At 71.3% G+C, this 112,760-nt stretch carries 106 protein-coding genes, 1 tRNA gene and 2 riboswitches (1 of these 109 running past the window's edge); of the genes, 45 read left to right on the top strand and 62 right to left on the bottom strand.

Annotated features, from left to right (window positions below):
* Positions 1–70: the start of a hypothetical protein gene (locus tag N1031_RS14690; RefSeq protein WP_259480450.1), read on the bottom strand. Its footprint begins 176 nt before the window's first position; only the first 70 of its 246 coding nucleotides appear in the window; the start codon lies at positions 68–70; its stop codon lies beyond the left edge, outside the window.
* A 98-nt stretch (positions 71–168) separates the two neighbouring features.
* Positions 169–699 carry a hypothetical protein gene (locus N1031_RS14685; RefSeq protein WP_259480449.1) on the bottom strand — a complete coding sequence of 177 codons (531 nt, stop codon included), beginning with the start codon at positions 697–699 and terminating at the stop codon, positions 169–171.
* 63 nt (positions 700–762) lie between these two features.
* On the opposite strand from N1031_RS14685, the gene N1031_RS14680 reads away from it, so the two are divergent.
* The 7 genes from N1031_RS14680 (at position 763) to N1031_RS14650 (ending at position 10,013) form a co-directional block, all read left to right on the top strand.
* Complete coding sequence (locus N1031_RS14680) at positions 763–3,345, top strand: glycosyltransferase (protein ID WP_259480448.1); 2,583 nt, start codon at positions 763–765, stop codon at positions 3,343–3,345.
* A gap of 93 nt (positions 3,346–3,438) precedes the next feature.
* Positions 3,439–4,353 carry an ABC transporter permease gene (locus N1031_RS14675; RefSeq protein WP_259480447.1) on the top strand — a complete coding sequence of 305 codons (915 nt, stop codon included), beginning with the start codon at positions 3,439–3,441 and terminating at the stop codon, positions 4,351–4,353.
* Between the two features lie 2 nt (positions 4,354–4,355).
* The gene (locus tag N1031_RS14670; protein ID WP_259480446.1) at positions 4,356–5,567 is read left to right on the top strand and encodes an ABC transporter ATP-binding protein; all 1,212 of its coding nucleotides are present in this window, start codon (positions 4,356–4,358) and stop codon (positions 5,565–5,567) included.
* Positions 5,567–6,625 (top strand): glycosyltransferase family 2 protein, encoded by a 1,059-nt coding sequence (locus tag N1031_RS14665; RefSeq protein ID WP_259480445.1) that lies wholly within the window; start codon positions 5,567–5,569, stop codon positions 6,623–6,625. The genes N1031_RS14670 and N1031_RS14665 overlap by 1 nt, the downstream gene beginning before the upstream one ends.
* Positions 6,626–6,683: 58 nt before the next feature.
* Complete coding sequence (locus N1031_RS14660; protein ID WP_259480444.1) at positions 6,684–7,811, top strand: glycosyltransferase family 4 protein; 1,128 nt, start codon at positions 6,684–6,686, stop codon at positions 7,809–7,811.
* Complete coding sequence (locus tag N1031_RS14655) at positions 7,808–8,686, top strand: glycosyltransferase (RefSeq protein WP_259480443.1); 879 nt, start codon at positions 7,808–7,810, stop codon at positions 8,684–8,686. The genes N1031_RS14660 and N1031_RS14655 overlap by 4 nt, the downstream gene beginning before the upstream one ends.
* On the top strand, positions 8,679–10,013 hold the full coding sequence (locus tag N1031_RS14650) for a glycosyltransferase family protein (RefSeq protein WP_259480441.1): 1,335 nt from the start codon (positions 8,679–8,681) through the stop codon (positions 10,011–10,013). The genes N1031_RS14655 and N1031_RS14650 overlap by 8 nt, the downstream gene beginning before the upstream one ends.
* On the opposite strand, the gene N1031_RS14645 is transcribed toward N1031_RS14650, so the two are convergent.
* On the bottom strand, positions 9,959–10,990 hold the full coding sequence (locus tag N1031_RS14645) for a glycosyltransferase family protein (RefSeq protein ID WP_259480439.1): 1,032 nt from the start codon (positions 10,988–10,990) through the stop codon (positions 9,959–9,961). The genes N1031_RS14650 and N1031_RS14645 overlap by 55 nt on opposite strands.
* A gap of 137 nt (positions 10,991–11,127) precedes the next feature.
* On the opposite strand from N1031_RS14645, the gene N1031_RS14640 reads away from it, so the two are divergent.
* Positions 11,128–11,949, top strand: coding sequence for a glycosyltransferase family 2 protein (locus tag N1031_RS14640; protein WP_259480438.1), 822 nt, complete (start codon positions 11,128–11,130; stop codon positions 11,947–11,949).
* On the opposite strand, the gene N1031_RS14635 is transcribed toward N1031_RS14640, so the two are convergent.
* From N1031_RS14635 to N1031_RS14620, 4 genes are all read right to left on the bottom strand, one after another.
* A complete protein-coding gene (locus N1031_RS14635; RefSeq protein ID WP_259480437.1) occupies positions 11,930–14,281 on the bottom strand; it encodes a cell wall-binding repeat-containing protein in 2,352 nt (783 codons plus the stop codon). The two genes, N1031_RS14640 and N1031_RS14635, sit on opposite strands and share 20 nt — an antisense overlap.
* A gap of 88 nt (positions 14,282–14,369) precedes the next feature.
* Complete coding sequence (gene rfbA, locus N1031_RS14630; RefSeq protein ID WP_259480436.1) at positions 14,370–15,242, bottom strand: glucose-1-phosphate thymidylyltransferase RfbA; 873 nt, start codon at positions 15,240–15,242, stop codon at positions 14,370–14,372.
* On the bottom strand, positions 15,242–15,853 hold the full coding sequence (locus N1031_RS14625; protein WP_259480435.1) for a dTDP-4-dehydrorhamnose 3,5-epimerase family protein: 612 nt from the start codon (positions 15,851–15,853) through the stop codon (positions 15,242–15,244). The genes rfbA and N1031_RS14625 overlap by 1 nt, the downstream gene beginning before the upstream one ends.
* 10 nt (positions 15,854–15,863) lie before the next feature.
* A complete protein-coding gene (locus N1031_RS14620; RefSeq protein WP_259480434.1) occupies positions 15,864–16,850 on the bottom strand; it encodes a polysaccharide biosynthesis protein in 987 nt (328 codons plus the stop codon).
* Between the two features lie 92 nt (positions 16,851–16,942).
* Between N1031_RS14620 and N1031_RS14615 the strand changes: the two genes are divergently transcribed.
* Complete coding sequence (locus tag N1031_RS14615; RefSeq protein WP_259480433.1) at positions 16,943–17,752, top strand: methyltransferase domain-containing protein; 810 nt, start codon at positions 16,943–16,945, stop codon at positions 17,750–17,752.
* Here N1031_RS14615 and rffA read toward each other — a convergent pair.
* Genes rffA through N1031_RS14585 form a run of 6 tightly spaced genes read right to left on the bottom strand, consistent with a single transcriptional unit; the run spans position 17,725 to position 22,954 of the window.
* A complete protein-coding gene (gene rffA / locus N1031_RS14610; RefSeq protein WP_259480432.1) occupies positions 17,725–18,930 on the bottom strand; it encodes a dTDP-4-amino-4,6-dideoxygalactose transaminase in 1,206 nt (401 codons plus the stop codon). The genes N1031_RS14615 and rffA overlap by 28 nt on opposite strands.
* Positions 18,927–19,391, bottom strand: a complete 465-nt coding sequence (locus N1031_RS14605) for a hypothetical protein (protein ID WP_259480431.1) — start codon at positions 19,389–19,391, stop codon at positions 18,927–18,929. The genes rffA and N1031_RS14605 overlap by 4 nt, the downstream gene beginning before the upstream one ends.
* Positions 19,392–19,411: 20 nt before the next feature.
* On the bottom strand, positions 19,412–19,918 hold the full coding sequence (locus N1031_RS14600; protein ID WP_259480430.1) for a glycosyltransferase: 507 nt from the start codon (positions 19,916–19,918) through the stop codon (positions 19,412–19,414).
* A 14-nt stretch (positions 19,919–19,932) separates the two neighbouring features.
* Positions 19,933–21,678 carry a hypothetical protein gene (locus N1031_RS14595; RefSeq protein WP_259480429.1) on the bottom strand — a complete coding sequence of 582 codons (1,746 nt, stop codon included), beginning with the start codon at positions 21,676–21,678 and terminating at the stop codon, positions 19,933–19,935.
* Entirely contained in the window at positions 21,675–22,514 is an 840-nt protein-coding gene (locus N1031_RS14590) for a glycosyltransferase family 2 protein (protein ID WP_259480428.1), read from the bottom strand. The genes N1031_RS14595 and N1031_RS14590 overlap by 4 nt, the downstream gene beginning before the upstream one ends.
* Entirely contained in the window at positions 22,514–22,954 is a 441-nt protein-coding gene (locus N1031_RS14585) for a GtrA family protein (protein ID WP_259480427.1), read from the bottom strand. The genes N1031_RS14590 and N1031_RS14585 overlap by 1 nt, the downstream gene beginning before the upstream one ends.
* Before the next feature lie 105 nt (positions 22,955–23,059).
* Between N1031_RS14585 and rfbB the strand changes: the two genes are divergently transcribed.
* The 3 genes from rfbB to N1031_RS14570 are packed head-to-tail and all read left to right on the top strand — an operon-like array spanning position 23,060 to position 26,054.
* Positions 23,060–24,046, top strand: coding sequence for a dTDP-glucose 4,6-dehydratase (gene rfbB, locus N1031_RS14580; RefSeq protein WP_259480425.1), 987 nt, complete (start codon positions 23,060–23,062; stop codon positions 24,044–24,046).
* A 17-nt stretch (positions 24,047–24,063) separates the two neighbouring features.
* A complete protein-coding gene (rfbD, locus tag N1031_RS14575; protein WP_259480424.1) occupies positions 24,064–24,915 on the top strand; it encodes a dTDP-4-dehydrorhamnose reductase in 852 nt (283 codons plus the stop codon).
* Positions 24,915–26,054, top strand: coding sequence for a glycosyltransferase family 4 protein (locus tag N1031_RS14570; protein WP_259480423.1), 1,140 nt, complete (start codon positions 24,915–24,917; stop codon positions 26,052–26,054). The genes rfbD and N1031_RS14570 overlap by 1 nt, the downstream gene beginning before the upstream one ends.
* Here the strand turns inward: N1031_RS14570 and N1031_RS14565 are convergent, their stop codons facing one another.
* From N1031_RS14565 to N1031_RS14540, 6 genes are read right to left on the bottom strand one after another with little or no spacing between them, the layout of a single operon-like run.
* Positions 26,055–26,378, bottom strand: a complete 324-nt coding sequence (locus tag N1031_RS14565) for a DUF2277 domain-containing protein (protein ID WP_259480422.1) — start codon at positions 26,376–26,378, stop codon at positions 26,055–26,057.
* A 33-nt stretch (positions 26,379–26,411) separates the two neighbouring features.
* Entirely contained in the window at positions 26,412–27,827 is a 1,416-nt protein-coding gene (locus N1031_RS14560; protein ID WP_259480421.1) for an LCP family protein, read from the bottom strand.
* Positions 27,824–28,354, bottom strand: a complete 531-nt coding sequence (gene purE / locus N1031_RS14555) for a 5-(carboxyamino)imidazole ribonucleotide mutase (RefSeq protein ID WP_259480420.1) — start codon at positions 28,352–28,354, stop codon at positions 27,824–27,826. The genes N1031_RS14560 and purE overlap by 4 nt, the downstream gene beginning before the upstream one ends.
* Before the next feature lie 16 nt (positions 28,355–28,370).
* Positions 28,371–29,507, bottom strand: coding sequence for a 5-(carboxyamino)imidazole ribonucleotide synthase (locus N1031_RS14550; RefSeq protein WP_259480419.1), 1,137 nt, complete (start codon positions 29,505–29,507; stop codon positions 28,371–28,373).
* A gap of 43 nt (positions 29,508–29,550) precedes the next feature.
* The gene (locus N1031_RS14545; RefSeq protein ID WP_259480417.1) at positions 29,551–30,021 is read right to left on the bottom strand and encodes a PH domain-containing protein; all 471 of its coding nucleotides are present in this window, start codon (positions 30,019–30,021) and stop codon (positions 29,551–29,553) included.
* Between the two features lie 5 nt (positions 30,022–30,026).
* Entirely contained in the window at positions 30,027–30,896 is an 870-nt protein-coding gene (locus tag N1031_RS14540) for a biotin--[acetyl-CoA-carboxylase] ligase (protein WP_259480416.1), read from the bottom strand.
* Between the two features lie 151 nt (positions 30,897–31,047).
* Between N1031_RS14540 and N1031_RS14535 the strand changes: the two genes are divergently transcribed.
* Positions 31,048–32,619, top strand: coding sequence for an acyl-CoA carboxylase subunit beta (locus N1031_RS14535; RefSeq protein ID WP_259480528.1), 1,572 nt, complete (start codon positions 31,048–31,050; stop codon positions 32,617–32,619).
* Positions 32,620–32,927: 308 nt separating this feature from the next.
* On the opposite strand, the gene galE is transcribed toward N1031_RS14535, so the two are convergent.
* Positions 32,928–33,893, bottom strand: a complete 966-nt coding sequence (galE, locus tag N1031_RS14530; protein ID WP_259480415.1) for a UDP-glucose 4-epimerase GalE — start codon at positions 33,891–33,893, stop codon at positions 32,928–32,930.
* Between the two features lie 19 nt (positions 33,894–33,912).
* Complete coding sequence (locus tag N1031_RS14525; protein WP_259480414.1) at positions 33,913–36,420, bottom strand: MprF family protein; 2,508 nt, start codon at positions 36,418–36,420, stop codon at positions 33,913–33,915.
* A 46-nt stretch (positions 36,421–36,466) separates the two neighbouring features.
* Between N1031_RS14525 and N1031_RS14520 the strand changes: the two genes are divergently transcribed.
* On the top strand, positions 36,467–36,703 hold the full coding sequence (locus tag N1031_RS14520; protein WP_259480413.1) for an acyl-CoA carboxylase epsilon subunit: 237 nt from the start codon (positions 36,467–36,469) through the stop codon (positions 36,701–36,703).
* Positions 36,704–36,974: 271 nt separating this feature from the next.
* Here the strand turns inward: N1031_RS14520 and N1031_RS14515 are convergent, their stop codons facing one another.
* Genes N1031_RS14515 through N1031_RS14500 form a run of 4 tightly spaced genes read right to left on the bottom strand, consistent with a single transcriptional unit; the run spans position 36,975 to position 41,182 of the window.
* The gene (locus N1031_RS14515) at positions 36,975–37,994 is read right to left on the bottom strand and encodes a DUF8320 family protein (protein ID WP_259480412.1); all 1,020 of its coding nucleotides are present in this window, start codon (positions 37,992–37,994) and stop codon (positions 36,975–36,977) included.
* Entirely contained in the window at positions 37,991–39,217 is a 1,227-nt protein-coding gene (locus tag N1031_RS14510; RefSeq protein WP_259480411.1) for a sensor histidine kinase, read from the bottom strand. Before N1031_RS14510 ends, N1031_RS14515 begins: the two co-directional genes overlap by 4 nt.
* Entirely contained in the window at positions 39,207–39,869 is a 663-nt protein-coding gene (locus N1031_RS14505; RefSeq protein ID WP_259480410.1) for a response regulator transcription factor, read from the bottom strand. The genes N1031_RS14510 and N1031_RS14505 overlap by 11 nt, the downstream gene beginning before the upstream one ends.
* A gap of 32 nt (positions 39,870–39,901) precedes the next feature.
* Positions 39,902–41,182 carry a class I SAM-dependent RNA methyltransferase gene (locus tag N1031_RS14500; RefSeq protein WP_259480409.1) on the bottom strand — a complete coding sequence of 427 codons (1,281 nt, stop codon included), beginning with the start codon at positions 41,180–41,182 and terminating at the stop codon, positions 39,902–39,904.
* 38 nt (positions 41,183–41,220) lie between these two features.
* Between N1031_RS14500 and N1031_RS14495 the strand changes: the two genes are divergently transcribed.
* Complete coding sequence (locus tag N1031_RS14495; RefSeq protein ID WP_259480408.1) at positions 41,221–41,901, top strand: Maf family protein; 681 nt, start codon at positions 41,221–41,223, stop codon at positions 41,899–41,901.
* A 79-nt stretch (positions 41,902–41,980) separates the two neighbouring features.
* Positions 41,981–43,771, top strand: coding sequence for an acetyl/propionyl/methylcrotonyl-CoA carboxylase subunit alpha (locus tag N1031_RS14490; protein ID WP_259480407.1), 1,791 nt, complete (start codon positions 41,981–41,983; stop codon positions 43,769–43,771).
* Positions 43,772–43,779: 8 nt separating this feature from the next.
* Here the strand turns inward: N1031_RS14490 and N1031_RS14485 are convergent, their stop codons facing one another.
* Positions 43,780–44,676, bottom strand: a complete 897-nt coding sequence (locus N1031_RS14485) for an SDR family oxidoreductase (protein WP_259480406.1) — start codon at positions 44,674–44,676, stop codon at positions 43,780–43,782.
* A gap of 119 nt (positions 44,677–44,795) precedes the next feature.
* Between N1031_RS14485 and N1031_RS14480 the strand changes: the two genes are divergently transcribed.
* On the top strand, positions 44,796–45,389 hold the full coding sequence (locus tag N1031_RS14480) for a TetR/AcrR family transcriptional regulator (protein ID WP_259480405.1): 594 nt from the start codon (positions 44,796–44,798) through the stop codon (positions 45,387–45,389).
* Here N1031_RS14480 and N1031_RS14475 read toward each other — a convergent pair.
* Positions 45,386–46,825, bottom strand: coding sequence for an NAD(P)H-quinone dehydrogenase (locus N1031_RS14475; protein ID WP_259480404.1), 1,440 nt, complete (start codon positions 46,823–46,825; stop codon positions 45,386–45,388). The genes N1031_RS14480 and N1031_RS14475 overlap by 4 nt on opposite strands.
* Positions 46,826–46,903: 78 nt before the next feature.
* Between N1031_RS14475 and N1031_RS14470 the strand changes: the two genes are divergently transcribed.
* From N1031_RS14470 to poxB, 3 genes are all read left to right on the top strand, one after another.
* Positions 46,904–47,737 (top strand): purine-nucleoside phosphorylase, encoded by an 834-nt coding sequence (locus N1031_RS14470; protein ID WP_259480403.1) that lies wholly within the window; start codon positions 46,904–46,906, stop codon positions 47,735–47,737.
* The gene (locus tag N1031_RS14465; protein WP_375163642.1) at positions 47,734–49,494 is read left to right on the top strand and encodes a phospho-sugar mutase; all 1,761 of its coding nucleotides are present in this window, start codon (positions 47,734–47,736) and stop codon (positions 49,492–49,494) included. The genes N1031_RS14470 and N1031_RS14465 overlap by 4 nt, the downstream gene beginning before the upstream one ends.
* Positions 49,495–49,602: 108 nt before the next feature.
* Positions 49,603–51,336: a ubiquinone-dependent pyruvate dehydrogenase gene (poxB, locus tag N1031_RS14460; protein ID WP_259480402.1), complete on the top strand. Its 1,734-nt coding sequence runs from the start codon at positions 49,603–49,605 to the stop codon at positions 51,334–51,336.
* A 105-nt stretch (positions 51,337–51,441) separates the two neighbouring features.
* On the opposite strand, the gene N1031_RS14455 is transcribed toward poxB, so the two are convergent.
* Entirely contained in the window at positions 51,442–51,714 is a 273-nt protein-coding gene (locus tag N1031_RS14455; RefSeq protein ID WP_259480401.1) for a PTS sugar transporter subunit IIB, read from the bottom strand.
* Positions 51,715–51,729: 15 nt separating this feature from the next.
* On the bottom strand, positions 51,730–52,212 hold the full coding sequence (locus N1031_RS14450; protein ID WP_259480400.1) for a PTS sugar transporter subunit IIA: 483 nt from the start codon (positions 52,210–52,212) through the stop codon (positions 51,730–51,732).
* A gap of 110 nt (positions 52,213–52,322) precedes the next feature.
* Here N1031_RS14450 and N1031_RS14445 point away from each other — a divergent pair, with 110 nt between their 5' ends.
* Both N1031_RS14445 and N1031_RS14440 read left to right on the top strand, forming a co-directional pair.
* Positions 52,323–52,700 carry a VOC family protein gene (locus tag N1031_RS14445; RefSeq protein WP_259480399.1) on the top strand — a complete coding sequence of 126 codons (378 nt, stop codon included), beginning with the start codon at positions 52,323–52,325 and terminating at the stop codon, positions 52,698–52,700.
* A gap of 40 nt (positions 52,701–52,740) precedes the next feature.
* Positions 52,741–54,087, top strand: coding sequence for an HNH endonuclease signature motif containing protein (locus N1031_RS14440; RefSeq protein WP_259480398.1), 1,347 nt, complete (start codon positions 52,741–52,743; stop codon positions 54,085–54,087).
* 40 nt (positions 54,088–54,127) lie between these two features.
* Here the strand turns inward: N1031_RS14440 and N1031_RS14435 are convergent, their stop codons facing one another.
* The 3 genes from N1031_RS14435 to N1031_RS14425 are packed head-to-tail and all read right to left on the bottom strand — an operon-like array spanning position 54,128 to position 57,200.
* Entirely contained in the window at positions 54,128–55,255 is a 1,128-nt protein-coding gene (locus N1031_RS14435; protein ID WP_259480397.1) for an adenosine deaminase, read from the bottom strand.
* 38 nt (positions 55,256–55,293) lie between these two features.
* On the bottom strand, positions 55,294–55,998 hold the full coding sequence (locus tag N1031_RS14430) for an IclR family transcriptional regulator (RefSeq protein WP_259480396.1): 705 nt from the start codon (positions 55,996–55,998) through the stop codon (positions 55,294–55,296).
* 17 nt (positions 55,999–56,015) lie between these two features.
* On the bottom strand, positions 56,016–57,200 hold the full coding sequence (locus N1031_RS14425; protein WP_259480395.1) for an adenosylhomocysteinase: 1,185 nt from the start codon (positions 57,198–57,200) through the stop codon (positions 56,016–56,018).
* Positions 57,201–57,248: 48 nt separating this feature from the next.
* Here N1031_RS14425 and uriH point away from each other — a divergent pair, with 48 nt between their 5' ends.
* A complete protein-coding gene (gene uriH / locus N1031_RS14420; protein WP_259480394.1) occupies positions 57,249–58,190 on the top strand; it encodes a uridine-preferring nucleoside hydrolase UriH in 942 nt (313 codons plus the stop codon).
* A 29-nt stretch (positions 58,191–58,219) separates the two neighbouring features.
* Here the strand turns inward: uriH and N1031_RS14415 are convergent, their stop codons facing one another.
* From N1031_RS14415 to N1031_RS14390, 6 genes are all read right to left on the bottom strand, one after another.
* Positions 58,220–58,753: a DinB family protein gene (locus N1031_RS14415; RefSeq protein WP_259480393.1), complete on the bottom strand. Its 534-nt coding sequence runs from the start codon at positions 58,751–58,753 to the stop codon at positions 58,220–58,222.
* Between the two features lie 88 nt (positions 58,754–58,841).
* The gene (gene ftsY, locus N1031_RS14410; RefSeq protein WP_259480392.1) at positions 58,842–59,717 is read right to left on the bottom strand and encodes a signal recognition particle-docking protein FtsY; all 876 of its coding nucleotides are present in this window, start codon (positions 59,715–59,717) and stop codon (positions 58,842–58,844) included.
* A complete protein-coding gene (locus N1031_RS14405) occupies positions 59,710–59,982 on the bottom strand; it encodes a mycoredoxin (protein WP_259480391.1) in 273 nt (90 codons plus the stop codon). Before N1031_RS14405 ends, ftsY begins: the two co-directional genes overlap by 8 nt.
* A gap of 27 nt (positions 59,983–60,009) precedes the next feature.
* Entirely contained in the window at positions 60,010–60,987 is a 978-nt protein-coding gene (locus N1031_RS14400; protein WP_259480390.1) for a ribose-phosphate diphosphokinase, read from the bottom strand.
* Complete coding sequence (gene glmU, locus N1031_RS14395; RefSeq protein ID WP_259480389.1) at positions 60,988–62,448, bottom strand: bifunctional UDP-N-acetylglucosamine diphosphorylase/glucosamine-1-phosphate N-acetyltransferase GlmU; 1,461 nt, start codon at positions 62,446–62,448, stop codon at positions 60,988–60,990.
* A gap of 19 nt (positions 62,449–62,467) precedes the next feature.
* Positions 62,468–62,539 (bottom strand) — tRNA-Gln (locus N1031_RS14390).
* A gap of 101 nt (positions 62,540–62,640) precedes the next feature.
* On the opposite strand from N1031_RS14390, the gene N1031_RS14385 reads away from it, so the two are divergent.
* Positions 62,641–63,141, top strand: coding sequence for a MarR family winged helix-turn-helix transcriptional regulator (locus N1031_RS14385; RefSeq protein WP_259480388.1), 501 nt, complete (start codon positions 62,641–62,643; stop codon positions 63,139–63,141).
* A 2-nt stretch (positions 63,142–63,143) separates the two neighbouring features.
* Here the strand turns inward: N1031_RS14385 and N1031_RS14380 are convergent, their stop codons facing one another.
* Complete coding sequence (locus N1031_RS14380; protein ID WP_259480387.1) at positions 63,144–64,946, bottom strand: ABC-F family ATP-binding cassette domain-containing protein; 1,803 nt, start codon at positions 64,944–64,946, stop codon at positions 63,144–63,146.
* An 81-nt stretch (positions 64,947–65,027) separates the two neighbouring features.
* On the opposite strand from N1031_RS14380, the gene N1031_RS14375 reads away from it, so the two are divergent.
* Entirely contained in the window at positions 65,028–65,870 is an 843-nt protein-coding gene (locus N1031_RS14375; RefSeq protein ID WP_259480386.1) for a spermidine synthase, read from the top strand.
* Positions 65,871–66,084: 214 nt separating this feature from the next.
* Here the strand turns inward: N1031_RS14375 and N1031_RS14370 are convergent, their stop codons facing one another.
* Positions 66,085–66,573 (bottom strand): YdeI/OmpD-associated family protein, encoded by a 489-nt coding sequence (locus N1031_RS14370; protein WP_259480385.1) that lies wholly within the window; start codon positions 66,571–66,573, stop codon positions 66,085–66,087.
* 85 nt (positions 66,574–66,658) lie between these two features.
* Between N1031_RS14370 and N1031_RS14365 the strand changes: the two genes are divergently transcribed.
* Positions 66,659–67,159: an adenine phosphoribosyltransferase gene (locus tag N1031_RS14365; protein ID WP_259480526.1), complete on the top strand. Its 501-nt coding sequence runs from the start codon at positions 66,659–66,661 to the stop codon at positions 67,157–67,159.
* A gap of 58 nt (positions 67,160–67,217) precedes the next feature.
* On the opposite strand, the gene N1031_RS14360 is transcribed toward N1031_RS14365, so the two are convergent.
* From N1031_RS14360 to rsmI, 8 genes are all read right to left on the bottom strand, one after another.
* On the bottom strand, positions 67,218–68,153 hold the full coding sequence (locus tag N1031_RS14360) for a 4-(cytidine 5'-diphospho)-2-C-methyl-D-erythritol kinase (RefSeq protein ID WP_259480384.1): 936 nt from the start codon (positions 68,151–68,153) through the stop codon (positions 67,218–67,220).
* 47 nt (positions 68,154–68,200) lie between these two features.
* A complete protein-coding gene (locus tag N1031_RS14355; RefSeq protein WP_259480383.1) occupies positions 68,201–69,004 on the bottom strand; it encodes an alpha/beta fold hydrolase in 804 nt (267 codons plus the stop codon).
* Positions 69,005–69,017: 13 nt separating this feature from the next.
* A complete protein-coding gene (locus N1031_RS14350) occupies positions 69,018–70,409 on the bottom strand; it encodes an NtaA/DmoA family FMN-dependent monooxygenase (RefSeq protein ID WP_259480382.1) in 1,392 nt (463 codons plus the stop codon).
* Between the two features lies 1 nt (position 70,410).
* A complete protein-coding gene (locus N1031_RS14345; RefSeq protein WP_259480381.1) occupies positions 70,411–71,694 on the bottom strand; it encodes an NAD(P)/FAD-dependent oxidoreductase in 1,284 nt (427 codons plus the stop codon).
* 98 nt (positions 71,695–71,792) lie between these two features.
* Positions 71,793–72,584: a 16S rRNA (adenine(1518)-N(6)/adenine(1519)-N(6))-dimethyltransferase RsmA gene (gene rsmA, locus N1031_RS14340; RefSeq protein WP_259480525.1), complete on the bottom strand. Its 792-nt coding sequence runs from the start codon at positions 72,582–72,584 to the stop codon at positions 71,793–71,795.
* A 68-nt stretch (positions 72,585–72,652) separates the two neighbouring features.
* Positions 72,653–73,537, bottom strand: coding sequence for a TatD family hydrolase (locus N1031_RS14335; RefSeq protein ID WP_375163643.1), 885 nt, complete (start codon positions 73,535–73,537; stop codon positions 72,653–72,655).
* 38 nt (positions 73,538–73,575) lie between these two features.
* On the bottom strand, positions 73,576–75,147 hold the full coding sequence (gene metG / locus N1031_RS14330; protein WP_259480379.1) for a methionine--tRNA ligase: 1,572 nt from the start codon (positions 75,145–75,147) through the stop codon (positions 73,576–73,578).
* Positions 75,148–75,213: 66 nt separating this feature from the next.
* The gene (rsmI, locus tag N1031_RS14325) at positions 75,214–76,032 is read right to left on the bottom strand and encodes a 16S rRNA (cytidine(1402)-2'-O)-methyltransferase (protein ID WP_259480378.1); all 819 of its coding nucleotides are present in this window, start codon (positions 76,030–76,032) and stop codon (positions 75,214–75,216) included.
* Between the two features lie 40 nt (positions 76,033–76,072).
* On the opposite strand from rsmI, the gene N1031_RS14320 reads away from it, so the two are divergent.
* Together N1031_RS14320 and N1031_RS14315 are read left to right on the top strand one after the other, a co-directional pair.
* A complete protein-coding gene (locus N1031_RS14320; RefSeq protein ID WP_259480377.1) occupies positions 76,073–77,731 on the top strand; it encodes a dolichyl-phosphate-mannose--protein mannosyltransferase in 1,659 nt (552 codons plus the stop codon).
* A 7-nt stretch (positions 77,732–77,738) separates the two neighbouring features.
* Positions 77,739–78,797 (top strand): YeiH family protein, encoded by a 1,059-nt coding sequence (locus N1031_RS14315; protein WP_259480376.1) that lies wholly within the window; start codon positions 77,739–77,741, stop codon positions 78,795–78,797.
* Between the two features lie 26 nt (positions 78,798–78,823).
* Here the strand turns inward: N1031_RS14315 and N1031_RS14310 are convergent, their stop codons facing one another.
* Positions 78,824–79,138, bottom strand: coding sequence for a DMT family transporter (locus N1031_RS14310; protein WP_259480524.1), 315 nt, complete (start codon positions 79,136–79,138; stop codon positions 78,824–78,826).
* A gap of 15 nt (positions 79,139–79,153) precedes the next feature.
* A riboswitch (guanidine-III (ykkC-III) riboswitch) is annotated at positions 79,154–79,216 on the bottom strand.
* Positions 79,217–79,297: 81 nt separating this feature from the next.
* On the opposite strand from N1031_RS14310, the gene N1031_RS14305 reads away from it, so the two are divergent.
* A complete protein-coding gene (locus N1031_RS14305) occupies positions 79,298–82,654 on the top strand; it encodes an ATP-binding protein (protein ID WP_259480375.1) in 3,357 nt (1,118 codons plus the stop codon).
* Positions 82,655–82,674: 20 nt separating this feature from the next.
* Here the strand turns inward: N1031_RS14305 and N1031_RS14300 are convergent, their stop codons facing one another.
* The 6 genes from N1031_RS14300 to N1031_RS14275 form a co-directional block, all read right to left on the bottom strand.
* A complete protein-coding gene (locus N1031_RS14300; RefSeq protein ID WP_259480374.1) occupies positions 82,675–83,490 on the bottom strand; it encodes an ABC transporter permease in 816 nt (271 codons plus the stop codon).
* Positions 83,487–84,536, bottom strand: a complete 1,050-nt coding sequence (locus N1031_RS14295; protein ID WP_259480373.1) for an ATP-binding cassette domain-containing protein — start codon at positions 84,534–84,536, stop codon at positions 83,487–83,489. The genes N1031_RS14300 and N1031_RS14295 overlap by 4 nt, the downstream gene beginning before the upstream one ends.
* Positions 84,537–84,666: 130 nt before the next feature.
* The gene (locus tag N1031_RS14290; protein WP_259480372.1) at positions 84,667–86,529 is read right to left on the bottom strand and encodes a thioredoxin domain-containing protein; all 1,863 of its coding nucleotides are present in this window, start codon (positions 86,527–86,529) and stop codon (positions 84,667–84,669) included.
* Positions 86,526–87,194, bottom strand: a complete 669-nt coding sequence (locus N1031_RS14285; protein WP_259480371.1) for a nucleotidyl transferase AbiEii/AbiGii toxin family protein — start codon at positions 87,192–87,194, stop codon at positions 86,526–86,528. Before N1031_RS14285 ends, N1031_RS14290 begins: the two co-directional genes overlap by 4 nt.
* Positions 87,191–87,526 (bottom strand): transcriptional regulator, encoded by a 336-nt coding sequence (locus N1031_RS14280; protein WP_259480370.1) that lies wholly within the window; start codon positions 87,524–87,526, stop codon positions 87,191–87,193. The genes N1031_RS14285 and N1031_RS14280 overlap by 4 nt, the downstream gene beginning before the upstream one ends.
* A 27-nt stretch (positions 87,527–87,553) precedes the next feature.
* Positions 87,554–88,282, bottom strand: coding sequence for a DUF1684 domain-containing protein (locus N1031_RS14275; RefSeq protein ID WP_259480369.1), 729 nt, complete (start codon positions 88,280–88,282; stop codon positions 87,554–87,556).
* Between the two features lie 103 nt (positions 88,283–88,385).
* Here N1031_RS14275 and N1031_RS14270 point away from each other — a divergent pair, with 103 nt between their 5' ends.
* From N1031_RS14270 to N1031_RS14255, 4 genes are all read left to right on the top strand, one after another.
* A complete protein-coding gene (locus N1031_RS14270) occupies positions 88,386–88,946 on the top strand; it encodes a hypothetical protein (RefSeq protein WP_259480368.1) in 561 nt (186 codons plus the stop codon).
* Between the two features lie 70 nt (positions 88,947–89,016).
* Positions 89,017–92,967 carry an ATP-dependent RNA helicase HrpA gene (hrpA, locus tag N1031_RS14265; RefSeq protein WP_259480367.1) on the top strand — a complete coding sequence of 1,317 codons (3,951 nt, stop codon included), beginning with the start codon at positions 89,017–89,019 and terminating at the stop codon, positions 92,965–92,967.
* A 17-nt stretch (positions 92,968–92,984) separates the two neighbouring features.
* Positions 92,985–94,193 carry an MFS transporter gene (locus tag N1031_RS14260; protein WP_259480366.1) on the top strand — a complete coding sequence of 403 codons (1,209 nt, stop codon included), beginning with the start codon at positions 92,985–92,987 and terminating at the stop codon, positions 94,191–94,193.
* Between the two features lie 11 nt (positions 94,194–94,204).
* Complete coding sequence (locus tag N1031_RS14255; RefSeq protein ID WP_259480365.1) at positions 94,205–95,047, top strand: aldo/keto reductase; 843 nt, start codon at positions 94,205–94,207, stop codon at positions 95,045–95,047.
* Positions 95,048–95,085: 38 nt separating this feature from the next.
* Here N1031_RS14255 and N1031_RS14250 read toward each other — a convergent pair whose 3' ends face one another.
* Complete coding sequence (locus tag N1031_RS14250) at positions 95,086–95,280, bottom strand: hypothetical protein (protein WP_259480364.1); 195 nt, start codon at positions 95,278–95,280, stop codon at positions 95,086–95,088.
* A gap of 180 nt (positions 95,281–95,460) precedes the next feature.
* Here N1031_RS14250 and N1031_RS14245 point away from each other — a divergent pair, with 180 nt between their 5' ends.
* Genes N1031_RS14245 through trpS form a run of 4 tightly spaced genes read left to right on the top strand, consistent with a single transcriptional unit; the run spans position 95,461 to position 99,420 of the window.
* Positions 95,461–96,375, top strand: a complete 915-nt coding sequence (locus tag N1031_RS14245; RefSeq protein ID WP_259480363.1) for a DUF4349 domain-containing protein — start codon at positions 95,461–95,463, stop codon at positions 96,373–96,375.
* Positions 96,376–96,400: 25 nt separating this feature from the next.
* Entirely contained in the window at positions 96,401–97,531 is a 1,131-nt protein-coding gene (locus N1031_RS14240; protein ID WP_259480362.1) for a YhjD/YihY/BrkB family envelope integrity protein, read from the top strand.
* 9 nt (positions 97,532–97,540) lie between these two features.
* Positions 97,541–98,377 (top strand): exodeoxyribonuclease III, encoded by an 837-nt coding sequence (locus N1031_RS14235; RefSeq protein WP_259480361.1) that lies wholly within the window; start codon positions 97,541–97,543, stop codon positions 98,375–98,377.
* Between the two features lie 26 nt (positions 98,378–98,403).
* On the top strand, positions 98,404–99,420 hold the full coding sequence (gene trpS / locus N1031_RS14230) for a tryptophan--tRNA ligase (protein WP_259480360.1): 1,017 nt from the start codon (positions 98,404–98,406) through the stop codon (positions 99,418–99,420).
* Here trpS and N1031_RS14225 read toward each other — a convergent pair.
* Both N1031_RS14225 and N1031_RS14220 read right to left on the bottom strand, forming a co-directional pair.
* Positions 99,384–100,550 (bottom strand): FUSC family protein, encoded by a 1,167-nt coding sequence (locus N1031_RS14225; protein WP_259480359.1) that lies wholly within the window; start codon positions 100,548–100,550, stop codon positions 99,384–99,386. The two genes, trpS and N1031_RS14225, sit on opposite strands and share 37 nt — an antisense overlap.
* On the bottom strand, positions 100,547–101,038 hold the full coding sequence (locus N1031_RS14220) for a GtrA family protein (RefSeq protein WP_259480358.1): 492 nt from the start codon (positions 101,036–101,038) through the stop codon (positions 100,547–100,549). Before N1031_RS14220 ends, N1031_RS14225 begins: the two co-directional genes overlap by 4 nt.
* Positions 101,039–101,193: 155 nt before the next feature.
* Here N1031_RS14220 and N1031_RS14215 point away from each other — a divergent pair, with 155 nt between their 5' ends.
* The 5 genes from N1031_RS14215 (at position 101,194) to ribH (ending at position 105,764) form a co-directional block, all read left to right on the top strand.
* Positions 101,194–101,955: a polyprenol monophosphomannose synthase gene (locus tag N1031_RS14215; protein ID WP_259480357.1), complete on the top strand. Its 762-nt coding sequence runs from the start codon at positions 101,194–101,196 to the stop codon at positions 101,953–101,955.
* 70 nt (positions 101,956–102,025) lie between these two features.
* A riboswitch (FMN riboswitch) is annotated at positions 102,026–102,181 on the top strand.
* Between the two features lie 78 nt (positions 102,182–102,259).
* On the top strand, positions 102,260–103,357 hold the full coding sequence (gene ribD, locus N1031_RS14210; RefSeq protein ID WP_259480356.1) for a bifunctional diaminohydroxyphosphoribosylaminopyrimidine deaminase/5-amino-6-(5-phosphoribosylamino)uracil reductase RibD: 1,098 nt from the start codon (positions 102,260–102,262) through the stop codon (positions 103,355–103,357).
* A gap of 2 nt (positions 103,358–103,359) precedes the next feature.
* Positions 103,360–103,998 (top strand): riboflavin synthase, encoded by a 639-nt coding sequence (locus tag N1031_RS14205; protein ID WP_259480355.1) that lies wholly within the window; start codon positions 103,360–103,362, stop codon positions 103,996–103,998.
* Positions 103,995–105,251 carry a GTP cyclohydrolase II gene (ribA, locus tag N1031_RS14200; protein WP_259480354.1) on the top strand — a complete coding sequence of 419 codons (1,257 nt, stop codon included), beginning with the start codon at positions 103,995–103,997 and terminating at the stop codon, positions 105,249–105,251. Before N1031_RS14205 ends, ribA begins: the two co-directional genes overlap by 4 nt.
* A 36-nt stretch (positions 105,252–105,287) precedes the next feature.
* The gene (ribH, locus tag N1031_RS14195; protein WP_259480353.1) at positions 105,288–105,764 is read left to right on the top strand and encodes a 6,7-dimethyl-8-ribityllumazine synthase; all 477 of its coding nucleotides are present in this window, start codon (positions 105,288–105,290) and stop codon (positions 105,762–105,764) included.
* Positions 105,765–105,779: 15 nt separating this feature from the next.
* Here the strand turns inward: ribH and N1031_RS14190 are convergent, their stop codons facing one another.
* Entirely contained in the window at positions 105,780–106,598 is an 819-nt protein-coding gene (locus tag N1031_RS14190) for a ribokinase (protein WP_259480352.1), read from the bottom strand.
* A gap of 173 nt (positions 106,599–106,771) precedes the next feature.
* Here N1031_RS14190 and N1031_RS14185 point away from each other — a divergent pair, with 173 nt between their 5' ends.
* The 3 genes from N1031_RS14185 (at position 106,772) to N1031_RS14175 (ending at position 110,447) form a co-directional block, all read left to right on the top strand.
* Positions 106,772–108,181, top strand: a complete 1,410-nt coding sequence (locus tag N1031_RS14185; RefSeq protein ID WP_259480351.1) for an MFS transporter — start codon at positions 106,772–106,774, stop codon at positions 108,179–108,181.
* Positions 108,182–108,252: 71 nt separating this feature from the next.
* The gene (locus N1031_RS14180; RefSeq protein ID WP_259480350.1) at positions 108,253–108,468 is read left to right on the top strand and encodes a hypothetical protein; all 216 of its coding nucleotides are present in this window, start codon (positions 108,253–108,255) and stop codon (positions 108,466–108,468) included.
* A 56-nt stretch (positions 108,469–108,524) separates the two neighbouring features.
* The gene (locus tag N1031_RS14175) at positions 108,525–110,447 is read left to right on the top strand and encodes an ABC transporter ATP-binding protein (RefSeq protein ID WP_259480349.1); all 1,923 of its coding nucleotides are present in this window, start codon (positions 108,525–108,527) and stop codon (positions 110,445–110,447) included.
* A gap of 35 nt (positions 110,448–110,482) precedes the next feature.
* On the opposite strand, the gene N1031_RS14170 is transcribed toward N1031_RS14175, so the two are convergent.
* From N1031_RS14170 to N1031_RS14160, 3 genes are read right to left on the bottom strand one after another with little or no spacing between them, the layout of a single operon-like run.
* Entirely contained in the window at positions 110,483–111,295 is an 813-nt protein-coding gene (locus N1031_RS14170) for a hypothetical protein (RefSeq protein ID WP_259480348.1), read from the bottom strand.
* On the bottom strand, positions 111,292–112,182 hold the full coding sequence (locus N1031_RS14165; RefSeq protein WP_259480347.1) for an ABC transporter ATP-binding protein: 891 nt from the start codon (positions 112,180–112,182) through the stop codon (positions 111,292–111,294). Before N1031_RS14165 ends, N1031_RS14170 begins: the two co-directional genes overlap by 4 nt.
* Positions 112,179–112,559 carry a GntR family transcriptional regulator gene (locus tag N1031_RS14160; RefSeq protein WP_259480346.1) on the bottom strand — a complete coding sequence of 127 codons (381 nt, stop codon included), beginning with the start codon at positions 112,557–112,559 and terminating at the stop codon, positions 112,179–112,181. The genes N1031_RS14165 and N1031_RS14160 overlap by 4 nt, the downstream gene beginning before the upstream one ends.
* Between the last annotated feature and the right edge of the window lie 201 nt (positions 112,560–112,760).

Below are 112,760 nucleotides of genomic sequence, written 5' to 3'. Positions count from 1 at the left end.
GGGTGCGGAGGGCCGCGACCTCGAGGCGCAGCTCCCTGAGCTCGTTGGGTTCGTCGGAACCGGTGGTCATCGTCCTGCTACCGCACTTTCACACTGAGGGGGAAACGCGACCCATAGTAGCCGGGCGACCACGCCGCCGCCTGCGAGCATCCCGAGCCCCGCCGCGGCTCAGCCGACCTGGACGGTCGTCTGGGTCTGGCCGGAGTGGGTCTCGTCGGCGAAGGAGAGCGAGACGGTCCAGCTCCCGGAGCTCCCGGCGGGCAGGCCCACGGTGAGCCCCGAGCAGTAGGTGACGGTCGCGTCGGCCATCCCCGCCGCCTGCGCGGTGAGCGTGGTGTCGGCCTGGGTGGCGGAGACCGTGCAGACGCCGGTCTGGCTCACCAGATCGGTGACCATGCCGGCGACCGAGATCGCCCCGGTGGACGGGTCGTAGCCGGAGTTGATGAGCTCGACGGTCACCGCCGAGACGGCCGGGGTCGACGCGGTGGGCGTCGGCGTGGGCTCGACCGGGGGCGTGGTCGGCTCGGGCGACGGGGTGGGCGTGGGGGTGGCGGTCGCGGTGCGGGTGGGGCTCGGGGTCGAGGTGGCGCTCGCGGTCGGCTCCGTGGCACCGCCGTCGACGCAGCCGGCCAGCAGGGGGACGGCGGCGAGGAGCGCCAGCGCGCCCGTGACGAGTCGGGAGGAGTGGGATCTGAGCATGCGGCGATCCTACGAACCCCTCGCGTCCCGGGCTCGCAGACCCTCCGGCGTTAGGCTGATCGGGTGAAGAAACTCCAGGCTCCCGCCCGGCCCGGTGTGGTCTCCGTCGTCGTGGTGAACTTCCGTGGCGCCGACGACACCATCGAGTGCGTCACCCGTCTCTCCGAGGTCGACTGGCCCGCCGACCGGCTCGACGTGGTCGTGGTGGAGAACGGGTCGGGCGACGACAGCCCCGCGCGCCTCGCCGCGGCGTTCGCCGGGCTCGCCTCGGTGCGCGTCATCGAGTCGGCCGAGAACCTCGGCTTCGCGGGGGGCAGCAACCTCGGCGCCTCGCACGCCGTGGGCGAGTTCGTGGCCTTCCTCAACAACGACGCCAAGCCCGCGCCGGGCTGGATCCGCGAGGCCCTCGGCCAGTTCGACGTGAGCCCCGCCGTGGCGGCGGTGGCGAGCAAGGTGCTCGACTGGGAGGGCCGCGCGGTCGACTTCGTCGGCGGCGGGCTCACCTGGTTCGGCATGGGCTACAAGGTCGACGAGAACCAGCCCGACGACGAGCGGTTCGCCGCGCCCCGCGACCTGCTCTACGGCACGGGCTCCGCCCTCTTCGTGCGCGCATCCGTGTTCGCCGAGCTCGGCGGCTTCGACGAGCGCTACTTCATGTTCTACGAGGACGTCGACCTCGGCTGGCGGCTCAACCTGCTCGGCCACCGGGTGCGCTTCGCCCCCGGGTCGGTGGTCTACCACCGACACCACGGCTCCATGCGCAGCTTCGGCCCCTACCGCGAGAGCTTCCTGCTCGAGCGCAACGCGCTGGCCACCCTCTACAAGAACCTCTCCGACGAGAACCTCGCCCGCTTCCTGCCCGGCGCGATGGCCCTGCTGGCCCGCCGCGCCGTGGTGAAGGGCGAGCTCGACTCCACCGCCTTCGACATCCGCCGCTTCGACGGCGCCGACGACGAGTTCGACCCCACGGTGCCGGTGTCGAAGGAGGCGCTCGCGGGCGTCTACGCCCTCGACCAGTTCGTCGAAGAACTGGAGTCGCTCCGCGCGAGCCGTGACGAGCTGCAGGCCGCGCGCCGCCGCACCGACGGCGAGCTGTTCCGGCTGTTCGGCGAGATGATCCACCCGCTGTTCGGCGGCCCCGGCTTCCTCACCGGGTTCCGCACCATCGTCGAGGCGTTCGAGATCGAGGCGGTCACCGAGCGCCGGCGCATCCTCGTCATCACCGGCGACGCCCTGGGCGAGAAGATGGCGGGCCCGGGCCTGCGGGCCTGGAAGATCAGCGAGGCACTCTCGGCCGAGCATGACGTGCGACTGGTCACCTGGAACGCCGCGAAGCGCCTGAGCGACCGCTTCGAGGTGGCGCACGTGCAGCTGCAGAACGAGCGCCAGATGGCCGTGCACGAGCGCTGGGCCGACGTGATCTTCTTCCAGGGGTACGCGCTGCACCACTTCACCACCCTGCAGAAGTCGCAGAAGATCGTGGTGGCCGACGTCTACGACCCGATGCACCTCGAGCAGCTCGAGCAGGGCCGCGAGTTCGGCACCGAGCGCTGGACCAACATCGTGCGCTCGGCGACCGAGGTGCTCAACCAGCAGCTCGCCCGCGCCGACTTCCTGCTCTGCGCCTCCGAGCGGCAGCGCCTGTTCTGGCTCGGCCAGCTCGCCGCGCTCGGCCGCATCAACCCGGCCAACTACGCTGCCGACGACTCGCTCGAGCAGCTCATCGCCATCGCGCCGTTCGGGCTCGACTCCACCCCTCCGCGACACACCCGCAAAGCGATCCGCGGCATCGTGCCCGGCATCGGCGAGAACGACAAGCTCGTCATCTGGGGCGGCGGCATCTACAACTGGTTCGACACCCTCACGCTGGTGCGCGCCATCGGGCGCCTGGCCGAGACCCATGACGACGTGCGCCTGTTCTTCATGGGCGTGGCGCATCCGAACCCGGATGTGCCCGAGATGGCGGTGGTGCAGCAGACCAGGCAGCTGGCGGCCGAGCTCGGCCTCACGGGTGAGAACGTGTTCTTCAACGACTCCTGGGTCGACCTCGACGACCGGCAGAACTACCTGCTCGAGGCCGACGCGGGCGTGAGCACCCACTATGACCACATCGAGACGACCTTCTCGTTCCGCACCCGCATCCTCGACTACCTCTGGGCGGGGCTCCCGATCGTGACGACCGGGGGCGACAGCTTCGGCGACCTGATCGAGAAGGAGGGGCTCGGCGTGGCCGTGCCCGAGCGCGACGTGCAGGCCCTCGCCGACGCGCTCGAGCGGATGCTCTACGACGCCCCCGAGGCGGCGGCGGCCCGCGAGGCGGTGGCGCGGGTGCGCGAGGACTTCACCTGGGAGCGCACACTCGCCCCGCTGGTGGAGTTCTGCCGCGACCCCCGGCCGGCGGCCGACCGGGCGACCGGAACGCTCGAGGCGCCGTCGGCGCTGCCCGGGCAGTCGGCGGCGGCCGCGGCCGCGAAGCGCGGACGGCCCGCCAGCGCCGAGGAGAAGTTCCAGGCCATCTCCACCCGGCGGCACGGCATCCGGCGCGACCTCGCCCTGGCCGGGCACTACCTCAAGCACGGCGGTCTCGGCTCGCTCGGCACGAAGGTGCGCTCACGCCTGGCCCACCGCAAGGCCGGTCAGGCCTGAGCGCGTTCGGCGGATCCCGGGGAACGGTCATGTATCCTCTATCGCGGCGGTTCCCCCCGAACCGCCGCATCACCGGGCTGGGAGGCCGAATCTTTGGCTGCAACTACTGTTGAGTCGCCCACCGAGAGATCTGCACGGCTCGCCGCCGAACCCTGGCAGCACGCCGGTTCGAGCGGATCGGGCGTCACGGGCACCATCGCGTCGTTCCGGGAGATCTGGGAGCAGCGACGGCTGCTGGGCCTGCTCACCCGCCGCGAGCTCAAGTCGCGCTACAAGGACAGCGCGGGCGGCTTCCTCTGGAGCCTCGCCCGGCCGCTGACCCAGCTGTTCATCTACTACCTGGTGATCGGCGAGTTCCTGAGCGCGGCGCGCAACATCGAGAACTTCGCCATCTACATCTTCGCCGGGCTCACCGTCTACACGCTGTTCAGCGAGATCGTGGGTGCGGGCACCGGCTCGATCATCGCGAACGCGGGTCTGGTGAAGAAGGTCTACCTGCCGCGGGAGATCTTCCCGCTGGCCGCCGTGGGCTCCGCGCTGTTCAACTTCGTCATCCAGCTCGCCATCCTCATCATCGCCTCGCTCGTGCTGGGCACGCTGAGCTTCGGGCCCCAGCTGCTGTTCGGGGTGGGGGCGCTCATGCTCATCCTGGTCTGGGCCACCGCCATCGGGCTGCTGCTGTCGGCCCTCAACGTCTATCTTCGCGACATCCAGTACCTGGTCGAGGTGGTGCTGCTGCTGCTCATGTGGGGCTCGCCCATCCTGTACTCCTGGCAGATGGTGGCCGACCGGGTGCCGGCGTGGCTGCTCGAGATCTACGTGAACAACCCCATCACCCTCGCCGTGCTGGGCTTCCAGGAGGCGTTCTGGTCGGAGGCCTCCAACGGGGTTCCGCTGCCCCACCTCGCCCTCCGCATGGGCATCGCCCTCGCCATCGGCATCGTCGCCTTCCTCGGTGCCCAACGAGTCTTCAGCCGCCTTCAGGGCGACTTCGCGCAGGAGCTGTGAACGTGCCGAACACCGTCCCCATCGTGCAGATCGACGACGTCTCCAAGCGCTTCGTCATCCGCAAGGAGAAGAGCCTCAAGGAGCGCCTGGTCAACGCCGGCCGCTCGAAGCAGTTCAAAGAGGACTTCTGGGCGCTCCGCAACGTCTCGCTCGAGATCGAGTCGGGCACCACGATCGGCCTCATCGGGCCCAACGGCTCGGGCAAGTCGACGCTGCTGAAGACCATCGGCGGCATCATCCAGCCGAGCTCGGGCTCCATCCAGCGGCGCGGCCGCATGGCGGCGCTGCTCGAGCTGGGCGCGGGCTTCCACCAAGACCTCACCGGCCGCGAGAACGTCTATCTCAACGCCTCCATCCTCGGTCTCTCGCGCAAGCAGACCGACCTCTACTTCGACGACATCGTCGAGTTCTCGGGCATCAAGGACTTCATCGACACCCAGGTGAAGTTCTACTCCTCGGGCATGTACGTGCGCCTGGCCTTCGCCGTGGCGGTGCACGTCGACCCCGACCTGCTGCTCGTCGACGAAGTGCTCGCCGTGGGCGACGAGGCGTTCCAGCGCAAGTGCCTCGACAAGATCCGCTCGTTCCAGGCCGAGGGCCGCACGATCATCCTGGTCACCCACGCGCTCGGCCAGGTGGTGGAGTTCTGCGACCGCGCCGTGCTGCTCAACCGCGGCGAGGTGGCCTTCGACGGGGTGCCCCACGAGGCGGTGCGCGACTTCCGCGACATCCTCGAGGAGCGCCGCGTCGACGAGGCGGCCGCCCACGCCGAGAAGGAGCACGAGGACGAGCCGGCGCCCGAGGGCCGCGTGGTCGACACCGTGGTGTTCGCCCGCGGCCGCGAGATCGGCGAGCCGATCGAGCCGGGCGACGACATCGTGGTGCGCGCCACCTTCGAGCACCCCACGGGCCTCGACGACTGGATCGCCGCCATCCAGATCGACAGCACCATGGGCACCGCGGTCTACGGCACCGCGTCGCCCCGGTTCGAGAACGTGCACCTGGGCAGGCTCACCTCGCCGCGCACGATCGAGTTCGTCATCAAGGACGCCCGCTTCGGCACCGGCCGGTACTTCATCAACACCTCGCTGATGGACAAGGAGAAGCGGCACCTGCACGACGCGGTGCAGATCGCCACCTTCGAGGTGCCCTACTACCCGATGTCGGTAGGCGTCGTGCACGCGGAGCCGGAGATGCGCGACCTCGGAGCCTGATGAGCATCCGCGTCTCGGCCGTCGTCGTCAACTGGCGCCAGCCCGACCTCACCTCGGCGGCCGTGGCCTCGCTCGAGGCCCAGACCGGTCTCGACGAGCTCGGCGCCGAGCTCGCGATCGTGATCGTGGACAACGGATCCGCAGACGGGTCGGCCGAGCTGCTGCGGCAGCGCCACCCGGATCACCTCGTGGTCGACACCGGCCGCAACGGCGGATTCGGGGCCGGTGTGAACGCCGGGATCGCGGCCCGGCCGGCCGACGCGGTCGTGCTGCTGAACAACGACGCCGTGGCAGAACCCGGCTTCGTGGCCGCGCTGCTCACCCGGTGGCAGGGCGATCGGCGGCTCGGGGCGGTGACCGCGCGCATCCTGCTCGCCGGCCGCTACCGCCGGGCCGACGGCGCCGCGGAGGCCGGCGCCCTCACCGGCCACGACGGCTCGCGGTGGGTGCGCGACGACCGCGGCCTCGAACTCGTCAACAGCACGGGCAACGAGATGACCCGCAGCGGCAACGGCCGCGACCGCGACTGGCTGATGCCCGCCGACGGCCCAGCTCGGGGTGACGACGAGGTGCTCGGCTTCTCGGGGGGCGCCGCCCTGCTCACCCGCGCGGCCCTCGACGCCGCCGGCCTCTTCGACGAGGCGCTGTTCATGTACTACGAGGACACCGAGCTGTCGTGGCGGATGCGCCGGGCCGGCTTCACGGTGGGCTACGCCTCGGGAGCGGTGGTGCGGCACGCGCACGCCGCCTCGAGCGGCACCTCGAGCGGGCTGTTCCGGTTCTGGAACGAGCGCAACCGCGTGCTCGTCGCCGCGAGGGTCGCTCCCGCCGGAGTGGTGGTCTCGGCCCTGGCCCGCACCGGCGCCGCCACGGCGCGCGCGGTGCTCGCCGCCGCCGCGCGACGCGAGGCGGGATCGCGGCGACGCGCCCGGGAGCGACTGGATTCCCTCGGCGCCGCGCTGCGCCTGCTGCCCGCCGCCCTCGCCCGCCGGCGGCGGCTCGACCGGGCGGCGACGGTGCCCCGGCGCGAGGTCGCCGCGCTGCTGGCCGACGGGTGAGGCACCGGCCCCTCGTTATGCTGGTAGCTGGCCGCTGGCAACCACGGAAAGGTGATCGGTGAGTTCCCGTAGACCGCTGCTGTTCGATGCGACGTCGTTGCCGCCGAACTGGGGCGGCGTGGCGCGCTACATCGAGGGCGTGCTGACGGGCCTGCAGGAGCTCGGCGAGCTCGTGCACGTGGTCGCCAAGCCCGCCGACGTCGAGCGGCTGCGCTCCGTCGCCCCCGAGCACGAGTACCACGCGAGCCCGGCCTCGGTCGCCCGGCGGCCGGTGCGCTTCGTGTGGGAGCAGGTGGGGCTGCCCCGCCTGGCCCGGCGACTCGGCGCGGCCGTCATCCACTCGCCGCACTACACGCATCCGCTGGTCACCCGGGCCGCCCGGGTCGTGACGGTGCACGATGCCACCTTCTTCACCGATCCCGGAGTGCACTCGAGACTCAAGCGGGTGTTCTTCCGGTTCTGGATCCGGCGCGCGGGAGCCGTTGCCGACGTGCTGATCGCACCGAGCCGAGCCACGGCGGAAGCCGTCGCATCGAGTGTGCGGGTGCGCCGCGCCAGGATGCTCGTGGCCTACCTCGGTGTCGACCACTCGGTCTTCCGCGCCCCCGGCGCCGGCGAGGTCGCCTCGTTCGCGGCGCATCACGGGCTCGACACCGCGACCGGCTGGATCGCCTTCCTCGGCACCATCGAGCCCCGCAAGAACGTGGGTGCGCTGGTGCGGGCCCACGCCGCGCTGCCCGCTGCGCCCCCGCTCGTGCTGTCAGGCGCGCGGGGGTGGGACGAGGACGCCCTCGCGGTGCTCGACGCGCTCCCGGACGACGGTCGGGTGATCGAGGCCGGTTACCTCCCCCTCGACGAGCTCGCCCCCTTCCTCGGCGGCGCGACCGTGGTGGCCTACCCCAGCCTCGGCGAGGGATTCGGGCTGCCCGTGCTGGAGGCCATGGCCTGCGGCGCCGCCGTGCTCACCACGCCCCGTCTGTCCATCCCCGAGGTCGGCGGCGGGGCCGTCGCCTACACCGAGCCCGACGAGGCGGCTCTCGCCGACTCGCTCGGGCGGCTGCTCGACGATCCCGATCGGCGCGCCTCGCTCGGCGTCGCGGCACGCCAGCGCGCCGCCGGGTTCAGCTGGGCGGCCTGCGCCACGGTGCACGCGCACGCCTACACCGAGGCGGAGGAGCGACGGTGATCGGCACGGTGCGCACGGCGGTCGTGACCGTGAGCTACGACTCGCGCGCGGTGATGTCCGCGTTCCTCGACTCCGTACCGCGTGCTGCGGCGGAGCCGGTGGCGGTGTACGTGGCCGACAACAAGCCGGGCTCCGCCGACCGCGAGCAGCTGGAGGCGCTGCTCGCCTCGCACGGCGCCCACTACCGGCCGATGGCCGACAACCTCGGCTACGGCCACGCCGTCAACACGGTCGTGGCCTCGCTGCCCCCGGAGATCGAGCTCGTGCTCGTGACCAACCCCGACGTGGTGCTCGGGGAGCGCTCGCTCGACACCCTCGTCGCAGCGCTGGACGCCCCGGGCATGGACGACGTGGCCTCGATCGGCCCACGGATCACCGAGCTCGACGGCACCACGTATCCCTCCGCCCGCTCCGTCCCGTCACTGCGCAACGGCATCGGCCACGCCCTGTTCGGCACGGTGTGGCCCACGAATCCGTGGAGCCGCGCCTATCGGCACCAGTCCAGCGCCCAGGTGGTGCGCCGTGACGCGGGCTGGCTCTCGGGCGCCTGCCTGCTCGTGCGGCGCGCGGCGTTCGACGCGCTCGAGGGTTTCGACACGGGTTACTTCATGTACTTCGAAGACGTCGACCTCGGCTACCGCTTCGGGCGCGCCGGCTGGCGCAACGTCTACGAGCCCGCCGCGGTGGTGGTGCACACGGGGGCGCACTCCACCACGGCCGAGTCGGCGAGGATGCTGGAGGCCCACCACGCCAGCGCCCGCCGGTTCCTGCACCGCAAGTACCGTGGCCCCCTTCTCGCACCCGTGCGCTGGGCCGTCTCGGCCGGTCTGGCCCTGCGCGCCCGCATCGCCACGAGGAGCCATCCGCATGACTGACGCATCCGCCGAGTACGAGGCCCTCGCCCGCGGTGAGCACAGCGCGGGCGAGAGGGGCCTGGTCGTGTTCGCCGTCTCGACCGACGACCTGAGCGAAGGGCGCGGCGACGTCTACGTGGCCCTTGGGCTCGCCAAAGAGCTCTCGCACCGGGGCTGGGGCGTGGCCCTCTGGCCGATGAGCCGCTGGGGCGACGACATGCCCGAGCAGACCACGGTCGTGATCGCGATGGTGGAGTCGTTCGTGCCCGGCCTGGTGCCGACGGGCGCCGCCAGGATCGCGTGGGTGCGCAACTGGACCTCGACCTGGATGGACTTGCCCTATCTCCAGGCCTTCGACGCGGTCTGGGCCTCCTCGACGCGATCGGCCGCGGCTCTCGCCGAGCGGTACCACGGCGAGGTGGCGGTCGTGCCCATCGCCACCGACACCGCGCTCTTCCGGCCCGGCACCGGTGAGCCGACGCGCAGCGTGGTGCTCACCGCCAACCACTGGGGTTCCGGCCGCGACCTCGACGAGGTGGTGCCGCTGCTCGCGCAGGAGTTCGACGTGACCTGGTACGGCCAGGGTGCCGAGACGCCCGGGACGGCCGGCGCGGACTCGGGTTCGCCCCTGCGCCTCGGGGCGGTGCCGTTCTTCGAGCTGCCCGCCATCTACTCCGACGCGCTCGTGGTGCTCGACGACCTCATCCCGCAGGCCAAGGCCTACGGTTCGCAGAACAGCCGCCTGTTCGAGTCGATCGCCTCGGGCGCCGTGGTGGTGACCAACACGGCCGACGGGCTCGACGACCTGGGGCTCGGCGAGGTGCCGAGCTACCGCGACGGCGCCGAGCTGGTGTCGATCGTGCGCGGCCTGGCCGAGAACCGGGCCGAGACCGCCGCCCTGCAGCAGCGCCTGGCCGGGGTGGTGACGAACCGGCACTCCTTCGCCGTGCGCGCCGACGAAGTGGAACCCCTGCTCGAGACCGCTGTCGCCCGCGCGGCCGGCCGCGACCGCACGGACGACTTCCTGCTCGCCTGGGCCGCTCGAGAGCGCTGGGAGGCGATCGCGCAGGCCACCTCGTCGCGCATCAACCACGAGGCCCTGCAGACGAGCCTCTGGGAGGCCCACGACCTGAGGGGGCGACTCGAGGCGGCGGGCTCGGAGCTCGACGACCAGCGCGCGGCGGTGAGCGGGCTGGAGTCGCGGCTCGTCGAGGCCGAGACAGCGGTGCAGAGCGAGCGGCAGCAGCTCGAGGCCTACCGGTCGAGCCGGCTGCACCGCGCTGCGGACCGAGCTCAGGCGGTCGTGCGGCGCGCGCGGGCAGCAGCGCGGAGGCTGCGGCGACGCTGACGGCCCCGCCTCACGGCCCTGGCAGCCAGTGCGGCCTCGAGGAGCTCGTCGGCCCGACGGTCGAAGGAGTGCTCCCTCGCCACCGCAGCGGCCGTCGCGAGGCGTGCGGCCCGATCGGGCCAGCCCGGCGCATCCGGGTCGAGCAGGGCCCGGAGCTCGTCGACGCCCTGGTACACCCGCACCGAGGCGCCGAACTCGTCGGGCAGACCCGCCACCCGGTCGGAGACGACGATCGCACCGGCGGCGACGGCGTCGAACAGGCGGTTCGACACGAAGCCCGCCTCCGCCATCTCGGGCCAGTGGTCGTTGAGCACCACCCGTGCGCCCCGGTAGACGGCCGGCACCTGGTCGTTGGGCAGGAACTCGGCGCGCACGTACCGGAGGTCGATGTACTCCCCCCAGCCGTCGCCGTAGATCACGAGGTCGGCACCCGCCTCGACGGCGTCGCGCACCACGGCGCGGTGCACGCCGCGGGTCTTGCCGACGAAGAGCACGTCGGTGCCCACCTCGTCGCCGCTCGGAGCCGGCGTGAATCGTTCCGGATCGGTGGCCTGCAGCAACGGGAGGACGGGAGCTCCCGGCCGGGAACGCGCGCGGCCCCAGGTCGAGCTGGCGGCGTATCGCACGTCCCAGTCGAGCACCAGAACCTCGTCGGTGACGAGCTCGGGGTGGCTGATGACCCACAGCAGGTTGACCGCGCCCTCCACCGGCAGCGGGCGATGGAGTCCCACGAGCTGCAGCACCACGTCGTCGCGCATCCGCGGGTACGGCCGGATGCGCTCGCCGAGCCGGTCGACGTGCACCACCTGGCCTCGCCTCCGCAGACTCGCTGCCAGGTCGTCGGCGAAGTAGAGGTCGCCCCACACTTCTCCGGCAGGGCCCGCCGGAGCCGAGATGGCGATCGCCCAGTGCAGGCGGGGCCGGCGGCGCACGATCGACCAGCGGCGTGCGGCGCGGGCACGCAGTTCTCCGAGCATCCGGCGCAGTCGCGGCCTCACGAGAGCCGCAGCCGGTGCATCGCCATCACAGGGGCGATTCTATCCGGGAAGAACTCCCATCGCTTTCCGAGCATTCCTCACCCATGGATGCCCCGCCCGTCGATTAGTCTCGTAGCGTGCTGCGCGCCCGACTCGAACCCCTCGTCAAGCGGCTCATCCGCCGGCGGATGCTCGCAGGCCGTTTCGACTCCACCACCTTCGAGCTGCAGCCGGCGGCCACGCCGCAGACTCCCGCGCAACCCGTGCTGATGTGCCTGTGGAACCGCCCGGGGCGGCTCGGCGACGTGCTCGAGATGCTCGATGCCCAGACCGGCACACCCGGGGGCGTGGAGCTCTACCTCTGGAACAACAACAAACTCGACCACGAGCACTACCTCGGGGTGCTGCGCGCCGCCACGGCCTCGGGAGCACTCCAGCGCGTGCACATCGTGCGCACCCCCTACAACCTCGGCTCGATGGCGCGGTGGTACCAGGCACGGGCGATCGCCCGCATCCAGGGCCCCGGCCCGGTGATCGTGATCGACGACGACGAGAACCTCGAACCCGGCTTCGTCGCCACCGCACTCGCCCACTACGCCCCGAAGAGCATCCACGCCTGGTGGGCCTGGCAGGTCAAGGGCGCCTACTTCGACCGGGTGGAGGCGGCCGAGGGCGACCCCATCGACCACGTGGGGCCGGGCGGATCCGTCACGGACTCGAGCCTCTTCCTCGACGACCGCTTCTTCACCACGATGCCCGAGCGGTTCTGGATGCTCGACGACCTGTGGCTCACCTGGTACGCAAAGAAGGCGGGCTGGTCTCTCGAGAAGCTGCCCGTGCACATCGAGTTCGTGCTGCACGAGACCAACCAGTACCACGCCCAGATCGACCTCAAGCAGGAGTTCTTCGAGTACCTCTACGGCGCCCCGGGAGAGTCGCTCACCACGAACACGCCGTGAGCGACGCCACGCTCGGCCGCAGCGAGTTCTCTCCACCGAGCAGCACCACCGTGGTCGCCCCGCCCGAACCGAGGTCGGCGATGACCCCCCTGGGCACGCAGTCCGACGGCACCACGTAGAGCGGCGCCTTCGCCTGTCCGGCGAGCACTCCGCCGGCGAGCGCGTCGGGGAAGTTCAGCCCGGTGGCCAGGTAGACCGTGGAGCTCTTCGCGAAGGCGTCGCGGTTGATGGCGATCGAGGCCGAGAATCGGTCGGCCCCCGAGAGCCGCTTCACCTCCGCCACCCTTCCGAGTGACGACTCGAGGCCGGTCGACACCGAGTTCGGTCCGCCCGCGATCGTCACCGAACTCACGCCGAGCTCCTCGAGCAGGGAGAGCGTGTCGGCGTCGGCCGAGGGTGCGGTGCCGTTCACGAGCACGATCGGCGAGCGCTGGGCCCCTGCCGCCGAGCTCACCGAGAGCGCGTCGGGGAAATTGGCCCCGGTCGCCACGTAGCTCTTCGCGGCCGTTCCGAACACGGTCTCGGCCACCAGGCGCGAGACGGCGTAACGGTCGGCGCCGGCGATGCGGGTGACGGTCGGGATGCTCGCGCGCAGCTGGGCGAGCACGGCGTCGGAGACCGAGCTGGGGCCGCCGACCACCACGACGCGCTGGGGCTTCAGCCGGGCGATCTCGGCGCTCACCTGCGCGGGCAGCGCGTCGCGCGGGGTGAGCAGCAGCGGGCCGTCCTCGGCGAGGGCCGCGGGGGCGGCGCTCAGCGCATCCGGGTAGTTCGAGCCGTCGGCGAGGTAGACCACGGGCGCGGTGCCCGGGAACGCCCGTTGCGAGACGGTGACGGCGACGTCGTAGCGCGTGGCGCCGGCGATGCGCTGCACGGCGGGCCGCGAGCCGGCGAGCTCGTAACTGTCGGTGGCCACGGCTGAGGAGGTGACCGCGCCCCAGGTGGAGCGCACCGTGAAGGTGTGCTTGCCCTTCTGCAGCGCGCTCGGGATGGGGACCGACCACGCCCCCGACGAATCGGGCGTGACGGTGAAGGTGGAGGAGTCGATGGTCACCACCACCCGATGCCTCGGCCCCGCGTTCGCCAGGGTTCCCGTGATGGCGTCGCCCGTGAACGACGGCCGCTGGTAGACCGGCGCGGCGAGCGAGACCCCGAGCTCCCAGTTCGGCAGCGCCGTGGAGACGCTGGGGGTCCCGTCGGTGGTGGCCAGCGGGAAGAAGGCGCTGATCGCGTCGGGCTGCCCGCTGCAGCCGCCCGAGAAGTTGCCCGCTGTGCCCACGCCGAACGCGGCCCGGCCGATGAGGGCGGATGCGCCGCTGTCGCCCGGCAGCATGCACACATCGGTGAGGGTGAGGTTCACGTACACCGGGGTGCCCGCGTGGTTGTAGACGGGGAAGGAGCCGTTCACCACGAGCACCTCGCCGCAGGTCCAGCCCGTGGTGCGGCCCGACTTGCACACGGGCGACCCCTTCACCGCGGTGGCGAGGTCGGTGATCGTCACCGGGGTGCCCTGGCCGAGCGCGCCGGTTCCCCCGCCCCAGGTGGAGACCTTCGGCGCGGTCGACCAGTCGGGCGAGACCGCCACCGCACCCACGTCGGCACCCCCGCCGAAGCGGTACTGGTCGGCCAGCGGCGCGCCGATCACCGACCCTGCCGACGGGGTGGTGCCGGCCGCGGACTGCTTCGACTCGTAGTAGTAGGTGCCCGCGTCGTGGTCGGGTTCGATGCAGTGGCCCGAGGTGATGAACTGCGTCTGGGGGTAGGGCTTGTAGCGGCCCGTGAACCCCACCGAGCACACGTAGGTATAGCCCTCGGCCTTGAACTGGAAGCCCTGCCCGCCGATCACCTCGGCGAGCGCCTCCAACCGCACCCCGGAGTAGTCGGGTTCGCCGGTCTCGTCGTTGGGCGCTCCCACCTCGGCGCGGGCGCCGGCGGACTCCGCCACCGCCGCCGCCTCCTGGTCGGGCACGTTCACCACGAGCTCCGTGCCCTCAAGCCTGGAATCGAGCAGCTCCACGCCGGCCGCCTGCAGGGCCGCCACCACGTCACCGGCGTCGGCCGCCGCGTCGGCGCGCGCGAGGTACTCCTCCGGCGTCTCGCCGAGATCGCGCCCGACGGCCTCGGCGAGGTCGGCGGGAACCTCCTCGGCCGCCGCGGTGTACGCAGCGACGTCGTACTCGCCCATGCGCGGCGCGGAGGCGGGCAGCACCGCGTCCTCGCCGTCGGCCGGGGGCAGCGCGGCGGCGGAGCACAGCAGTGCGGCGACGCTCAGCGCGACGACGGAGGAGAGTGCACGGCGACGACGGAGCGGGAGTGGAGCGGTTCGGGGCACGCCCTCACGGTACGTGCTCCGGGCGATCCGGCCGGGCCGCCACGCGCATCCGGCCGGATCAGGCCCCGGTCACCCGTTCAGGCCCCGCTCACTCGGAAGCTGCGGCGATGAGCGTCTGGAGGTAGCGACCGTAGCCGCTCTTGACCAGCGGAGCCGCCAGCACGGCGAGCTGCGCGGTGTCGATCCATCCGGCGCGCCACGCGATCTCCTCGATGCAGCCGATCTTGTAGCCCTGGCGGTCTTCGATGACGCGCACGTACTCCGACGCCTGCATCATCGACTCGAAGGTGCCGGTGTCGAGCCAGGCCGTGCCGCGGTCGAGCACCTGCACGTGCAGCTCGCCCGCCTCGAGGTAGCGCTCGTTGACCGTCGAGATCTCGAGTTCGCCCCGCGCCGACGGCTCGATCGACTTCGCGATCTCGACCACCTTGTTGTCGTAGAAGTAGAGGCCGGGCACGGCGTAGTTCGACTTCGGGTTCACGGGCTTCTCCTCGATGGAGAGAGCGGTGAAGTCGTCATCGAACTCCACCACGCCGTAGGCGCGCGGCTCGGCCACGTGGTACGCGAAGATGCGCGCCCCCTCGATCTCGCCGTTCGACCGCAGCGACGAGCCGAGACCCACGCCGTGGAAGATGTTGTCGCCCAGCACGAGCGCCACGCTCTCGTCGCCGATGAACTCCTCGCCGATGATGAAGGCCTGCGCGAGGCCGTCGGGCGAGGGCTGCACGGCGTACTCGATGCGGATGCCGAGGTCGCCGCCGTCACCGAGCAGCGCCTTGAACTGGGCGTTGTACTCGGGGGTGGTGATGATGAGGATCTCGTTGATGCCCGCCATCATGAGGGTCGACAGGGGGTAGTAGATCATCGGCTTGTCGTAGATGGGCATGAGCTGCTTCGAGATGCCCTTGGTGATCGGCCAGAGCCGGGTGCCGGATCCACCGGCGAGGATGATGCCGCGCATCAGCGTCCTTTCTCGGTGAGCGACGCGTAGAACGCGCGCGCCTCGTCCCAGCTGGGCAGCAGACCGGATGCGGCCGCCTCCGACAGCGAGGGAGCGTCGGTGTCCTTCGGCGAGAGCAGCAGCTCACCCGCCGCCTCGGGGAACACCAGTCCCACCTCGGGATCGAGGGGGTTGATGCCGTGCTCGCGCTCGGCGTTGAAGGTGGAGGTGACGAGGTAGCTCACAGTGGCGTCGTCGGTGAGCGCCACGAAGGCGTGACCGAGCCCCTCGGAGAGGTAGATGGCCCGGCGGTCGGTGGTGTCGAGCAGCACCGAGTCCCACTGGCCGAAGGTGGGAGAGCCCACGCGGATGTCGATGACGAAGTCGAGCACCGCGCCGTGCGTGGCGGTGACGTACTTGGCCTGGCTCGGCGGGATGTCGGCGAAGTGGATGCCGCGCACGACACCCCTCTTCGACACCGAGGTGTTGGCCTGCGCGAGGTCGAGCGAGTGCCCGATCTCGTCTTCGAGCTTGTCGAAGCGGTACCACTCGAGGAAGACGCCCCGGTCGTCGCCGAACTGCTTCGGCGTGATCTCATAGCTGTCAGGAATGCTCAGTTCGCGGATCTGCACGCCGGAGAGTCTACCCGGCGCGCCCCAGCCGCAGGATTCCGGGCCACACGGTGTCGCTGTACTGCTCGGCGGGGCTGAGCAGCAGCTCGTGGGCGACCTCGCCGGGCCGTGGCTCCGAGACGGTGTGCGCCGCCTCCCCGCCGGTGACCCGCTCGAACACCTCCCGCAGGCTGAGCTCGACCGCCTCGGCCACGACGAGGGTGTCCCCCGAGCCGCCGAGCTCATCGGCACTCACGGTCGCCGCGGTGAGCAGCACCCGCACGGTGTCGTGCACCGACTGGTAGTAGCGGGTCGTCTCCGGCCCGTACAGCGCCACGGGCAGTCCCATCGAGATGGCCTGGCGCCACAGCTCGATCACCGATCCGCTCGAGCCCCACACGTTGGGAAGCCTCACGGAGCAGGCGGAGAGCCCGGTGCCCGCGGCGACCCGCGCCACCTCCACCTCGGCGTCGTACTTGGTGGAGCCGAGCACGTTGACCCGCGAGGTGGCCTTGTCGGTGGAGACGAGCACGAAGCGCTCGCATCCGGCCGCGACGGCCAGCTCGAGCAGGATGCGCGTGGCGCCGACGTTCACCCGCTCGGCCAGCAGCGGGTTCTGCTCGCAGGTGGAGACGTGCTTCACCGCCGCCGCGTGCACGACGACCGAGGGCGTGATGCGGCCGAACACCAGCTCCATCTGCTCCCGGTCGGAGACGTCGGCCACGATGGTCGTGAGAACGGATGCCAGTCCCTGCGCCCGGGCCCAGTTCGACAGCGAGGCGAGACTGCGCTCCGCCGTGTCGATCACGGTGACCGGGGCCGTGCGCGCAGGATCGCCGAGCAGTGCCAGCACCACGGCGCCGCCGATGCTGCCGCCGCCCCCGGTGACGACCACGGGGGTGGCGGAGAGGCGCGCCGCCAGGGCGTCGACCGAACCGAGGTGGGCGAAGACCTCCTCGACCAGAGGGTGCCCGAGATCGGTGCCCAGGATCAGCAGCTCGGAGTCGGTGAAGGTCACGGCATCAGCCCAGTTCGGTTCATGAGTTCAGATCATCTTAGTGCCGGGGTAAGGCACACCTCATGAATCTTACGAGACCCTAGTCTGGAGTCATGTCAGAGCGGGAGCACTACACCCACGGTCATCACGAGAGCGTGCTGCGCTCGCACACCTGGCGCACGGTCGAGAACTCCGCCGCGTACCTCGCGCCGCACCTCTCCCCCGGGCTGACCCTGCTCGACGTGGGCAGCGGCCCGGGCACGATCACGATCGACTTCGCCCGCAGGCTCGCACCCGGCGGCACCGTCACCGGCATCGACGCGGCCGCGGAGATCGTGGCCCAGGCCACCGCCGCCGCCGAGGCCGAAGGGGTGACGAACGTCTCGTTCCGCACCGGCGACGCGTACGCCCTGGACTTCCCCGACGACAGCTTCGACGTCGTGCACGCCCACCAGGTGCTCCAGCACCTCGCCGACCCGGTGGCCGCCCTGCGCGAGTTCCGCCGGGTCACCAAGCCCGGCGGCCTCGTCGCGGCCCGCGACGTCGACTACGGCGGGGCCCTCATCCACCCACCCCTGCCCGGCCTGATGCGCTGGCGCACGGTCTACGACGCCGTGCACCGCTCGAACGGCGGAGACCCGTGGGCCGGGCGGTCGCTCAAGGCCTGGGCGATCGACGCGGGTTTCACCGAGGTGGAGACCACCGCCTCGACCTGGTGCTTCGCCACCGACGCCGAGCGTGCGTGGTGGGGCGGGCTCTGGGCCGACCGCACCCTGCAGTCGGCCTTCGGTCCGCGGGCGCTCGAGATCGGCGCCGCCACAGCGGGTGAGCTCGACGAGATCTCCGGCGCGTGGCGGCAGTGGGTGCACGAGCCCTCAGGGGTGTTCGTCTTCCCTCACCTGGAGATCGTCGCCCGAGCCTGAACGCGCGGGCGGTCGGCGGCCGTCGACCAGGGGTCGAACGACGTGACCGCCTCGAGCACCCTCTCGATCTGCGCCGGCGCGAGGCCGGGCCACAACGGCAGCCGCACGAGCCTGCTCGCGAACTCCGCCGTCGCGGAGAGAGGACGGATGCGCCTGCCGAAACGCTCCCCCGCGGGACTGGTGTCGAGCGGCACGTAGTGGAAGGCCGCCCGCACCCCTCGATCGTGCAGATGGCGGAGCATCGCCTCGCGCCGGCCCGCATCGGGCAGCAGCAACCAGAACAGGTGGGCGGTGTGCTCGAGTCCGGGCTGTTCGCTCATGAGCCGCACCCCGGTGTCGCGTGCCCACGCGGCGAGCCCTGCCGCATAGACGTTCCACACCCGGTGCCGCAGCCCCTGGATGGTGTCGAACGCCGCCAGCTGGGCGTCGAGCACGGCGGCGTTCAGCTCGCTCGGGAGATAGCTCGATCCCTCGTCGAGCCAGGTGTACCGGTGCACCTCGCCGCGCAGGAAGCGGGCACGGTTCGTTCCCTTCTCGCGGATGATCTCGGCCCGCCGCACGAGGGCGGGATCGTTCACGAGCAGTGCCCCGCCCTCGCCGCAGTGCACGTTCTTGGTGTCGTGGAAGCTCTGCGTGGCGAGCACCCCGGCCGAGCCGAGCATCCGGTCGCCGGCGGAGCCGCCCAGACCGTGGGCGTTGTCTTCGACGAGGGCGATGCCCTGCGGGCCGCAGAGCGCGCCGACCGCGCCGAGGTCGACCGGCACCCCGCCGTAGTGCATCACCACCACCGCCCGGGTGCGCGGGGTGAGCGACTCGGCGACCGAGGCCGGGTCGGCGTTCCCGGTGGCCGGGTCGAGGTCGGCGAACACCGGCGTCGCCCCGCGCGCGACGACGGCGGTCGCGGCGGAGGGGAAGGTGAAGCTCGGGAGCACCACCTCGTCGCCGGCACGGAGCCCGAGCAGCAGCCCCGCCAGCTCGAGCGCGTGCGTGCACGAGGTGGTGAGCAGCGCGTCACGCGCACCGGTGACGGCGCGCAGCCGCGCGGTGGCCCGCCGGGTGAAGCCACCGTCGCCGTGGGCGTGGTCGGAGCGCAGCACCTCCACCAGGTTCGCGAACTCTCCCGGGGCGCGGAACGGACGACTGAAGACGATCTCGTCGGCGGCGGCGACCGCGCTCACAGCCCGCTCCGCCCCGCCGGGCCGTCGACCACGAGGTAGAGCGGTCTCCCCATCGCCACGTGCAGCACCACTCCGAGGTACTCGGCGATCACCCCGAGCGCCACCAGGATCGCGCCCGAGCACAGCAGCACCACCACGATGAGCGAGGCCCAGCCCTCGGCCCCCTCCTGCCTCGACTCGGTCGGGGCGGCCACCACGTAGACGGCCACCGCCAGCCCGACGAACGCCATCATCCCTCCGATCACGCTCACGGCACGGAGCCCCGCGGTGCCGCTCGTGAGCGCCATCCGCCAGAAGTACGCGAACAACGACGGGAACGAGTAGCCCGACCGGCGCCCCGCGGCACTCCGCAGGGTCGTGGGGGTCGTGGCGACGCGATCGGTCACCCAGGAGAGTGCGACATCGAGGTAGACCCCGACGGCCGCGAACCCGGCGAGGCTGCGGCCGAGATCGCCGCGCACGAGCCGATAGCTCTGGAAGCTCAGATCCCCGGTGTCTTGAACGCGGCCCCGAGCATCCGTTTCGACGCCACCGAAGCGGCGCTGCGGAGAGCGCCCTGGGCCCGGGTGTCGGCGAAACGGGCGTAGACCACCCCGGCCCGCTCGCGCAGGGCCGTGTCGAGGAAGTCGCCGAGCGCGCCGGGGTCGTGCTGGCCGTCTTCGTCGAGGGTGGCGATCCAGTCGCCCTGCGACGCCGCCATCCCCGCGATGGTCGCCGCGTGCTGGCCCACGTTGCGGCTGAGCCACACCACCCGCACCACCTCGTGCCGGCGCTCGAGGCCCTGCAGCACGAGGTCGGACCGGTCGGGACCGGCGTCGTGCACGAGGATGATCTCGCCCACACGATAGGTCGCACCCTGCGCAGTGCGGGAGACACGGGTGTGGGGCAGCAGTTCGCCGACGGTCGAGGCCAGTGTGCTCTCACCGCGGTAGACCGGGATCACCACGGAGATCACCCGCGGGGGCGGCTCGTCGGCGACACGGGACATAAGACGAGAATCTATCATGTCTGAAGTCTCGTGCAGACGAACCGGCCATCGCGCGACACGATGCGCCCGCCCGAGACGCCCAGGCGCTCGAGCTCGTCGAGCACGGTGGCACCGGTGCCGGCCGATGCGACGCGATCGATCACGAGGCCGCACGCACCGAGCCCCTCGACCGCCTCGACCATCTCGGACACCGGCAGCGAGGCCATCGCACCGGCACGATCGACGGGGCCGCGGCCCTTGATGCCGCCGCCAGACCAGCGCAGCGAGGTCGAGTGCAGGAACAGGCGCAGCTGATCGGAGTCGGTCACCCCGTTCACGGGAGGCGACTCGGGGAACGGGATGTACGGCAACTGGTAGAGCAGGCACCCGGGAGCGACGCTCCGTTCGAGGCGCCCCACGAACTCGGCGTCGGAACGGAACTCCGCCACGGTGCGCGCCCGCGCCGCGGTGTCGACCGGGGGGATCTGGTCCCAGACGGCCACCACGACGAGCAGCCCCGAGCACGCGACGACCATGGCACCGGCGACACGGCGACGTGCCACACGCTCGACCAGCAGACCGAGCACCAGGCCGAGCGCGGTCAGCGCCACGAGTGCCAGGAAGATCGCGATGCGGTTCCACGAGCGGACCGGGAAGCCGACGAACGACAGCGGCGTCGCCAGTCCGCCGACCGTGCCGAACAGGAAGGCCACGAACGCCAGGCCCGCCAGCACGGCGAGCCGGTCGACGAGCACCCCGGGCGCACGCCGCCACCCCGGCCGGCCGGCCGAGAGGAGCAGGAAGACCCCGACCACGATCAGCACCCCGAGTCCCGCCGAGGCGAGCAGCCCGAGCGCGGGCTCCTCCGAGGGCAGTGGGTAGTGCTCGTCGTAGAGCCGCCGCAGCTCGGCGAAGGGAGGGAAGCGATGACCGGGCACGGGCAGCAGCAGCGCGGCGAGCTTGAACGAGTAGAGCTCCGCCTCCGGCGGACTGCGCACCAGCACCGACTCGTTCGCTCCGTGCACGGCGCGGTACAGGATGCTCGGGGCGAGGTTCGCGGCGAGCGTCGCCGCGATCACGAGTCCCGCGGCCGCCGCCCCTCCGAATACCCTCCAGCGACGGGTGCGCCACAGCGTCGCGAGCCCCGCGACCGCCAGAAGCACCGCCGTGAACACCGAGTAGTAGCTCGACGCGGTGCCGAGGAGCACGAGGGACCCCACGGTGCACACGTTGCGGCGCGAGAGCACCCGGCTCGACCACAGCGGCAGTCCGTGCGCCGCCCGGAGTATCACGTCGAGCGCGAGCGGCACCACGAAGTAGGCGGAGAGGAACAGATGCCCCTCGCCCTTCACGAAGTGATAGGGCGCGATCGCGAACACCACCCCGAGCGCCACCGCGAGCATTCCCTTCACACCGGCGCGGCGCAGGAACCAGGTGGCGGTGACCGCCGCCAGCGGGAACCCGGCGACGAAGTACCCGTTCATCACCACGCCGACGTCGGAGGTGAACCACCGCGCGGCGGAGAACACCACGAAGTGCAGGTTGTCGGCCTGCGGGTAGTCGCTGTAGTACTGGCCGTACGGCGCCCCGAGGGCGGGCTGGTGCGTGAACCAGCCCGTCTCGAGGACGGTCTTCACATGCGAGGCCACGGCCAGCGCGTCACCGGAGTAGGCGAGCGGCACGCTCCAATCGAGACGCCAGAGGTCGAGACCGAACCACACGGCCGCCAGCGCGAGGAGCGCGGCCGCCGGGTAGGGCAGTATGCGACGGGCCGCGATCACGCGCCCACCCGCATCCCCCGGGCGCCGAGCAGGTAGTAGGCCCGGCGGGCGAGCGCCCGGCGGCGGGCGCGGCGGTCTCCGAGCCGCACGTCGGCGGCCGAGATGACCTCGGGCGCCTGGGCGCGGCACCAGGCGTGGTAGGCCGCCACCTGCCGCGCCTGCTCGCCGGCCAGCGCCACGCTCCACTGCCCGGAGCTGACCCGGAAGGCGGCGAGCGTGCGGGCCAGCGGCACGTAGCCGCCCGCGAACAACAGCTTCGAGTAGGTCAGCTGGTCGATGAGGTACGGGAACCTGGCCTCCCAGCCGCCCGCCGCCTCGAGCGCCTCGCGGCGCAGGAGCACGCAACCGGGTTCTCCGAACACGTTGGCGCCGCGGCGCACCGCGCACCGTACGGCCTCCACCCCCGGGAGGGGCCGAAGGGGCACACCCTGCAGCCCCCGCCCCCGCAACGTGACGCGGCCCCGGGCGTCGATCACATCGCGCCGGCTCGAGACGAGCGCGGCTCCGGGGTGCAGCTCGAGCGCCCGGGTCTGCAGCTCGAGCGCACCGGGGTAGAGCACGTCGTCGCCCGGGAGGAGCTTGAGATACTCCCCCGAGGCCGCCGCCGACACCCGCCTCCAGTTCGCCTCGGCCCCGCCGCCGGCGGGCGTGTGCAGTACCGTCAGCCGCGGGTCGGACCCGAAGGGTGCCAGGCGGGCGAGCGTGCCGTCGGTGGAGGCGTGGTCGGCGACGATCAGTTCGAAGTCGGAGTGCCGCTGGGAGAGCACGGAGCGCACCGTGGCCGCGATGAACGGGGCGTTCTCGAAGGCCGGCACGACGACCGAGACCCGGGGCATCAGTCTCCACTCCGGCGGAAGGAGACGTGCGAGTGACCGAACCAGCTCAGCACGACGGTGACGGTGAGAATGGACAGCTGAGCCGGGATGCGCGGCCAGCCGAGCCCGACCAGCAGCGGCAGGGCGACGGCGTTGACCCCGATGGCCACGAGGTACACGCCCTCGAACCGCACGAGGTCGCGCCACACGCCCCCGCGCACTCGGAAGACGAAGCGGCGGTACATCGCGAAGGCGAAGAGCACGCCCACGACGTGGGCGCATCCGAGGGTCGCGAGCGACCCGGCCGTCTCGTTCACCGCCGCGTCGACGATCGAGCCCACCGTGAGGTCGGCCGCCACGAACGCCACGAAGCCGACGGCGGTGTTGGCGGCGCCGACCGCGAGGAACGCCACCCGCCGGTCGCCCACCATCCGGCGCAGCAGTCGTGGTCGCTCCGTCACACGCCCACCCTAGATCATGAAGCTGAGCATTGCTCGCGACAGAGATCGCGTCGGGCGTGCGGCTACAATCGGTGCGACGACCACACCGAGGAGAACTCACCCATCATGAAGATTCTTGTCACCGGCGGCGCCGGTTTCATCGGCTCCAACTTCGTGCGCCGCACGATCGAAGACGCCTACCCCGGGCTCGAGGGCGCCGAGGTGGTCGTGCTCGACGCGCTCACCTACTCGGGCAACCTCGAGAACCTCGCCTCGGTGGCCGAGAACCCGCGCTTCACCTTCGTCAAGGGCGACATCCGCGACGGCGCCCTGCTCGACCAGCTGTTCCCCGGCCTCGACGCCGTGGTGCACTTCGCCGCCGAGTCGCACGTCGACCGCTCGGTGCGCGACGCCTCCATCTTCGTCGAGACCAACGTGCTCGGCACCCAGCAGCTGCTCGACGCCGCGCTCCGCAGCGGCCTGCCCCGCTTCGTGCACGTGTCCACCGACGAGGTCTACGGCTCCATCGCCGAGGGCTCCTGGGCCGAGGACCGCCCGCTCGAGCCGAACTCCCCGTACTCCGCCTCGAAGGCCGGCAGCGACCTGCTCGCGCGCAGCTACCACCGCACGCACGGCATGAACATCTCCATCACGCGCTGCTCCAACAACTACGGGCCCTTCCACTTCCCCGAGAAGGTCATCCCGCTGTTCGTCACCAACCTCATCGACGACAAGCACGTGCCGCTCTACGGCGAGGGCAACAACATCCGCGACTGGCTGCACGTCGACGACCACACCCGCGGCATCGCCCTCGTTCTGACGAAGGGCCGCGCGGGCGAGATCTACAACATCGGCGGCGGCACCGAGCTCACCAACAAGGAGCTCACGCAGCTGCTGCTCGACGCGACCGGCAAGGACTGGTCGTACGTCGACCGGGTCGCCGACCGCCTCGGCCACGACCTGCGCTACTCGGTGGACATCTCGAAGATCCAGGCCGAGCTCGGCTACGAGCCGCTGGTGCCGTTCGAGAAGGGCCTGGCCGACGTCGTGCAGTGGTACCGCGACAACCGCGCCTGGTGGGAGCCCCTCAAGGCTCGCGCGGCCCTGGCCTGAGCGCCGGAGCCGCTGACATGACGCGCTATCTCATCACCGGGGCGGCCGGGATGCTCGGCACCGACCTGCAGGCCGCGCTCGCCGGGCGCGACGTGGTGGCCCTCGGCCGCACCGAGCTCGACATCACCGACCCCGCGGCCGTGGCCGCCGCCGTGTCGGGGATCGACGTGGTGTTCAACTGCGCCGCCTACACCGCGGTCGACGCGGCGGAGAGCGACGAGGAGGCGGCCTCGGCCGTGAACGCCCTCGGCCCCGCCACACTGGCCGAGGCCACCGCGGCGAACGACGCCAAGCTCTTCCAGATCTCGACCGACTACGTGTTCCAGGGCGACGCCACGAGTCCCTATCCCGAAGACGAGCCGCGCGATCCGCTCAACGCCTACGGCCGCACCAAGGCCGGGGGCGAGGAGGCGGTCCTGCGCCTCAACCCGGCGGGCGGCTACGTGGTGCGCACCGCCTGGCTCTACGGCGCCAACGGCGCTAACTTCCCCGCCACCATGCTCCGGCTCGGGCGGGAGCGCGACTCGGTGAGCGTCGTGAACGACCAGGTCGGGCAGCCCACCTGGACCGCCGACCTCGCCCGACAGCTCGTGCTGCTGGCCGACTCCGGCGCCCCCGCCGGCGTCTACCACGGCACCAACTCGGGGCAGGCCTCCTGGTTCGACTTCGCCCAGGCAACCTTTCAGGAAGCCGGACTCGACCCTGATAAAGTCAAGCCCACAGACAGCTCGCAGTTCGTGCGTCCTGCCCCGCGTCCCGCGTACTCCGTGCTCGGGCACGACGCGTGGTCCCGAGCAGGATTGGAACCCATGAGGAGCTGGCGCTCCGCGCTCCATGACGCGGTGACCTCGGGAGTATTTGGAGAGTAATGGCGACGCTGCGGGTGATCATCGATCAGCTGGTGGCTCCCGTACCCGGCGGAATCGGTCGTTACACGCTCGAACTCACCCGGCAGCTCGTCGCCACCGCGCCGCGCAACTGCGACGTGGAGGGCATCGTCTCCGCCGTGCCCGCCGAGAAGGCGGCCGAGCTCGAGGCGCGCATCCCGGGCCTGGCGGGGCTGCACCGCGCCACGCTCGCCCGGCGCGAGCTCGCCGCCGCGTGGCAGCACGGCCTCATCGGCTCCTCCGGCGACGGCATGGTGCACGCCACCAGCCTCCTCGCGCCGCTCCGCAAGCACGACCGGCGGGCGCAGCTCGGCACACAGAGCGCCGTCACCATCCACGACGTGGTGCCGTGGACGCATCCGCAGACCCTCACCCCGCGGGGTGTGGCCTGGCACAAGGCGATGGCCAAGCGCGCCGCGAAGTTCGCCGACGCGATCGTGGTGCCCACGCACGCCGTGGCCGAAGACCTCTCGCGCTACCTCGACTTCGGCGATCGCGTGCGGGTCATCGGCGGCGCCGTGAGCGACGAGCTCACGCTGCCCGACGATCCGGCCGAGCGCATCGAGGCTTTGAACCTGCCCGACCGTTACATCCTGGCCGTGGGCACCCTCGAGCCGCGCAAGGGGCTCGCCGCGCTCATCCAGGCGCTCGCCCTCCCCGCCACGGGCGACCTGCCGCTGGTCATCGCCGGGCCCGAGGGATGGGGCGAGGTCGACGTCGCGTCGGTCGCCGCCTCGGCCGGGGTCGACTCGTCACGCATCCACGTGCTCGGGTTCCTCAGCGACTCCGATCTCGCCCTCGTGCTCGAGCGCGCCACCGTGTTCGTGTACCCCAGCCTCGCCGAGGGCTTCGGACTGCCGCTCATCGAGGCCTTCGGATTCGGCACCCCCGTCATCCACGCCGACGTGCCCGCGCTGCTCGAGGTCGCGGCCGGCGCCACCGTGGTGGTGGAGCGCACGACCCCCGAGGCCTACGCCGGTCAGCTGGCCGACGCCATCCAGCAGGTGGTCGACGACGGCGCACTGCGCAACCGGCTCTCCATCTCGGGGCTCGACCGCGCGCGCGCCTTCTCCTGGCGCGACTCCGCCGAGAAGGTCTGGCAGCTGCACGCCGACCTGTAGTCAGCCCGCCGTGCTCGAGGCGCGCTGGGCCCGCTTCTGCTCCTGGAAGACGCGGATCGCCTCGTAGCGCTCGGCCGAGCGGGCCTGCCGCTTCACCGCCTCCTGCTCGCGGTTCTTCGGCGGAGCCGGGGTGACGAGTCCGTCGAGCAAGTGCCGGGTCGCGTGGGCGATCTCGGCCACGGCACGGTCGAACACCTCTTGGTTCGCGCGCGAGGGCTTGGTGCTGCCCGAGATCTTGCGCACGAACTGCAGCGCCGCGTCGTGGCACTCCTCGTCGGTGGCGGCGGGCGCGAGGTTGTTGAGGGGCACGATGTTGCGGCACATGCCCCACTGGTTAGGCCGGGTGCGCCGCGCCGGCTACTGCGTGGGCGTGTCGGTCGCCGTGGAGAGCACGAGCGCGTCGGCCACCGTCTGGTGCACGAGGTCCCAGTCGGGGTCCTCCGGGTCGATGAGCGGTGGCGTGAGCTCGACGTTCTCGATCGGGAGGTCTTTGGTCTTCAGCGCCAGGTCGACGAAGTAGGCCAGGGTCGACTGCGGGATGTCGGTCTTCACGACCTGCGCGCCCGCCGCCGCGATGCCCTGGAACTTGGTGAGCACGTTCACCGGGTCGAACTGCTGCAGGATGGCGGTCTGCAGCTGGCGCTGACGCTCCATCCGGTCGTAGTCGCTCGTGGTGTGACGCGAACGGGCGTACCAGAGGGCGGTGTAACCGTCCATGTGCTGCATCCCGGGGTAGATCCACCCCTCGACCTCGTTGAGGTTCTCGTCGCCGCCCATCGGCAGTTCTTCGGTCACGTCGATGTCCACGCCGCCGAGCGCGTCGATGAGGTCGGAGAACCCCTGCATGTCGATGAGCACGTAGTACTGGATGGTGATGCCCAGGGCGCCCTCGATCGCATCCGTCGTCGCCTCGATGCCGGGCTCCGAGCCCTCGGCCTCGGCGTTCGGGTAGAGGTCGGTGTCATAGGCCTCGACGCGCGGGTAGAGGAAGCTGATCTGGCAGTCGCTGCCGCAGTCGTACACGCCGTCGGGGGCGTAGTCGCTGCCGATGAGGGGAGAGCCCTCGACGATGGGCACCTGCTGCAGGTCGCGCGGGATGCCGATCATGGTGGCCCGCCCGGTGTCGGCCTCGATCGAGACGACGGTCATGCTGTCGGGCCGCATGCCCTCACGGTCGGGTCCGGCGTCGCCGCCGAGCAGCAGGATGTTGTAGCGGCCGTCGACCGGGGGCTCGGCCGCCGCCTGCACCGAGAAGATGGAGTTCACGAGGTCGCGCTGCACGCCGGCGAGGAACGCGCCCCAGGCGGCGCCGCCGGAGGTGATGGTGAGCATGATGACGGTGAAGGCCGCGATCGCCCAGCGCGCCTTGGGGCCCGCCCGCACCAGCCGCACGAGTCGCAGGGTGTCGAGGGTGAGCACCACCCACAGCGCCGCATAGGCCACGAGCACGATCTGCACGAGCAGCAGCGGGATGGGCAGGGTGACGATCGAGAAGATCACCTGCGGCCAGATGTTGTAGACCACGAAACCGAGGATCGCCGTGATCCACAGCCCGAAGGTGAAGTAGAGGCCGAAGCGACCGAGCTTGCGACTGCCCGCGAGCACCTGAGCCGAACCCGGCATGAGCAGGTTGAGCACCACCAGCCACCACCCGCGCACCGTCATCGCCTTCTGCGACGAGGTGTCGGGGTAGCGGATCGGGCTCGCGGTGGAGCCCAGGGTGGAGCCCGGGTTGGTGCCCGGGGCGCTCGGGCGTGCGCTGAGGGTCGTCATAGGCGGGTCTGCAGGTCTTCGTTCTTCTGGTCGACGAGCTCGACGAGCGAGTCACGGTAGCGGTCGAGGGCGGCGGCCAGTCCATCATCGGAGGTCGAGAGGATGCTGACAGCGAGCAGCCCCGCGTTCTTGGCCCCGCCGATGGAGACGGTGGCGACCGGGATGCCGCCGGGCATCTGCACGATCGACAGCAGCGAGTCGAGGCCGTCGAGCTTGGCCAGCGGCACCGGCACGCCGATGACCGGCACCGTGGTGACGGCGGCGATCATGCCGGGCAGGTGGGCGGCCCCACCGGCCCCCGCCACGATCGCCTTGAGTCCGCGTTCGCGGGCCGTGCGCCCGTAGGCGATCATGCGCTCGGGGGTGCGGTGGGCGGAGACTACCTGCACCTCGACCGGTACGCCGAAGTCGCGCAGCACCTGCACGGCGTCGCTCATCACGGTGAAGTCGGAGTCCGACCCCATCACGACGCCCACGAGAGGTCTCGCGTCACTCACGTCACGACCGGGTTCTGAGGGCACGGGCATACCCTCACCCTACGGTTCAGTCGTCGAAGAACGCGGCAGCGGCACGCGCGTCGAACACGACCGCGTCGAGCTCGGCGCCCGAGACGGTGACGTGGCCGATCTTGCGGCCGGGGCGGGGGCCCTTGCCGTAGAGATGGAGCTTGGCCGTGGGCTGGTCGGCGAGCGCCCGCGCGGCGGGCCCGTCGAGGTCGCCGTCGGCGGGCCCGCCGAGGATGTTGATCATCACGCTCCACGGTTCGCGGTGCCCGGTGGCGCCGAGCGGCAGGTCGAGAACGGCACGCAGGTGCTGCTCGAACTGACTCGTGGTCGAGCCGTCGATCGTCCAGTGCCCGGTGTTGTGCGGGCGCATGGCGAGCTCGTTCACCAGGATGCGCTCATCCGTCGTCTCGAACAGCTCCACTGCGAGCACGCCGGTGACGCCGAGCTCCTCGGCCACGGTCGTGCCGATGCGCGCCGCCATCTCGGCCACGCGCCCCGCCGAGCCGGGCGCGGGGGCGATCACCTCGGCGCACACGCCGTTCTTCTGCACGGACTCGACGACCGGCCACAGCGTGAGGTCGCCGCTCGGCCGGCGGGCCACCAGCTGCGCGAGCTCGCGCCGGAACTCCACCAGTTCCTCCACGAGCAGCGCCCCGCCGCGGCCGTCCTCGTCGAGCGCCCTGAACCAGTCCTCGGCCTGCGCGGCGGACTCCACCACGCGCACGCCCTTGCCGTCGTAGCCGCCGCGGGCCGTCTTCACCACGGCGCGCCCGCCGTGACCGGCGAGGAACTCCTCGAGCTCGGCGGGGGTCTCCACCCGGGCCCAGTCAGGCATCGGCACACCGAGCTCGCCCAGCCGCTCGCGCATCGCCAGCTTGTCCTGCGCGAACTGCAGCGCATCCGGGCCGGGGTGCACGGCCACGCCCGCCTCGACGAGGGCACGCAGCACCGACTGCGGCACGTGCTCGTGGTCGAAGGTCACCACGTCGACGGTCTCGGCGAAGCGCCGCACCGTCTCGAGGTCGGTGTAGTCGCCCACCCCGGTGGCGGCGATCGCGGCCGACATGCCCTCGGCCTCGGCCAGCACCCGGATGTCGATGCCCAGCTCGATCGCCGGCGGCACCATCATCCGCGCCAGCTGCCCGCCACCGATCACACCCACTCTGAAAGTCACGAACCCATTATCCCGCCGCCCGGCGCCCGCGGCCCACCGGCCCCTATCGCAGCTCGTCGAGCATTCCGGCCACCAGCTTCGCCGACGGCACGTCGCGCAGCACCAGCGCGTGCTCGGGCCCGGCCAGTACCCGCACGTCGCCCGAGCCGAAGGCGGCCTGCAGCGGCGTGCGGCGCAGGCGCACCTCGGTGACCCGCTCCAGCGAGAGATCCTGCCGGTGGCGTACGAACAGTCCGGTGCGCGCGATGACGCGCCGCGAGGTGATGGTGTAGCGGTGACCGAGCCAGGCGAACACCGGCAGCAGCGTGCCGAAGAACACGAGGGCGCCGGCCGCGATCAGGATGCCCCAGTTCTGCCACTCCTCCGGCAGCCGCCCACCGAACCAGCCGTAGGCCCCCACGGTGGCGAACAACACCAGCACCGGCAGCAGCAGCCGCCGACCGTGCGGACGCACCCGCAGCACGATGCTCTCGGGCTCCGTGTCGCGAGGCAGCAGCGGCCCGGGGTGCGACACGGCGCTCAGGCCTCGTGCCTCAGATGGGTCACGTCTCCTGCCGCGACCACGAGCGGCTCCGCGCCGTCGTCGGGCTCGACCACGAGCCGGCCCCCGGCGTCGAGCGCCGTCGCCGTCCCGGTGCGCACGCCACCGCCCGGCAGCTCCACCCGCACCGCACGGCCGAGGGTGACGGATGCGCGGACCGCCTCGGCCACCAGCCCCGCGGCCTCGGCGTCGCCGTCGTGCGCGCACCAGGTGCGGTACAGGCCCGTGAGGTCGTCGAGGTACCCGGCCAGCACGGCATCCGTGCTCACCGACGACACCCCGGCGAGGGCGAGGGAGGTGGCGGTGGGCACGGGCAGCTGATCGGACGAGAGCGTGAGGTTCACGCCGGCACCCAGCACGATCCCCGCCGCTCCGGGCAGAAGCTCGGCGAGGATGCCGGACACCTTGCGGTCGCCGATGAGCACGTCGTTCGGCCACTTCAGACCCACCGGGCCGGAGTGTTCGGCGTGGGAGGAGCGCAGGGAGGCGGCTGCGACGAGCCTGCCGACGACGCGCGCCATCGCGATTCCCGAGAGCACCGGGAGGAAGCCCCACCGCTCCACCGGCACCGGCGCGCCGGAGGGGCCTGTGGGCCGCAGCAGCACCGAGATCGCGAGCGACCCGCCCGCGGGCGCCGCCCAGCTGCGGCCGAGCCGCCCCTTGCCGGCGACCTGGTCGTCGGTGGCGACCACCGCGAGGTCGGGCCAGCCCCGCGCATCCGGACCCGTCGCCAGCTCGGCCAGCACGTCGTTCGTGGAGCCCGCCGTGGGCAGCCAGGAGAGCCTCGCCGCGATCGCCTCGGCGAGGGGCAGCGGGGGATGCGGGCGCGAATGCTTGGGGGGGTGCACACGGCCAAAGTACCCGACGACCCCGGCGGCGCCCGTCAGCCGCGCACAAGCGGGAGGGTCAGCTTTGTAGGGTTTCATCAACGAGGAGGCCGGAGGGCTGGCCGGTAGAGTGAACCGCGTGAGTGAAGACGCAACCTCGACCCAGCCCGACATGTCGACCACGGCGGGCAAGCTGGCCGACCTCAAGAACCGCTACCACGAGGCCGTGACCGCGTCGGGCGAGGCCGCGATCGAGAAGCAGCACAAGCGCGGCAAGAAGACGGCCCGCGAGCGCATCGAGCAGCTGCTCGACCACGGCTCCTTCGTCGAGATCGACGAGTTCGTGCGGCACCGCACCCACGCCTTCGGCATGGAGCGTTCGCGCCCCTACGGCGACGCGGTGGTCACCGGCACCGGCACCATCCACGGCCGTCAGGTGGCGGTCTACGCGCAGGACTTCACCATCTTCGGCGGCTCGCTCGGCGAGGTGGCCGGCGAGAAGATCATCAAGGTGATGGACCTCGCGCTGAAGACCGGCGTGCCCATCATCGGCATGCTCGACTCGGGCGGCGCGCGCATCCAGGAGGGCGTGGTGGCGCTCGGCAAGTACGGCGAGATCTTCCGCCGCAACACGGCCGCCTCCGGTGTCATCCCGCAGATCTCCATCATCATGGGGCCCGCGGCCGGCGGCGCCGTCTACTCCCCCGCCCTCACCGACTTCGTCATCATGGTCGACAAGACCTCGCAGATGTTCGTCACCGGTCCCGACGTGATCAAGACGGTCACCGGCGAAGACGTGGGCATGGAGGAGCTCGGCGGCGCGCTCACCCACAACAAGGTCTCGGGCGTCTCGCACTACCTCGCCAGCGACGAGGACGACGCGCTCGACTACGCCCGCGCCCTGCTCAGCTACCTGCCCGACAACAACCTCGCCGAGCTGCCCGTCTACGACAGCGAGGTCGAGCTCGAGATCACGGATGCGGACCGCAAGCTCAACACCGTCATCCCCGACTCGCCGAACCAGCCCTACGACGTGCACACCGTCATCGAGCACCTGGTCGACGGCGGCGAGTTCCTCGAGACCCAGCCGCTCTACGCGCCCAACATCGTGGTGGGCTTCGCCCGCATCGAGGGCCGGAGCGTCGGCATCGTGGCGAACCAGCCGAGCGCCATGGCCGGCACGCTCAACATCGAGGCCGGCGAGAAGGCCGCGCGCTTCGTGCGCTTCTGCGACTCGTTCTCCATCCCCATCCTCACCCTCGTCGACGTGCCGGGCTACCTGCCGGGCACCGACCAGGAGTGGACCGGCGTCATCCGCCGCGGCGCGAAGCTCCTCTACGCCTACGCCGAGGCCACCGTGCCGCTGGTCACGGTCATCCTGCGCAAGGCCTACGGCGGCGCCTACATCGTCATGGGCTCCAAGCAGCTCGGCGCCGACATCAACCTCGCCTGGCCCACCGCCGAGATCGCCGTCATGGGCGGTCAGGGCGCCGTCAACATCCTCTACCGCGGCGAGATCAAGCGCGCCGAGGAGGCCGGCGAAGACGTCGCCGCCGTGCGCACCAAACTCGCCAACGAGTACACCTACAACGTCGCCAGCCCCTTCCTCGCCGCCGAACGCGGCGAACTCGACGGCGTCATCGAACCCGCCGCCACCCGCGTCTCCGTCACCAAGGCCCTCCGCGCCCTCAAGACCAAGCGCGCCTCCCTGCCGCCGAAGAAGCACGGGAACATACCGCTCTGATTGCTGCGCCGCCGCTTCTGCGGCGCAGGCGGCATGCGCCGGTCCGGTCGCTCTCGCGGCCGGGCCGGCGCCCTGGGTCATCGATAACGGCCTGTTGCGTTCGTTTCCGCACAACACCCCGCACGAGAACGCAGTCTCGCGACCGCATCCCTCATTTTTGTCTCTTTCCCTTCCCCCTCCTCTGTCTGGGGGGAAGGGATCTGTTCGTGCGTGAGCGAGGGGGCCGGGTGATCACACCCCCGCCGCCTTTGAGCTCGCTCAACCCCTAGGCGGGGGTGGGATCACCCGGCCCCCTCGCGCCCCGCGCACTACAGAGCGGCAGCCTCCCGCGCCTCCCAGGCCGACCTCACCATGTCGTCGAGACTGTGCCGCATCTTCCAGTCGAGGTCGCGGGCGGCGAGTTCGCCGGTGGCGACGATCTGAGCCGGGTCGCCGGGGCGGCGCGGTGCCTCTTCCGGGGTGAACGGGATGCCCGTGGCGGCGGCGACGGCGGTCATGATCTGGCGCACCGAGACGCCGTCGCCCGAGCCGAGGTTGTAGGCGGGCAGCAGCGGGGTGCCGGCGTCGAGCGCGCGGGCGGCCTCGACGTGGGCGAGCGCGAGGTCGGCCACGTGGATGTAGTCGCGCACGCAGGTGCCGTCGGGCGTGGGGTAGTCGGTGCCGTTGATGCGCGGCGTCTTGCCGGCGAGGAGGGCGTCGAACACGAGCGGGAAGAGGTTGTGCGGGCTGGTGTCGTAGAGCGCGGGGCTGCCCGAGCCGACGACGTTGAAGTAGCGCAGCGAGGTGTGCTTCAGGCCGTCGGAGACGCCGAGGTCGCGCAGCAGCCATTCGCCGATGAGCTTCGACTCGCCGTAGGGGCTCTCGGGGCTCTTCGGGGTGTCCTCGGTGACGATGTCGGTGGGCGGGGTGCCGTAGACGGCGGCGCTGGACGAGAACACGACCTTGTCGACGCCCTGCTCGAGTGCGGCCTTCAGCAGCACCGCCATGCCGGTGACGTTCTGCTCGTAGGTGTGCAGCGGGCGCTGCACCGAGACGCCGGCGTACTTGAAGCCGGCGATGTGGATGACCCCGGTGACCCCGTGTTCGGCGATGGTGCGCGAGACCAGCTCGGCGTCGAGGATGCTGCCCTCGACGAACGGCACGTCGGCGGGCACGAACTCCGCGTGCCCGCTCGAGAGGTCGTCGAGCACGACGGGGGTCATGCCCGCCTCCTTGAGCGCGACGACGACGTGCGAGCCGATGTAGCCGGCTCCTCCGGTGACCAACCAGGACATGGGTTCCTTTCGAGGGGATTCAGCGCACCAGAGTACGCACGAGCGACACGGCCTCCTTGGCCGACATCGAGGGCAGGTAGGCCTTGCCGATCGCCCCGCCGATGGTGGGGAGCGCGAGCGGGTCGGGGTAGGCCATGTGGATGGTGGAGTAGGTGGGGTTGAACTTGGCCTTGAACTTGAACAGGGAGGAGAAACCGTAGGCCGGCTCGAGCGTCTTGGCGAGGAACTCGCTCAGCTCGGTCATCACCGTCGGCGCCGGCGCCTCGGCACCCTTGGGCAGCGGCGCCTGGGCCAGCGGCGCCCCCGAGAGGCTCAGCACCTCCACGCCGAGCTCCTTCATGTGGAGCGCGGCCGAGGCGATGAGGAACTCCATCGTGCCGCCCATCGACTCGTCGGCCCGCCGCATGAAGTCGAGGGTGTAGCCCACGGCGATCCCGTCGCGGTACATCGGCAGCCAGCTCGTCACGGCGGCGATCCGCCCCTCCGAATCGAGGGCCAGCATCAGCGCCACGTCGGGGTCCTTGATCTCCTCGAGCGCGCCGAGCGTGAAGCCCATCTCGGGCAGCTCCTTCTCCGACACCCACGCCTCCGAGATGGCGTTGATCTGCGCGACGTAGGGCCGGGAGAGCTCGTCGTAGGTGGTCCACAGCGTGGTCATGCCCTCGCGCACGCCGCGGTTGAGCGAGGAGCGCACGTTCTGCCAGGCCTTGCCCGTCATCTCGAGCGTCTGCGGGTGCATGAGGGTCTCCTCGCCCACCGACATGTGTTGCCACTCCATCTCGTCGAAGACGGGGAGGAACTGGTCGTGCACGCTGTAGAACACGGGGATCCAGCTGTGCGCGTCGCAGAAGGCCGCGAAGTCCCGCACCACGTCTCGCTCCGTTCCCGGGAGGCACACCGGGTCGGACATCGTGATCGCGACACCGTTGATGACCCGGTACGCCACCGCCGCATCCCCGGCCTGGTTGAACCAGTAGACGTTGCCCGGCCAGGTCGTCATCCACCCCAGTGTTCCGCCACCGCCCCTCCGCAGCAGGGCCCGGATGCGCTGGTGGTCGCCCACCGAGACCGACTGCTCGTCGGCCTGCAGAAGCTGGAACGCCGCGACCGTGAAGACAATCCAGAAGGCCGGCCCGATCCATTGGAACAGCACGAGCGCCACACCCGCCGGAGGCACCAGCGCGTCGCCGGTGACGCCGATGATCGTCACGGGGAGGAACCGCCTGGGCAGGTCGAGCACCAACTCCACCACGGTCGTGCCCTGCGGCAGGTACGAGCCGATCACGAACGCCCCGGCGATGCTGTAGACCAGCGCGAGCACCGCGAACCCGGCCGCGACGGTGACGGCGAACCGGATGACGGCCTCCCGCGGCGCCTTGAGCGCGAACCGGCGGCGTTGCACGAAGAGCAGCACGGCCACGGCCGCGGGCACCGCGACGGTGGAGCCGGCCCACACGATGTACTCGCCGATGTCGATGGCGCCGAGCGCGCTGGTGTCGGTGTCCTCCGGGATGAAGGAGGCGACCAGGCCGAGGAAGACGAAGGCGAGCACGATCTGGGCGAGGTTGGTGGCGATGCCGAGCCACAGCGCGAACCGCCGGCCGCGCCGCAGACCCCACGCGGCCAGGAGTAACAGGGCCAGCGGCACGAAGGTCTGCACGACAGGCCCGACCCCGCCGAGCTGGGCGAGCCGGGTCACGTCGTCGCACACCGTCGACGTGGCGGTGGAGCAGAGCTCCTCGATGTCGGCCGCGGTCGGGAAGATGTCGCCGTAGAAGCTGCCCGCCAGGCCAAAGGCGCCGCTGCCGTTGGGGTCGAGCAGCGACACCAGGGGGCCGATCGCCACGATCACGACGATGGTGGCGACGAGCACCCGCACCTCGCCGAACGAGCTCTTCAGCCATGTGATGCGCCGGCTCCGGCCCGAGAGCAGGTGGCCGAGCACCAGTCCCGAGACACCCGCGATGAGGCGGTAGACGGTCGAGGTGTCGCCGACGTAGAGGGCGAACATGATGAGCAGACCGAACACGACGAGCCGGATGCGCCGCCTCCAGAGCGGGCCCATCACGGCCGTGGAGGCCACCAGTGCGCCGACGATCGGGGTGAGCGGGTCCATGGTGAGGTCGTAGCTGGTACCGTCGGCCCACCACTCGCCCGCGAGCGAGCCGATCCACTGCACGAGCACGCCGAGGCCCACGCCCAGGAGGCCCGTCACGAGGAAGACGGCGACGAGCCTGACCCTCCCGAGCATCCGTTCGGCCACGCCGAGCAGCACGAGGGAGGCGAGCACGCCCCAGACCAGCTGGAAGGGATCCCACGGAATGCCGAGCGCGGTGATGACCGTCCACCAGTGGCCCATGTCGATGACGGTGGTGACCCCCGCAGCCCAGGTGTCGCGGGTGATCTCGGAGGGTGGAGCGAAGAAGGTGCCCACCACGAGCGAGGTGACCACGATGAACGCGGCGAACCCGATGCTGAGCGGCACCGTGGAGAGGTACCTCCCGACGAACCTCGCGGTGTTCCTCATCCCGTCTCCCCCGTCGCGCCTGAGCTTCTAATGTAGCCTCGACGGTGTGGACACCTCGACCGACGACCCTGCCGACACCCCGGCGATCCGCGTGCTCACCCGCTCGGTGACCGCCGAGGAGCTCGCCGCCGTCACCGCCGTGGTGCAGGCGGCGGTGGGCGACGAGCTCGACTCGCTGCAGCACGAGGTGCGCATCGGCCCGTCGGCGTGGGATCGCAGCAGCCGTGCCCTGCGCGCACCGCTGCGCCCGGGCCCCGACGCGTGGCGCGGCTTCTCGGGCTGACCGCCGTTCGGCTTCGCGCTTTTCTGAACGTTCTGTGTGTGACAGCTGTGTCCGCAGACGAAAATGTCCTCCGAAGTGCCTACTGCGCACCGGCCCCACTGCGGTGAGGATAGTCATTGCTAGGTGTGCCTCTCACGGGGTGCACCGCCGGAGACGGGTCGACTAGGGTAAGCGGATCCGTCTTCCGGGGGCGAGTCAGGGCGATATTCGGGTTGTCGCCCTGACTCGGATGCTTTCGGGGGTCGGTGAACACACCGGCCCCCGACTTCATTCATCCGCTCTCACTGCCCGCGGTGCGCGGCACCTCGAGCCAGAGCTGGAGCACGGCGTCCTCGTCTGGGTCTCCGGCGTCGGCGTCGGTGAGTCCCACGATGGTGACGGCCACATCGTCGTCGCGCGGGGAGGTGCGCACGATCACGCGGTCCGCCCTCGTGCGGGCGAGGTTGTCGGCGATCACCGAGGCGATGCGCCGCATCGCGGCGGGCTCGAGGTCGTCGACCCCGCCGTCGTCGAGCAGGGTCACGTGCACCCCGCGCCGGCGAGCATCGAGCACGGCTTCGCGCACCCGGTCGTCGAGGAGCCTCCGGCCCCTGATCTCGTCGCGCATGGCCGCCTCCAGGTGCAGGCACTCCAACCGAGCCTCGTCGTCGAGCTCGCCGTCGGAGGTCACGATCCGCCGCAGCATCGGCGCCACCCGGGTGCGCATCTGAGCCAGGCGCACGCGACGCTCGAAGAACTCGGCCTCCTCCTGGGCGTGCCAGGCCACGGCGCGCTGCTCGGCCTGCTCGAACAGCAGCGCGTCGCGGCGCGACCTGGCCACCGCGATCGTCGCCGCGTGGGCGATGCCCACCCAGATCGGGCCGCCGATCACGCCGAGCACGGGCAATTGCAGCGGGTCGCGCGCCCAGATGAGCATGCCCACCACCATCACCCCGATCCCGGTCCAGGCGAATCCCGGCCGCAGGCGCACCGCCGTGATGGTCATGAGCGTGCCGACGGCGCCGACGATCCAGGTGGCGTAGCCGTTGGAATCGCGGGGGTCGAGTTGGCTGAGCACCAGGATGAGACCGGCCGCCGTCACGGCGATGTTGGCCGCCGCGATCGGCAGCGCCAGCCGCGACGACTCCGAGGGCGCGAGGCTCAGCACGGTCGCAGCGCCGTACAGCGCCATCGCGACGATGGAGGGGCCCGGTGTCTCCGGCACCTCGAGCGCCGAGACGCCGAGCACGATGTGGAAGGCCGAGAACACCCCGGCCAGCCCCACGAGCACCCACCTCGGTACCGTGATCATGACTCACCCGCCCGCCACTCGATCACGACGCGGGTACCCTCACCGGGCGTGGAGAGCACCTCGGCGCGCCCGCCGACCGCGAGCATCCGCTCCCGGATCGAGATGCGCAGCCCGAGCCGGTCGGCCGGAACGCCGGTCGTGTCGAACCCCCGCCCCGTGTCGGCCACCACGATGCGGAACTCGGAGACGACCGCGTCGCCGCCGGGGTTGAGCGAGCGCCGGGCACTCAGCGTGATGCTCCTCTCGGCGGCGGGCCCGGCGTGCTGCACGCTGTTCTCGATCGCCTGCACGGTCGCGGAGTACGCGCCCTCCACCACCCGACCCGGCAGCCGCCCGCGGGTGTCGCCCTCGACGGCGAAGCCGATCTCAGCGGTGAGGGTCGCGGCGAGCGCCCGGCACCGCGTCACCAGTACCTCGAGCTCCACCTCGGCGCCCCCGTCGGTCTCGGCCTCCGCGCTCTGCAGGGCCACCAGCGCGCGCTCGGCCATGAGCACCGTGAGCGCGCGGTCGTCGGGACGGCTCGACCGCGCGGCCGCCAGCAGCGTCGACAGCACGCGATCGTGGATGACCGTGTCGATGCGGCTCCGCTCCTCGTCGGCGGCGTGACGCTTGGCCGCCTCGGCGTAGCTGCGCATCGCGGTGACCCTGGCCCGGTCGACCTGGGTGGCGGTCGACCGCAGCAGGGTGATGACGATGAGGATGCTCGACCCGAGCACGAAGGCGTAGAACGCGTCGAGCACCGCCGAGTACCACGGGGCCGCCCCTCCGGCCGGCAGCAGTCTGAGGCCCGCGAACACGAGCGGCACCCCGACGGTGTAGACCGCCGCCCAGCGGGTCGGGAAGGCGATGCCGGCGGCACCGCAGGCGACCGTCACGATGTACCAGAGCCAGGGCTGCGTGCCGACCGCGGCCTCGGGCGTGCGCACCGCGAGCGGCCAGAGGGCGAGCGTGACCACGAACACCAGGGCGAACACGCCCATGCTCACCCGGATCCCGCGCCCGATCACCGAGCACACCGAGCACGCGGTGATCGCCCCGAACAGCACGATCGGGACTCCCCAGGCCCACTCCGGCTTGAGGGTGGGCACCGAGGAGTTCAGCACCGGGATGGACAGGGCCGCGAACACGAAGCCGAACAGACCCACGAGACGCGCCAGGGTGAGGTCGATGCGCTCGCGACTGCGCGGAGCGGGCGCCGGATTGAGCAGGACGTCAGCGGACATGACCGCGCTCGTCGATGGCGAGGATCCCGTCCTCCATCGCGCGGCGCAGCAGTTCCACCTTCGACCGGGCGGGCCTGCCCACCTCGACGTACTTCGCCCGGATGCGGTCGAGGTACTCCTTGGCGGTGGAGACCTTGATGCCGAGCTTCAGCGCCACCTGGGAGAGCGGGAGGCCGGAGGCGTAGAGGTGCAGCACGTCGCGCTCGCGCTGGGCGAGCTGGGCGCGGCCGAACTCGGGGTCGGCGTCGATCGCGCTGGCCCACTCGAGGTTGTTGAGCACCCCGCCCGCGGCGAGGGTGGCCACTGCGGCCATGACGGTGCCCGCGGGCGCCGACTTCGGGATGACGCCGCCCGCGCCGGCGGCGAGCGCCTCCCGCACGAGCAACACGCGGTCGGCGATGCTGTGCACGAGCACGGCGGCGCCCATCGAGCGGACGTGCTGCACGTTCTCGGTGACCGTGAAGCCGTCGCCCAGGCTCAGGTCGAGCACGACCACGTCGCAACCGCGGCCCGCGAGTTGCACCCACAGCTCGCTCACCGATGCCGTGGCGGCCACGACCTCGAAGCCCTGCTCCTGGCACGCGGCCCGGATGCCGAGTCGCACCGACTCGTGGTCGTCGACGATGGCGACCGTGACCGACTGGTCCTGCATCACCCCGCCCCTCGTCTCGACCGGCCTCCAGTCTAGGCCGGGGAGCTCTCCTGCGATCGGGTGAACACCCCGACGGCCTCGAGGTGGTGCGTGTGCGGGAAGAGGTCGAAGGCGCGCACGCGGCCGAGCTCATAGCCGGCTTCGCGAAAGGTGCCCGCGTCGCGCGCGAAGGCGACGGGGTCGCACGCCACGTACACCACCTGGGCGAGCCCGAGGCGGGCGAGCGACTCGACGACCGCGCGGCCGGCCCCTGACCGGGGCGGGTCGATGACGGCCGACCCGCGTGCGAGCCTGCGGCGCTCCTCGACGCCGGCGGTCCGTTCCAGCTCGGCGAGATAGCGGTCGACCCTGGCCGTGATCGCCTGCGCGCCCACCCACTCGGCGAGGTTCTCGGCGGCGTGGTCGGTGGCGGCGGAGTCGCTCTCGACGCTGGTGATGCGCAGCGCCTGGCCGTAGCGGTCACCGAGGGCGGCGGCCAGCAGCCCCACCCCGCCGTAGAGGTCGAGGTTCGACGCGCGAGGGTCGAAGAGCTCGTCCACGGCGAGATCGCCGACCGCTTCCGACAGGGTGCGTGCGGCGTCGGCGTGCACCTGCCAGAAGCCGTCCTCGGCCACGCGGAACTCGCGCTCCCCCACCCGCTCCACGATGGTGACGGGTTTCGCGGCCGAGCGCGCGGCGGGCTTGGCAGCCACCCGCCGCATCCGCACCTCGCCGCCGGAGGTCTCGAGCAGCTCCACGGCGGCGGCGCCCTCCAGCCGGCGACCGAGCGGCGCCTCGGCGGCGATCGCGGGCGTGGCCAGTGGGTGGTCCTCCACGGGCACGACGTGGTGGGTGCGCGCCGCGTACGGACCGACCCGGCCCTCGGAGTCGACCTGGAGCCGCACGCGGGTGCGCCACCCCGTGCCCGTCTGCGCGCGGGCGCCGTCACCGATCGCCTCCACCTCGACCACCCGGTCGATGCCGCCGAAGCGGCGCAGCGCATCCTGCAGCACCTCGGCCTTGAGCGACCGCTGCCGGGGCAGGGCGATGTGCCCGAACTCCGCGCCGCCCGCCCGCTCGCCGGGAGCCCGGTCGAGCGAGGCGGCGGACCACACGTGGGGCACACGATCGGGCGAGGCGTCGAGCACCTCGACGGTATCGGCGCGCCAGAACGAGCTCTTCGCGTCGTCGGTGACGCGGGCGAGCACGCGCTCGCCCGGCACCGCGTCGGCGACGAACACCACGCGGCCGTCGAGCCGGGCGATCGACACGCCCCCGTGGGCTACGGTGGTGGTCTGCAGCTCGACGAGCTCGTCGCGGTGGGAATCCATCATCCGAGCATCCCACACGCTCGCCGTCAGGAAGGTGGCCCGTGCGCCTCTATCTCGCCTCCACGTCTCCGGCCAGGCTGACCCTGCTGCGGCAGATCGGCATCGAGCCGGTGGTGCTGCCCTCCGAGGTCGACGAAGACGCCGCGGTACGCGAGGCGGAGGCGCAGCGCGGCCCGCTCGGCCCGGGCGAGATGGTGCAGCTGCTCGCCGAGGCCAAGGCCGAGGCGGTGGCGGCCGCCATCGCGGCGGGGGCGTACGGGGCACCCGGATGCGCGCCCGACGGCTCGCTCGTCGACGGGTTCGTGCTCGGAGGCGACTCCGCGTTCGAGCTCGACGGCGTGACCTACGGCAAGCCCCACCGGCCCGAGGTGGCGCGCGAGCGCTGGCTGGCGCAGCGGGGTCGGAGCGGGACGCTGCACTCGGGTCACTGCCTGATCGACCACCGCGGGGGTGAGCGCCGGGGCGCTGCCGGTCGCACCGACCAGGCCGGGCTGAGCTTCGCCGAGGACATCTCCGACGCCGAGATCGACGCCTACGTCGCCTCGGGCGAACCGCTGCTGGTGGCGGGGGCCTTCACCATCGACGGCCTCGCGGCTCCGTTCATCCGGTCGGTCTCAGGTGCCCCTTCGGCCGTCGTGGGACTGTCGCTGCCCGTCGTGCGCGACCTGCTGAAGGGCTTCGGCATCGACTGGACCAGCCTCTGGAACCGGCCGCCGTTGTAGACACCGCGATGGCCGGCGCGGTGATTTTTGTGCCTACATGCCAAAGGGGCGATCGGCTGCCGCAATAAGCTTGGGGATCATGCCGCGTATCTCCAAGGTCCTCATCGCCAACCGTGGCGAGATCGCCGTCCGCGTCGTCCGCGCCGCCCGCGACAGCGGAATCGGCTCGGTGGCCGTCTACGCCGACCAGGACAGAGATGCCCTGCACGTGCAGCTCGCCGACGAGGCCTACGCCCTCGGCGGCACCACGAGCGCCGAGACCTACCTGGTCATCGACAAGCTGCTCTCGGTGGCGCGCCGCTCGGGTGCCGACGCCGTGCACCCCGGCTACGGCTTCCTCGCCGAGAACGCCGACTTCGCCCGCGCCGTGATCGACGCCGGCCTCACCTGGATCGGCCCGTCGCCCGAGGCCATCGAGAAGCTCGGCGACAAGGTCTCCGCCCGCCACGTGGCCGAGAAGGTCGGGGCGCCGCTGGCACCCGGCACGCTCGACCCGGTCTCCGGTGCCGACGAGGTGCTCGACTTCGTCGCCGTGCACGGTCTGCCCGTGGCCATCAAGGCGGCGTTCGGCGGCGGCGGCCGCGGCCTCAAGGTGGCCCGCACGATCGACGAGGTGCCCGAGCTGTTCGAGTCGGCCACCCGTGAGGCCATCGCGGCGTTCGGCCGCGGCGAGTGCTTCGTCGAGAAGTACCTCGACCAGCCGCGCCACGTCGAGACCCAGTGCCTGGCCGACGCCTACGGCAACGTCGTGGTGGTCTCCACCCGCGACTGCTCGCTGCAGCGCAGGCATCAGAAGCTCGTCGAGGAGGCCCCCGCGCCCTACCTCAGCGCCGAGCAGAACGCGCTGCTGTACTCGGCCTCGAAGGCCATCCTGCGCGAGGTCGGCTACCAGGGCGCGGGCACCTGCGAGTTCCTCGTCGGCAAAGACGGCACGGTCTCCTTCCTCGAGGTGAACACCCGGCTCCAGGTGGAGCACCCGGTCTCCGAGGAGGTCACCGGCATCGACCTGGTGCGGGAGCAGTTCCGGCTCGCCGAGGGCGGCACGCTCGACTACGACGACCCGGCGCCGCGCGGGCACTCCTTCGAGTTCCGCATCAACGGAGAAGACCCCGGTCGCGGCTTCCTCCCCGCCCCCGGCCCGGTGCACGTGTTCAAGCCCGCCGCGGGTCCCGGCGTGCGCGTCGACTCCGGCGTGCAGTCGGGCGACGTGGTCTCCGGGTCGTTCGACTCGCTTCTGGCCAAGCTGATCGTCACCGGCGCGAACCGCGAGGAGGCGCTGGAGCGCGCCCGCCGCGCCCTCGAGGAGTTCGAGGTGGCGGGTCTGCCCACGGTGCTGCCGTTCCACCGCGACATCGTGCGCCACCCGGCGTTCGCCCCGCAGGACGGCGAGCCGTTCTCGGTGTACACGCGCTGGATCGAGACCGACTACGTGAACCCGGCCGAGCCGTGGAGCGGATCGCTCGAGGAGGCCGCGCCGGCCGCCGAGCGCCGCACCGTGGTGGTGGAGGTCGACGGCAAGCGCATCGAGGTGGCCCTGCCGGCCACCCTCGTGGCCGCCGGGGCGCGCGCCGCAGGAGCGGCGGGCGGGGCGGGCCGCAGCGCCGGCGCGGCGCCGAAGCGCCGCGGTGCGGCGGTGGGCGGTGTGTCGACCGCCACCGGCGACTCGGTGAAGGCGCCCATGCAGGCCACCGTGGTGAAGCTCGCGGTCGCCGACGGCGACACCGTGGTGAAGGGCGACCTCGTGCTCGTGCTGGAGGCCATGAAGATGGAGCAACCCATCACGGCCCACAAAGACGGCACGGTCACGAACGTCTCCGCCACCATCGGCGCCACGGTCTCCTCGGGTCACGTACTGCTCGACATCGCCTGAGGCCGCGCTCAGACCGGGTAGTACGCCCCCGCCTCGAGGTCGGCCGCGAGCGTCGGGCCGACGGGCGTCCAGCCCAGCAGCCCCTGGGTCGCGAGGCTGGTCGAGGACAGGTCCATCGCGAAGAACGCGCCGATGAACCCGAAGTGCGCCACCGCGTCGGCGGGGGCCACGCTCGTGACCGGCAGGCCGAGGCCTCGCCCGATCGTCTCGGCGATCCGCCTCGTGGGCACCGACTCCTCACCCACAGCGTGCAGCCGCGCCCCGGCCGGTGCCTTCTCGAGCCCGAGCCGGATCATCCGGGCCGCATCGGAGCGGTGCACCGCCGCCCAGCCGTTCGTGCCGTCGCCGACGTGGGCCGAGACCCCGGTCGCCTTCGCCGCCGCGACGATCGCCGCGATGAAGCCGTGGTCGTGCATCCCGTGCACCGTGGGCGCGAAGCGGAGTGCGATGGACTCGACGCCGCGGTCGAGGTAGTCGAAGGCGAGGTTCTCGGTGCCGCCGCGGGGCGCATCCGGACCCACCGACGGCGAGGGGTCGGCCTCGGTCGAGGCACGCCCCCTGGCCAGTCCCGCGACACCCGAGGCGACGAGGAAGCGCTTGCCCGAGCCCTCGAGCTCGTCGAGCAGCGCCTGCACGGAGGCGCGCTCGGCGCGGTTCGACTCGGCCGGGTCGCTCCAGTCGTGCTTGTTGGCGAGGTGGATGACGGCGTCGGAGTCGCGGGCACCGGCGCGGAGCCCCTCGAGGTCGTCGAGCTCGCCGCGGCGCACGACGGCGCCCACGCTCTCGAGGGCGGCGGCCGAGCGGTCGGAGCGGGCGAGCCCGACCACCTCGTACCCGGCCTGCAGGAGCTCTGCGACGGCGGCCGAGCCGATCCAGCCGGAGGCTCCGGTGACGAAGACGCGCATGATGTGTCCTTTCTGCACCGGAGGGATCGTCCGCCTCCGGCGATGTCAGCAACTGTCGTCAGTCGCTGACATCAGCGTACACCTCGATGTCAGTGACTGTCACCACTAGGATCGGAGGCATGGCGAGATGGGAACCGGGTACGCGCGACCGACTGCGGGCGGTCGCGCTCGAGCTGTTCGCCGCCCAGGGCTTCGAGGTCACCACGACGGCCGAGATCGCCGCCGCCGCCGGTGTCACCGAACGCACCTACTTCCGTCACTTCGCCGACAAGCGCGAGGTGCTGTTCGGCGGGCAGGAGCAGTTCCAGAACGGCTTCGTGGAGGGGATCGTCGCCGCCGTTCCCGAGCTCGACGCCCTGGGCACGGTCGCCGCGGCGCTCACGGCGGCCGCCTCGTTCTTTCCCGACGAGCACCGCGCGCACTCGCGGGTGAGGCAGTCGGTGATCGTCGCGAACCCGGCGCTGCTCGAACGGGAGTCGCTCAAGATGGCGGCGCTCGGCGAGGCGCTCGGCGAGGCGCTCCGCCGGCGGGGCCATCCCGAGCCCGAGGCGAGCCTGGCCGCACAGACGGCCGTCACCGTGTTCGGCGTGGCCTTCCGGCAGTGGCTGGCCGACGGGGAGACGCGGTCCCTCGTCGAGATCGAGGCCGAGGTGTGGGCGGGGCTACGCGCGCTGGTGCGGCCGGCGGCGGGAGGCTCGGGCGCGCCCGCCTAGAGCACGATGTGCATCGCGCGCGCCGCATCCGAGATGGAGCCCGACAGCGACGGGTAGACCGTGAACGCCCGGGAGACCTGGTCGACCGTGAGCCGGTGCTCCACCGCCAGGGCGATCGGGAAGATGAGCTCCGAGGCGTTCGGCGCCACGACCACGCCGCCGATCACGGTGCCCGAACCGGTACGGGCGAACAGCTTCACGAAGCCGTCCTTGATGCCCATCATCTTCGCGCGCGGGTTCGACGACAGAGGCAGCTTGTAGATGTCGCCCTGGGCGATGCCCTCCTCGATCTGCCGCTGCGTCCATCCCACCGTCGCGATCTGCGGCTGGGTGAAGATGTTCGACGCCACGTTGCGCAGTTCCGTCGGCGACACCGCGTCGCCCATCGCGTGGAACATCGCGGTGCGCCCCTGCATCGACGCCACCGAGGCCAGCGGCAGGAAGGTGGTGCAGTCACCCGCGGCGTAGATGTTGGGCGCGCTCGTACGGGCGACCCGGTTGACCCGGATGTGCCCCGACTCGCTGAGCTGTACCCCCGCCTCCTCGAGGCCGATGCCCTTGGTGTTGGGGATCGAGCCGACCGCCATCAGACAGTGCGACCCCTCCACCTTCGTGCCGTCGGAGAGCGTGGCCACCACGCCGGTGGCCGTGCGCTCGACCGAGTCGGCGCGCGACTTCGACAGCACCGTCATGCCGTTGCGCTTGAACACGTTCTCGATCACCGCGGCCGCGTCGGCGTCCTCTCCCGGCAGCACCTGGTCGCGCGAGGAGATGAGGGTGACCTTCGAGCCGAGCGCGGTGTAGGCCGAGGCGAACTCGGCGCCGGTGACGCCCGATCCCACCACGATGAGGTGCTCGGGCACCGCCTGCAGCCCGTAGAGCTGCGTCCAGGTGAAGATGCGTTCGCCGTCGGGCACGGCCGAGCTCAGGATGCGCGGGCTCGCGCCCACGGAGACGACGATGGTGTCGGCGTCGATCTGGTCGAAGTCGGTGCCCTCGGGCCCCGCAGCGGTGGAGATGACCACCGAGTCGGGGCCGTCCAGCCGCCCGTGACCGGTGACGATCGAGACCCCGGCACGGATGAGGTTGGCCCGCATGTCCTCCGACTGCTGCCGGGCCAGGCTGAGCAGGCGCTTGTTGACCTGACCCAGGTTCACCGCCACCTCCGGCCGCACCGGCCGGCCCGTGGTATCGCTGCGTGAGAAGAACTGCACGCCGAGGTCGGCCGCCTCGCCGATGGCGTTGGTGGCCTCCGCCACCGCGATGAGCGTCTTCGACGGCACCACGTCGGTGATGACCGCCGACCCTCCCACGCCCACCGCCTCCACGAGCGTGACGTCGGCACCGAGCTGTGCGGCAGCGAGTGCCGCCTCGTAGCCGCCCGGCCCTCCCCCGACGACGGCGACTCTCTGCGTGCGCTCGAACTCATAGGCCATGCGGCCCATTCTTCCCCAGGCGGCAGGGGCGGCCAAACCGTCCCCGCCGAACAGCGGCTGAATGAATAGAGTGGGTGGATGCTGCACACCTCGACGAACCCGCTCGACCTGCCCGACACCGACCCGTTCGAGGTGGCTCGCGACGCCGCCGGCCGTATCGCCGAGCTCACCGGCGTGGAGCGGCACGACATCGCGCTCACCCTGGGCAGCGGCTGGGGCAAGGCGGCCGATCTGCTGGGTGAGACGGTCGCCGAGGTGCCCGCCGCCGAGGTGGTGGGCTTCAGCGCCCCGGCGGTGCCCGGGCACGTGGGGTCGCTCCGCTCGATCCGGCTCGCGAACGGCAAGCACGCGCTCGTCATCGGCGCCCGCACCCACTACTACGAGGGGCACGGGGTGCGCCGGGTGGTGCACAGCGTGCGCACGGCGGCGGCCACCGGCGCCTCGGTGATGGTGCTCACCAACGGCGCGGGCGGCATCAAGGAGCACTGGACTCCCGGAACCCCCGTGCTCATCAGCGACCACATCAACCTCACCGCCGACTCGCCGCTCGAGGGAGCCACCTTCGTCGACCTCACCGACCTCTACTCCTCGCGGCTGCGCGGTCTCGCCCGCGAGGTCGACGCCTCGCTCGACGAGGGCGTCTACGTGCAGTTCCGCGGTCCTCAGTACGAGACCCCGGCCGAGGTGCAGATGGCCAAGACCATCGGCGGTCACATCGTCGGCATGTCGACCGCGCTCGAGGCGATCGCGGCGCGGCAGGCCGGCATGGAGATCCTGGGCTTCTCGCTCATCACCAACCTGGCGGCCGGCATCCAGAAGACGCCGCTCAGCCACGCCGAGGTGATCGAGGCCGGCAAGAACGCCGAGGGTGTGATCGGCGAGCTCCTCGCCCGAGTGGTCGCGTCGCTGTGACGAGCTCCGACGACGCGGCCGACGCCACCGACACCGCCGACACCCCGAACGACGTCGAGGTCCTGACCGAGGCGGCGCTCAGCTGGCTCGACCAAGACCCCGACCCCGAGACGCGCGACGAACTCGGCGCCCTGCTGCGCCGCGTGGGAGCCAATCTGCCCGGCGCGGCCGACGAGCTGCGCTCGCGCTTCGGCAGCAGGCTCGAGTTCGGCACGGCCGGTCTGCGCGGCGAGCTGGCGGCCGGCCCGAACCGCATGAACCGGGTGCTCGTCGGCCAGGCCGCGGCCGGTCTCGCAGCCTACCTGCTCGAGCACGCGCATCCGGATGCGCCACCCTCGGTCGTGATCGGCTACGACGGCCGCAAGAACTCCCGCGTGTTCGCGGTCGACACCGCCGAGCTCATGGCCGGTGCCGGGGTGCGAGCCGTGCTGCTGCCGCGGCTGCTGCCGACGCCGTTGGTGGCCTTCGCCGTGCGCGACCTGGGGGTGTCGGCCGGTGTGATGGTGACGGCGTCGCACAACCCGCCGCGCGACAACGGCTACAAGGTCTATCTCGGCGGCGCCGACGACGGCTCGCAGATCGTTCCTCCGGCCGACGGCGAGATCGCCGCGCACATCCTGCGGGTGGCGGCGGAGCGCGACCTGCGGGAGCTGCCGCGCTCCGAGGCCTACGAGGTGGCGGGCGACGACGTGGTGGAGCGCTATGTGGCGGCGACCGCGGCGGTGGCGGCGGTGCGCGCGCATCCGGAGCCCCTGGTGGCCGAGACTGGCTTGTCGGTGGTCTACACCGCGATGCACGGCGTGGGCTGGGAGACCTTCGCCCGCGTGCTCGACCGGGCCGGCTTCGAGCGCCCGGTGCTCGTGACCGAGCAGATCGAACCCGACCCCGACTTCCCGACGGTGGCGTTCCCCAACCCCGAGGAGCCCGGGGCGCTCGACCTGGCCCTGGCCGCCGCGCGCGCGGCCGGTGCCGACCTGGTGGTGGCCAACGACCCGGATGCGGACCGCCTGGCCATCGCCATCCCCGACCCCTCGCGCGACGAGGGCTACCGGGCGCTCACCGGCAACGAGGTCGGTCAGCTGCTCGGCTGGCGGGCGGCTGAGGCCGCGGTCGCGGCGGAGGCTGCAGCGTCGTCCACCCTGGCCTGCTCCATCGTGTCCTCCCCCGGGCTCGGTGCTGTGGCGGAGGCGTACGGTCTGGGGTTCACCGAGACGCTCACCGGGTTCAAGTGGGTCTCCCGCGCATCCGGACTCGTGTTCGGCTACGAGGAGGCCCTCGGCTACCTCGTCAACCCCGCCACCGTGCGCGACAAGGACGGCATCTCGGCGGCGGTCGCCTTTCTCGACCTCGCCCGGTCGCTCGCCGCGGAGGGCCGCACGATCGCCGACCGGCTGCACGAGTTCGCGGAGCGCTTCGGGCACTACGGGTCGGCGCAGATCTCTCTGAGGGTCACCGATCTCTCGCAGATCGGCCGCGTGATGCAGCGACTGCGCTCCGATCCTCCGGCCGAGGTGGCCGGGCTGCGGGTGCTCGGGATCGACGACCTCAGCCGCGGTGACGGCGGCGTGCCCGCGAGCGACGTGCTGCGCCTGCGCTTCGACGGTGCCCGGGTGATGGTGCGGCCGAGCGGTACGGAGCCGAAGCTGAAGATCTACCTCGACGCCTGGAGTCGCGAGGGGTCGGTGGCCGAGCGGCGCGACGCCGTCGTGGAGGCGCTCGCGCGGCTCGAGGGCGGGATGCGCGACCGGATCGCCTGAGGCTGACCACGTCATGGCCAGGCCGGGGCGTGCGTTGCAGCGGCCGGACGGCGTAGCGTCGAAGGAGGCCGACCATGTCGGCGACGCACGCGAGTCAGGAGCAACCGCATGACCACCATCGCCGACACCATGGTCGACATCCTCGCCGAAGCGGGTGTGGAACGCGTCTACGGTCTGCCCGGGGACTCGCTCAACGGGTTCACCGACGCGCTGCGGCGGCACAAGGGCGTCACCTGGTCGCACGTGCGGCACGAGGAGGCCGCCGCGTTCGCCGCCGCGGCCGAGGCGGCGCTCACGGGCGGCCTCGCCGTCTGCGCGGGCAGCTGCGGCCCCGGCAACCTCCACCTCGTCAACGGCCTCTTCGACGCGAACCGTTCGCGGGTGCCGGTGCTCGCCATCGCCGCGCAGATCCCCGCCGCGCAGATCGGCAGCACCTACTTCCAGGAGACCCACCCCCAGGAGCTGTTCCGCGAGTGCAGCGTGTACACCGAGCTGGTGAGCGTGCCCGAGCAGCTGCCGCGCGTGCTCGAGATCGCCATGCGCACCGCGGTCGAGCGGCGCGGGGTCGCCGTCGTGGTGGTGCCGGGCGAGTTGTTCCTCGCCGCGAGCGCAGGCCGGCGGGCCTCGGCGCCGATCGTGGCGACGCAGAGCGTGGTGCGGCCGGCCGATGCCGAGCTGGAACGCGCGGCGAGCATCCTGAACTCCTCGAAGAAGGTCACCATCCTGGGCGGTGCCGGCACGGAGGGCGCACACGCGAAGGTGATGGCGCTCGCGGAGCGGTTGCAGGCGCCGGTCGTGCACGCGTTCCGGGGTAAGGAGTTCCTCGAGTACGACAACCCGTACGACGTGGGCATGACCGGGTTGCTCGGCTTCGCTTCGGGCTACCGGGCCATGGAGAGCTGCGACACCCTGCTGATGCTCGGCACCGATTTTCCGTACGAGCAGTTCTACCCGTCGAAGGCCACGGTCATCCAGGTCGATCTGCGCGGTGAGCAGCTGGGCCGGCGCACCCCGCTCGACCTGGGACTCGTGGGTGACGTGGGCGACACCATCGACGCGCTGCTGCCGCTGCTCGAGCCGGCCTCGAGCTCGAAGCACCTCGACGCCTCCGTGGCGCACTACACGAAGACCCGCAAGGAGCTCGACGATCTCGCCGTCGACGACCGCGACCGCACGCCCATCCATCCGCAGTACGTGGCGCGCCTGGTCAGCGAGCTTGCCGACGATGACGCCGTGTTCATCCCGGATGTGGGTTCACCTGTGGTGTGGGCGGCTCGCTACCTGCGCATGAACGGCAAGCGCAGACTCATCGGCTCGTTCAACCACGGATCGATGGCCAATGCGGTGCCCCACGCGATCGGTGCGCAGTCGGCGTTCCCGGGGCGTCAGGTCGTCACGCTCTCCGGAGACGGTGGCCTGGCGATGCTGCTCGGCGAGCTGCTCACGCTGCGGCAGAGTGCACTGCCGGTGAAGATCGTGGTGTTCGACAACTCGTCGCTCAACTTCGTGGAACTCGAGATGAAGGCGGCGGGGATCGTCAATTTCGGCACCGAGCTCGACAACCCCGACTTCGCGGAGGTCGCGCGTGCGGTGGGGCTGCACGCGGCCCGGGTGGAGCATCCCTCCGAGCTGCGGCCCGCCCTCGAGGCGGCGTTCGCGTACGACGGGCCGGCGCTGGTGAACGTGGTGACCGCGCGCCAGGAGCTCTCGATCCCCCCGGCGGTCACCGCAGCGCAGGCGAAGGGGTTCACGCTGTACGCCATCCGCACGCTGCTGTCGGGCCGGGCGGACGAGCTGATCGACCTGGCCGACACGAACGTGTTCAGACGGCTGTTCGACTGAGCGGTGGGGGCTCGGCCGGCCGTGCGTCTGGCTACCCCGGCGTCTGGCCGCCCCCGCGTCTGGCCGCCCCCGCGTCTGACCGCCCCCGCGTCAGGCGGTCCCTCGTCAGCCGACGGCTGTCTCGAGCTTCTGCTGGATCTCCTCGAGGTCGAAGTAGTTGTCGATCACGACGATGTCGGCGTTGGTGCGGCCGATGGCACCCACGAGCCCGGGCGAGGTGAGGATGACCTGGGCATCCGCGGCGGCCGAGCCGATCCCCGCGACGTCGGAGGCGGTGACCTCCGCGTCGATGTCGAGACGCTCGAGCACTCGCACGGCGTTGACACGCAGGATCTCCGAGGTGCCGATTCCTGCTCCGCAGAGCGCGACGATCTTCATGATCTCAGGATACGTTCAGGCCCCGGCGGCCGGCTGGGAGGATGCCCGGCGGAGAAGCGCGCGTACCTCGTCGGCCGTGACGGCGGCGGCGATCGCCGGAATGACCGACTCGTCGTTGAACACGTTCGCGAGCGACGCGATCGAGGCCACGTGCTGGTCGTTCTCGGTGGCCGCAAGGCCGAGCACCACTGACACCGGGTCATTGTGGCTGTGCCCGAACGCGACCGGCTGCGCGAGGGTGACGATCGACAGACCGGCGCCGTGCACGTCGGGGCCGGGCCGGGCATGCGCCAGGGCGAGGCCGGGTGCGATGACGATGTAGGGGCCGAACTCCTCCACCAGGGCGATCATCCGCTCGCCGTACTCGGGTTCGGCGAACCCGGCCGCGGCGAGGGCCTGTGCCGAGGCGCGGATGGCGTCTCGCCAGTCGTCGGCGACCGCGTGCAACGCGATCGCCGCATCGGGGAGCTCGTGCAGGGGGCGGAGCGGATCGACCATGATGGTGCCATCATGACAGCAGCGGCGGGGTTCTCGCCGGGATGCGGCCGGGAGGTCGCCGGGAAGCGGCTGCGTGGCCGCCGACCGTCTTCGACGACGAAGGGACTCTCATGATCGAGAACTGGAAGATCGAGCTCATCGCCTTTCCGGTGAGCGATGTCGACCGGGCCAAGGCGTTCTACGTGGACCAGCTCGGCTTCGTGTGCGACCACGACGCATCGCCCTACGAGGGGGTGAGGTTCGTGCAGCTCACCCCGCCGGGCTCGGCATGCTCGATCGCCATCGGCGAGGGCATCAGCACCATGGAGCCGGGCACGTTGAAGGCCGTGCAGATCGTGGTTCCGAGCGCCGCCGCCGCGTATGAGCACCTCAGGGCGAACGGGGTCGAATGCGCCGAACCGGTCGACGAGGGGTGGGGCCTTTTCGTGTACTTCAACGATCCCGACGGCAATTCCTGGGCACTTCAAGAGCTTCCTCCTCGTTCATGATATTCGAACATTTGTTCGATATTACTGCTAGACTCGAGGCATGCTCAACCCCCAATTCGATGCTCTGCTCACAGCAGACCTCGGCGCCCTGACTGATGCGGAGTTGCTGGCGGCTGTGGTGTCGGTGGAGCGAGTGGGGCGGTTGGTCGATGCGGCGCGGGTGCGGCTCGCGGGTGAGGTCGGTGCCCGGTCGCGGTCGGAGCTCGGCGACGAGGGGTTGAGTCGTGCGCAGAACTTCGCGACCCCGGCGGTGTTGCTGGCGGTCACGGCGGGCGTGTCGGTGCGGCAGGCGCGGTCGCGGGTGGAGCTGGGGGTGCGGATGCGTGGCCCGGTGCTGCTGGGTGGCGGGGTGGGGGCGGCGCCGTTCCCGGTCGTGTCGGCGGCGTTCACCGCGGGGTCGCTGGCGGTCGAAGCAGCGGGGGTGATCACCCGGGTGTGTGGGGAACTGGGTGCGCGTGGTGTCGACTCGTGCGAGGTGGGGGTGGCGGAGCAGACCCTCGTCGACGAGACCCTTCAGGGGCACCTCACGCCCGATCAGACCGCTCGTCTCGCGGTGCGGGTGCGGGAGCTCCTCGACCCCGACGGTGCGGAGCCTCGGGCGGATCGGCAGGACCGGTTACGGTCGCTGACGTTCACGACCACACCGGACGGGATGCTGCGGGGCCGGTTCGCACTCACCCCCGAGCAGGCCGGCATCTGGGTGAGTGCCCTCCACGCCATGCACAGCCCCCGCACCACCGGGCCCCGCTTCCTCCCCGACGACGAGGCGGTCGCCCACGAGCTGACCGCAGACACCCGCACGGCCGGGCAACGCAACGCCGACACCATCACCGAGCTCCTCACCCGCGCCACCACCACCCCCGGGATGCCCCGCCTGAACGGCGCGTCCACCACCGTGAACGTCCACATCACCCTGAACGACCTCGAGGCCGGGCGCGGTGCCGGCTGGATCGACGGCATCGACCACCCGATCCCCGCCTCCGCGGTGGCGCGGCTGCGCTGCCACAACTCGACCGCCGTGACCGTGTTCGGCGACCACGGCGAGATCCTCCACCACGGCAAGACCCGCCGCCTGTTCACCCCGGCACAGAACCGGGCCCTCGCCGCCCGCGACGGCGGCTGCATCTGGCCCGACTGCGACCGCCCACCGTCCTGGTGCGAAACGCACCACGTCACCGAATGGGTCTCACCCGATCATCCACCCGGCAGAACCGACATCGACAACGGAGTCCTGCTCTGCCACTTCCACCACAGACACCTCCACCGATCCGCGTGGGCGATCACCATGCACCACAGCGCACCACACCTCATCCCGCCCCGATGGGCCGACCCCGCACAGACCCCGATACCCACCACCCGACGCCGCACCACCACACCCGCCGCGTGACAGCAGGGGGAGTTTGGCGCGGCATCGAAGCGCGGATGTCTTAGGCTCCGGCGGCCTCGAACCCGTCGGAGATGGCGTCGGCGAGATCTTCGCGGTCCTCGACGGGGAGGAAGGCCGCTGCCGCGGCATTGAGCTGGAAGACCTCCAGATCGCTGAGGTCGTACGAGAAGGCATCCGTGAGGAGAGCCAGCTCGCGACTGATGCTCGTGTTGCTCATCAGCCGGTTGTCGGGATTGACCGTCACCTGGAAGCCGAGCTGGTAGAGCAGATCGAACGGGTGGTCGACGATCTCGTCGCCCCATGCCGCGATCGCACCGGTCTGCAGGTTCGACGACGGCGAGAGCTCGAGCGTGATCTCCCGGTCTTTGACCCACTCGGCCAGCCGGCCCAGCGACACATAGGTGTTCTCGTCGTCCTGACGGTCGATGTCGATGTCCTCGGCGATCCGCACTCCGTGGCCGAGCCTCAGCGCCCGCCCGTCGAAGAGCGCACCCTTGATGCTCTCGAGCCCGTCGGCCTCGCCCGCGTGGACCGTGACCGGGAAGAACTGGTGGGCGAGGTAGTCGAACGCGGCGAGCTGATTGCGGGGCGGGAAGCCGAGCTCGGCGCCGGCGATATCGAAGCCGACCACGCCCCGGTCGCGGTGTCGCACCGCCAGTTCAGCGATCTCGAGACCGCGGTCGGCATGGCGCATGGCCGTCACCAACTGCCCTACCTGGATGCTCCGCCCCGCGGCGCGAGCGTCGTCGATGGCGAGCTCGATCCCCTCCTGCACCGACTCGACCGCCTCGTCGAGCGACAGCCCGCGTGTGAGGTGCTGCTCGGGCGCCCAGCGCACCTCGCCGTAGATCACACCGTCCGCGACGAGGTCGTCGACGAACTCGCGAGCCACCCGAACGAGGCCCTCTCGAGTCTGCATCACTCCGAGAGTGACGTCGAAGGTGGCGAGGTAGCTCGGCAGCGAGCCCGAATCGGCGCTGTCTTCGAACCAGTCGGCCAGTTCCTGCTCGTCGGTGGAGGGCAGCGCGAAGCCGATCGCGTCGGCGAGCTCGATGATGGATCCGGGCCGCAGACCCCCGTCGAGATGGTCGTGGAGCGAGACCTTCGGGAGGGAGGCGAAAGTGGTCCGGGTACCGGGGACGAACTCGTCGTCGGGAACTGCAGTCATGCCCCCAGCCTAGGCTCTCCGAGCGCCTCGAACACAGGTCAGTAGCCCAGGTTCGCACCGATCAGAGTGACCGCCTCACGCCCCGCATCGATGACCGTGCCGCTGGACACCGAGCTGTAGCTGGTCGCCACATAGGGCACGGTGAGGGCGGCCAGCGCAGGCCCGTCCGGCCCTTCACGACCGAGTACGGGAAAGACCAGGTCGGTGATCGAGGGCTGCCGCACATCCGGTCGTTCGAGATAGCCGAGCTCGCGGATGAGTCTCGCCTCGAGTTCACTTGCCCCCTCTCCCCCGTCGAAGGCACGGAGCACCGCACCCGTCGCCGTGTCGTCGAGCGAGAACTCCGCGCCCACCCTCACGCGAAATCCGAAGTCGGCGGGGCTCTCGACCTGCGCGATCACACGCACCCGGTCGATGTCGCGCACGCTGAGGTTGCACGACTGGCCCGCGGCCTCCGCCAGTCGTCGCATCGGCTCCGCCGCGGCCTCGACAAGGGTGCGCACCGGCTCGGTGCGATTGGCGAGCTCGAACAGACGCAGGGACAGCGAGTACACCCCCGATTGACGATCACGGTGCACATATCCACGTCGCTCGAGAGTGGTGAGCACCCTGAAGATCTGACTGGGCGTCCGCTCGACGGCCACGGCGATCTCGAGTTGGGTGAGTCCACCCTCGAGAGCCGCGAGCACCTCGAGGATGTCGAGCGCCTTGTCGAGGGCGGGAACCGCATAGTCCGGTGGCATGGCTCAGCGCTCGGCTCTTACGAGTCCGCACGGAGTTCGCCGAGCATGCGGCGCGCGATGGTGCGGTCGATGTCGTCAGGCACCGGCTGGGCTCCCGGCGTGAGTGTGGCCGCACCCGTCGCCACCCGCTCGAGCGAAAGCGTCTGCAAGAGGAAGCCCAGGTCCATCGATTCCAGCGAGTTGCCCTTGGGCTCGGTGCCGGCCAGATTGAACATGCGCCCGCCCGCCAGGAGGATCACGTGCCGGCCGTCGGGCAGGTCGATCCGCTCCACCGCATCGACGATCTCGCGGCGCGAGGTGCTGGCGGCGCGCAATCCCTCCACGTCGATCTCCCACGGGAAGTGGCCGCAGTTGGCCAGCACGGCGCCGTCGTGCATCAGACCGATCGTCTCGAGCGTCACGACACCGGGGTGGCCGGTCGCCGTGATGAAGACGTCTCCCCACGCCGCCACGCCTTCCGCCTCCGACACCCGGAAGCCGTCGAGCGCCGCTTCGAAGGCCTTGAGCTCGTCGACCTCGACCACCGCCACCTTGCCGCCGAGGGCGCGAAGGTAGTGCGCGACCCCTCGACCGCACCACCCGTAGCCGAACACGACGAAGCGGCGCCCCGGCACCATGAGGTTGGTGATGCGCATGAAGCTCTCCACCACCGACTGGCCGACCGCGTGCTTGTTCTCGCCGATCGCCTTGAGCAGGCTGTCGTTGATGACGATCATGGGGAAGGACACTGCCCCGGCCAGTTCGCCCCGCAGCCGATCGCCACCCGAGGTGGTCTCCTCGGTGCCGCCGACGATCTCATCAGCCGTGCCCCGTGCCACGACGCCCGCCGCGAGATCTCCCCCGTTGTCGAGCAGCATGTCGGGCCGCGAGTCGAGCACCTGGCCGACGTGGGCGAGGTGCTCCTCGAGGGTGTCGTCGCGCCGGCCGAAGAGCGTCATGCCGCCGCGGACGAGGAAGGCGACCACGTCGTCTTGCGTCGAGCCGTGGTTGCCCGTGCCGACGACCTCCGCGCCGCCGGCCACGAGGGTCTCGAGCAGCACGGCCGTCTTGGGCTCGAGGTGCAGCGACATACCGATGCGGTGCCCCTCGAACGGCCTGGAGACCGCAAGCTCATCACGCGCCCGGGCCAGGAGCGGCATGCGAGAGCGGATCCACTCGATGCGCGCGGCCCCGCGCTCGGCCAGTTCGATCGTCGAATTCATGTCGCCGATCATACACAGATGAAAGTCGTTTTCATATATGCTCGCACTATGCCCTCCAAGATCATCCTCGATTGCGACCCCGGTCACGACGACGCCATCGCCCTCCTGCTCGCCCACGGCAGCCCCGAGATCGAGCTGCTCGCCGTCACGACGGTCGTCGGCAACCAGACGCTCGAGAAGGTCACCCGCAACGCCCTCTCCGTGGCGAAGGTCGCGGGGCTCACCGGCGTTCCCTTCGCCGCCGGATGCGCCCGGCCACTCGTGCGCCCGATCGAGGTGGCACCCGACATCCACGGCGACTCAGGGCTCGACGGCCCCGTCCTCCCCGAGCCCGAGCTCGCGCTCGACGAACGGCACGCGGTCGACCTGATCATCGAGACGGTGATGGCGCACGAGCCGGGCACGGTCACACTGGTGCCGACCGGCGGACTCACCAACATCGCGCTCGCCGCCCGTAAGGAGCCGCGGATCGTCTCCCGCGTGAAGGAGGTCGTGCTGATGGGTGGGGGCTATCACGAGGGCAACTGGAGCGCGACCAGCGAGTTCAACATCATCATCGACCCCGAGGCCGCCCACATCGTGTTCAACGAGAGCTGGCCGCTCACGATGGTGGGGCTCGATCTCACCCACCAGGCACTGGCGACACCCGACGTGGTCGAGCGCATCCGGGCGATCGGCACCGCTCCCTCGCGATTCGTCGTCGAACTGCTCGAGTTCTTCGGCCAGAGCTACGAAGAAGCGCAGGGCTTCACCTCACCACCGGTGCACGACCCCTGTGCGGTGGCGAGGGTGATCGATCCTTCCGTCATGACCGTGCGGCGCGCACCGCTCGACGTGGAGCTCAGCGGCACCCTGACCCTGGGCATGACCGTGGCCGATTTCAGGCGGCCAGCACCCGAGGACTGCACCACCTCGGTCGCCGTCGAACTCGACCACGAGCGGTTCTGGTCGCTCATCGTCGACGCACTGGAGCGTATCGGCGAGCCCTGAGGCACCCGATCGCGTCGGTGACGGCTGCGTCAGGCCCGGTCGCCGCCCACGTCGTGCAGATGATGCACCGGGTCGTGGATGATGTAGCGCGCGAGCGTGTCGACGGTGAAGAGCGAGCCGTCGCTCCGGAGACCCTGGCGGTTCCACGCATCCGCCGGCACGGCCTCGAGCAACGCCGCCAGCGCTTCACCCTCCACGCCGATCTCTGCGGCGACCGCAACGGGGTCCTGCTCGTTGTAGTTGTCCTCCACGGCCGTCACGTCCTGGTCCCAGTTCGGGAACTCCGGGTCGACCAGTTCCCGGTCGAGCATGAGCCCGAAGCGCACCTGCGAGATGCGGAAGACGTCACGCACATGGGCCGCGTACTCCAGCGGCGACCACGTCGCGTCGTCCGGCCTCACCCGCACGTCGTCACGGCCGAGAACCGCCGGCCACGCCGCCGCGTTCGCGCGGAGCAACGCGGGCACCTCGGCCGCGCGGGTCGCGGAGGAGTCGAAGCCGCACTCGGGGCACTCTCGTTCGAGCACCCAGGTCCAGTTCTTGGTGTCGGGGGTGATGGGCATGGGTCCAGGCTACGAGCGGCGGCGAGCACGCTCCACCGGGTTCCTGCCACCCCGCTTCGAAATCCCGCCTCCCGGGGCGAGCACGGCGTCAGCCGACGAGGTTCTGGGCGAACACGTGCGGCGTGAAACCCGTGAGGTCGTTGATGCCCTCACCCTGACCGATGAGCTTGATCGGGATGCCGGTCTTCTCCTGCACCGCGAGCACGAAACCGGCCTTCGCCGAGCCGTCGAGCTTCGTGATGACCAGGCCGGTCACGCCGGCGTGCTGGATGAACGCATCCGCTTGAGCGAGACCGTTCTGCCCCGTGGTGGCGTCTAGCACCAGCAGCACCTCGGCCACCGGCGCCTGCTTCTCGATGACGCGGCGGATCTTGCCCAGCTCGTCCATGAGGCCGCCCTTGGTCTGCAGACGCCCGGCGGTGTCGATGATGACGATCTCGGTGCCACGCGCCTTGGCCTGCTCGATGGTCTGGAAGGCGACCGACGCCGGGTCCTGACCCTCGTGCTGCGGCCGCACGATGTCTACTCCTGCACGGTCTGCCCAGGTCGCCAATTGCTCCACAGCTGCGGCCCGGAAGGTGTCGGCGGCGCCCACGACGACCGTACGGTCGAATGTCTTCAGAAAGCGAGCGAACTTACCGATGGTCGTCGTCTTACCTACACCGTTCACCCCCACCACGAGCACCACTGCGGGTCGCTCCGTGAGCTTCAGCGTCGGGTCGTACTTGGCGAGCCGTTCCTCCATCACCTCGCGCAGCATCCGCTGCAGGTCGCGCGGGTCGGTGGTGGAGTACCTCGCCACCTTGGCGCGGAGGTCGTCGACGACCTCCTCGGTGACCGTGGGGCCGAAATCGGCCCGGATGAGGGCCGACTCCAGGTCGTCCCAGGTGTCGTCGTCGATGGTGCGCTTCGCGAACATGCCGCGCAGCGCCCCCGAGAGCGACCAGGGGGTGCGATCAGCCAACGCGCAACGCCACTTCGCGCGCCGACGGGTTGGTCGCGGTCGTGCCGTCCGGGAAGACCACCGTCGGCACGGTCTGGTTACCGCCGTTCACCGACTCCACCAGCTGGGCGGTGCCCTCCACCTCTTCGATGTTCACCTCGGTGTAGGCGATGCCCTGGGCGGTGAGCGCCGACTTCAGCCGGGCGCAGTAGCCGCACCAGCTCGTGGAGAACATGGTGATGCCGCCAGGGGCGGGAACGTAGCTGTCGATCGACGCAGTGCTCATGTCAGCAGTTTAAGCCGCCGCGCGAGCTCAGGCGTCGCCGTCGAACATCGTGGTGACCGAGCCGTCGGAGAACACCTCGTGCATCGCGCGGGCGATCAGCGGCGCGATCGGGAGGATGGTCAGCCTGTCCCAGTGCTTCTCCGGAGGCAGGGGCAGCGTGTCGGTGACCACGACCTGGTCGATGAACGGCGACTGCAAGATCTCGGTGGCCGGGTCGGAGAACACCGCGTGGGTGGCCGCGACGACCACGCCGATCGCACCGTTGGCCTTCAGCGCCTCCGCGGCGGCGACGATCGTGCGGCCGGTGTCGATGAGGTCGTCGACGAGCAGGCACACCCGCCCGCGAACGTCTCCGACGATCTCGTGCACGCTCACCTGATTGGGCACCCGGGGGTCGCGTCGCTTGTGGATGATGGCGAGCGGGGCACCGAGCTTGTCGCTCCAGATGTCGGCCACCCGCACGCGGCCCATGTCAGGACTCACGACCGTGAGCGTCGCCGGGTCGAGAGAGGCACGCATGTGCTCGAGCAGTACCGGCATGGCGAAGAGGTGGTCGACCGGCCCGTCGAAGAACCCCTGGATCTGCGCGGCGTGCAGGTCGACCGACATGATGCGGTCGGCGCCGGCGGCCTTGAACAGGTCGGCCACGAGACGGGCCGAGATCGGCTCACGGCCACGGCCTTTCTTGTCTTGCCGGGCATAGGGATAGAACGGCGCGACCACGGTGATGCGCTTGGCCGAGGCGCGCTTGAGGGCGTCGACCATGATGAGCTGTTCCATCAGCCACTCGTTGATGGGAGCGGTGTGCGACTGGATGACGAACACGTCGCTGCCACGCACGCTCTCGCCGTAGCGGATGTAGAGCTCGCCGTTCGCGAAGGTGCGTGCCTCGGTCTCGACGAGGGTGGTGCCCAGCTCGGCGGCGATGTCCTTCGCCAGCTGCGGATGTGCTCGCCCCGAGACGACGACGAGGCTCTTCTCTCCGCTGGCCTTGATTCCGGACACCTATTCTCCGATCTGTTCGGCCGAGTCCGACACCTCGGCCTCGCGAGCCGACTGCGCCGCTGCCGCCGCCTCCGTGCCCGGTCGATTCTGTTCAACCCAGCCCGACAGATTGCGCTGAGGAGCCACGTTCACCGCCAGCGAGCCGGCCGGCACGTCTTTTCTGACGACCGTTCCCGCACCCGTGTAGGCGCCGTCACCAATCCTAACCGGGGCGACGAACACGTTGTGCGAGCCCGTGCGCACATGGGAGCCCACCACCGTGCGGTGCTTGTTCACGCCGTCGTAGTTGGCCGTGATGGTGCCCGCACCCACGTTCGAGCCGACCCCCACCTCGGTGTCGCCCACGTACGACAGGTGCGGCACCTTCGAGCCGGCGCCGATGTGCGAGTTCTTGGTCTCGACGAAGGTGCCGATCTTGCCGTCCTCGTCGAGCACGGTGTTCGGCCGCAAGAAGGCGAAGGGCCCCACGGATGCGCGGGCGCCGATCACCGAGAGTGTCGCGTCGGTGCGCTTCACCTCCGCGCCCTCTCCCACCTCGCAGTCGACGAGGGTGGTGTCCGGCCCCACCACGGCGCCCCGGGCGATGCTCGTGGCCCCCTTGATCTGCGTGCCGGGCAGGAGGGTGACGTCTTCGTCGAGGCTGGCCTTGAGGTCGATCCAGGTGGTGGCAGGGTCGACGACGGTCACCCCGTTGAGCTGCCAGCCCCGCACGATCAGGGCGTTGAGCTTCGCTGCGGCTTCGGAGAGCTGAGCACGGTCGTTGACGCCGGCCACGAGCCAGGGCTCGGCCACCGTCACGGCCGCCACGTCGGAGCCCGCGCGGCGGAGCAACCCGATCACGTCGGTGAGGTATTTCTCCCCCTGGGCGTTGGCCGTGGTGACCCTGGCGAGCTGGTCGCGCAGCTGGGCGAGTCCGAACACGTAGACGCCGGCGTTGATCTCGTGGATGGCCCGCTCGGAGTCGTCGGCGTCTTTGTGCTCCACGATGCGGTCGAGCATCCCGTCGGCGGTGCGCACGATCCGACCGTACCCGGTGGCGTCGTCGAGCTCGGCGCTCAGGAGGGTTGCCGCAGCGGCGCTGGCACGGTGCTCGGCGATGAGCTCGCGCAGGGTCTGGGCGTCGAGCAGGGGCACATCGCCCGAGACCACGAGCACGTCTCCGTCGAAGTCGCCGGGCAGGGCGGCGATCGCCTGCTCCACGGCGCGGCCGGTGCCGGGCAGATCGTCCTGGTCGGCGATGATCGACGAGGGGAAGTGGTCTTCGATGACCTCGACCACCCGGTCGCGCTCGTGCCTCACCACACTGACCGTGTAGGCGGCGTCGAGCTCGCCTGCGGTCGCGAGCACGTGCCCGATGAGGGGAACGCCCGCGATCTCGTGAAGGAGCTTGGGTGTCTGGGACTTCATCCGTGTGCCCTGGCCTGCGGCCAGGACGACGATGGCGAGTCGGGTGTCGGTCATCGGTACCTCTTCCTTCGGGCTCCGCCTCCAGGACTCGAACCTAGACCTAACAGCTCCAAAGGCTGTCGTGCTGCCATTACACCAAGGCGGATCATCGGGAGCCGCTCCCGATGCCGGAGTCCAGTCTGCCAGACGGCAGGGCGCGTGATCTGGATACGCGTGATCTGGATCCCTGATCTGGATAATGGGGAGATGGCACCACGCGACGCACGCGACACCGTCGATGAAATCGTCGACGCGTGGATGCGTGAGCATCCGGGACTGGACTTCTCACCGCTGAAGATCCTGTCGAGGGTGACCCGTCTGGCCAAGCAGCTCGAGAAGACGCGTCGCGCGTCGTTCGCCACCGCGGAGCTGGAACCGTGGGAGTTCGACGTGCTCGCGGCGCTCCGCCGCGCGGGCACCCCGCACGAGCTGAGCCCGAAGGCGTTGCTGGAGCAGACCTACGTCTCGAGCGGCACCATGACGAACCGCATCGACGGGATGGTGCGACGAGGCCTCGTCGAGCGGCGCACCGACCCCAACGACGGCCGGGGCGTGCTGGTCTCGATGACCGCCGAGGGGCGCATCCGGGTCGACCAGGCCATCTCGCACCTCGTCACCGCCGAGACCGAACTGCTCGCCGGGTTGAGCCGGGCCGACCAGGACCGCCTGGCGACCCTGCTCAGACGCCTCTCACTCGACATGGCCTGAGCTCAGCCGAGTTGCTCGCTCAGCTCGAGCCACCGGTTCTCGAGCTCGCCGAGCTGGGACTCGAGAGTGGAGAGCTCTCCGCTGAGCACGCCGATCCCGACGTAGTCGCTCTGGTCGAACTCCGCGATGCGGTGGTGCTGCGCGTCGATCTCGGCCGACAGCTTCTCGATGCGGCGATCGATCGACGACAGCTCCTTCTGCGCCGCGCGGAGGGCAGCGCCGGAGAGAGCCGGCTCTGCGGCTGCCGCGGCGGGCTCCGCGGCAGAGGCAGGGTGAGTGGCCGAGGCGCCGCCACCGCTCACCGCGGCACGCCGAAGCTCCAGATACTGCTCGAGTCCGCCGGGCAGGTGCCTGAACCGGCCGTCGAGAACCGCGTACTGCTGATCGGTCACCCGCTCCAGCAGATATCGGTCGTGCGACACCACGAGCAGCGTGCCCGGCCACGAGTCGAGCAGGTCTTCGATCGCGGCCAGCATGTCGGTATCGAGGTCGTTGGTCGGCTCGTCGAGAATCAGCACGTTCGGCTCGTCGAGGAGGATGAGCAGCAGCTGCAGCCGTCGCTTCTGGCCGCCCGACAGGTCGCGCACGGGAGTCGACAGCTGCGCCGACGTGAAGCCGAGCCGCTCGAGCAGCTGGCCGGGGGTGAGCTCCTTGCCACCCGCCACGTAGGAGGTCTTCTGGCGGCCGATCACGTCGCTCACCCGGTCGTCGAGCACGGCCTGCAGCTCGTCGAGCTGCTGCGTGAGGCTCGCGATACGCACCGTCTTGCCGCGCTTGACCCTGCCCGACGACGGCTCCACGTCTCCGGTGACCAGCCCGAGCAGCGTCGACTTGCCGGCGCCGTTCACGCCGAGCACGCCCGTGCGCTCCCCCGGGGCGATCCGCCACTCGACATCGCGCAGCACCTGCTTCTCGCCGAACGAGACCGACACGTCGAGGAGGTCGACCACGTCTTTGCCGAGCCTCGCCGTCGCCATCTGCGCCAGCGAGACGGAGTCGCGCACCGGGGGTTCGTCGGCGATCAGTTCGGCCGCCGCGTCCATCCTGAACTTGGGCTTCGAGGTTCGCGCGGGCGCACCTCGGCGCAACCAGGCGAGCTCCTTGCGCATGAGGTTCTGCCGCTTCGCCTCGGTGGCCGCTGCCATCCGGTCGCGCTCGACACGCTGCAGGATGTAGGCCGCGTATCCGCCCTCGAACGGCTCGATGATGCGGTCGTGCACCTCCCACGTCTCGGTCGACACCTCGTCGAGGAACCACCGGTCGTGGGTCACCACGGCGAGACCGCCCTGACCGGCCGGCCACCGGCGCTTCAGGTGCTCCGCCAGCCAGGCGATCGCCTCCACGTCGAGGTGGTTGGTGGGCTCGTCGAGGAAGAGGATGTCCCAGTCGCCCACCAGCAACGCCGCCAGCGCGACCCGGCGCCGCTGCCCGCCGGAAAGCGTGCCCACGATCGCGTGCCAGTCGATGCCGTCGAGAAGGCCGGCGATGACGTCACGCACCCGCGGATCTCCCGCCCAGACGTGCTCGTCGAGGTCGCCGACGACCGCGCGTTCGACGGTGAGCGTGGGATCGACGGTGTCGGCCTGGTCGAGCATCCCGAGCGTCACGCCGCGCCGGCGGGTGACCCGCCCGGAGTCGGGTTCGAGCCGGCCCGAGAGGAGCGAGAGCAGCGTCGACTTGCCGTCGCCGTTGCGGCCCACGATGCCGATGCGGTCGCCCTCGTCGATCCCCACGGTCACCGAATCGAACACGACGCGGGTGGGGAATTCGAGGTGGAGCGACTCGGCGCCCAGGAGATGTGCCACCCGTCGAGGCTACCCCGCACCCGGGGCGACGCCGCCCGAGCAGTCCTCACCTTCGCGCTCGGGGTCGCGTATCATTCCCGCATGTCCACGAACATCCGGCCCCGCGACGCGCTCACCGCAGCGGGAGCCGAGCTGCACGAGCGGGAGGGTGGGGCGATCGAGCTCGTCGTGCGCGGCATCCCGCAGTCGTGGGTCGCCGCCGATCAGACGGCTCTGCGGTATCCCTACACACGATGGATCGGACGGATGCTCGACGCCGTGGGCCGTCGCGACGCACCTCTGCGGGTGCTGCATCTGGGCGCCGGGGCGCTCACGCTGCCCCGATCCGTCGCGAACCGCAGACCTGGATCGACGCAGGTGGTCGTCGAATCGCAGCGGGAGCTGTGCGAGGCCGTGCTCGACCGCATACCCCTCCGCTCCGACGCCCGTGACTCGATCGAGCTGGTGTACGGCGATGCCCGCGACGTCGTCGAGGGCGCCGACCGTGGAGGGGTGCCGCTCGGCGGCGCCTTCGACGGGATCGTGGTCGACCTGTGGGACGCCGCGACAGTGCATGCACGGGTGGCGAGCCAGGAGTTCTATGCGGCGGTCGCGCGGCACCTCGCACCGCAGGGCGTTCTCGCCGTGAACCTGCTCGACGGAGACGACTTCGGTTATGCGCGGGCCCAGGCCGCTGCCCTGCGAGAGGTGCTGCCCCGAGTGGCGGTGGTGGGAGACGGCCTCGGTGAGACCGGCGATCGGCCTCCGCTGGGCAACGTGGTGCTGGCGGCCAGCCGCTTGAGTGTCGACCGGTTCCTGGGCGACGTCACGGCGACCCGCGTCGTGCACGGCTCCGCGCTCGACTCGTGGATAGGAAATGCCGAGCCGGCGACCGACCTCACGGCCACGGACTCACCCTCGCCCGACGATCCGCGCTTCAGCTGAGCTCCATGAGACCGCCCATCCGCCGGCCCGCACCGAGCGGCGCGACACCGGCGGTCGCCGCGCTCACGGCCGCGGGCGTGGAGGCAGGGTACCCATGAGGATCCTCTCGAGTCGAACGAACCGGACACTCGAACGTTAGGCGCGGACACCTCGAGGGCGACCGGAGTAGTTTCCACTCAGGCACCCGCGTCGACCACCCGACGCCAGCCGGCCCCTACTTCAGTCGGCGCCCCTCCCGCACCATCCCGACCATCCGCTCGATGCGCGCCGCCCGCGTCGCCTCGCGCACCGCCGAGTCGATCCACTGCTGGTACTCCCGCTGATGGCTGTAGCTCATCGTGGTGAACGCCGCGGTCGCACCCGCTGCCTCGAGCGCCGCACGCGCATCCGGCCCCAGCTCCACGGTGCGCGGATCGGTGTCGAGCCGCACCACGACGTGCAGCACATCGCCCGGCTGCTTGCCGGTGGCCTCGCGAACCGCCTTCAGCACCCCGAGCAGGTGCTGCTCGCCGCCCATGCGCGCGAGCGATCCCCGGTAGGGCACACCGTCGAACGTCGCCCTCACGGGTACTCGCCCCGTCACCCCGAACAGCTCGGCCACCGAGAAGGGGAACGCCACCCACGCGCCCGAGTTCGCGACGCTCTCGTCGCGCAGCACGACCGCGTCGAACTCCACCGGACCCGGGTCGCGGAACTCCACCATGGCGGCATGGTATCGCTACGCTGAGCCCGTGACCGAGCAACCAGACGCACGACGCGACGAGGCGATCGCCCTCGTGCGGCGCGGCATGACCGAGACTCCCGACTTCCCCGAACCGGGCATCCTCTTCCGCGATCTCTCCGGGCTGTTCGCCGACCCCGAAGGGCTCCCCGTCGTGGGCGAGGCACTCCTCACCGTGCACGACGGCTTCGGCCCGTTCGACGCCGTCGCGGGAGTCGAGGCGCGCGGTTTCGTGCTCGGCACCGCGGCCGCGCTCGCGGGTGGGGCCGGGATGCTCGCGGTGCGGAAGGCCGGCAAGCTTCCGGGCGCGGTGCTCACCGAGCGGTACGCCCTCGAGTACGGCACGGCGGCGCTCGAGGTGCATCCCGACACGCTCCCGGCGGGCTCGCGCGTGCTGGTGGTCGACGACGTGCTGGCGACCGGCGGCACCCTCGCTGCCACCCTCCGCTTGATCGAACGGGCGGGCTGGGAGGTCGCGGGGGTGGCGGTGGTGATCGAGCTGGACGGCCTCGACGGCCGGGCTGCGCTCCCCGATGGGGTTCCGGTCGGAGCGCTGCTCACGCTCTGAGCGAGCGAGCGAGCGAGCCGGCGAGCGAGCCGACGAGCGAGCCAGAACAGACGCGAACTCAGTCGGGCATGACACGGGCCCCGGGCACCGGCCCGGTCACCCGCACCACCTGGTGCCGCGCGGCACTCAGCGCGATCTGCAGCTCCAGCGCCGAGTCGAGATCGGCCGCGAGGAACGCCACGGTCGGCCCGGACCCCGACACGATCCCCGCCAGCGCCCCCGAGCTCTCCCCCAGTTCGAGCACCGACGACAGTCCGGGGTTCAGGTGCAGCGACGGCGCCTGCAGGTCGTTGTGCAGCGCTTCGGCGAGCATCTGCGGCTCGCCCGCGCGGAGCGCCTGCAGCACGTCGGGGTCGACCACCGGCTGGCCGCGCGCGGGGAAGATGTCCTGCGCGTGCCGCTCCCGGTGCCGATCGAGCTCACGGTAGACCTCGGGCGTGCTCACGCCGCGCTCGGGCAGCACGAGCACCCAGGGGAACTGGCCTTTGGCGAGCGCCGGGCTCAGCTGGTCGCCGCGACCGGTGCCGATGGCCGTGCCGCCGGTGAAGGCGAAGGGCACATCGGCACCGAGTTCGGCCGCGAGCGCGAGCAGCTCGTCGCGCCCCACGTCGGTGCGCCACAGCGTGTCGCAGGCCAGCAGGGTGGCCGCGGCATCGGCCGAGCCGCCGCCCATGCCGCCCGCGATCGGCACGTTCTTGTCGATGTGCAGCCGCACCCCGCCGCGGTAGCCCGCCCGCCGGGCGAGCAGGCGTGCGGCGCGGATGGCGAGGTTCGAGCCGTCGGTCTCCAACGAGGATGTGTCGATGTGCCCCCCGAAGGTGACCGAGAAGTCGCTCGCGTCGGAGGCGTAGACGTCTTCGTAGAGCGACACGGCCTGGTAGGCGGTGGCGACGTCGTGGTACCCGTCGTCCATCACCGCGCCGACCTTGAGGAAGACGTTGATCTTGCCCGGAGCCCGCACGTGCACCGCAGACGCAGCGCCCCGATTGCTCATACCCACCAACCTAGCCCACGCGGCGAGGTCCCCCGATCAGGGGGCGTTCAGGCGATCTCCGGCAACTCCGCCACCGCCTCCTCCGCGGCCGCGACCACCGCGTCCACATCCTCTCGGTGCACCGAGTGCGACACTCCCTGCAGCACCCGGAAGCCGAAGTCGGCGGCCTCGCGGGCGAGCCGCTCACCGGTCGCCGCCGTGAACGTCGCCCCCAGCGCCGGGTCGGCCGCCAGCACCCGCACCCGCACGGGCAGCCCGGCCACGGTCTCCACCAGCGCCCAGTCGGGGTTGTCGCGGATGGTGCGCTCGACCGTGTAGGGGCTCACCACCCGGGCGGCGTTCACCTTCTGCACGGCGTCCTCCACATGCCAGCGCGGATGCGCACGGTGCAGCGCCGCCGCGTCGAGCGCCTCGAGGTCGGGCAGCAGCTCGGCGACGAGCCCGTCGGCCTCCTCGGGGGCGACGGTGAGCACCGGGTCGAGCAGCAGCAGGGCACGGGCCCACTCCGGATGCGCGTGGGCGGCGACCACGGCGACCGCACCGCCGAGCGAGTGGCCGATCACGAGATTCCACGGCGCTCCGCCCGACGACCCTCGCCCGGCGGGCGTGAGGCGCGCCACGTCGGCCGCGTAGTCCTCGAGACGGTAGCGCACCGTGCGCGGCGAGGCGCCGTGACCACGGAGGTCGGGTGCCGTCACCGCCCAGCCCCGATCGGCGAGCGCGTCGGCCACCCGCCACCAGGTGCCGGCCGCCGAGGGCAGACCGTGCAGCAGGAGTGCCGTGGGCCGCGCATCCGCCCCACCCGCGTGCGGCTCACCCCAGTGCAGTGTGGTCAGGTCGACGGTGCTCACGCACCGCATCCTCTCACGCCGTGGCGCGCGCCGCGGTCGGTGCGGTGCGAGCCGCGGTCGCTGCGGTGCGGGCCGCTGCGGTGCGGGCCGTCGCGGTGTGCCGGTTCTCGGGCACCGCGAGGCCGAGGTGCCCGCGCAGGGTCGACCCCTCGTACTCGTCGCGGAACAGTCCGCGCGCCCGCAGCAGGGGCAGCACCTCGCCCGTGAACCGCCGGAAGTCGCTCGGCAGGTTCTGCAGCAGGATGACGCCGTCGAGCGCGCCCTCCTCGAACCACCGCTCGAGCTCGTCGGCCACGGTCTGCGCTGTGCCCGTGAACGGCGACGGCCGGAACCCCGAGAAGTGCAGCACCGTCTCGCGCAGGGTGAGCCCGTGCGTGCGGGCGTGCTCCTTGATGCGGCGCGACTGCGTGCGGGCCGAGAGCTCGCCGATGTCGCCGAGCTCGGGGAACGGCGCGTCGAGGTCGTACCGCGTGAAGTCGTGCCAGCCGAAGGCGCGGCTGAAGATGGCCAGCTGCTTGTCGAAGGGCTTGGCGTCGTGCACCGCCCGCTCGATCGCCCGGGCCTCCTCCACCGTGTCGGCCACGATCGGCGCCACGCCCGGCAGCACGAGCACCTCGTCGGCGCTGCGCCCCAGGGTGCGCGCCCGCGCCTTGATATCGGCGGCGAAGGCCTTCCCCGCCTCGAGGGTGGGCGCGAACGTGAAGATGCCCTCCCCCACGGCGGCACCGAGGTCGCGGCCCTCGTCGGAGTCCCCCGCCTGGAAGATGACGGGCTGCCCCTGAGCCGACCGGATGGCGTTCAGTGGCCCCTCCACGTCGTAGTAGCGGCCGTGATGGCTCACCGGGTGCAGTTTCGACCTGTCGACGAAGCGGTCGCCCGGCACGTCGTAGGGGAACGCGTCGTCCTCGTAGCTGTCCCACAGCTCCTGCACCACCCGCACGTGCTCCCGCGCACGCCCGTAGCGCTCGGCGTAGTCGTAGTGCTCCTCGCGCCCGTACTGCCCCGCGGTGCCCTCGTCGGTGCTGGTCACGATGTTCCACCCGGCGCGCCCGCCCGAGATGAGGTCGAGCGAGGCGAAGCGCCGCGCCGTGTTGAACGGCGAGTTGTACGAGGTCGACAGCGTGCCGACCAGGCCGATGCGGCTCGTGGCGGTGGCGACGGCCGCGAGGATGGTGAGCGGCTCGAGCCGGTTGAGGTAGTGCGGCGGCGAGTCGGGCGTGATGAAGGTGGAGTCGGCGATGAAGAAGAAGTCGAGCTTGCCCTCCTCGGCGATGCGCGCCCACTCGATGTACTTCTCGATGCGCACCCCCGAGTCGGGCTCGAGCTCGGGGTTCTTCCAGAGCTCGTGCTGGCCGGGGCCGCCGACCCCGTGGTAGGCGGCGCCGATCTTCAGGTGTCGTGTCATGTCAGCTCCTCGAGGGTGATGGAGAGGGTGCGGATGCGACCGGTGCGGATGCGGCCGGTGCGCCGGATGCGACCGGTGAGCCGGATGCGGCGGCCCCGGCCCGCAGACCCGGCCGCAGCGAGAACGGGGCGGGGGCCCGGATGCCCTCGGCGAGGTCGGCGAGCAGCTCGCCCACGGCGGGTGCGAAGGTGAGCCCGTGGTCGGAGAAGCCCACCGCCACCGACACGGGTCCCACGCGGTCGATCACGAATCGGCCGTCGCGCGCGACCGTGTGCAGGCTCGAGCGCAGAGGCGTGGTCTCGGAGGGCTGGAGCGACGGCAGCCACTCCCGGGTGTACCGCGCGAGCGCCGAGGCCGCCTGCCGCGGCGGACGCGCCGGCCGCGCATCCGGATCGCGCACCGCCCGCCCGGCGGCGGGCCCGTCGCCCAGCCAGCTGATCTCGACGCCGCCCGGCACCGGCACCGCCACGAGCCGCGGCGCCAGCCAGTGGCCGAAGCGGGGGTCGCGCGGCGAGCGGCGGTGTTCGAGCACGGGGATCGGCTCCGGCGAGCCGTCGGAGGCGACGAGGGTGGCCGTCTCGACGCGCGACACCGTCAGTCGCGGCAGCACCACGAGCGGGCCGATGAGCTTGGTCGTCCAGGCGCCGAGCGACACCACCAGCCGGCGGCACTCCCACTCCTCCGCGAGGCCCACCCGCGCGCCGCCCTCGTCGACCGGGACGGCCTCCACCAGCGCCCGGTCGTCGCCGAGCACCCGGATGCGGGTCACCGCGGTCCCGAACCGGAACTCCGCCGCGTTCTGCCTGGCCGCGACCCGCAGGCGCGCCGTCGCGTGCTCGACGCCGACCGCCGACGTCGCGGGCGACCACACCGCGGCGGTGTCGAGTCGCACCCGCGGCCAGCGGGTGCCGGCGGGGTCGACCCGCTCTGCGTCGATGCCGAACCGGGGAGCGACGACCGCGACCTCGTCGAGCGCGGGATCGTCGCCGTGCCGAAGGCCCCCCACGCGCCGCAGCACGACCGACCCGACCTGCTCCTCCAGCTCACGCCACAGTCGCACCGAGTCGGCCACGAGCGGCAGCAGCACGGTGTCGGAGTGCGCCGTCGACACGAACGAGCCCTCCGGCGCGAGCGCTGCGTCGAGGCTCTCCCCCGCCCGGTGCGCCGGATGCTCGGGCCGCCGCTCCAGCACGGCCACCTCGACTCCGCGCGCGGCGAGCCGCCAGGCGGCGGCGGTTCCCGTCGAGCCGCCGCCGACCACGAGGGTGTCGATCTGCCTGGCCACGACTCGACGCTAGGCGGGCACCTCCGCGGCGCGCCTGCTCTCCGCAACACGCGGTAAGACGGTGTCGAATTATGACGGCCGGGTCGCCGGACGGCAGCTCAGGATGTGGCGCGCGCCACGGCGAGGAAGTCGTGCACCGTGAGCTGCTCACCCCGGGCCATCGGGTCGACCCCGGCGGCGGTGAGGATGCGCGTGGCCTCCTGCGAGTCGCCCAGTACGGTCGACAGCGCCTGCCGCAGCATCTTGCGCCGCTGCCCGAAGGCGGCGTCGACGATCTCGAAGGTGCGCACCCGCAGCTCCTCGCTGTCGAGCCCGCTGCCCACCCGGTCGAACCCCACGAGCACGGAGTCGACGTTCGGCACCGGCCAGAACACCTGGCGGCTCACCTGGCCCGCGATCCTCCAGTCGCCATACCACGCGGCCTTGACCGAGGGCGAGCCGTACACCTTCGACCCGGGCGCCGCGGCCAGCCGGTGCCCGACCTCGGCCTGCACCATGACCACCCCCGAGCGGATCGACGGGAAGTGCTCCAGGAAGTGCAGCAGCACGGGTACTGAGACGTTGTAGGGCAGGTTCGCCACGAGTCGCGAGGGCTCGGACGGCAGCTCGAGCACCCGCAGCGCATCGTCGTGCACGACCGTGAGCGACGCCTCCGGGGCCAGCTGCGCAGCCGTGAGGGGCAGCTGCGCGGCGAGCCGCCGGTCGATTTCGACCGCCACGACCGCGGCCCCCGCCTCGAGCAGCCCGAAGGTGAGCGAGCCGAGACCGGGGCCGATCTCCACCACCACGTCACCGGCCTCCACCCGCGCCGCCCGCACGATCTTGCGCACGGTGTTGGCGTCGATGACGAAGTTCTGGCCGAGCTTCTTCGTGGGGGTGAGGTCGAGCATCGCCGCGAGGTCGCGCACCTCGGCCGGCCCGAGAAGCGCGACGGATGCGGGCCGACCCGGCTGCTCGCTCACGAGGCCTGCACCGGCTCGTCCTCCCACCGGCCGTACACGAGCTCGGTGTTGGAGGAGATCTGCGCCGCGAGCATCGACACGTCAGTGCCGAGGTGCGCGGCCATGGCCCGGAGCGTGTGCGGCACGAGATACGGGGCGTTCGGGCGGCCGCGGTAGGGCATCGGGGTGAGATACGGCGCATCCGTCTCGACCAGCAGCAGCGAGCGCGGGGCGGTCTCGAGGGCCTCGCGCAGGTTGTGCGCGTTCTTGAACGTGACGTTGCCGGCGAAGGAGAGGTACCAGCCGTTCTCGGCGCAGATCGAGGCCAGTTCGGCGTCGCCCGAGAAGCAGTGGAACACCGTGCGCTCGGGTGCCCCCACGCGCTTGAGCGTGGTGATCACCTCGGCGTGCGCGTCGCGGTCGTGGATCTGCAGCGCGATGCCGTTCTCCTTCGCGATCTCGATGTGCGCCTCGAAGGAGCGGTACTGCGCCTCGCGGCCCGCCTCGGTCTCGGTGCGGAAGAAGTCGAGCCCGGTCTCGCCCACCGCGCGCACGCGGGGCCACGAGGCGAGCTCGGCGATCTCGGCGAGCGCCGCATCGAGCCCGCCGGCCTCGGCGTAGACCGGGGCCTCGTTGGGGTGCAGGGCGACCGCGGCGAGCATGCGCGGCTCGCGGGCGGCCTGCTCGGCCGACCAGCGCGAGGTCTCGAGGTCGGTGCCCACCTGCACGACGCCCCGCACGCCGACGGCCGAGGCGCGGTCGAGCTGCTCGTGGAAGTCGATCGGGTCGGAGCCGTGGGCGATCTCGAGGTGCGTGTGGTTGTCGTACACCGGCACGACGAGCGCCTCGGGCAGCGGCGGGTAGGCCTGCTCGGTGCGCTCCGACGGCTCGCGCTCGCGCAGGAAGACGGGCGGGCGCTGCGGGTCGTGCTCGGGGAGCGTCACGCGGTCGCCTCGACCTCGATCCGCGGGAACAGGGCCTCCAGCGGTTCGACGCGGGCGCCGCCCTCCCACTCCCACGCGGAGCGGATCGGCTGCTGCTGCACCGTGCCGGCGCCGCCGAGCGCGGTCCACAGCTTGGCGGCGGCCTCCGGCACCACGGGCGAGAGCAGCACGGCGAGGGTGCCGATGCCGCGCACCGCGGTGTTCAGCACGGTGGCGAGGCGGGCGGCCTGCGCCGGGTCTTTCGCGAGGGCCCAGGGCTCCTGCTCGGTGATGTAGCCGTTCAGCTCGTCGACGAGCTCCCAGATGCGGGCGATGGCCTCGTGCACGGCGAGCCGGTCGATGGCCGAGTCGGCGGCGGCGGTGACGCGGCGTTCGGTCTCCCGGATGCGGCGCTCCGCATCCGTCACCGCGCCCTCCACCGCGGCGGGCACCGCGCCGTCGAAGTAGCGGGTGACCATGGCCACCACGCGCGAGGCGAGGTTGCCGAAGCCGTTGGCGAGCTCGGCCTGGTAGCGGGCCGAGAGGTCCTCCCACGAGAACGAGCCGTCCTGGCCGAAGTTGATGGCGCGCAGGAAGTAGTAGCGGAACGCGTCGGAGCCGAAGGTGTCGGTGATCTGCTCGGGGGCGATGCCCGTGAGCTTCGACTTCGACATCTTCTCGCCGCCGACCAGCAGCCAGCCGTGGCCGTACACCTGGCGGGGCACCTCGAGCCCGGCGGCCAGGAGCATGGCGGGCCAGATGACGGCGTGGAAGCGCGCGATGTCCTTGCCCACGATGTGGGTGGCGGGCCAGAGGCGGGCGAACTTCTCGTCGTCGGAGCCGTAGCCGGCGGCGGTGGCGTAGTTGAGCAGGGCGTCGAACCACACGTAGACCACGTGCGACTCGTCCCACGGCACCTTGATGCCCCAGTCGAAGGTCTGGCGCGAGATGGAGAGGTCGGTGAGGCCGCGGCGCACGAACGAGACGATCTCGTTGCGCACGCTCTCGGGCTGCACGAAGTCGGGGCGCTCCTCGTAGAGCGCGAGAAGCCGCTCGGCGAAGTCGCTCATGCGGAAGAAGTAGTTGCGCTCCTTGAGCAGCTCCACCGGCTTGGAGTGGATGGCGCAGACCAGCTGCCCCTCGTACTGTCCGGTGCCGTCGACGAGGTCGGAGAGCTGCTTGTACTCCTCGCAGCCCACGCAGTAGTAGCCCTCGTACTCGCCGGTGTAGATGTAGCCCGCGTCGTAGAGCCGCTGCAGGAAGAGCTGCACGTTCTTCTCGTGCCGGGGCTCGGTGGTGCGGATGAAGTCGTCGTTCGAGATGTCGATGGTCGCGAGCAGCGGTTCCCAGGCCTCGGCCACGAGCTTGTCGGCCCACTGCTTGGGGGTGACGCCGTTCGCGGTGGCGGTGCGCAGGATCTTCTGGCCGTGCTCGTCGGTGCCGGTGAGGAACCAGGTGTCGTCGCCGGCCTGCCGGTGCCACCGCGCCAGCACGTCGGCCGCGACCTCGGTGTAGGCGTGCCCGATGTGGGGCACGTCGTTCACGTAGAAGATCGGCGTGGTGATGTAGAACGAGGAGCCGTCGGACATGCTGACCATCCTAAAGGCCGCCAGCCGCCCGGCCCGCTGTGTGACGCCGAGGCGGGGGCGTGACGGTCAGCGGCGTGACGCGAGTGCGCCCTCGTAGAGATCGCGGCGGGACAGGCCCGTGGCCTCGGCGATCGCGGCGGCGGCGTCTTTGAGGCGCTGCCCGTCGGAGACCAGCTCGAGCACCTGCTCCACGCCGGTGGCGAGGTCGACCGCGAGCGGCTCGGCACCCGCCACCACCACCACGATCTCGCCCTTCACCCCGGCGGCCGCCCACTCCGCGAGCTCGGCGGCCGTGCCGCGCCTGGCCTCCTCGTAGAGCTTCGTGAGTTCGCGCACGACCGCCACGCGGCGCTCGGCGCCGAGCTCGGCCGCGAGGTCGGTGAGCGACTCGGCGAGCCGGTTCGGCGACTCGAAGAACACCATCGTGCGGGGTTCGCGGGCGAGGGCGCGGAACGCCGCCGTGCGCTCGCCGCGCTTGCGCGGCAGGAAGCCCTCGAAGGTGAAGCGATCCGTCGGCAGTCCGGAGAGCGCCAGCGCCGTCACCACGGCGGAAGGACCGGGCACGACGGTCACCCCCACCCCGGCGGCCACGGCGGCGGCGACCAGCTGATAGCCGGGGTCGGAGACGGCGGGCATCCCGGCGTCGCTCACGAGCACCAGATCACCGTCGCGGGCGAGTTCCACCAGGGAGGCGGCCTTCTCGCGCTCGTTGTGCTCGTGCAGCGGGATGAGGCGCGGCCGGTTCTCCACCCCGAGCGCGCGCAGCAGCTTCGCCGTCACCCTGGTGTCCTCCGCCGCCACCACCTCGGCGCCCTCGAGCAGCTCGATCAGGCGCAGCGACGCGTCTTTGAGGTTGCCGATGGGCGTCGCGGCGAGGATGAGCATCTCCCCAGTCTCGCACCCGGCCACCCGTTAGCATGGGCCGGTGAGCTCCGAGGTGACGACCGCATCCGGGCCGGACCCCGCATCCGGCCCCACCGCGCAGCCCGACGCGCCCGCCGTGCCCGAACCGCCCGCGCCCGAACCCACCGGCTCTCGACTCGACGACTGGTGGCAGCGGCTCATGAGCACCCCGGCGCGGGAGCGGATGTGGCGCTGGGGCGGACCGCTCGCCGTCACCCTCCTCGCCGCCGTGCTGCGGCTGGTGAACCTCGCCCACCCGCACAGCCTCGTGTTCGACGAGACCTTCTACGTCAAAGACGCCTGGACCACCTGGAACCTCGGCTACGAGGCGAGCTGGCCCGCCGACGTCGACGGGCAGTTCGCCGCGGGCGGCACGGCGCTGTTCCACACCAACGCGTCGTTCGCCGTGCATCCGCCGCTCGGCAAGTGGATCATCGGCGCGGGCATGGCCCTGTTCGGCCCCGACAGCTCGTTCGGCTGGCGCATCGCGGTGGCCGTGTGCGGCATCCTGCTCGTGCTGCTCACCGCCCTCATCGCCACGAGGCTGCTGCACTCCACCCTGCTCGGCACGATCGCCGGGTTCCTGCTCGCGATCGACGGGCACGCCATCTCGATGAGCCGGGTGGGCATCCTCGACGGCATCGTCGCGCTGTTCCTGCTGCTCGGCTTCGGCGCGGTGCTGCTCGACCGGCAGTGGCACGCCACCCGGTTGGCGGCCGCCGTGGCTAGGGCCGAGGAGACGAAGGGCAGGGCGCCCGACTGGGGCCCGGCGCTCTGGAACCGGCCGTGGGTGCTCGCCGCCGCGGTGGCCTTCGGGCTCGCCTCCTCGGTGAAGTGGTCGGGTCTGTACTTCCTCGCCGCGTTCGGGGTGTACCTCATCGTGGTCGACGCACTCGCCCGGCGCCGGCTCGGCATCCCACTCTGGTTCAGCTCGGCGGTGCTGAAGCAGGGCCCCGTCACCTTCCTGCTGCTCGTGCCGCTGGCCCTCGCCAGCTACCTCGTCACCTGGATCGGCTGGTTCGCCACCTCGGGCGGCATGTACCGCACCTGGGCGCAGGACTCGAACGGGGAATGGACGGGCCCGTTCGCGTGGGTGCCGCTCGCGGTGCAGAACTTCTGGCACCTCGAGGTGGCGGTGTACAACTACCACGTCAACGAGCACTCGCCGCATCCCTACCAGGCCAACCCGCTGTCGTGGCTGTTCCTCGTGCGGCCCACGCAGATGTACGTCAACCAGGTCGACGACTCCGTCTGCGGCGGCACCACCTGCTACGAGAACATCACCTCCATCGCGAACCCCATCATCTGGTGGGCTGCGACGGCGGCGATCTTCTACCTGGTCTACCGGCTGGTGCGCAAGCGCGAGTGGCAGGTGGGTCTCATCCTCATGGGGATGGTGGCGGGGTACCTGCCGTGGCTGCTCTACATCAACCGCACGGTGTTCCAGTTCTACACGATCGCGTTCGAGCCCTACATGATCCTGGGGCTCACCTTCGTGATCGGGATGGCGCTCGGGTCGCGGGGCGATCCGCGGTGGCTGCGCACGCGGTCGCTCGTACTGGTGGGGGCGTTCCTCGAGGTGTGCGTGCTGGTGTCGGCGTGGTTCTACCCCGTGTGGACGGGGATGCCCGTGCCGGCGTGGTTCCTGAGCCTGCACTACTGGCTGCCCACGTGGCGATGACCCGGGCATGACGAGGCTGCTGCCCGGCCTCGCGGTGGCGGCTGCGGCGACCGTCCTCGCGTTCCTCGTGCACCTCGCAGTGCCCGCGGTGCCCACCCTCACCGCGGCGGTGGTGCTCGGCGTCGTGGTCGCGCAGCTCCCGGCGGCACAGCGGATGCTCGACGGGCCGCTCAAGGCCGGGCTCGGGCTGGCCGCGCGGCGGCTGCTGCGCATCGGCATCGTGCTGCTCGGACTCAAGCTCAGCCTCGTCGACATCGCGAGCCTCGGCTGGGAGACGGTGGCCGTGATCGTGGCGATCGTGGGCATCACCTTCGCGGCCACCCTGTGGTTCGGGCGGGTGATGGGGCTCCCCGGCACGCAGCCGATCCTCGTGGCGGCGGGCTTCTCCGTCTGCGGGGCCTCCGCCGTCGGTGCCATGAGCGCGGTCACCCGGTCGAAGGACGACGACAGCGCGACGCCGATCGCCCTGGTGACCCTCTGCGGAACGCTCGCCATCGCGGTGCTGCCGGCGCTGCGCATCCCGCTCGGCCTCTCGCCCGAGGACTTCGGCGTGTGGGTGGGGCTCAGCGTGCACGACGTGGGGCAGGTGGTGGCGACCGCGCAGATCGCGGGCCCGGCGGCGCTGGCCGCGGCCGTGGTGGTGAAGCTCACGCGGGTGCTCACGCTCGCGCCGATGGTGGCGATCGTGGGCATGGCCAAACGGCGGCGGGATGCGCGGCTCGCCGCCCTGCCCGAGGGTCACCCCGAGCGGGTGGTGCAGCCGGCGGGGAAGCGGCCGCCGCTGGTGCCGCTGTTCATCGTGGGGTTCGTGGCTGCGGTGCTGGTGCGCACCTTCGTGCTGCCGCTCGTCGACGCCTCCGCCGGCGCCTCTGTCACGAACGGCGTGCTCGACGTCGCAGACCTGGTGCAGACCGTGCTGTTCTCGCTGGCGCTGTTCGCGCTCGGGTCGAGCATCCGCTTCGCCGCCCTCGCCCGCACGGGCTGGCGCGCCCTCGTCGTGGGCCTGGGGTCGTGGGCGCTCATCGCCGCGCTCTCCCTCGGTGCGGTGCACCTGCTCGCCGCCTGACGCTGCGCCTCCCGCGCGACCGCCGCTCAGTGGGTGAGCTTGAGGCCGATGACGCAGGCGACGATGCCGAGCACGAGGAGGGTGCGCACGAGCGAGAAGCCCTCGCCGCCGAGGGTCATGCCGTAGAGCACGGTGAGCGACGCGCCGATGCCGACCCAGACGGCGTAGCCGGTGCCGACCGGGATGGTGCGCAGCGCGAACGCGAGCCCGCCCATCGAGGCGACCAGCGCCACCCCGAACACGACCGTCGGCCAGAGCCTGGTGAACCCGGCGGAGCGCCCGAGCGCGGTCGCCCAGACGGCCTCGAGAACCCCGGATGCGATGAGCACGATCCACGACACGACGACCACTCCCTCATGGTCAGTCTTGTCGCTCTCCGGGTACTGCGCCCTCGTCCGGAGGCCGCGCGGCGGCCTTGCCTCCAGTGTGGCACGCCGCCCTGATCAGACCCTGGGCACGCGCTGCTGCGTACGGCACTCCCCGGCCCTAGGCTTGCGGGGGTGAGCGGAGACGAGGTCGGCGGGGTGCCGGATGCGGGGGCGCCCGACACACTCTCGCGCCCGCCACTGGTGCGGATGCTCGGCCCGGTGCAGGTGCGCACGGCGGCGGGTGAGCTGGTCGAGCCGTCGGGAGCGAGGTCGAAGGCGCTCCTCGTCGCGCTGGCGCTCGCGGCGCCGGCCACGGTGGGGGTGCCGGCGCTGGTGGACGACATCTGGGGCGACGACGCCCCTCGCGGAGCCAAGGCGGCACTGCAGGCCCTCGTGTCGCGGGTGCGCGCCGCGGCGGGCGACGGTGTGGTGGAGTCGACACCGTCGGGCTACCGGCTCGGGAGCGACGGCAGCGACCTGGCGCGGGCCGAGCGCGCGGTCGTCGAGACGGCCGCAGCACTCGACCGCGACGACGCGGAGACCGCCGCCGCGCTCGCCTCGGGCGCGCTCGAGCTGTGGCGGGGCGAGGCGGGTGCGGAGTTCGACGACGAGCTCGGCCGGGCGCTGCGCGAACGAGCGGCTGCCGCGGAGCACGCCCTCGCCGTCACGGCGGCGGAGGCGGCCCTCAGGCTCGGCCGGCCCGCCGTCACGGCCGCCCGGCGTGCTGCCTCCGGTGCACCGTTCGACGACCGGGCCCACCTGCTGCTCATGCGGGCGCTCGACGAGCAGGGGCGGCCCACCGAGGCCCTGGCGGTGTTCGCGGAGTTCCGCGAGCGGGTGCAGGACGCGTTCGGCAGCAGCCCCTCGCTGCCGCTGCAGGAGCTCAACCTCGACCTGCTGCAGCGGGAGGCGACCTCACTCGCCGCCACGGCCCTCGCCCTCACCGCGGCCTCCACCCCGGTCGTCGTGCGCGGGGTCCGCGCCGCGCCGAACGAGCTGCTCGGCCGCGACCACGACATCACCGCGCTCGAGGCGCTCCTCGAGCGGTCGCGCGTCACCACCGTCCTGGGCGCCGGAGGTCTCGGCAAGACCCGCGTGGCGCAGGAGCTGGCTGCCCGCGCCACGCGCAGAACACTGCCCGGGGGCTCGCGCCGCTTCGACGCCGTGTACGTGGTGGAGCTCGCGGGTGTGCGGGCCGGCGACGACCTCGTGTTCGCCCTCGGCTCGGCGCTCGGCATCCGTGAGGCCGCCACGAGCTCGCGCCTGGCCGACCACCTGGTGCGCGCCGACCTCCGCACCCGCATCCTCAACCGCCTCGGCGAGGGTCGAACGCTCCTCGTGCTCGACAACTGCGAGCACATTGTCGACGCGGCCGCGGAGTGGTGCAGCGAGCTCACCTCCGAACTGCCCGAGCTGGTCGTGCTCACCACGAGCCGAACCCCGCTCGCCATCGCCGCCGAGCGCGTGTACCCGCTGCCGCCGCTCGGGCGCCCTGCCGGTTCCGACGACCCCCACGACCTGCTCGACGACCCCGCCGTTCGGCTGTTCGTCGACCGCGCGACCGCCGCCCGGCCGGGCGCCCTGCTCCCGCTCGAGACCGTGGCACGGCTCTGCGAGCGCCTCGACGGCCTGCCGCTGGCCATCGAGCTCGCCGCGGCGCGCATCCGCTCACTCGGCGTCGACGAGGTCGAACGCCGGCTCTCGAACCGCTTCGTGCTGCTCTCGGGGGGAGACCGCTCCGCCCCCGAGCGGCACCGCACGCTGCTCGCGGTGATCGAGTGGAGCTGGAACCTGCTCGGCACGGCCGAACAGCGGGCGCTGGTGCGCTGCTCGGAGTTCGCCGACGGCTTCACCCTCGACGGCGCGGCCTCGGTTCTGGGCGGCGAGGCCGACGCAGTCGCCGACCTGCTCGACACGCTGGTCGCCCAATCGCTGCTCGTCGTCGCCGAGGGGCGCAGCGGGGTGAGGTTCAGGATGCTCGAGACGGTCCGCGAGTTCGGTCGCGACCGGCTGCGCGCCGCCGGGGAGAGCGGCGAGGTGCAGGAGGCCCTCTTCGTCTGGGCCGACGCCTTCGCCGCGCACCACATCGCCCGCAGCGACGGGGCGGAGCAGGTGGCCGCCTTCGCCGCGATCGCCGCCGACGAGGAGAACCTCATCGACGTGCTGCGCCGCGCCATCGACGCCGCGCGACCCGACGTGGTCGTGGCCGTGTACGCCCTGCTCGCCCACTACTGGGCGCTCAGGAGCGCCCACGGAGAGGTGATGGCGTTCGGCCGGGCCGTGTTCGGAGCGGTCACGGCCTATCGCCCCGAAGACGACGGCGACGATGAGAAGACGGCGCAGCTGGCCGTGGGGCTCGTGTTCACGGTGGCGCACATGATGATCGTCGACCTGCGGTTCGCGGTGCGGCCGCTCTCGCGGCTGCGCGCGCTCGCCGCGGTCTGGACGGCGAGCGATCCGCGCCTGGCCACCATGGTCGACGTCGTGCTCTCGGCGCGCACCGAGCGGTCGTTGCACGCCGCCGTGCAGCGCGCGATCGACTCGCCCGACCCTCGCAGCGCGCTCCTCGGCAACCTCGTCGGCAGCATCGCCGCCGAGAACGAGGGTCGGAGGGACGACGCCATCGCGCTAGCCAGAGCAGCGGTGCGCATGGCGGATGCGCTGGGCGACACCTGGGGTACGGCCATGGGCGGGCAGATGCTCGGCGCCCTCTACAGCCAGGCCGGCGAGCCCCGCCTCGCCCTCGAGTGGGCGGGGGGCTCCCGCGAGGGTCTCGTGGCGCTCGGCGCCGACGGCGACCTGCGCCAGCTCGAGTGGGTCATCGCCACGAATCAGATCGCCGTCGGCGACCTCGACGAGGCGCGAGCGGTGTTCGAGCGGCTCACCGTGTCGTCGGGAGAGGTCGACGACGGGATCGAGGTGTCGTCGATCGGGCTGGCCGGTCTCGCCGAGGTGTACCGGGCCGCCGGGCAGGTGGCCGAGGCGCGGGCCGTGTACCAGCGGGCCGCCGACACGTTCAGCGCCCCGCGGATGCGCTCCTCGCCGTGGTACCGCATGGTGCTGTCGGCGACGCTGGCGGCCCTGGTGCTCGACGGCACCGGAACGGCCGGCGAACGGCTGCGGCTGGCCCGGCGCCTCCGCGCCCGCACGCTCGCGAGTCTCCGTGGCCCGTCGCGGGGCTACACCGACCGGCCCGTGCTCGGATCGTCGATCGTGGGGCTCGCGGTGTGGGCCGCCGAGTGCGCGCCGTCGATCCCGGTCGCCGTGCCGCTCGAGCTGCTCGCCCTGGCCGAGGCCATGGCCTCGCGGCAGGACACCCCGGCCCTGCACCTGCCGCCGCTCTTCGAGCGCTTCGCCCGCGCCGTGCATCCGGAGACCGTCGCCGCCGCCCGCGCTGCCGCCGCGGCCCTCCCCCACGACGACCAGCCCGAGCGTGTCGCAGCACTGCTGCGCACGCCCGGGCCGTGGTCGTGGGGCTGGACCGGCTGAGGCTCAGGCCTTGCTGAGGCTCAGGCCTTCTTCATGTAGGCCCGCACGGTGAGCGGGGCGAAGATCGCCACGATCACCGCGGCGCCGAGCAGGGCGACCCCGGCGTCGGCGGTCCATGCGCCGCTGTTGGCAAGCTCGCGCACCGCCGTCACGAGGTGAGAGACCGGGTTGATGTTCACGAACGCCGCCAGCCAGTCGGGCATGGTGTCGGGCGAGACGAAGGCGTTCGAGAGGAACGTGAGCGGGAAGAGGACGAGGAACGAGATGCCCTGCACGCTCGCGGCGCTCCGGGCGATGACGCCGAAGAACGCGAAGATCCAGCTGATGGCCCACGAGCAGGCGATGACCAGCAGACCAGCCAGCACCACGAAGCCGAAGCCGCCGCCGGGCCGGTAGCCCATGATGAAGCCCATCGTGAAGGTGAGCGTGGTCGCGATGGCGTAGCGCACGGTGTCGGCCAGCAGCGCGCCCGAGAGCGGCGCGATGCGGGCGATCGGCAGGGACTTGAAGCGGTCGAACACGCCCTTGTCCATGTCCTCTCTCAGCTGCACCCCGGTCACGACACTGGTCGTGATGACGGTCTGGACGAGGATGCCCGGGATGAGCGTGGGCAGGTAGTCGGCCACGCTCCCGGCGATCGCCCCGCCGAAGATGTAGGTGAACATCAGCGTGAAGATGATCGGCTGCACCGTGACGTCGATGAGCTGCTCGGGGGTGCGGCGGATCTTGATGAGCCCGCGGGCGGCCATGCTGAACGAGTTCTGGACGGTCTGCGCGATGCTGACGTGGTTCTTGAGGGTGCGGCTGGCACCGGGGGTGATGGTCGCGGTGGTCATCGCGCGTTCTCCAGTTCGAGGTCGGGGGCGCCGCCGGCGGGGCGGGCGGACGCGGCGTCGGCGCTGCCGTCGTCGTCGCTGCCGTCGCTGTCGTCGTCGGACGCCGTGTGTCCGGTGAGGGCGAGGAACACCTCGTCGAGGGTGGGCTGCTGCACGGCCAGCTCGGCGACGGCGATGCCGTCCTGCCTGAGGCGCAGCAACAGGTCGGTGACGGTGTCGGGGTCGCTCATCGGCGCGGTGATGCGGCCCGCCTCCGGGGTGAGCACGGCCTCGACCCCGAGCACGTCGAGGATCGCGAAGCGCGCCCGCTCGAGATTGGCGGCGTCGGCGAGGCGCAGCAGCAGCGAGGCCTGACCGACGCTCGCCTTGAGCTCGTCGGCGGTGCCCTCGGCCACCACGATGCCGCGGTCGATCACCGCGATGCGGTCGGCCAACTGGTCGGCCTCGTCGAGGTACTGCGTGGTGAGCAGCACGGTCGAGCCGGTGGCGACGAGGCGGCGGATGGTGTCCCACATCTGCGATCGCGTGCGCGGGTCGAGGCCGGTGGTGGGCTCGTCGAGGAAGATGAGGGGCGGCTGCGAGATGAGGCTGGCGGCCAGGTCGAGGCGACGGCGCATGCCGCCGGAGAACTTCTTGAGCGGACGCTTGGCGGCCTCGGTGAGACCGAACTCCTCGAGCAGCTCGGCCGACTTGCGCCGCGCATCCGCCCGGCTCAGCCCGTTGAGACGGGAGAAGAGCACGAGGTTCTCGGTGGCGGAGAGCGTCTCGTCGACGCTGGCGTACTGCCCGGTGACGCCGATGAGCTGGCGCACGATCTGCGCCTCGCGCTGCACGTCGTGGCCGAAGACGGTGGCCTCGCCGCCGTCGGGCTTGAGCAGGGTGGCGAGCATGCGGATGGTGGTGGTCTTGCCGGCCCCGTTCGGACCGAGCACGCCGTAGACGGTGCCGGTGCGCACGCTGAGGTCGACGCCGTCGACCGCGCGGTTGTCTCCGAACACCTTGACGAGGCCGTGTGCTTCGACGGCCCAGTCGGTGGGGTTCGCCATGGCGATTCCTTTCGTACTGTCTTTCGTACTGTCGTGAGGGAGCGGCATCGACCGCTCGACCTCGAGTGTGCGCCTGGGCGCTCACACGGCGCTGACGTGCCGCTGACACGGTGTGAGCCGCCGGCCGTCCCTACCCCAGCTCGCCGGCGCGGGTGACGGGGAGGCGGCACACGAAGTCCTCGCAGAGGTAGGCGGTCGACAGCCCGTTCCGTGTCACCCGCCCCTCGAACAGGGCGAACCCCGCGTCTGCGAGATCGCGCGCCTCGTGCTCCGTCGCGCGTGCGACCAGCCCGTCGGGGTGCCGTCGCACGAGCTCGAGCAGCGCCGGCGCGTCGACGCCCGCATCCGCCTCCGGCTCCGGCTCCACCAGCACGAGCTGCACGCCCGGCCTGCCGAGTCTCGTGAGCACCTGCAGCGTGGCCCCGAACGCGAGCGGATGCTCGACCGCCGCGTCGACGAGACCCTCCAGTGCCCGCGCCGCCGCCTCCCGGTAGCGCCACTCACCCGTGAGGCCGTGCAGCAGCAGCGACGCCGAGGCGAACGCGCTCGCCCCCGACGGGTACGCCCCCTCCGAGGGATCGAGTTCACGCCCGAGCCCGCGCGCACCCAGCACCGGATCGCCGCCGCCCGGCGCGCGACCGCCCGCCTCGATCACCGCGTCGACCAGGTCTCTCCCGGCCGACGCATAGCGCACCTCTCCCGTCACCGCGGCGAGCGCCAGCAGGCCCTCGGCGAACATCCCGTAGTCCTCCAGCGTCGCCGGCGCCGACGACACCCTTCCCGCCACCGACGCCCGCACCAGCCCGTCCGTCCTGAGATGCGTCGCGAGGAGGTGGTCGGCGGCGCGCGCGGCAGCCGACACCCACTCCTCGCGGCCGAACGCGAAGCCCGCGCGCGCGAGCGCCGCGAGGGCGAGTCCGTTCCAGCCGGTGAGCAGTTTCTCGTCGAGCGCCGGGCGCGGTTGACGGGCGCGCTCCTCGGGGTCGAGCGCGTAGTAGCCGCCCTCGGTGCGCACGCCGTCGACCGTGCTCTCGGAGTCCTGCCCCGAGGCGAACCCGCCCGAGGGCAGCCGCAGCACCTCGAGCAGGAATGCCGCGATGCCGGTCGCAGCGTCCGCCGCCCACGCGCGGCCCGTCGGGTCGCCCTTCCAGGCCTCGGTGTACCGGTCGAGCAGCAGGGCGTTGTCGTAGAGCATGCGCTCGTAGTGCGGCTCCGTCCAGTCGCGGCGCGTGGCGTATCGGAAGAACCCGCCCTCGACGGGGTCGCGCAACCCCGAACCGGCCAGGGCCTCGAGTGTCCGCAGGCCGAGGGGGCGGCCCTCCGGATGCTCGAGCAAGAACCCCAGAACGGGTGCGGTGGGGAACTTGGGGGCATCGCCGAACCCGCCGAATCGGTCGTCCTCGAGCGCCGCCAGCCCACCGACCGCCCGCGTGAGCTGCGCGGGCGACGCGCCCCGCGCATCCGCACCCTCATCACCGACCGCTCCCGCCGCCCGATCGGCCTCGGCGAGCGCCGCCGCCAGCCGATCGCCCACATCGAGCACCTCGGCCCGGCGCTCCACCCACGCCTCGGTCACGGCCGCGAGCACCTGCCCGAACGACGGATTGCCCTGCACCGGGACAGGCGGCGAGTACGTCCCCGCGTAGAACGCCTTGCCCTCGGGCGTGGTGAACACGGTGAGGGGCCAGCCGAGCTGCCGGTTGAACGCTCCGGCGGCGGCCAGGTAGGCGGAGTCGACCTCGGGATGCTCCTCGCGGTCGACCTTCACCGCCACGAATCCATCGTTCAGCACCGCGGCGATCGCCGGGTCGGAGAAGCTCTCGCGCGCCATCACGTGACACCAGTGGCAGGTGGCGTACCCGATGGACACCAGGACGGGGACATCGCGCGCCCTGGCCTCGGCGAACGCCTCCTCACCCCACGGGTACCAGTCCACCGGATTGCCCGCGTGCGATCGCAGGTACGGACTGACCGCCTCCCCGAGCCGATTCACCGTTCCACCCCACCCCGCCGCTCAGCGCCGCTCGACGACCGGAGGATCGTCGTCCGAATGCGGACCCGGCCCGGCTTCCTCGCGCAGCGCCGCCGCCCACCGCACCAGCCGCTCCTTCGCCTCGTCCAGTTCCTGGGCGTCGAGACCGTAGCGTTCCACTCGTTCGAGCCGGATGCGGCGCACCTGGTCCAGCTGATCTGATCGCTGAACAGACCCGAGCGACGGATCGCATCGACGTCGAGATAATCGCGCGCCTCCGCACGCGTGAAGAGCGCGTCGACCTTGCTGCCGACCGCATCCCTGAGACTGAGCACAGGCCCGATGGCGAGGTGGTCGGGTTCCGTCTCTCGCCAGTCGACAGCGAGATCCATGTCGACGGATCGACCCCCTCCCACGGTCACCCGCAACTGAGCGAATCGGCTGCTCCGCCGCACGACATCGACGACGAACCCTGCTCGTTCGAGGTGAAGCACGAGCGCGTCAACCCCGGAGTCGAACGCGGCCGGGTCGACGTCGCTCGTGAACAGGTCGACGGCTCGGGTGGCCCGATCGGCGATGCCGTGCTCGCGGATGGCACCCGATCCGGCAAGCGCGAACGAGCGATCACCCAGGATCGTGAGAGCTGTGCGAGTCAGTTCGCGCTGCAACTCCCGCTCGGTGCTCACGCCGCGGTCAACTCCGGAAATCGGACTTCCCAGAGCCTCCGCACCCGCACAGGCAGCAGAAGTTCCGGCCAGACTTCGACGAGCAACTCTCGATTCAGAAGAGCGATCTGGTCACTCGCGCGGCCTTCCCGCAGTGTCGCTTGATAAGCCTCGATGACGTCGGACTCGTTGTCGAGATCGAAATAGTGTTCTGGCCCCCAATAGACGGTGACCGGGAGGCTCACAACGCCTCCGTTCGGGCCGCGCAGATCATCCAGCTCACGAGGCGCGTCGTAAGGCTTGATGTCGCGGTAGAACACTCGCGCATCGAACGAATCACTCGACCCGGTCATGGCTCGATTCTATCGAGAATGGCCCGCTCAGCGCCGCTCGACGACGCGCTCGCCCGCGCGGACCGGGACGGCGAGGCGGTTCGACGGGGGCGGGAGCGGGCACACGTAGAAGTCGGCGAAGGCGCACGGCGGGAGGAAGGCGCGGTTGAGATCGACCTCCACGCGATCGCCCGGCCCGGGCAGCACGCGCAGGGTGAGGAACCGGAAACGGTACGACTCCCCACCGCTCGTCGCGTCGGAGAACACCACGTGCATCCGCTCGGCCGACCCGGTGGCGGTCAGGCGCGCTTCCACCCCGCCGATGGTCACGACCACCTCGCCCGCGAGCTGCTCGGTCTCGACGTAGCCGTCGATCTCGAGCGAGTCGATCGTGGCGCCGTCCGCCGCCGCCTCGAAGCGCCCCTCGAGCACCCAGGCGGAGTCGTACGGATACGCGGCGATGCCGGCGACGGATGCGCGGCTGGGCGCCTCCGGGTCGAGCACGCGCAGCGCGACTTGGTCGTCGCGCCGCATGTGCCTCAGCAGGCGCGAGCCGACGAGCGCCTCGCCGCCCTCGTCGAGAGTGAAGGAGTCGCCCACGATCGCGGCTCCGTCGAGCCACCAGCGCCCGTCGAGCCCGTCGAGGGATTGCGGATCGGGCGAGAGCCAGTGAGTCGCCGTGAGGGAGGCGATGCCGTGCGGCGCGGTCACGGTGCGCAGCCGCGCCTCGCGCCACGTCGCCCAGTCCCGTTCGGGTTCGCGTTCGTCTGAGCCCATGCACCGAGACTACGCCCGCGGCCGTTGGCGTGACCCCCGTTCGGGGGTACGTTCGCCGATGTAGTGCCTTCCCTTCTCGTCACCCACCTGATTCGGAGACATCGTGACCCCCGAGAACACCCCCGCCCCGAGCATCCCGACCGGCACCGGCACCAACGCCACCGCTCTCGCCGAGAGCCCCGGCCTCTCCCGCCGTCAGTTCACCACCGCCGCCGCCTGGGCCGCCCCCGTGATCGCCCTCGCCGTCGCCACCCCGCTGGCCGCCGCGAGCACCGCGCCGACCCCGTCCATCACCATCTCCCGCGACAACACCGTCACCTTCACCGGAGTCGGCGAGACGCGCGACCTCGCGGGCAACTACGGCGGCACCCTGTCGGTGACCGACCTCGCGCCGGGCGCCGAGACCGGTGCGCTCACCTTCACCGTCGGCATCCCGAGCGGAGTCGTCGTCACGCCGACCGTGCCCGCCGACTGGTCGACCGTCACCACCTCGCCCACCCTCCTCGTGTTCGCGGGGCCCAGCCTCTCCTCCACCTACACCACCACCGAGCTGCCCGACCTGGCGTTCTCGGGCACCATCACCACCGGTGACCTGATCACCCTCTCCATCGACGCCGCCAACCCCGGCTACCAGGTCGCCGACGACCAGCTCGGCGTCAGCTGATCCCGGGCTGAACCCGGCGCATCACGCCGAGGGGCGTCGACCGGCGGGCCCGCCGTAGAATGGAGGGCTCATGTCGATCGACGCCCCTCTTCGTATCTCGTTCCCTCCCGAGCTGCCGGTCAGCGGCAAGAAGGACGAGATCGCGCGCGCCATCCGCGACCACCAGGTGGTGATCGTCGCCGGCGCGACCGGGTCGGGTAAGACCACCCAGTTGCCGAAGATCTGCCTCGAGCTCGGCCGCGAGTCGATCGGCCACACGCAGCCGAGGCGTCTCGCGGCGCGCACCATCGCCGAGCGCATCGCCGAGGAGCTCGGCCAGGAGGTGGGCGGCCTCGTCGGCTACCAGGTGCGCTTCACCGACCGCGCCTCGGCGTCGACCCGCATCAGGCTCATGACCGACGGCATCCTGCTCAACGAGATGAACCACGACCGGATGCTGAGCCGGTACGACACGATCATCATCGACGAGGCGCACGAGCGCAGCCTCAACATCGACTTCCTTCTCGGCTACCTCAAGCAGCTGCTGCCCCGCCGGCCCGAGCTCAAGCTCGTCATCACGAGCGCCACGATCGACCCCGAGAGCTTCGCCCGCCACTTCGCGGATGCGAAGGGCCGGCCGGCCCCGATCGTGGAGGTGTCGGGCCGCACCTACCCGGTCGAGGTCCGGTACCGCCCGCTCGCCCCGGAGCCGTCGACCGACGACGCCGACGACGACGCCACCCCCGCGGCCCCGGCCACGGCCCCCGACCCCTCCGACGGCCGCGACCTCTTCGACGCCATCGGCGCCGCCCTCGACGAGCTCGAGCGCGAGGCGCCGGGCGACGTGCTCGTCTTCCTCTCCGGCGAGAACGAGATCCGGGATGCGGAGGACGCGCTCCGGGGCAAGTACGCCGGCCGGACTGCGGCGAGCGGCAACGGCGTCGAGGTGCTGCCCCTCTACGGCCGCCTCAGCGCCGCCGACCAGCACCGCGTGTTCCAGCGGAGCGCCACCCCGGGCATCCGCCGCCGCGTGGTGCTCGCCACCAACGTGGCCGAGACGAGCCTCACGGTGCCGGGCATCAAGTACGTGGTGGATGCGGGCACCGCGCGCATCAGCCGCTACTCCGCCCGGTCGAAGGTGCAGCGCCTGCCGATAGAGGCCATCTCGCAGGCCAGCGCCAACCAGCGCTCGGGCCGTTCGGGCCGCACGAGCGACGGCATCGCCATCCGCCTCTACTCCGAAGAGGACTACCTGCGCCGGCCGGAGTTCACCGACCCCGAGATCCTCCGCACCAACCTCGCGGCGGTCATCCTGCAGATGATCTCACTGGGTCTCGGCGACATCGCCTCCTTCCCGTTCCTGCAGCCGCCGGACTCCCGCGGAGTGAAGGACGGCCTCGACCTGCTCGGGGAGCTGGGCGCGATCGGCACCGCCGCGAAGAGCGGCACCCCCGCACTCACCCGCACGGGTCGCGACCTCGCCCGGCTCCCCATCGAGCCCCGGTTCGCCCGGATGATCGTGGAATCCAAGCGCACGAACACCAGTCGCGAGGTGCTCGCCATCGTCGCCGGCCTCACCGTGCAAGACCCCCGCGAGCGCCCGCTCGACAAGCGCGGCCGCGCCGACGAACTGCACGCCCGCTTCGCCGACGCCACGAGCGACTTCCTCACCCTGCTGAACCTCTGGAACTACCTCGACGAGAAGCAGCGCGAGCTCTCCAGCAGCGCGTTCCGCCGCCTCTGCAAGTCCGAGTTCCTCAACTACCTGCGCATCCGCGAGTGGCAGGACGTCTACCGTCAGCTGCGGCAGCTGGCCAAGCCGCTCGGCCTCACGCTGGGAGAGCCGAGCGTGAACCCCGACGGCATCCACCGCTCCATCCTCTCGGGCCTGCTCTCGCAGATCGGCCTGCGCGATCAGGCCAAACGCGACTACCTCGGCTCACGGCAGACCCGCTTCTCGATCTTCCCCGGCTCGGCCCTGGCCAAGAGGCAGCCGGCCGCGGTCATGAGCGCCGAACTCGTCGAGACGAGCCGGCTGTTCGCCCGCATGAACGCGGCCATCGACCCGGCGTGGGCCGAGCCGCTCGCGGGCGACCTCGTCAAGCGCAGCTACTCCGAGCCGCACTGGGAGAAGAAGCAGGGAGCCGCGGTGGCCTACGAGCGGGTCACGCTCTTCGGTGTGCCGATCGTCGCGCGCCGGCGCATCCAGTTCGCCCGCGTCGACGCCGAGTACGCGCGCGAGCTGTTCATCCGCCACGCCCTGGTGGAGGGCGAGTGGGAGTCGCAGCAGGCGTTCGACCGCGCCAACCGGGCCTTCCGGCGCGAGCTCGAGCAGCTCGAGGAGCGGTCGCGGCGGCGCGACATCCTGCTCGACGACGAGGCCGTGTTCGAGTTCTATCAGGCGCGCATCCCCCGCGACGTGGTGTCGCAGCGCAGCTTCGAAGGGTGGTGGAAGACCGCCAGGCACGACGACCCCGAGCTGCTCACGATGACCCTCGAGAACCTGCTGCCCGAGGGCGCGCCCGAGGTCGACGAGCACGAGTTCCCCGCGCAGTGGCAGCAGGGCGACCAGCGGCTCGCCCTGTCGTACCGCTTCGAACCCGGCAGCGACGACGACGGCGTGACCGCCACGGTGCCGGTTTCGCTGCTGCCCCGGCTGGAGTCGGCGGCGTTCGAGTCGCAGGTTCCGGGCTTCCGGCGCGAGCTGGTGGTGGCGCTCATCAAGGCGCTGCCGAAGCGGCTGCGGGTGAACTTCGTGCCCGCCACCGACTGGGCGGGGCGGCTGCTCGACGAGCTGGGGCCGGATGCGCAGGGCGGGTCGGATGCACGGGGCGGGCCGGATGTGCGGGCCGGCTTCCTCGGCCGGCTGGCCGCGCTCATGTCGCGGCTCGCGCACGTGCCGGTGACGGCGGCCGACTTCGACCGCTCGAAGCTGCCCGAGCACCTCCTCGTGACCTTCCGGGTGGTGGATGAGCGCGGGCGCACGCTCGGCGCGGGCAAAGACCTCGGGGCGCTGCAGTCGCGGCTGGCCGAGGCGTCACGGGCGAGCATCGCCCGGGCGTCGGGGGGCCAGGCGAAGGACCAGGCGAGACGCCAGAGCTCCGGTCATTCGGCGACGGGCGATGCCGCCTCTCGCATCGCCTCCGCGCCCGCGGCCGCCGGTCGCTCCGGCGGCTTCCGCGAGCGCACCGGCATCACCGCCTGGGACTTCGGCGCCCTCCCCCGTCACGTCGACACCGCCCAGCACGGCGGCGTCATCCGCGCCTACCCGGCGATCGTCGACGAGAAGACCTCCGTGTCGCTGCGCCTCCTGGCCACCGCCGGCGACCAGGCCCGCACCTCGCCCGCCGGCATCCGGAGGCTGCTGCTGCTCGCGGTGCCGAGCCCGGGCTCCTACGTGCGCGACCACCTCACGCAGAACGAGCGCCTGCTCCTGGCCACGAGCCCCTACCAGAACGTCGCCGCGCTCTTCGACGACATCATGCTCGCCTGCGCCCACGAGTCGCTCACCGCGCTCCACCCCGACGGTCTGGTGTGGACCGCCGAGGAGTTCGACGCGGTGCGAGACCGCCTCTCGACCGCTGTGCTTCCGCTCGTCGACCAGACCGTCGCGACCGTGGTGCGCATCCTGACCGGTGTGCGCGACGTCGAGCGCGCCATCAAGTCGGTCACCAGCATGAACCTGCTGCCCGCGGTCACCGACGTGCGCGAGCAGCTCGCCGCCCTCGTGTTCCCCGGGTTCGTGTCGCGCACCGGTCTCGACCGGCTCGGCCACCTGCCGCGCTACCTGGCCGGCATGGTGCACCGCCTCGAGCGGCTGCCCGACAACCCCGGTCGCGACCGCGCCTGGCAGACCGAGGTGTACACCGGCATCGCCCGCTTCCGCGACGCCGGCGGCGAGTTCCCCCTTGCACCACACTCCCCCGAGAACCTCGTGCGCGCACGCTGGCTGCTGGAGGAGCTGCGCATGAGCCTGTTCGCCCAGCCGCTCGGCACCGCCGAGCCAGCCTCGCTCCAGCGACTCTCCAAACTGCTCGGCTGACCCCGTACACTTCTGTAGTGAGCAGCTACGCATCCCTTCTGAAGACGCGAGGCGTCGCCCGCATCCTCTCGGCGCAGCTCACCGCCCGATTCCCGTTCGGCATGCTGTCGCTGGCGTTCCTGCTGCACATCGAGCACACCTACGAGTCCTACGGCGTCGCCGGGCTCGTGCTGGCGGCGCTCAGCATCGGGCAGGCCATCGCCGGGCCCGTCACCAGCCGGCTCATGGGCGTGTGGGGCATGCGCCCCGTCATCGCCACCACGATGGTGATCTGCGCCCTCGCCATCACGAGTATCGCGCTGTTCCCCATGGGCATCGCGGCCGACATGGCCGTGGCGTTCGTGGCCGGCCTCACCATGCCGCCCATCCAGCCCGCGGTGCGCACCATCTACCCCAAGATGGTCAACTCGAAGCAGCTCACCCCGCTGTTCTCGCTCGACGCCTCGGCACAGGAGATCATCTGGATCCTCGGCCCCGTCGTCACCACCTTCGTCTCCATCCAGATCGGCACCGTGTGGGGCATCCTGCTCGCGGTCGCGTTCCTCGTGGGCGGCGGCACCTGGTTCCTCACCAGTCCCGAGCTCGGGCGGGTGCGCATCCCGCGCTCCAAGCGCAAGCTCGGCGTGGTGCTGAAGAAGCCGCCGGTGCTGCTCGCCACGATCGTGGGCTTCCTGCTCGTCGCCGCGTGCGCGGCCATCGAGGCCGGTGTGGTGTCGACGTTCGGCGAGGGCGGCGTGGAGGCGGGCTTCGTGCTGGCGGTGTTCGCCATCGGCTCGCTCGTCGGCGGTCTCTCGCTCGGGCACCGGCCCATCGGCCCGTGGGCGCTCGCCCGCCGCATGGCGATCGTGTTCGTGGGCACCGCCATCGCGGCCGCCTGGCTCAACGTGTGGTGGCTGGCCGGCACGCTCTTCCTCGCGGGCATCGGCATCGCGCCCGCCCTGGCGGTCATGTTCGCGATCGTGTCGTCGAGCGTGAAGTTCAGCGACACCGCGGAGGCCTACGGATGGGTGGGCACCGGGCAGCTCATCGGCGCTGCGGTCGGCTCGGCCCTCGCCGGCTTCCTCATCGACGGCATCGGGTCGGTCGGCGCCTTCGTGGTGGCGGCGGCGCTGGCGTTCGTCGGATTCCTCGTGCCGCTGCTCGGCAAGCGCTTCCATCCCGATCTGCGCGACCGCGACGCGAGTCCGCTGCCCGACACCGAGCCCGTGCAGACGGTCACGGCGTGAGGGGCGACCGCATGCTGCCTGCCCTCTCGCCCTTGCTCGCCCTCAACGACGGCCGCAGCATCCCGCAGCTCGGCCTCGGCGTCTACAAGACGACGGATGCGGAAGCCGCCGACGCGGTCGAGGCAGCGTTACGGCTCGGCTACCGGCACGTCGACACGGCGTCGATGTATCTCAACGAGCGGGGAGTGGGCGACGGGGTGCGACGCAGCGGCCTGCCGCGCGACGAGGTGTTCGTCACCACGAAGGTGTGGTTCACCGAGAACGGCTTCGATTCGACGCTGCGCTCCTTCGCGGAGTCGAACGAGCGGCTCGGGCTCGACTACGTCGACCTGTACCTCATCCACTGGCCGGCACCCCGCAACGACCGGTACGTCGACACCTGGCGGGCGCTGCTGCGGCTGCGCGACGAGGGGCTGTCGCGCTCGGTGGGCGTGGCGAACTTCCATCCGGCGCACGTGTCGAGGCTGGTCGACGAGACCGGCGAGGTGCCCGCCGTCAATCAGGTCGAACTGCATCCGTGGTTGCCGCAGGCCGCGTTACGGGCGTTCGACGCCGAACTCGGCATCGTCACCCAGGCCTGGTCGCCGCTGGCCCGCGGCCATGTGCTCGATTCCGCGCACGGTGGAGATGTCCTCGCCGCCATCGGCCGTCGGTACGGCAAGTCCGCTGCTCAGGTCGTGCTGCGGTGGCACGTGCAGCTGGGGCTGTCGGTGATTCCGAAGTCGGTCTCGCCCGCGCGCATCGCCGAGAACATCGACGTGTTCGACTTCGAACTCGACGCCGACGACCTCGCGGCCATCGCGGCTCTGGAGACGGGCGAGCGCACGGGCGTCGACCCCGACGACCGCAACTGAGTCGCGGCCCGGCGTCGACGCCCGAACCGGCTCGCGGGTCAGTCGCGCAGCGACTCCTTGTAGTCGTTCTTCGCCTTGGTGGCGTCGCGCTCGGCCTCGGCCTTCTTCACGTTCTGCTCGGCCTTCGCCTCGTCGACCTTGTCGCCGATGCGCTCCTTGGCGTCGTCGAACGCCTCGCCGATCTTCTTGCCGGTCGCCTCTGCGGCGTCTTTGGCGTCGTCGATGAATCCCATGATGGCCTCCTCGGTCGTGGTTCGCGGTCGACGCTACGACGGTCGGCCTCCACCCGCACGGGGGTCTCGGGCAGTTTTCAGGCGCCGCTCCGGCGGCGCTCGATAACGAGCGGATAACCATCCGGGCAATCCCAGGTGCCGCCCAGACAAGGCCTCCCGCGCATCCCTACAGTGAGCCGCATGAGACGTTCGATCCTCGCATCCGGCGCCGTCGCCGCCGTGCTCCTGCTCGCCGGCTGCTCCGCCTCGGGCGGATCGGCGTCCGACTCCGGCGTCGCCGGGCCGGTGCAGATGGAGCCGGGCCGTGATGCCTCCACCAGCGAGGGCGGGGCGCTGACGGAGGCGGGCTCCGAGGCCTCCGCCGACCAGAGCGTCATCACCACGGGCTGGGTCACCATCACGGTCGACGACCCGTCCGCGGCCGCCGAGCGTGCCATCGAAATCGTCGGCGACGCCGACGGCCGCATCGACTCCCGCAGCCAGCAGGCCGGAACCGACTCGCAGCGCTCGAGCGCCCAGCTCGTCATCCGGGTGCCCGCCGACGCGCTCGACGACACTCTGGATGCGCTGGGCGAGCTCGGCGAGGTCGACCAGGTGTCGCTGAACTCGAGCGACGTCACCCTGCAGGTGCGCGACCTCGACGCCCAGATCGCGGCGCTCGAGGCCTCTGTCGACCGGCTGCTGCAGCTCGTCGACCAGGCCGCCACCACCGCCGACCTCGTCGAGCTCGAGACCGCCATCTCCGACCGCCAGGCACAGCTGGACAGCCTGAAGTCGCAGCGCGAATACCTCTCCGACCAGATCGCGTACTCCACCGTCACCCTCGACCTGGTCGAGAAGGGCGCCCTGCCGAGCAACGTGCCCGGCGACTTCTGGAGCGGCCTCGCCGCCGGCTGGGCCTCGCTCACCGCGGCGCTCGCGGGCTTCGTGGTGGTGATCGGCGTGCTCATCCCCTGGCTGCTCCCCCTCGCGGTGATCGCGGCCGTGATCGTGCTCATCGTGCTCCTCAGCCGCCGCCGTCCGCGCCCGGCGCCGCCCACGGCCGCACCGTCCGAATCCACGCCCGCCCCCGAGCATCCCGAACCCCGCACCTGACCGAAGGCGTGGCAGGGTGGGTGGCATGAGCGCGCCGCCCCCTGACGAGACCACCCCGAAGGCGCGCATCGCCGCGCTCATCGCCTGGGTGATGGCCCTGCGCCCCGTGCGGGTGTTCCTGCGTTTCGGCGCGAGCGGGGGCGAGATCATGGCCTCGGGCATGTCGTTCCAGGCCGTGTTCGCGGTGTTCGCGGGCATCTGGGTGGGATTCTCGATCTTCGGCATCGTGCTGGCGACCGATCCCGACGTGATGGACGCCGTCGTCGCCCAACTGAGCAACGCCATCCCCGGCCTCATCGGCGACGAGGGTGCGATCGACCCCGAGGCGCTCAGCCAGGCTCGCATCTTCGGCTGGACCGGTGCCATCGCGCTGGTCGGCCTCGTGCTCACCGCGGTGGGCTGGCTCGCGTCGACCCGCGACTCCATCCGGCGCATCTTCCGCCTCGACCCGCCGTCCACGAACCCCGTCCTCCTGAAGCTCAAGGACTTCGCCCTCGCCCTGGCCTTCGCCGTCGCGATCGTGCTCTCGTCGGTGGTGAGCCTCGTGAGCAACCAGGGTCTGTCGTTCGCCTTCGGCCTGCTCGGCATCGACTCCGAGTCGACGGCGGCGCTCGTCGTGGCGTGGCTCGTGGGCGTGGTGATCGTGTTCGTGTTCGACACCCTGGTGCTGGCGGTGGCGTTCCGCGTGCTGTCGGGCGTGAAGATCCCGCTGCGCCGCCTGATCGCGGGCGCCGCGCTCGGCGGGGCCGCGCTCGGCGTGCTCAAGGTGCTCGGCAGTCAGCTGCTCGGCGGCGCCACCTCGAACCCGCTGCTGGCCTCCTTCGCCGTGATCATCGGCATCATGATCTTCCTCAACCTGGTGTGCCGGGTCATCCTCATCTCGGCCACCTGGATCGCGGTCGGGATGGACGACGCCGGAATCGACGCCCGCTCCCTCAGCCCCGAGCAGAAGGAGGCCGAGCGGCTGCAGCGGGTGGCCGAGGCCCGCGACACCCTCGCCGAGGCCGAGCGGGAGCGCCTGCGCGAGCTGGTCGCGACCTCGCACGGGCTGGCGCGGCGGCGCGCCCGCAAGAAGCTCGAGCGACTCGAGGCCGACACCGAGGCCGAGACCGGTGCCGAGTCCGCCCACGACCAGGGTGTCGGTGGCCGCCGATAGGCTGGAGGCATGCCTTCCAAGCCCCTCAGACTCGCCTCGGTGAACGTGAACGGCGTGCGCGCCGCCTTCCGCAACGGCATGGGCGCGTGGCTCGAGGGGCGCGGCGTCGACATCCTCGCCCTGCAAGAGGTGCGCGCCGAGACGGCCGACCTCGAGAAGCTGCTGGGCGCCGAATGGAGCATCCTGCACGACGCCGCCACGGCGAAGGGCCGCGCCGGGGTGGCCATCGCCAGCCGCGAGCCCGCCACCATCCACCGCGTCGCCTTCGGCCCCGACGAGTTCGACAGCGCGGGGCGCTGGCTAGAGGCCGACTTCCAGTGGGGAGACTCCGTCGTCACGGTAGTCTCCACGTACGTGCATTCCGGCGAGGCCGACACCCCGAAACAGGTGGAGAAGTACAAGTTCCTCGACGCGATGGTCGAGCGCCTCCCCCTGCTGCACGAGCACAACCCGCTCGCGGTGGTGGTGGGCGATCTCAACGTCGGCCACCGCACCCTCGACATCCGCAACTGGAAGGGCAACGTCAAGCGCGCCGGGTTCCTGCCCGGCGAGCGGGCCTACTTCGACCGGTTCCTCGGCGCCGAGGGCGACCCCGACTACAACGCCGGCGCCGGTCTGGGCTGGGTCGACCTGGGCCGCAGGTTCGCCGGCGAGGTCGACGGGCCCTACACCTGGTGGTCGCAACGCGGCCGAGCCTTCGACAACGACACCGGCTGGCGCATCGACTATCAGCTCGCCACCGCCGAACTCGCCGCCACGGCCACCGGCTACAGTGTCGACCGGGCCCCGTCGCACGCCGAACGGTGGAGCGACCACTCCCCCGTCGTCGTCGACTACGCCCTCTGAACCGCTCACCCACTCCCAGGCAGACCATGAACGACACCCCCAAGCCCCGCCTGCTCTCCGGCATGCAGCCCTCCGCCGACTCGCTCCATCTCGGCAACTACATCGGCGCCCTGCTCAGCTGGAAAGAGTTGCAGCAGACCCACGACGCCTTCTTCTTCCTCGCCGACCTGCACGCCATCACGGTCCCGCAAGAGCCTGAGCGCCTGCGCGAGAACACCCGCCGCACCATGGCGCAGTACATCGCGGCCGGCATCGACCCCTCGGCCTCCACGCTGTTCGTGCAGTCGCACGTGCCGGCCCACGCCGAGCTCGCCTGGGTGCTCAACACCATCACCGGGTTCGGCGAGGCGTCGCGCATGACCCAGTTCAAAGACAAGTCGGCCAAGCAGGGCCAGGACTCGGCCTCGGTCGGCCTGTTCACCTATCCGATCCTCCAGGCGGGCGACATCCTGCTCTACCAGGCGGCCGATGTACCGGTGGGCGAAGACCAGCGGCAGCACATCGAGCTCACCCGCGACCTGGCCAACCGCTTCAACTCCCGCTTCGGCGACACCTTCACGGTGCCGAATGCCTACATCCTCACAGACACCGCGAAGATCTACGATCTGCAGAACCCCACGGCGAAGATGTCGAAGTCGTCGGAGTCGCCGGCCGGCATCGTGTGGCTGCTCGACGAGCCGAAGGTCACCGAGAAGAAGATCATGCGCGCAGTCACCGACGCCGACGGCGAGGTGCGCCTCGACCGCGAGAACAAGCCCGGTCTGGCGAACCTGCTCACCCTCTTCGCGGTGCTCACCGGGCGCACGGTCGACTCGGTCGTGGAGGAGTTCGCGGGCGGCGGCTACGGCACGCTCAAGAAGGCCCTCGCGGCCGTCGTGATCGACGTGGTGGGGCCCATCCGGGCCCGCACCCTCGAACTGCTCGACGACCCGGCCGAACTCGACCGCATCCTGGCCATCAACGCCGCCCGCGCCGACGAGGTGGCCCAGGCCACGCTCGACACGGTCTACGACCGCGTGGGCTTCCTCCGCCCCGCCCGCTGACCGCCGGGCGGAGCGGGTGGCGCCGGAGGCGGCACCGCTCCCACGATCTCCTCGCGCACGCGCCGGAGGTCTTCGAGCAGCGATCCGATGAGGATCCAGTGCGCCGGGTCGGGCACGATGGCCTGCAGGGGTGCGGTGAGCAGCGGCTCCTCGTGCCCCAGCGTCTCGGCCTCACCCTCGGGGAGTCCGCTCTGGTCGATCACGAGGCGGAGGTCGTGCGCCGCCCGCCGCAGCTCCTCGCCGATGGCCTTCGCGGTGGGCTCCTCGTGCAGGGTCTCGTCGAAGTGGTCGTTCAGCGCCCGCGCCATCCCGAGCACACGTGACACGACGATCCCGAGCATCGTGAGCAGCGCCGCGTCGTCGCGCAGCCGCTCCCGGCTTCCTGAGCGTCGCGGGTTGAACCGCAGACTCTCCTCCGCGGTGTCGATCGCCGCCTGGGCCTTGGCCTGCATCGGCCGCAGCAGTCGGGCCTCCACCAGGGTCTGGGCCCGGAAGGCCGCGTCGGTGGAGCGGCTCAGCACGATCGCCAGCCCGTCCATCGTCGCGGCCACCTCGTGCCCCAGCCGTTCGACCGCCTCGCGCGCCGGTGTGGTGGCCAGCGGAGGAACGATGAGCCAGTTGATGATGACACCGATCACCGCGCCGATCACGGTCTCGAAGATGCGCGCGACGGCATACCCCGGCGTCGCCGCCCCGATCGAGAGCACGAGCATGGCGCTGATGGGGATCTGGATGAGCGACGATGCCGGGAACCTCAGCACCCACCCGACGAGCAGCGACACGACGATCGCCACGAGGATGAGCCAGCTCGGCGCCCCGAACACGAGGGTCACGAGGAAGGCGACGATCACTCCGACCACCACGCCGATCGAGCGCTCGAGGGCCCGGCTGAACGACTGGTTGACGCTCGGCTGCACCACGATGATGGCCGCGATCGCCCCGAAGACGGGGATCTGCGCGGGGTCGACCAGCGAGCAGGCGACCCAGGCCAGCACCGCCGCCGCCGCGGTCTTCAGAACCTGCAGAAGCGGTGCCCGCTTCGTGGAGAGGAAGGTGCGCACGGGGGCGGCCGCCGCCGCACCGAACCGTCTCCAGCGCGGATGCGCGGGGTCGGACGGCCGGATGCTCACGCCTCCAGGGTAGACCGGCCCATCCGCACGCCCTGCCGCTTCTCGCTGAACACCCACACCCGGTAGAGCACGAACCGGAAGACGGCACCGAGCACCAGCCCGATGACGTTGCCCGAGATGTTGTCGGCCAGGAGCGACCGGAAGCCCAGCACGTAGTGGGAGAACCACAGGCAGGCCAGCCCGATCCCCATGCCCGCGATGCTCACGGCGAAGAACTCCACGCTCTCGCGGAGCACGTCGGCACGCCGACGCTCACGGAAGGTCCAGTACCGGTTGCCGAGCCAATTGACGAGGATGGCGAGGGTGGTGGAGATGAGCTTGGCGATCACCGGTCCGCCGTGCATCTGCCCAGGGTCCATGATGGTGGTACGCAAGAGATTGAACACTCCCACGTCGACCACGAAACCCACCCCGCCGACCAGCCCGAAACGGATGAATTCCGTTGCGAGAATGCGCATCCGGGCGCGCAGCGGGGAAGTATTGCTCATGGGTGATCTACCGTTTCTGACATCAACGGGGAGGATGCGAACACTGTGTATCCTTCCGGTGAATGCTGAGCCTAAGTGGGGAAAATGAACAGAAAGCGTCGCTACGTTTTCCATCATGCCTGCGGCACCCCCGCAGCGGAGAAGTGAGGCACCACTTGGCCAAGTCCATCGTCGTGATCCCGACGTACAACGAGATCGGTTCCATCGCCGGGATCACCGCGCGCATCCTTGCCGTCGACCCGCAGGTCGAGGTGCTCGTGGTCGACGACAACTCACCCGACGGCACGGGGGCGCTGGCCGACCGCCTCGCGGCCGAGCAGCCCCGGCTGCACGTGATGCACCGCACCGAGAAGAACGGGCTCGGCGCCGCCTACGCCGCGGGGTTCGCCTGGGCGCTCGAGCGCGACTACGACTTCGTCGTGGAGATGGACGCCGACGGCTCCCACCAGCCCGAGGAACTCCCCCGCCTCACCGCCCTGCTCGAGTCGGGCTGCGACATGGCCATCGGCACCCGCTGGATCCCCGGCGGCGTGATCGTGAACTGGCCGGCCTACCGCAAGGCCATCTCCCGCAGCGGCACCGCCTATGCGCGCATCCTGCTGCGCTCGCGCCTGCACGATCTCACCAGCGGCTACCGCGGCTTCCGCGCGGAGTCGCTGCGCGCGATCGACTTCACCTCGGTGAACTCGCAGGGCTACTGCTTCCAGATCGAGCTGGCCTGGCTGTTCGAGCGCAGCGGTGCCCGCATCGGCGAGTTCCCCATCACCTTCGTGGAACGCGAGGAGGGTGTGTCGAAGATGTCCACGGGCATCGTCGTGGAGGCCCTGGCGAAGGTCACCGGATGGGGGCTGTCGGGCCTCGTGGGCCGGGCACCGGCACGGCTGGCGCTCCCGGCAGCCGGCACGCCCTCGCGCTGAGGCCGCCCGGAGATTTCCCGTCACAGTGGCGCACGGGCTGGTTTCGTGATGTATAACTGGATTCAAGAAACACGTGCTCCGGGGTCAGTGAGATTCTGAACCGGCGGTCATAGTCCGCGAGCCGTGCGGCTGCGCAAGCAGTGGTGCGGTTGATCTGGTGGAATTCCAGAACCGACGGTGATGGCGAGGTCGATCCTCGCTTAGTCCGGATGGGAGGATGCACGGGCGATTCCGCGAATCCCTCTCGGAGTCGTCGGCACTTTTTCAGCGCACCCCCGGAGACCGTCTGACGACGAGGACCGGGATGAGTGCCCCAGGCAGTGCCACACACGCCGAGCAGGCCGCGATGGGTCGCGCCCTCGAGCTCGCGCTCGGCGGCCCCCGCACCGGGGTGAACCCGCAGGTGGGGTGCGTGCTGCTCTCCCCGTCGGGCGAGGTGCTCGCCGAGGGCCGGCACGAGGGTGCCGGGAGCCCTCACGCCGAGGTGGCGGCCCTGGCCGCCCTCACCGCGGCGCGCGGACCGGAGGCCGCCCACGGCGCCACGGCGGTGGTCACCCTCGAGCCCTGCGACCACCACGGGCGCACCGGCCCCTGCAGCACCGTCCTGATCGAGGCGGGGGTCGCCCGCGTCGTGTTCGCCGTGCACGACCCCGGCGTGCTCTCCGGGGGCGGGGCCGAGCGGATGAGCGTGGCCGGCATCGACGTCGTGCCCGGCGTCGGCGCGGCCGAGGTCGAGACCGCTATCCGCCCGTGGCTCACCGCGGCCAGGAACGGGCGGCCCTTCGTCACCGTGAAGTGGGCGCAGAGCCTCGACGGGCGTGCGGCGGCGGCCGACGGATCCAGCCACTGGATCACCGGCTCCGCAGCCCGGGCCGACGTGCACCGGCGCCGTGCCGACGCCGACGTGGTGCTGGCCGGCATCGGCACGGTGCTCGCCGACGACCCCGAGCTCACGGCCCGCGACGGCGAGCGTCTGCTCGCGCACCAGCCCGCACCGGTGGTGCTGGGGCGCCGGGAGGTGCCGCCGGCCGCCCGGCTCCGCGCGCATCCGGTGCCCCTGCGCCGCTTCGACGGGCGCGATCTCAGGGCCGTCCTCGACTCGCTCTGGGACGACGGGGTGCGCAGCGTGTTCGTGGAGGGCGGCCCGACGGTGGCGAGCGCCTTCCTCGCCGCAGGGCTCGCCGACGAGGTGCTCGTCTACCTCGCCCCGACCCTGATCGGCGGGCCGCGGTTGGCCCTGAACGATCTGGGCGTCGCCACCATCTCCGACCAGCGGCGCCTCGCCGTCGACGAGGTCGTGCCGCTGGGCGACGACCTGCTCGTCGTCGCGCATCCCGCGCACCCCGACTTCCTCTCCCCGCTCGAACCGCACCACCCCACCCGAATCGCACTGAAGGAGTGACCATGTTCACCGGACTCATCGAAGAACTGGGCGAAGTCCTCGCCCTCGAGCGCACCGCCGACGCCGCCGTGCTCACCGTGCGCGCCCCGCTCGCCGTGAGCGACGCGAAGCACGGCGACTCGATCGCCGTCTCGGGCGTGTGCCTCAGCGTCATCGACCAGACCGCCGACAGCTTCACGGTCGACGTGATGGCGCAGACGCTGCGCATGAGCACGATCGGCGAGCTCGTGCGCGGCCAGCGCGTGAACCTCGAGCGCGCGGCGCGGGTGGGCGACCGGCTCGGCGGCCACATCGTGCAGGGGCACGTCGACGGTGTCGGCACCGTGCTGTCGGTGACGCCCGGCCAGTCGTGGCACGTGGTGCGCGTCGAGCTGCCGGCCGATCTGGCGCCGCTCGTGGTCGACAAGGGTTCCATCTCGGTCTCGGGTGTCTCGCTCACCGTGTCGGCCATCGGCGACGAGCTCGACGGCGGGCACTGGTTCGAGGTGTCGCTCATCCCCGAGACGCTCGCCGCCACGACGCTCGGGGCGCTCACGCCAGGCGACCGGGTGAATCTCGAGACCGACGTGCTGGCCCGTCACGTGCAACGACTGGTGGCGTTCGGTGCCGAGAGGCCGCTCGACGTGGGAGCGGTGTCATGAGCGCCGACGCCGTCTTCTCGCCGATGCACGAGGTGCTCGACGCGCTGCGCGCCGGGCGGCCGGTGCTCGTCTCCGATGCCGCCGACCGCGAGAACGAGGGCGACGCCATCCTCTCGGCGGCGCTGGCGACTCCGGAGTGGATCGCGTGGATGGTGCGCCGCACCTCGGGCTACCTCTGCGCTCCCCTGCCCGGCGAGCTGGCGGACCGTCTCGGTCTGCCCCCCATGGTCACCGAGAACCAGGATGCGCGGCGCACCGCGTACACGGTGTCGGTCGACGCGGCGGACGGCGTGACCACCGGCATCAGTGCGCGCGATCGCGCCCGCACGCTCAACGTGCTCGCCGACCCTTCGGCGACGGCCGCCTCCCTCATCCGGCCGGGGCACGTGCTGCCGGTGCGGGCGGTGGACGGCGGGGTGCGGGAGCGCGCCGGGCACACCGAGGCCGCCGTCGAGCTCATGCGGGCCGCGGGACTGCCCCCGGTCGGGGTCATCGGGGAGATGATCGCCGAGGACGGGGCCGCGATGCTCATGCCCGAGCTGCAGCACGTCGCCGCCGCCGAGGGTCTGCCGATCACGACGATCGGGCTGCTCGCGGAGTGGCTCGACGAGCGGGATGCGCAGGGCGGGCAGGCCGGGGCCACGACCGCGGCTGCGCCCCGCGTGAGCTTCGAGGTCGAGACCACGGTGCCCACCACGCACGGTGCCCTGCGCGTGCGCGCCTACCGCGACCTGCAGACCGGTGCCGACCACGTGGCCCTGGTGGGCGAGCCCGATCCTGCCGGTGCGCCGCTCGTGCGGGTGCACTCGGAGTGCCTCACCGGCGAGGCGTTCGCGTCGCTCAAGTGCGAGTGCGGGCCGCAGCTCGACACGGCGCTCGACCTCGTGGCCAGGCACGGAGGCGCCGTGGTGTACCTGCGCGGGCACGAGGGCCGCGGCATCGGCCTCGTGAACAAGCTCCGCGCCTATCGGCTGCAGGAGGACGGACTCGACACCCTCGACGCCAACGCCGCACTCGACCTGCCGATCGATGCGCGCGACTACGGCGCGGCGGCGGCGATCCTCACCGACCTCGGCTTCACGAGCATCCGTCTGCTCACCAACAACCCCGACAAGGTCAGCCAGCTCGCCGCGCACGGCGTCGACGTGGCCGAGCGGGTGCCGCTCGTGGTCGGCCTCGACGAGGCCAACCGCGGCTACCTCGACGCCAAACGCGACCGGCTCGGGCATCTGCTGCCCGCATCCGGCCACTGAGACGCACACCGCAGTCACCCCACGAAAGGACACCCCATGAGCGGAGCAGGAGCTCCTCGCCCCGGAACGGCGCCCGACGGCACCGGTCTAGCCGTCACCATCGTCGCCGGCACCTGGCACACGGAGATCACCGAGGGACTGCTCGCGGGCGCACGGGCCGCGCTCGCGGAGTCGAACGTCACGGTCACCGAGGTGCGGGTGCCCGGGAGCTTCGAGCTGCCGGTCGTCTCGCGCGCGGCCCTCGAGGCGGGGGCCGACGCCGTGGTGGCGCTCGGCGTCATCATCCGGGGCGGCACGCCGCACTTCGAGTACGTCTCCGACGCGGCGACCTCAGGGCTCACGCAGGTGAGCGTACTCACGGGCAAGCCGGTCGGGTTCGGCGTGCTGACCCTCGACGACGAGCAGCAGGGACTCGATCGCGCGGGCCTGCCGGGCTCGAAGGAGGACAAGGGGCGCGAGGCGGCCGAGGCCGCCGTCGCGACCGCGCTCACGCTGCGCGCGATCGCGGGGTAGCGCCCGCGACGCGGGTCACACCGCCGGCTGCGCACCCTCCCACGTGACGGCGAGGGCCGCCGCCTCCGACGCGGCGCGCATCGCGTCCCCGGCGGTCGCCCCCGCGGCGAGCGCCGCCGCGAGCGTGCCGCAGTAGCAGTCGCCCGCCCCGGTGGTGTCGACCACCTCGTCGACCCGTCCGGCGGCGACCTCCTCGGCGCCCCAGCGCGAGCCGTCTCCTCCGAGGGTGACGAGCACCGACCTCGGCGCGAGTCCGTCTGCGACGAGCTGCTCGTTCTCGTGCTCGTTCACCACCACCGGATCGGCGAGGTCGAGCACCTCGGCGGGCAGCGCCACGTAGGGCGCCAGATTCACCACAGCCCGCGCTCCCCGTCCGGCGGCGATGCGCACCGCCTCGGCCACCACGGTGGGGTCGATCTCGAGCGAGCACAGCACCACGTCACCCGGCCCGAGCGCCGACAACGGCGCCAGGTCGCCGGCCGTGACCCGCCCGTTCGCGCCGGGCGACACGATGATCGTGTTCTCGCCGTCGGCCGACACCGCGATCGCGGCGTGCCCGGTCGCCACGCCCGTGCTGCGGGAGACGTGGGCGGTGTCGATGCCGAAGGCGGCGAGCCGCTCGAGGTAGCGGTCGCCGTCGGCGTCGTCGCCGACCCGCCCCACGAAGCTCACGCGCGCGCCCGCCCGGGCCGCGGCGACGGCCTGGTTCGCCCCTTTGCCGCCGAAGTGCTTCTCGAGATCGCCGCCGATGAGGGTCTCCCCCGGTCGCGGATGCCGTTCCACCTCCACCACGGAATCGATGTTCAGCGAACCCACCACCACGACCGAACCCACTCGGGCCTCCTTGCTTGTACCACCCCCATCCTATTCAGGCGTAAAATGGCTGTTCGCGAGCGAACCTCGCCCCGCCGAAGACGGCCAGCAGTGCCCTCGGCGCAGTGCCCGACCGGCGCTCTCCGCCCCGAGCCGATCTCTTGTTCCCTCCGTTTCCCTTCTGAAAGACAGTCATGTCCTCCACCACTCTCGACGCGCCCTCGGCGAACTCCTCGCCCGCTCCTGCGAACTCCCGCGGCCGCGTCATCCTCGCGAGCCTCATCGGCACGTCGATCGAGTTCTACGACTTCTACGTCTACGCCACCGCGGCGGTGCTCGTGTTCCCCTCGCTGTTCTTCGCGAACGACGACCCCACCATCGCGCTGCTGGCGTCGTTCGCGGTGTTCGGCGTGGCATTCGTCGCGCGGCCCGTCGGCAGCATCCTGTTCGGCCACTTCGGCGACCGCATCGGCCGCAAGCGCACCCTGGTCGCCTCGCTGCTCACGATGGGCATCGCGACGGTGCTCATCGGCGCGCTGCCGACGGCGCTCACCCCGGGCTGGGAGATCATCGCGCCGGCCCTCCTCGTGCTGTTCCGCTTCTGCCAGGGCCTCGGGCTCGGCGGTGAGTGGTCGGGCGCGGCGCTCCTGGCCACCGAGAACGCGCCGAAGGGCCGCCGGGCCATCTACGGCACCTTCCCGCAGCTGGGTGCGCCGATCGGCTTCATCATCGCGAACGTGGTGTTCCTCATCCTGAGCACCACGCTCGACCCCGAGCACTTCCTCGCCTGGGGCTGGCGGGTGCCGTTCCTCGCGAGCGCCGTGCTCGTCATCATCGGCCTCTACGTACGGTTCAAGCTCGTCGAGACGCCCGCATTCACCAAGGTGGTGGAGAAGGGCGAGGTGGCGAAGCTCCCGCTCGCGCGGGTGTTCAAGACCAGCTGGCGCCCGCTCATCCTGGGCACCTTCATCATGCTGGCCACCTACGTGCTGTTCTACCTCATGACCACGTTCACCCTCACCTTCGGCACCACGGCGTCGAGCGTCGAGGCGGCGCAGGCGGCGGCCGAGGCGGCGGGCAAGCCGTTCAACGCCGACACCTTCGTGCCGGGCCTGGGGTACGGCCGAAACGACTTCCTCATCATGCTGGTGATCGGATGCGTGTTCTTCGGCATCTTCACCCTGGTGGCGGGCCCGCTCGCGGAGCGCTTCGGCCGCCGCAACTCGCTGTTCTGGACCACGGTCGGCATCGCCGTGTTCGGCCTGCTCTTCGTGCCGCTGTTCGCGGGCGGCTTCGTGGGCGTGATGGCGCTGCTCATCATCGGCTTCACGCTGATGGGTCTCACCTTCGGGCCGATGGGGTCGACGCTGCCCGAGCTGTTCCCCGCCAACGTTCGCTACACCGGGTCGGCGATCAGCTACAACGTGTCGTCGATCCTCGGGGCGGCGGTCGCGCCGTTCATCGCCGTGGCGCTGTGGCAGGCGGCCGACGGCAGCCCGGCACTGGTGGGCAACTACCTCTCGCTGATGGCGCTCATCACCCTGAGCGCGCTCTACATCAGCAAGGAGACCCGCGACATCGACTTCGACAACCAGCTGAGCTGACCACGTCGCGCCGAGAGAGGCCCTGTCAACTTGAGTTGACGGGGCCTCTCTGCGTCAACTACGGTTGACACATGGACGTCACGGATGTGCACACGCTCGCCGACGACGCCGGCAGCGACGACCCGATCGTGGCGCTCCGCGCGGTCGCGGGGCTCCGCCGCGAGCTCGATCGCGTCGAGGCCGTCGCTGTGCGCCGCGCGCGCAACGCCAACGCCTCCTGGCAGCTGATCGCGCTCGCGCTCGGGGTCTCCCGCCAGGCCGTCCACAAGAAGTACGGCCGCTCGTAGGCCCGCACGAGAACGCACCGCCCCGCCCGACTCCGCACCGCACCAGAAAGCAGAGCATGTCCACGTCCCGCACCACGTCGTCCACCCGGCCGCCCGCATCCCGCCCCTCGCGCGGTTTCGGGCGCCGCACTCCCGACGACGGGCCGCGCGCCCGCTTCAGCCAGCTGCTGCCGTTCCTGTTCGAGCACAAGCGCGTGCTCGCGGTCGTGATCGCGCTCAGCATCGTGGGCGCCGCGGCGAGCCTCGCGCAGCCGCTGCTCGTGAGCCAGGTCATCACCGTCGTGCAGGCCGGCGACCCGCTCGGCACCCTCGTCTGGGCACTGGTCGCCCTCGTCATCATCTCGGGCGTCATCAGCGGCTACCAGCACTACCTGCTGCAGCGCACGGGCACGAGCGTGGTGCTCTCCGCCCGTCGCCAGCTGGTGCGCCGCATGCTGCGCCTGCCCATCAGCCAGTTCGACACCCGCCGCACCGGCGACCTGGTCTCGCGCGTCGGCTCCGACACCACGCTGCTCTACGCGGTCATCACGCAGGGGCTCGTCGACGCCATCGGCGGCTCGCTCGTGTTCGTCGGCGCGCTCATCGCCATGCTCATCATCGACCCCGTGCTGCTCGGGCTCACGGTGCTCGTCATCGGCGTCTCGGTGGTGACGGTCGTGCTCATCTCGGGCCGGGTGCGCACCGCCAGCCGTCAGCAGCAGGAGAAGGTCGGCGACCTCGCCGCCGCCGTCGAGCGCTCCATCAGCGCGGTGCGCACGGTGCGCGCCTCGAACGCCACCGACCGCGAGATCGCGGCGGTCGACCGGGATGCGCAGGGCGCCTGGGAGATGGGCGTGAAGGTCGCGAAGATCTCAGCCCTGGTGGTGCCGATCGCGGGCATCGCGCTGCAGGTGTCGTTCCTCGTGGTGCTCGGCGTCGGCGGGTTCCGTGTGGCCTCGGGAGCCATCACGATCGCGAGCCTGGTGTCCTTCATCCTGTTCCTGTTCATGATGATCATGCCGCTCGGCCAGGCCTTCGGCGCCATCAACTCGACGAACCAGGCTCTGGGGGCGCTGGGGCGCATCCAGGAGATCATCGATCTGCCGGTCGAGGGGCAGGACGACCGGGCGATCGCGCCGCTCGCTCCCGCCACGACGGTCGCCGAGGCCGCGCAGGGGGCTCCGGCGGTCGAGTTCGTCGACGTGCACTTCGCCTACGCCGCCGATCGGGTGGCGGAGACGGCGGCGGAAGCGTCAGCCGACACCGAGGGCGCCGCCGGCACCCGCACCGACACCGACACCGCCTCCTCCGCCGTCGAACCAGGCGTGCTGCACGGCGTGAGCTTCACCGCCGGCCGCGGCAAGCGCACCGCGATCGTGGGCCCGTCGGGTGCCGGCAAGAGCACCATCCTCGCCCTGATCGAGCGGTTCTACGACGCCGACTCGGGCACGGTGCGCTTCGGCGGCACCGATGTGAAGCAGCTCGACCGCGAGGCGCTCCGTTCCCAGATCGGCTACGTGGAGCAGGACGCCCCGGTGCTGGCCGGCACCATTCGCCAGAACCTCCTGCTCGCGGCCCCCGAGGCCACCGACGCCGACTGCGTGCGGGTGCTCGGTCAGGTGAACCTCGGCGAGGTGCTCGGCCGATCGGAACAGGGTCTTGATGCCGCGGTCGGCGAAGACGGCGTCATGCTCTCCGGCGGCGAGCGTCAGCGGCTCGCGATCGCGCGCGCCCTGCTCTCCGCTCCCCCGGTGCTGCTGCTCGACGAGTCGACCTCGTCGCTCGACGGCCTCAACGAGCAGATGCTCCGCGAGGCCATCGACGCCGTGGCCGAGAACCGCTCCCTCATCGTGATCGCCCACCGGCTCTCGACCGTGGTCGACTCCGATCAGATCGTCGTCGTCGACCACGGCCGCGTCATCGGCACGGGCACGCACTCCGAGCTCGTGGTCTCCACCCCGCTCTACCGCGATCTCGCGAAGCACCAGCTGCTGGTCTGACGCTCGGGGGGCGACTCGGCCGAGGCTCAGCCGGCTCAGCCGCGCGGCGTCGTCCGCCGCAGGATCACGTACCCGAGCAGTGCCGAGAGCGCCGTGGGCACGAGGCTCCACGCCACCACCCCGGTCGCTCCCGTCGCCACGAACCATGCACCCACCGACGGCCAGGCCTCGGCGAGGGTGACGAGCGCCGCCGACCCGACGAGCAGCAGCGCGAGCGCACCGAAGAACACGAGCATCCCGTTCACCCGCCAGCGCTGGTAGATGGTGGCGATCACGGCACCGATGAAGAAGAAGAACAGGAAGATCGCGAGGAACAACCCGAACCTCAGGTACCACGGGGCACCCTCACCGCCGAAGTACAGCACCGTGAACATGCGGCCGCCGAAGCCCCATCCGTTCGTGGCCTCCTCGATCACGGCGAGCACCGTCAGTGCCGCCGCGTAGAGCACGGAGAGCACCACGAAGGCCAGCGCGGAGCCCAGCCAGAAGTCGCGGCGGGTCGTGCTGTAGCCGAGCGCGAACGGGAAGGTCAGTGCGACCGCCTGGATGGCGAGCACCATCATGTACACGAAGATGTAGAACGACGCGCCGCTCCACTGGAGGCCGTCGGAGACCTCCCCCATGTCGACGTCGGGCCCGCCCGCGGTGGAGATGATCCACCAGATGGCGAGGTTGATGAGGAAGATGAATCCGAGGATCATCCACGGCACGCCGAACACGCTCAGCCGGTTGATGAGGTGCAGGCGCGCGACGGCGGTCACGCGGTGCCCGAATCCGAGCGGTGCGGCGGCGGACGGACGGGCGGATGCGGGCAGGCCCGCGTCGGAGGCGGAGGCGATCTGGCTCATGACGTGTGCTCGAATTCCTTCTGGCTGGCGTTGGTCTTCTGCACCACGAGCTGCTGCAGCGACACCGGCGAGAGCTCGAGGCCGGCGTCGGCCGCCTCGGTGCGCTCGGCGGGGCTGAGCCGCCCGACGGTGACGGAGGCGAGGCCCCCGAGGTGGTCCTGGTGCAGCACCTCGCGGCCCTGCACGAAGGCGTCGACGGCACGGCGGGTGCCGACGACCGTGGTGGCGGAGCCGCGCAGGCTCTCCGCATCCTGGTCGAGGATGATGCGGCCCTCGTCGATGAGCAGCACGTGCTCGAGCAGGTTCGACACCTCGTCGATCAGGTGCGTCGACAGCAGCACGGTGCGCGGATGCTCGCCGTAGTCCTCGAGGAGGCGGTCGTAGAAGATCTGCCGCGCCACCGCATCCAGCCCCAGGTAGGGCTCGTCGAAGAAGGTGAGCGGCGCCCGCGAGGCCAGCCCCACGATCACGCCGATGGAGGAGAGCTGGCCGCGGGAGAGCTTCTTGATGCGACGGTTCAGCGGCAGCCGGAAGTCGGCGATGAGCCGGTCGGCGAACTCGGCGTCCCAGTTCGGGAAGAACCACGGTGCGCTCGCGAACACGTGCTTGGCCTGGAAGTCGTCGGGGTACTTCTGGCTCTCCTTGATGAAGCTCGTGCGCTGCAGCACGGAGGCGTTCTCCACCGGTGACTCACCGAACACGCGCACCTCACCGTCCGTGGCGAACTCCTGCCCGGTGAGCAGCTGCATGATCGTGGTCTTGCCGGCACCGTTGCGGCCCAGGAGGCCGCAGATGGTGTTCTCGGCGACGGTGAACGACACCTCGTCGACCGCGGTGACCGATCGGTACTTCTTGGTGAGGCCCCTGACCTCGACAACGGCGCTCATTGCGGCGCCTCCTTCCTGATCATCTCCACCAGCTGCGCCTCCGAGATGCCGAGCTTGCCGGCCTCGGTGACGAGCGGTCTGACGTACTCTTCGCTGAACTGGTCGCGGCGCTTGCCGACCAGACGGTCGCGTGCCCCTGCGGCGACGAACATGCCTATTCCCCTCTTCTTGTAGAGGATCCCCTCATCGACGAGCAGGTTCACGCCCTTCCCCGCCGTCGCGGGGTTGATGCGGTGGAACGCGGCGAACTCGTTGGTGGAGGGAACCTGGGTCTCCTCGGGCAGCGCGCCCGCGATGATGTCGTTCTCGATCTGCTCCGCGATCTGAACGAAGATCGGTCGTGACTCATCCACGACGTCGACCCTTGATTGGTTCATTACTCATGTAACTAACCAACCAGGCCCACGCCCGCCTGTCAACCCCCACACAAAGAATCGAGTGGGCTCAATCGGTCGCTTTCGGGGTGGTGTGGCGACTGATTGAGCCCACTCGATGAGGAGGGGGTGGGGTGGGTCAGGTGGTGGGGATGAGGGTGTATTTGGTGGAGAGGTATTCGTGGATGCCTTCGAGGCCGCCTT

Origin of the sequence: Herbiconiux moechotypicola (genome assembly GCF_024979255.1) — a bacterium.
Lineage (GTDB): Bacteria > Actinomycetota > Actinomycetes > Actinomycetales > Microbacteriaceae > Herbiconiux > Herbiconiux moechotypicola.
Note: the sequence above shows the minus strand (reverse complement) of the source record. Positions and strands in the feature narration are given on the sequence as shown.

What these genes read in the sequence shown, in the direction of transcription:
- N1031_RS14375 (WP_259480386.1), top strand. Translation starts at nt 65,028, where the DNA reads ATGTCCACGAACATCCGGCCCCGCGACGCGCTCACCGCAGCGGGAGCC.
- N1031_RS14240 (WP_259480362.1), top strand. Translation starts at nt 96,401, where the DNA reads ATGAGCGCGCCGCCCCCTGACGAGACCACCCCGAAGGCGCGCATCGCC.
- N1031_RS14415 (WP_259480393.1), bottom strand. Translation starts at nt 58,753, where the DNA reads ATGCCCATCACCCCCGACACCAAGAACTGGACCTGGGTGCTCGAACGA.
- N1031_RS14475 (WP_259480404.1), bottom strand. Translation starts at nt 46,825, where the DNA reads ATGGCCTATGAGTTCGAGCGCACGCAGAGAGTCGCCGTCGTCGGGGGA.
- N1031_RS14665 (WP_259480445.1), top strand. Translation starts at nt 5,567, where the DNA reads ATGAGCATCCGCGTCTCGGCCGTCGTCGTCAACTGGCGCCAGCCCGAC.
- N1031_RS14560 (WP_259480421.1), bottom strand. Translation starts at nt 27,827, where the DNA reads ATGACGACCCTCAGCGCACGCCCGAGCGCCCCGGGCACCAACCCGGGC.
- N1031_RS14510 (WP_259480411.1), bottom strand. Translation starts at nt 39,217, where the DNA reads ATGTCCGCTGACGTCCTGCTCAATCCGGCGCCCGCTCCGCGCAGTCGC.
- poxB (WP_259480402.1), top strand. Translation starts at nt 49,603, where the DNA reads ATGACCACCATCGCCGACACCATGGTCGACATCCTCGCCGAAGCGGGT.
- N1031_RS14645 (WP_259480439.1), bottom strand. Translation starts at nt 10,990, where the DNA reads ATGCTCGGAGAACTGCGTGCCCGCGCCGCACGCCGCTGGTCGATCGTG.
- N1031_RS14220 (WP_259480358.1), bottom strand. Translation starts at nt 101,038, where the DNA reads ATGAGCAATACTTCCCCGCTGCGCGCCCGGATGCGCATTCTCGCAACG.
- N1031_RS14505 (WP_259480410.1), bottom strand. Translation starts at nt 39,869, where the DNA reads ATGCAGGACCAGTCGGTCACGGTCGCCATCGTCGACGACCACGAGTCG.
- N1031_RS14370 (WP_259480385.1), bottom strand. Translation starts at nt 66,573, where the DNA reads ATGGTGGAGTTCCGCGACCCGGGTCCGGTGGAGTTCGACGCGGTCGTG.
- N1031_RS14600 (WP_259480430.1), bottom strand. Translation starts at nt 19,918, where the DNA reads ATGTCCCGTGTCGCCGACGAGCCGCCCCCGCGGGTGATCTCCGTGGTG.
- N1031_RS14565 (WP_259480422.1), bottom strand. Translation starts at nt 26,378, where the DNA reads ATGTGCCGCAACATCGTGCCCCTCAACAACCTCGCGCCCGCCGCCACC.
- N1031_RS14685 (WP_259480449.1), bottom strand. Translation starts at nt 699, where the DNA reads ATGCTCAGATCCCACTCCTCCCGACTCGTCACGGGCGCGCTGGCGCTC.
- N1031_RS14570 (WP_259480423.1), top strand. Translation starts at nt 24,915, where the DNA reads ATGGCGACGCTGCGGGTGATCATCGATCAGCTGGTGGCTCCCGTACCC.
- rsmA (WP_259480525.1), bottom strand. Translation starts at nt 72,584, where the DNA reads ATGCTCGACCTCACCCCCACGAAGAAGCTCGGCCAGAACTTCGTCATC.
- rfbD (WP_259480424.1), top strand. Translation starts at nt 24,064, where the DNA reads ATGACGCGCTATCTCATCACCGGGGCGGCCGGGATGCTCGGCACCGAC.
- N1031_RS14515 (WP_259480412.1), bottom strand. Translation starts at nt 37,994, where the DNA reads ATGATCACGGTACCGAGGTGGGTGCTCGTGGGGCTGGCCGGGGTGTTC.
- N1031_RS14445 (WP_259480399.1), top strand. Translation starts at nt 52,323, where the DNA reads ATGATCGAGAACTGGAAGATCGAGCTCATCGCCTTTCCGGTGAGCGAT.
- uriH (WP_259480394.1), top strand. Translation starts at nt 57,249, where the DNA reads ATGCCCTCCAAGATCATCCTCGATTGCGACCCCGGTCACGACGACGCC.
- N1031_RS14300 (WP_259480374.1), bottom strand. Translation starts at nt 83,490, where the DNA reads ATGACCACCGCGACCATCACCCCCGGTGCCAGCCGCACCCTCAAGAAC.
- N1031_RS14165 (WP_259480347.1), bottom strand. Translation starts at nt 112,182, where the DNA reads ATGAGCGCCGTTGTCGAGGTCAGGGGCCTCACCAAGAAGTACCGATCG.
- N1031_RS14615 (WP_259480433.1), top strand. Translation starts at nt 16,943, where the DNA reads ATGTCAGAGCGGGAGCACTACACCCACGGTCATCACGAGAGCGTGCTG.
- N1031_RS14275 (WP_259480369.1), bottom strand. Translation starts at nt 88,282, where the DNA reads ATGGGCTCAGACGAACGCGAACCCGAACGGGACTGGGCGACGTGGCGC.
- ribA (WP_259480354.1), top strand. Translation starts at nt 103,995, where the DNA reads ATGAGCGCCGACGCCGTCTTCTCGCCGATGCACGAGGTGCTCGACGCG.
- N1031_RS14280 (WP_259480370.1), bottom strand. Translation starts at nt 87,526, where the DNA reads ATGACCGGGTCGAGTGATTCGTTCGATGCGCGAGTGTTCTACCGCGAC.
- hrpA (WP_259480367.1), top strand. Translation starts at nt 89,017, where the DNA reads ATGTCGATCGACGCCCCTCTTCGTATCTCGTTCCCTCCCGAGCTGCCG.
- N1031_RS14175 (WP_259480349.1), top strand. Translation starts at nt 108,525, where the DNA reads ATGTCCACGTCCCGCACCACGTCGTCCACCCGGCCGCCCGCATCCCGC.
- glmU (WP_259480389.1), bottom strand. Translation starts at nt 62,448, where the DNA reads ATGACCGACACCCGACTCGCCATCGTCGTCCTGGCCGCAGGCCAGGGC.
- trpS (WP_259480360.1), top strand. Translation starts at nt 98,404, where the DNA reads ATGAACGACACCCCCAAGCCCCGCCTGCTCTCCGGCATGCAGCCCTCC.
- N1031_RS14350 (WP_259480382.1), bottom strand. Translation starts at nt 70,409, where the DNA reads ATGACACGACACCTGAAGATCGGCGCCGCCTACCACGGGGTCGGCGGC.
- rsmI (WP_259480378.1), bottom strand. Translation starts at nt 76,032, where the DNA reads ATGCTCATCCTCGCCGCGACGCCCATCGGCAACCTCAAAGACGCGTCG.
- N1031_RS14180 (WP_259480350.1), top strand. Translation starts at nt 108,253, where the DNA reads ATGGACGTCACGGATGTGCACACGCTCGCCGACGACGCCGGCAGCGAC.
- N1031_RS14500 (WP_259480409.1), bottom strand. Translation starts at nt 41,182, where the DNA reads ATGATGGATTCCCACCGCGACGAGCTCGTCGAGCTGCAGACCACCACC.
- N1031_RS14315 (WP_259480376.1), top strand. Translation starts at nt 77,739, where the DNA reads ATGACGAGGCTGCTGCCCGGCCTCGCGGTGGCGGCTGCGGCGACCGTC.
- N1031_RS14430 (WP_259480396.1), bottom strand. Translation starts at nt 55,998, where the DNA reads ATGCCACCGGACTATGCGGTTCCCGCCCTCGACAAGGCGCTCGACATC.
- N1031_RS14385 (WP_259480388.1), top strand. Translation starts at nt 62,641, where the DNA reads ATGGCACCACGCGACGCACGCGACACCGTCGATGAAATCGTCGACGCG.
- galE (WP_259480415.1), bottom strand. Translation starts at nt 33,893, where the DNA reads ATGTCCTGGTTGGTCACCGGAGGAGCCGGCTACATCGGCTCGCACGTC.
- N1031_RS14365 (WP_259480526.1), top strand. Translation starts at nt 66,659, where the DNA reads ATGACCGAGACTCCCGACTTCCCCGAACCGGGCATCCTCTTCCGCGAT.
- ribD (WP_259480356.1), top strand. Translation starts at nt 102,260, where the DNA reads ATGAGTGCCCCAGGCAGTGCCACACACGCCGAGCAGGCCGCGATGGGT.
- N1031_RS14235 (WP_259480361.1), top strand. Translation starts at nt 97,541, where the DNA reads ATGCCTTCCAAGCCCCTCAGACTCGCCTCGGTGAACGTGAACGGCGTG.
- N1031_RS14360 (WP_259480384.1), bottom strand. Translation starts at nt 68,153, where the DNA reads ATGAGCAATCGGGGCGCTGCGTCTGCGGTGCACGTGCGGGCTCCGGGC.
- N1031_RS14435 (WP_259480397.1), bottom strand. Translation starts at nt 55,255, where the DNA reads ATGACTGCAGTTCCCGACGACGAGTTCGTCCCCGGTACCCGGACCACT.
- N1031_RS14185 (WP_259480351.1), top strand. Translation starts at nt 106,772, where the DNA reads ATGTCCTCCACCACTCTCGACGCGCCCTCGGCGAACTCCTCGCCCGCT.
- N1031_RS14485 (WP_259480406.1), bottom strand. Translation starts at nt 44,676, where the DNA reads ATGCGCGTCTTCGTCACCGGAGCCTCCGGCTGGATCGGCTCGGCCGCC.
- N1031_RS14590 (WP_259480428.1), bottom strand. Translation starts at nt 22,514, where the DNA reads ATGCCCCGGGTCTCGGTCGTCGTGCCGGCCTTCGAGAACGCCCCGTTC.
- N1031_RS14170 (WP_259480348.1), bottom strand. Translation starts at nt 111,295, where the DNA reads ATGAGCCAGATCGCCTCCGCCTCCGACGCGGGCCTGCCCGCATCCGCC.
- N1031_RS14160 (WP_259480346.1), bottom strand. Translation starts at nt 112,559, where the DNA reads ATGAACCAATCAAGGGTCGACGTCGTGGATGAGTCACGACCGATCTTC.
- N1031_RS14455 (WP_259480401.1), bottom strand. Translation starts at nt 51,714, where the DNA reads ATGAAGATCGTCGCGCTCTGCGGAGCAGGAATCGGCACCTCGGAGATC.
- purE (WP_259480420.1), bottom strand. Translation starts at nt 28,354, where the DNA reads ATGCCCGTGCCCTCAGAACCCGGTCGTGACGTGAGTGACGCGAGACCT.
- N1031_RS14470 (WP_259480403.1), top strand. Translation starts at nt 46,904, where the DNA reads ATGCTGCACACCTCGACGAACCCGCTCGACCTGCCCGACACCGACCCG.
- ribH (WP_259480353.1), top strand. Translation starts at nt 105,288, where the DNA reads ATGAGCGGAGCAGGAGCTCCTCGCCCCGGAACGGCGCCCGACGGCACC.
- N1031_RS14650 (WP_259480441.1), top strand. Translation starts at nt 8,679, where the DNA reads ATGACTGACGCATCCGCCGAGTACGAGGCCCTCGCCCGCGGTGAGCAC.
- N1031_RS14250 (WP_259480364.1), bottom strand. Translation starts at nt 95,280, where the DNA reads ATGGGATTCATCGACGACGCCAAAGACGCCGCAGAGGCGACCGGCAAG.
- N1031_RS14480 (WP_259480405.1), top strand. Translation starts at nt 44,796, where the DNA reads ATGGCGAGATGGGAACCGGGTACGCGCGACCGACTGCGGGCGGTCGCG.
- N1031_RS14490 (WP_259480407.1), top strand. Translation starts at nt 41,981, where the DNA reads ATGCCGCGTATCTCCAAGGTCCTCATCGCCAACCGTGGCGAGATCGCC.
- N1031_RS14450 (WP_259480400.1), bottom strand. Translation starts at nt 52,212, where the DNA reads ATGGTCGATCCGCTCCGCCCCCTGCACGAGCTCCCCGATGCGGCGATC.
- N1031_RS14245 (WP_259480363.1), top strand. Translation starts at nt 95,461, where the DNA reads ATGAGACGTTCGATCCTCGCATCCGGCGCCGTCGCCGCCGTGCTCCTG.
- N1031_RS14205 (WP_259480355.1), top strand. Translation starts at nt 103,360, where the DNA reads ATGTTCACCGGACTCATCGAAGAACTGGGCGAAGTCCTCGCCCTCGAG.
- N1031_RS14535 (WP_259480528.1), top strand. Translation starts at nt 31,048, where the DNA reads ATGTCGACCACGGCGGGCAAGCTGGCCGACCTCAAGAACCGCTACCAC.
- N1031_RS14425 (WP_259480395.1), bottom strand. Translation starts at nt 57,200, where the DNA reads ATGAATTCGACGATCGAACTGGCCGAGCGCGGGGCCGCGCGCATCGAG.
- N1031_RS14405 (WP_259480391.1), bottom strand. Translation starts at nt 59,982, where the DNA reads ATGAGCACTGCGTCGATCGACAGCTACGTTCCCGCCCCTGGCGGCATC.
- N1031_RS14295 (WP_259480373.1), bottom strand. Translation starts at nt 84,536, where the DNA reads ATGGCGAACCCCACCGACTGGGCCGTCGAAGCACACGGCCTCGTCAAG.
- rfbB (WP_259480425.1), top strand. Translation starts at nt 23,060, where the DNA reads ATGAAGATTCTTGTCACCGGCGGCGCCGGTTTCATCGGCTCCAACTTC.
- N1031_RS14440 (WP_259480398.1), top strand. Translation starts at nt 52,741, where the DNA reads ATGCTCAACCCCCAATTCGATGCTCTGCTCACAGCAGACCTCGGCGCC.
- N1031_RS14525 (WP_259480414.1), bottom strand. Translation starts at nt 36,420, where the DNA reads ATGAGGAACACCGCGAGGTTCGTCGGGAGGTACCTCTCCACGGTGCCG.
- N1031_RS14255 (WP_259480365.1), top strand. Translation starts at nt 94,205, where the DNA reads ATGCTGCCTGCCCTCTCGCCCTTGCTCGCCCTCAACGACGGCCGCAGC.
- metG (WP_259480379.1), bottom strand. Translation starts at nt 75,147, where the DNA reads ATGTCCGACGGCTCCTCGTTCTACATCACCACGCCGATCTTCTACGTG.
- rfbA (WP_259480436.1), bottom strand. Translation starts at nt 15,242, where the DNA reads ATGCGCGGCATCATCCTCGCCGGTGGATCCGGCACCCGGCTCTGGCCG.